This window comes from Varibaculum cambriense (assembly GCF_032557235.1).
Classification (GTDB): Bacteria; Actinomycetota; Actinomycetes; order Actinomycetales; family Actinomycetaceae; genus Varibaculum; species Varibaculum cambriense_C.
Genome location: NZ_JAWGMB010000003.1, coordinates 115,343 through 230,685, shown reverse-complemented (window position 1 = coordinate 230,685; position 115,343 = coordinate 115,343). Strand labels below are relative to the sequence as shown.

The following is a 115,343-nucleotide window of genomic DNA, read 5'->3' as shown; positions in this document are numbered from 1 at the left end:
ACGCCGCTTTGCTCTCATCGCCCCAGCTTCCGGACTGGGTGGTGGTTGATGACCTGCAAGATTGCCCGGCTTCTACGGTGCGTCTATTGACAGAGATGGGCAAGAGGGGCACTAAAGTTTTCGCCCTTTACAACCCGCAGGTGGCGGTGGAGACTTTCCGTGGGGGCTACCCCGATGGGGGTAGTTACCTTGCCGAGCAGCTAAACTGCCCTCAGATAACGCTTAAGGAGTCTTTCCGGGAAACTTCGGGAGGGTTGCAGCTTTTAGATCCCCTCAGCACTAAGATGGACTGCGATAGTAAGCGGGAACAAAAATTCGCGGAGTTTTCTACCGTTTCCTCCCAAGCTCGGGCGATCGCAGAATATCTACGTTATCAGCACCTAACTCGCCAAGTCCCGTGGGCAGATATGGCGATTATTGCGCGGAACCGCTCCCAGCTAGACGAAATAGTTTCGCTTTTACGGGGCCTGGAGATTCCCGTAAACGAGCGGCAAAGGCCAATACTTTTCAAAGCGAACCACGTTACGGGCGCCTTATTGTCACTTTTTACTCTGCCGGGACAAAGCGAGCTCGCAAAACAGTGGGGCAAAGATCACCCGAACCCATCCAGCACCGAGCAAACTTCTGGGTCTACCTCGCAGTATTTACTGGATGACAAGCTAGTTTCCCCTCGGGGTAAAGCAATTCGACACCTGTTGCGTTCCCCGCTTTTTGCGCTAGATTCCCTGCAGATGCTGCGCTTGGAACGCGCTTTAGTGGGTGCCGATATCGCTGTAGAAGCAAAAATAGAAGACTTTTATGCCGCCATCGGTACCCCTCGGTTTCCGATTACCCAGGTTGAAATGGTAGAGGGCGGGCAGATCTTTATTCTTTGTCACCAAGTTTTAACTGCTGCATTATCTAAATTGGAAGAGCCTCCTCTGGTGGTTCTAGAAAAAATTTGGGCTTTACTGAATCTAGAAGATTCTTGGTGCCAGCGCGCCCTTTCTGGAGACGAGTTTGCTGATCAAGCCTTAGATGCGGTCATTGCCTTGGTTCGCCACGCCGAGATTTGGTCGCAGCGTCACTTAAACGCCGATATGAGGGCTTATTGCCAGGTGCTATTGCAACAAACCCAAGCCGAGGACGTGCTGACTGATACTCATGGGATAGGTTCGGCGGTAGCTTTGGAAACCGTGTTTTCTGCAGCCGGACGCACCTGGGATACCTGTGCATTAATCGGGATGCAGGACGGGCAATGGCCAGTTATTTCCGAGCGCGGTTCTCTGCTGCGTTCTGGGGAAATCTCGGATCTTCTCCATGCAACCGCGCTGCTTAGTCCCACTGGAAAACTACAATTTGCTCCCGGGGAATCTCGCAGTCGTGCCTTAGAGAGGGAACGATGTCTGGCTAGGTGCGCCCTCAGCCGGGCTCGCAGCAAAATGTTGGTTACCGTGCGCTGCGATGCTGAGGAAAACCCTTCGATATTTTTTGAAAATCTGCATGCACGCTTGGAAACTAGCAATTTTTCTGCCGCGCAATACCTGGGCAGTGATTGGGATAAACAGCCGGGAACAGGCGGCGCTTCGGAATCAGAAAACCGCGGTGATCATCAGTTATTCCCTTCGTTGCGTTCCCTGGTGGGACACTTAAGGGGAGTGCTCGCCAGCAAAACGGATGACGAAACTCGTAAAAAAGCAGTGGAAACTTTAGCGTTTCTAGCTTCTCAGGGAGCTCGATTCGCTAATCCTGATACTTGGCGTCAGGTAGGAATAGATAGTGACTGGTGGACGAATCCCGCCGGGCTAAAATCTGCTGGTAGCCGGGCAGTAATATCGCCCTCTGCTTTAGAAAACCTCAACGAATGCGAATTTCGCTGGCTGCTCTCGCGACGGGGAGGGGAAAAAGTCGAGGCTACCGGTCACGCCGCTTGGGGAACTCTCGTGCACCAGATTGCTGAAGAAATGACTAACAGTAGTTTGTCCGAGCGTTTGGCCTTCTTCTACGCCCACTGGCCCCAAGAAACTGAAGCCTTCTTTGCGCGCCAAGACGGGAAAAAACGAGAAGAAATGGTGCGCCGCCTCAGCCGCTATCTAGACGATCATAAAATGCCGGCGGTTACCGAACTTAGCTCCTATGCGCTGGTATCCGATGTAGCGATGGTGGCCGCCCGGCTAGATCGTTTAGAAGCTGGCGAGGACGGTATTAGGATCGTCGATTTTAAGACAGGTAAGACGGTTCCTAGCGAAAAAGAGCTAGCTGACCATTTACAGCTTGCCTGCTACCAATTGGTTTTAGAAGCTGCGCTGCTAGGAGGAGATAGCCGATCTTGCCAGATGCTGGCACCAGTGCTAGCCAAATCCCCAGAGCAGATTCAAAGCGCCAGTTTAATCTATCTTTCCAAGCACAAGCGGAAAGCTAGGGGAGAAACTGATTATGAAGAAATCGCGAAAGAAATGGTGCAAGCCCCGTTAACTGATGAGCAAAAAGCGTTATTGCTCGACAATATTATCCAGGCCGCAAAAGTGGTTTCCGGATCGGTATTTCGGGCGGTTGAAAACCAACGATGTGACCGTTGCTCCCTGCGTTCTAGTTGTCCCTTAAAGGCTGAAGGAGAACAAGTGCTATGAGTGATTCCCCAAATATTCGCTACTCGCCAGCGCAGATTGCTGCAGCCATTGGGCAATATTCGCCGAATGAAGATCAAGAAAAAGTTATTACTGCTCCCGTTGATCAACCAATGATGGCGATTGCCGGTGCCGGTGCGGGAAAAACTGCCACCATGGCGTTCCGAGTAGTATATCTGGTGGCTAACGGCTTAGTCGCTCCTGATCGGGTGCTAGGGCTGACCTTTTCAAATAAGGCGGATGCAGAACTGGCTAGCCGCCTGCGAGATAATCTGCAGGTCTTGGCGGCTAACCCCGATTTTTCTGAGGTAGCTGAGGTATTAACCGATCCGGAGACCGGCGGGATGATCCTGCCAGTAACCTCTACTTATAATGCTTTTGCGAACCAGATTGTGCGCCAATATGGTTCACGCTTGGGGATTTCTCCGGCAAGCATTATATTAGATGAAGCGCGCCGCTGGCAGATTATGTACGAAATTGTCAGCACCTGGCCGGGAGATTTAACTACTGATAAAACTGTCGCTACTACGGCAGGTAAGGCTCTAGCTATCGGTTCCCAAGTACGCGACCAGCTATTAGACGTCGCAAAGGTGCGAGCCGGATTAAAGCAGATGCGGGAACTATATGGCTTAGGCAAGCCGAAAGGAAGGTCACAGAAACCCAATGCTAAGATGCAAGAATTCTTGGATTCGTTAACTCATCGCAGTGAGTTACTAGATATTTTCGAAAGTTACGAGGAATACAAAAAAGAAAACGGTTACCTCGAGTATGCTGATCAAATCTACTATGCGGCTATGCTGGTCGCGCGTTTCCCCGATATACGGGGTGCGCTACGGCAACGCTATGACGTGATACTACTGGACGAGTTTCAAGATACTTCTGTGGCACAGCTCAAACTATTTTCTACTATTTTTACTGGTAAAGGCGTGATGGCAGTAGGTGACCCTAACCAGGCCATCTACGACTGGCGGGGTGCTTCCGAGCTTTCAATGCAAAATTTCTTAACCGAATTCGGGGTTGCCCCCCAAGAAATGACCAAGCATATCCAGGATATGCCGGTCACCTATCGCAACCGGGAAGAGATTTTAAAGGTAGCAAATCAGGTGGTACTGCCTTTAAGTAAACTCGCGGACGGAGAAAGCGCCCAGCAAGTTGAGCAGCAAATCCGCTTCTTGACCCAGGTTCCTAACCCGGAATATAAGATAGATCCCGCACCCTCCCCAGATGTTTTTGCCGCTCCTGCGTCCTCGGTAAAAGCTAAAGAGCTGGTTACCTGTCCGCAAAAGCGGGAAGACCCTGGAAAAGTCCATCTCTACTTTGCAAAAGACTGCGAAGAAGAAGCCGAACTAGTGGCGGATTTTTTTGCTGAGCGCTGGAGGCAGCGAAACGAAATAGCTCTCAAAAATAAACAGCTTCCACCGCAACAGCAGGAAAGCCTACCTACCGGCGCAGTATTACTGCGTAAACATTCCCAAGGTCCGTTAATCACTCAGGCGCTGCGCCGACGGGGTCTTCCGGTAGAGGTCACCGGAGTCGCTGGACTCATCTATGATCCGGCAGTTGCCGACGTGATTGCGGCACTGCAAGTATCCGCAGATGCCGGACAAGGTGATTACCTTATGCGGCTAATTACTGGGTGCGGCATTAGCCCGGCAGATATTGACCTGCTGTGGAGATGGGCAAGGCATTTGGCCAATCCAGACGAAAACCCCGATATTAATCCCCAGGCCTTCCTAATGGATGCGCTAGATGACCTCCCGGAAGTGGGATGGACATGCCCGGGAGCTGGCAGCGGTTTTAGCGCCGAAGCACATCGCCGCCTTAGTATTCTCCGCACCCAATTGGCTACTGTGCGTCGCCATATTCATGACCCCCTCGGTTTATTAGTACAACGCACGATTTTTGCTTTACGCCTGGATCTGGATGTAAAAATCCGTCCAGACGGGGGAGTATCTGAACGTTGCCTAGAAAGCTTTGTCAAAATTGCGCGCGAATATGAATCCAGTGGAGTCAGCGCGAATCTGCACAGCTTCTTAGACTGGCTCCGGCTTTCTGATGAACAAGGCTCCGGCCTTGATATGCCCTTACAGGAGCCTGATCCAAGCGCTATTCAACTAATGACTGTTCACGCAGCCAAAGGCCTGGAATGGACTTGGGTTGCACTTCCGGGACTAGATGAAAGCCGTACCCACCAGGGAAATCTTCCCAAAGCTCCCTTCAAAACGGGGAATGGTAAATGCAGTGAATCATCTTGGATTACCGATGTTGCGATGATTCCCTATGACCTGCGCCCAGATAAGGAAGTACTACCTACTATCGAGCGTGGCCTGGAAAAAAGTGGTTATGACTTTGCAGGGGAGGCCTATTCTGATAATCCCAAAGTTTTAGAAAGCTATAAATGTGCTTTGGGTTTTACCTCGCAGTTAGCTGACCGGCGCCTGGCCTATGTGGCTTTTACTCGCGCGGAGTCGGAACTACTAATTGGCGGCAGTGCTCACACCGCTACCACCAGCACTGAACGGATACCCTCCCAGTTCTTAGTGGAAATTGATTCCAGTGGGAAAATGCGGGAATTGCGGAACCGGGAACCGGTGGAAGATGATGACTGGATGCCAATCCCCAGCGAAGCCCTCTGGCCGACGCCTCCATCTGTACAATTATCGCGACTTTCAAGTGCCGCAAATGAGCTGAGAACACTAATAGCAGGCGCGCAAGATGATCGCTGGCTCCAGAGTTTACTGTCTGCTGAAGATCCCGAAGAGCTATTAGCTATCGCAGCTAAACATTCCGATTGGATGCTACAAGCAGTACAGCTTACTCGTGATGAACAAGCGGAAAAGGAAATTCGGGCTCAAGTGGAACTTCCGGTTTCAAGTGGGGTTACTCGGGCGCGTCGGTTACAGGAGGATCCGGCTGGTTTTGCTCTCAGTCAGCGGCGTCCTCTGCCAGCATTTCCATCCGGAGGCGCTACTGTAGGTACCTTGTTCCACCAGTGGGTTGATCAAGAACTGCGAGGTTGTGTGTATTCGGTGCCCCAGGATCTAGATAACGGGATGCTCAAATCGCTGCAGAGACTACAAGAAAAATGGAAATCTGGAACCGTACACCCTGATCGCGGCTGGGAGTATCTGGAGTCCGAGATTGAATTCGCGGCGCCGATGGCAACTAAACTAGTAGCCCGGATTGATGCGATTTTGCGTAACCCCGCTAGTGGCAAACCTACGATTATTGACTGGAAAACTGATTCCTTAACCTTTGACAGCTCCGGCAATATCAGCGCAGAAAGCGAAGAGGTAGTAGCGAACTATATGCGCCAAATAAATACTTATCGCCTGGTTTACGCTGATTCGCTGGGGCTGCGCTTGGAAGATGTGGAGGCGGCGCTTTATTTTGTGCGCTATGACTTATTGTGCAATCTGGACGAATGGAGTGAGCGTTTAAGTCTTCCCCAAAAACTTGAAGAGCTATTCCCGGATCTGATCTAGGTGCTGTCGCGACCTACGCGTCCTCGTTAGCTCCTGAGTCATCAGCGACTGACCCGTCCTGATCCTCGGCTACGGATTCTTCCGTAGTTGCTAGTGGCTCGCCGGCAGGGGAGCCACCCGGATTATCAGTGGCGGTCTCTTCTAAGCTGGCTAGATTTTTCTGGGTAGAGTCCTCCCGCAGGGCAGGCAACAACCCGGTACTATCTAGGGTGTCTGCTAACTGAGTAATCAACTCGCGAGCGTCAGTGATGATTTCTTTACTGTTTTGATGCACCCCGTGCATTAACCATTCCAAGAGTACTAACTCCGAATTAAGCTCAATTCGCGCATTAAGTTCAGGATCTTCGTCAAGCCGTAGTTTTCGATACTGCTCGAGCACTGCTGTGGCGAACTCATCGGAGGATGAGGAAACCACCCAGGCTAAGTCACGGGCAGGATCGCCGAACCGAGCATGCCCGAACCCAGTTATTCCACTTATAGCTTCTTTATCTATATATAGGTAGCTTTCCTGCAAATCCGCGTGGATAAAGGCACTAGCGAAACGCCAGAGGGAAATATCTTCTAAACGTTCCTCCCAGCGTTGCCACAGCCGAGGCGGTACGGCCTGGGTGGGGGCAGCTTCATCAAGTAGGCTTAGCCAGCGCCTACGAATCTGGTCAGCAGAAAAGGTAGGACGCTCGACAGCTTGTAAAACCCGGGCGGGTAGCTCGTGCAGCGCAGCAAGAGCTTGCCCTAGGGAGGTGGCAAGTTTATCTGAAACCGTTAGATCTTCCGCGCGAGCAGGTCTTCCGGGGAAAGCGGGATGGACGAGGGCGTGTTTTCCTCCCACTATCCGCACCGTGTGGGATGGCCAGGGGAGATGGAAGGGCAGGCGTGCACCATCGTGGGACAGCTCCTGCATAATCTGAGTCTGGGTTAATAGCTGCTTGTCTGCGTGTTCAGTGGTAGGACAAGTCACTAGCCACTTGCGTTCAGCGGTATCTTTTACTGCGCATACGCGCAGATCCTCGGTTTCAAATCGAGGCGAGCATAGCGAAACGAAGTCAGTTTCGGGTAGCGCGGCAGCGGCCATTGCCGCTAAGGGAAGGAAATTATCCATGTCATTCACGGTTTTAGATTATCAACTAAGCAGCGTTTGTGGGTTTAAGTAGCCGGGGTAGCTCGGTTTTCTGTTAACTCTATATATAGGTAGAGAGCGAATCCCTAGAGGATGTTCTTAGGCGTCTGGTGGTAGTAGCCCTTCGGGTAGCAGTAAATGCGGTAGGAACGTAGGACACTTCATGTGATCGCAGACACTAAAAGATTTGAAGTGATGAAAAAGTTATTAAATCTGGGTCACAGTTCAATGGTTTTTAGGGGGAAAAGCCTGGAAATTGCCAATACTTACCGGGTGGTAAATATTGGCGTTATAAGTTTGTTATAATCTATAGATCGTCTATAACCGCTGGTCAAGCTGTTAATTTGAAAACTGACCTACTTTCCACTGCATAAGTTTTTGTGAATTGTGGCGTAGATCACGCATAAATTAGGGCAATTAGCTTGCTTTCATTTGACCGGGTGGTAATATTAATACCAACAAGAAAGAATTCAGGTCGTGAGGGAGACTGAAATGAACAAGGGAACTTCGATCAAGAAGATGGCCGCTTGCGGAATCGCTGCGGCAGCGTTGATTCCTGCTGGCGTGCTGACCGCACAGGCTGCCGAAGGGCTGTCCAATGAGGGCGTTCAGACCACCGTTCAGATTCAGGCTCGTACGACCGAAGTTAGCGGCAACCTAACCGCTAACGATGTTGATGCTACGGCTTATGCGGCCAACAATCTCTCCGCGATTGACCGCATGGGCGGCGCCGGCTCCCTCGCCGGAATTGTTATCTTGGGTGGCATCGGTGCGGCCGGTGCTATCAGCCTTACACGTTCCTTTATGATCGGGTAGATCCTCTTACTACCTGAAAAAAACCCCGGGCATCCCTCAACTGCCCGGGGTTTTTCTACCTACAAATGCGGGCGAAAAATAAGGCACAGTAATGGGCGTTAGCCCGGCGTTATCCCCGTATTAGCCAGAGGTCTTCGGCGAGGGCAGGTGTCAATGGGTGCCAGTCCCGTGACAATGGCTTGTCTATCTTTCCCTACTCTTAGTACTGGGGGTGGTGCTGGTAGGATAAAAGTAAAAAAGGACAGTAGATGGTTTCCTCTCAGTTAGATCCATTCGCGCCGGCAGGGGTGAAGTTTCGTCCGGTTTCTTTGGAGCTTATTAAGGTACGTCTGGCAGCAGTAGCATTTTTTCTACTTTGCTTTGTAGCAGTGGCGATAATTCTTTTTTTCGCCCTCCCCGAAAAATGGATCGGTCTGGTGGTGATCGCTCTGGTGCTGGGAATAGCCCTTTGGTTGCTATGGCTAATTCCGAGGCAAGTACGCGCTATGGGGTGGGCAGTTACCGGAACTGACCTGCAGATTCGCAAGGGGATTATGTTTAAATCCTTAACTGTGGTTCCCCTGGGCAGGCTGCAATATGTGGACGTAGAAGAAGGCCCCGTAGCTCGTCATTTCGGGATCGCGCAAGTAAAACTGCATACCGCTTCGGCAACTACCGATGCGCAGTTGCCGGGGATTCCCCGGGAACAGGCCGCGCAATTGCGGGAAGAAATTTCTGAACTTGCCGAAACTAATCTTGAGGGTATTTAGATGGGCGAAAAGTACCGTGAAATAACCAATGAAAACTCTTCGGGATTTGCCGGGAACAACTACCCCCAAAATGAAAGCGGAAATTTGTCCGTTAACGAGGGTGACTTTAGGGCTGCCAGCACCGCAGGCGAAGAAACCTCTGCTTGGCGGCAGGTACATTGGCTCACCCCACTGCTGCAAGTGTGGCAGGCACTGGTGATTATCCTGGTGGTTGCGCTTACGCAATCGCTAAATAATCTGATTGCCCTGGTTAACTATCTCCAGGGGAATCTGGCCGGGCATCCCACATTGTTATTGCTTTTGATCGGGGTGCCGCTGGCGATACTGGCGCTGCTAATCGTCTACCTGTATTTCGCCTGGCGAGCGACCTCTTGGATAATAACCGCTACTGACGTGCAATATCGTCGCGGGATTTTCTTTAAAAAACACCGGAAGATTCCCCTCGATCGGGTGCAATCGGTAGACGTCTATCGACCATTAGCTGCTCGCATTTTTGGCTTGGGAGCTCTGCGCGTAGAGTCAGCAGGCGGTCAAGGCTCGCGGGTAGAAATCCAGTTCCTGGCGAATAAATATTTAGATCGGGCACGCCGGGAAGTAGTTGCCCGGATCGCTGGGCGCTCCCTCGCGGATGAAACCTCTCGACAGACGGGAGCTAAAGGCCTGGCCGGCACGGATCTTTTTGCCGAGGACGATTACCACTTAGCCGCAGACGAGTATGAAGTCTACCGGGTCTCGCCAGGAAGATTATTGGCTTCAATCCTGCTGTGCTCGGAAGTTATCTGGCTAATCATCACCGGGCTAGCTGCGGGGATCGGTACGGTGGTTTCCCTATTGGCGCTCAAGGTCAGTCTTAGTGCCCTAATAAGCGGGGGCATTATCTCCACGATTATTTCTCTAGCAGTCTTACCGTTGATGATCATTTCTATTGTCTGGTCACGCTTTAACTCCCGTTTCAACTTCAGTGCCAATATTACGCACGACGGTATCCGTGTCACCTCGGGGCTGCTCGCTCTCAAATCCCAGACCTTGCCGCCGGGGCGGATTCATGCCATCCGGTTTATCCAACCGCTACTGTGGAAACCTTTCGGCTGGTGGCAAGCTGAAGTTACCCTCGCCGGTCATGGGGTGGAAACCAGTGGGAACCAAAAGAAGCAGGCTGCCGATAACCTACTGTTGCCAGTAGGATCCCTGGAGCAGGCAAAAATTATTTTAGACATGGCGATTCGTGATTTAGGGATTGGCGAGGGCGCAGAAAGTGAAGAGCTGCTACAGACGGCTTTTAACGGCAAGAATTCGGATTCCCAGGCGGTGGGTTCTTTCATTTCCATTGGTAAAAAAGCCAAGATATTAGATCCTTTTGCCCGTTTTCGCCGCGCTTTTGCGGTTACCGACACTGTGCTTATCTATCGTGATGGGTGGCTGCGACGCAAAGTTACCTTTGCGCCTCATGAACGAGCCCAATCGGTTACCACCAGTGCCGGTCCCGTACAGCGGCACCTGAGGGTAGCCGGGGTGCGTCTCGATTTAGTTCCCGGCACGGCCACTATGAAAGTTCAACATCTAGATGCGCAGGTGGCAGCCCAGTTAGCCAAGGACGAACTGGCTGCTTCGAAAGTGCGCTCTAAAGTGGAACCGAATGCCCAGTGGGCAGAGCGTATGCTGCAAACCCTCCGCCCTACCTTGTAGTAGGCGTGGCAAATGTGTGCGGAGGCTAGGTTTTTCCTCTCTCCGCCCAGCACGGGAATAAGTTTTTCCTCCTGCCCTAAATCAGGCGGGAGGAAAAACCCGGCCTCCCCGCAAAGTTAGCGGTCTTTGCTAGCCGCTTAAAAGGGCGAAAGATGAGGCAAGTTTGGCGCCAAAGTTCCCAGAGTCAGGTAGTATGTCAAGCCGTATGATTTCTTTGGGGTGACACGGTATGGAACAGTTTGAGAACAATATCTTTGATACTGCATTGCTGCTCGAAGGTGGGGGAATGCGGGGCAGTTACACTGCGGGGGCAATAAATATGCTCTTGGAGTCAGGCATTTACTTGAATTATGTCGCCGGAATTTCCGCAGGTGCTACCAACTTGGTGAACTATTTGGCGCGTCTTCCACAGCGTTCTAAACGCTGCTTCGTTGATATTAGCACCGACCCCGATTTTGGCGGATGGAAAACATCAATAAAAGGTAAAGGGATTTTTGACACTCACCACATGTACTACGACCTGACCGAGCCTGGTGAAATGCTCGAGCTGGACTACGGGCGTTTCGCCGCAAATCCAGCCGAATGGCGGGTAGGGGTATATAACGCGCAGCGCGGAGCAGAACTATATTTTTCGCAGAATCAGGTGGATTCGGAGCAAAAGCTGACCCACATATGCAAGGCCTCTGGATCGATGCCTATAGCTACCCCAGTTACTTATATTGCGGGTGAAGCCTGCATGGATGGGGCAATAGGTCCCAGTGGTGGAATTCCCTTGGACGTGGCGCAGGCAGATGGATACGAAAAGTTCCTGGTTCTGCTGACCCGGCCGCGAGAATACGTGAAAGAAAACCGCTTACCTGATTTGGCATATCGCTGTTTGCTGCCTCGTTACCCGAAGGCTGCTCAGGCTCTCATTGAACGCCCTATCAATTACAACCGGACCCGAGCCGAACTAGAGAGGTTGGAATCGGAGGGTAAAGCCTATGTGTTTTATCCGCAGCATATGGGGGTGGCGAATTTTGAAGATAGTCCCGCCAAGCTGGAAGAGAATTTTTCCGCGGGCTACCAGCAGATGCAAAGTGAACTCCCAAAGGTCAAAGAGTTCTTAGGTCTCTAAAATCGGGCAGGCTTTCTGGTTTAAAGCTGGTGGTGAAGGCGCAATACTCCGTGATACCGGGATTCTTCCAGGGTTGATTATTAAGGGGCGCAGCGCGAACTGTCAGGATTTTAATGCGAGGTTATGATTAGACGGTGAGAGATAGTTGGCGGGTGTTCACTCGGGACTTGAAGCGGATTATTGCGGTTCCGCTTTCCCTAATTATCGTATGCGGTATCTTGGTTACCCCAGCCCTATACACCTGGCTGAACATTTTGGCCTTTTGGAACCCCTATGAGGCAACGGGAAATCTGCCCATTGCGGTAGTGAATAACGATGCGGGAGCAGCTTCTGCACTGACCGGTAAGCTCAACGTTGGCGACCTCATAGTCGAACAATTATCAGAGAATGACCAGCTCGGCTGGCAATTTACCGATCAAAACACTGCCGAACACAAAATCAGAACCGGGGAAGTGTATGCCACTTTCGTCATCCCCAAAACCTTTAGCAAAGACTTAGTTGGTATTTTCAGTGGCAAACGTAACCAGCCGACTGTCGAATACCGCGTTAATGAAAAGAAAGGCGCTATTGCTCCCAAAATTACCGACGCCGGAGCAAATCAACTTGATATTCAAATCACCTCAGCTTTCCGGGGAAAAGTCGGTGAGGCCATTGCGCAGGCTTTGCGTGAGGGTGGTTTAGAGATTGACGCGAGTATTCTTGGCGCTGAAGGAAGCGCTCTCGATGCCTTGGGCGGTATCAACCAGGATCTGGATGACGCGCAAGGTGCCTTGGATTCCGCCAGTACCTCTTTGGCAGGTTCCTTGCAGACTATGAAAAGAGTCCGGTCTGCGTTATCTGCCGCTGATCCGGCATTGGCTGATGTTTCGGCAGCTTTAAGGGATGCCCAAGGCATTCTAGGAACGGTGGTATCCGACGCTTCAGAATTTGCTGCTAAGGCGGGACAAGCCAGTATTAACGCTCAAAAGGCACTCAATGAGACCTCGGCGGCGGCGAGTTCGGCGGTCTCGAATGCAACCAGTAAACTCACCGAAATGGATTCGCAGCTGCAATCAGGAATTAAGAGGGCGAATGATTCGATAACGAAAATGCGTGATCAGATTGCGGTTTTGGAAGGATTCCCGCAGACACAAAAGCTCGCTACCAAGCTGAAATCCCAGCTGGACGAGATGGAGAATCTGCTCGCTACGGTTGGGAAAACCGGGTCGGATGCGGCGAAAACCGCCGAGGATTTAAACGCGCTGATGAAATCCTTTGATCAGTCTCTTTCCGATGCGCAACACACAGCTACTGGTCTGCGTGAACAGTCCGCTAAGGCCGCCTCGGCGCTAAATGTCCGGGTGACGCAGCTGTCGCAACAGCTGGGAGCCATTAAATCCGCGGTGAGTACCGCGCGGATTTCTTTTAAAGAGATTTCGGCGCTGACCCGCGGTGTTGATGAGCAGATTGTTAACACGCAAAAGGTGCTTGATCAGGTGCAGGGTAACCTAAACGGACTGTCCACTACGGCTCGCGGAGCGCAAACCGATGTGGCGACTCTGGCCACCGCACTGCGGACAGGCACTTTGAAAACAGTTATTGGCTTGGAACCGACTAATATCGGGCGCTACCTGACCGCACCAGTGAAATTCGACCAAAAGACACTGTTTCCCATCAACTCTTACGGTTCGGGAATGGCAGCTATGTTCATCAATCTCTCTATGTGGATTGGTGCACTTATCCTGGTCATTATTTTCCGAGTAGAAGTCGATAAAGAAGGCTTTGACTGGTTGAGTTTGCGCTCGGCTTATCTGGGACGATTTATGCTCTCCGGTGTGCTGTCTATCGGGCAGGGACTGATTGTCAGCGTGGGCAGTTTACTGTTGGGAGTCAAAGCCGCCAACGCTCCCGCCTTCATTGCTACCTCCATGCTGATCGGGCCGTGCTATTTAGCAATTATCTATGCTTTGGCAGCTGCATTCAGTCACGTGGGGCGAGCCTTGGCGATCTTGCTGGTAGTGTTGCAGATTCCCGGTGCCTCGGGTATTTATCCGATTGAGCTCATGCCCAGATTCTTCCGCCAACTTTCCCCGATGCTCCCATTTTCTTACGGTATCGATGCGATCCGAGAAACTATCGGCGGGTTCTATCAGGGGCATTACTGGCATGTTATGACGGTTCTAGTATTAATGAGTCTCACGATGTTCCTGCTGGGGTTTTGGGGCAGGCGTCGTTTCGGTTACTTCACCCAGCTGTTCTACGATGATTTGGCTCGCACTGAACTGGTAGTGAATGAAGACGTTCAGCTGCAAAGTCGCGGTTACCGTTTGAGTAACATTATTGCGCTGCTAGCAAACCGGAGAGAGTTTTCCACCCGAATTAAGCTTCAGCAAGCAGAGTTCAACGTTCGTTATCCCGCTTTGATTAATGGACTGAGTATCGTGGGGATTTTGGGACTGGCCGTGCTGGGGATGATTTCCTGGCTAACCCCCGCCAGCAAGTCCGTGCTCCTGGGGATACTTGCGATATGGGGAGTGGCCATTATGGGAACGCTAGTTGGTATAGCTGTGCTAAAAAGCTCCATAGAACGAGCCGAGAGGCTGTCACATTTGACACAAGATGAACTGTTCGAGTCCCTGGCTCGCCAGCGGCAAATAAGCGCAAGCAAAACTACGGGTTGGTCAAAAGGTCTTAGCGGCGGGACAAATCGGGGTCGCGGGGAACGTAGCCGCTTAAGAGCGCCGGTGCCGACAGGAGCAGAGGCAGAGGCGGCGGAGCAAAGCGTAGGCAAGTCGGAGAGTGAAACCGATGCCTCGGTAAGTAGCGAGGAGGCACGATGAACGAAATATTTTTTATCATTCGTGATGACTTCCGCCAGATTCGCAGCAGTATCATGGTTCGGATTTCCATAGTGCTATTGATTGCCGTGCCTTTATTCTTCACCTGGTTCAACGTGCTAGCCACCTGGAGTCCCTTCTCAAATTCGGGAAGACTGCAGATTGCCGTGGCCAGTACCGATGAGGGTTACACCAGCAAAATCCTGAACGTGAAAGTCAATGTGGGAGACACCGTACTCAAAGAACTGGCGGTAAATGATCAGTTTGATTGGGTGTTAACCAGCGAAGATAAAGCCTTGGAAGGGGCGCGCTCGGGGGAGTATTACGCGGCAATTGTATTGCCCAAGGATTTTTCCCACTCCATGTTCACGTTCTATGCCGGCGGGGCTGCCCCCGCAAATATCACGCTTTACACCAACGAAAAGAAGAACCCGCTTTCTAGCAATCTCACCAACCAAGGTGCTCAAGGCGTCACCGCGAAAATCAACACGGTTTTTTCGCAAACCTTGGCAGAAGTCACCGTAGGTATTGCTGAGGACGTGTCCGCTTACCTAGACACTGCCGACACGCAAGCAGCTCTGGATCGGTTGAGCAACCGCCTTGAAACTCTGAGCGCACAGCTAAATTCGGGGGCGAACACTTTCAGCTCTTTGTCTATCTTGATAGGTTCGGCAGTGCCGCTAGCTACCGGAGCCAAACATCTGGCTGCGGGGGTGCAAGACTCTTTCGAGGGGGCTATAGGCTCCACCCTTGATTCCAGGGGCAAAAATGCCGCGGGCAGCGCCAATCCCTTCGCGGTCATCTCCTCTGAGTTGGATGATGCGGTAAATCTGGCAGGAAGTAATCTTGCCAACCTGCAAAAACAACTGGACAAATTGCTGGATTCGGCCAATAGCACCACCCAAAGTAGTGCTGCCACCATCGAAGAGTTGCAGACTCTGCTAGATAAACAAATCGCTGGCTTCCAACGTACGCGGGACGCCCTCGAGCAGGCACTGGGGCCAGGAGGAGCGGATTGGCAGGGGAACAAGCCTGCGGTTGACCGGCTGCTGGCAGATATGGACGCGGCAATTGCGCGCCAACAAGTACTTTCGGAACAGTTGGGCGCTATGGCAGATGACCTGCGTCGAGGAGGAACTCGTGATTTAGAGCTGAGGCAGGCCGCTAAACGTTCCATAGCAGAAGCAAAACAGGCTATTGGCACTGCTCAATCCAATTATGAGAAAAACTTGCAGCCAAAGATAAAAAGCCTACGGGAAAACCTAGAATCTGCCGGAACGAATGTGGAGGTTTTCCGTTCGCACCTTAAGGCAGTGCAAGCCGACCTGTCGGAAAGTGCAGGCGGGATGATCGAGACTATGCGCCGCTCCCAAAAAACTCTGGACAATACAGCTAAAAAGATGCGGGACGGTGCCAGTCGCTTGAACCAAGCTCATGAACAGATTACCTCCGCCCAAGCAAAAGGAGGCTTGGACAAAGTCGCCGCCACCTTGGGAGCTGACCCTGAAGGTTTTGCCCGTTTGATTTCTTCCCCCGTAGCGGTACAACGTAATTCGGTGTTCCCAGTCGCCACCTTTGGGGTAGGTATGACTCCACTATTTACCGTGATCGCCCTATGGGTTGGGGCGCTCCTAGCAGGGGTTTTCCTGCGCACTGACGTTTCTGCGAACGTGGGTAAACGCTACCTGGACACTATTGCAGCCCGAAAACCTGCAGATACCTCCGATGAGGTAGATACGGATGAGGGAGAATCGTCTCGCTCAGAAGAGGCAAACCCGAAACCCGAAGAACCAGGACCGACTTCAGATGAGAAATCCGCCCTAAGAAAGCCTCTATTCAGCGGTGCTCAGGAGTACCTGGGACGTTACTTTATGTTCTGGATGATTGGGATGGCTCAATCCACATTGCTGATGCTCGGGCTGATTGTGTTCGTGGAGATTGAACCGGCGCACCCCTTCCTGCTGATTTTGGCGGGGTGGGTGATTTCCACTGTCTTTACCAATATCGTGTATACCCTGGTGGTAGCACTTGCCAATGCCGGAAAAGCCTTAGCAGTCTTACTACTGGTGCTACAGATTTCTGCTGCTGGCGGAGCATATCCGCTGGAACTATTACCGCAATGGTTCCAAAACATCAGTCCCTTACTGCCCGCCACCTATGCGATTAACCTGATGCGTTCGGCTATCGCCGGGATCTATGCTGGGGACTTTGCCTATAATCTGTTGATAATCCTGGTATTCCTGATTCCTAACTTGGTTCTCGGGGTGGTTTCCCGGCATACGATTGCCGGACGGATTCACGACACTGCCCAGAAGATTGAAAAAACAAAAGTCATGTAGCCCGGACGCAGTGAGCAGGCAGGCGAGGTTTTTCCTCCCTACGTTCTGCACGGGAATAAGTTTTTCCTCCTGCCCAAAACCCGAAAAGGCGTTGCCTTTTCGGATTTAACGCCCGCCTAGCCGACTCGGATAAAACTTATTCCCGCGCATAGGGGTGGGGCGGGCAAGTTGTACAGGAACCGATCTTTTGTCCCGCCTAATACCTACGCGCCCAGCGCACTCGGCTAGCTACAGAACCGTGTGAAAGGTATAGCTGAAGCGAGATGATGTGCCAGGTGGGAGCAGGGCGCGCCCGATAAAAGATGCGAGAGGGGCTTGAGTCGAACAAAGTGAGACTCACGGGGTCCCCGGAGCACTTTTATCGAGGCAGCCCCGCGCCACACGCAATCAGCTAGGCAGGTTTTCTTTGGCTTGGCGAGTGCGCTGGTCGTAATCCTCCACGTTGTTGTTGGAGTTTCCCCCCAAAGGGGATGAAACCAAGGGAACCTTCTTGAAAGTCAAGGCAGGATCATAGGGCATGGGGCGCTGGCCTTTGCGGCGCGCGGTGGAAATGATGGTTGCCACCCAGGCAAGTAGCGTCCAGATCGCTAGCACTATTAGTGCTTTGCCAAAAAGTAGTTCTCCGCCGGCAATCGCGGCGCGGATAGTGCGTGCCACATGGGTCATGGGGAGCAGAGGGCTGAGGAACTGGAAGAACTTCGGCGCCGTTTCTACCGGGAAAGTTGCGCCGGTAGAGGTGATTTGCAAGCACAGCAAGATTACCGAAAGGGCGCGTCCTCGGTATCCGAGGGCGGCTACGCAGGCTTGGTTTACCGCCACGAATCCAATAGAGGCTAATACTGCTATTAGCAATAATGCCCCGAAATTTTGAGCATCTAGCTTTAGGAATAGTTGCATACCAGTTACTACCGTAACCGCTTGCAGAGTACCGAAGAGTGCCCCGATGGACATGGAACGGAAACCGCAACTCCAAAAACTCTCTTCGGGGTGGCGCCGCAAATCCAGGGCGGGGAAGATCAAGAAAATGGCGATCCCGCCGATCCACAAACATAGCGCCATGAAGAAGGGGGCGAATCCAGCACCGTTATGGCGTACCGGATTTTGCCGTACCGATTCCACATCGGCAACTCCGCTCGCCGCTTCAGAGACTTTTTTAGCCTGTTCCTGGTCAACGGTGGGCACCTGTTCGGCACCATCACGTAATCCATCTTTTAGGTTAGAAGCACCGGTGGTTAACTGGTCGATTCCGCCAGCTAACTGTTTTCCGCCATTGGAGGCTTTGCCCGCTCCCTGGGACAGAGAGTCAAGACCGCTGCTGAGCGCGTTAGCTCCTGTGCGTAACTGCCCGGAATTCTTCTCTAGGGTAGAGGCTCCGGCAGAAAGCTTCTGTACCCCCTGTTGTGCCTGGTCTAATCCGTTTGCCAGGGAAAAAGTGCCATCTTTTAGAGTCGGTTTTTGTTTTCCGGCTTGGGTAGGCGGGGTGAGGGCGGTTTGCCGGCTAAGTTCCTTTACCCCTTGCTCGGCTGCGTTCAGTTTCGCTTTCATTTGCTGCGGGTCAAGCTGGGATAATTTTCCTACCATTTGTAGCATTCCCTGTGCTTGAGCAATTTTTTCTGATAGTTGTTGCAGGGTTAATCCCTGATCAGAAGCCATTTTGTCCAGAGCTTGGCACTGGGGAAGTGTGGGAAGCGTGGCGGGGGGTACCTGTATGCACTGGTCAACTGCTCCCTTAAACTGGGTTAGGAACTGGGCAATTTTGGCGGTATTGACCCCAGAATTTGCTAGGGGAGCCAGCAAATCAACCAATTGATTCCCATCTTTTGCCAGTTTGCTAACTTCAGGTTGCATAGCCGCTACCTGCTGGTGAATCTGGTCAACGCCGCCATCAACTTGTTTGGCTCCGGCAGCTAGTTTTGGCATATTGCCATTGAGTTGCCCTAGTCCGGAGTTGAGGCGGGAAACCCCGCCGGTATAGGCGGTGATTCCATCTCGTAGTTTCAGGGAACCGTTGCGAATCTTAACGCTGCCAGCAGCTAATTCGCCTAATCCCACCACCAGGGTATCGGCTCCGCCTCCTAACTGGTATCCGCCCTCGGCAAGTTGGCTTGCTCCCGAGGCGGCATCCAGGAACCCTTCTTTGAGCGAGCCGGTAGAAAGCAACAGCTGATCGATATATCCGGCGGCGCCCTCATTAGCTAGAGCTGCTTGGAGAGCTAATGCCGCCGAAGTTGCCATCGTGCCTTGCAGATAGTTCACCGCGTCATCGGTACGTAGTTCTAATTGAGCCTTTTTTGCGGGGACTTTATTTTCTGGGTCTGCAAGTTTTGCATAAGAACTAGAAAGATTATTGGGGATAAGCAGTAGTGCCTTATAGGTGCCATCCTTTAGCCCCGATTTAGCTTGCGGTAGAGAAGCTTTAGTCCAGTAGAAGCCGGGGGCATCATCTTTGTAGAGTTCTTTTTCGAGACTTTCACCCAGTTTCAGAGTTTTTTCCCCATTAGCGCTGATGGCCTCAGCTGGCTGATCCAGGTTTACCACTGCCGCTTTCAGCAGGTTGACCCGCTGCATCGGATCCTCGTATGCCCAGGTAAACAGGCCGGAATACATTAACGGGATCACCAGGATACCGAGAATCACCACTATGTTGGAAAGAGTGTTCCAACGGTATTTTTTCCCCATTGTGCCTCCGATTTTTCTGGACTCCCTTATTATCTGCACCCTTGCAATACGCTAATGGATTTTATGGCGTTAACTACCGGTATTCCCTGCTTTCTGGTAGTAAACAACCTTCCAGCGACAGTCCCCGGAAATAGGACGAAACTGACTATCGGAACGATCCGGATCTGCCACCCATAGCTGCGGAGCAATAGGGGGCGCATGGGCATAACTGGGGTCATCTCCTACATCTAAATCCAGGTAGGTAACGACTAACTCGTCAGCTATCTCCATTCCTTCCTCATAGAGGCGAGCGCCACCGGTGATCCAACATTTTTGCGCGCCCGTTGCCTGAGCTAGGGCTAGTGCTTGCGGAATAGAGGTCGCAATTTTTGCTCCGCTGGCCTGGTAATCTTCTCGGCTAGTTAGCACAATGCTTAACCGCCCCGGCAGGGGTCGTTTTCCTAGAGCCTCAAAGGAGCGGCGCCCCATAATAATCGGGCTTCCGATAGTGGTGGCTTTGAAATGTTTGAAGTCAGCTGGAACGTGCCAGAGCATTCCCTGACCATTGCCGATTACGCGGTGCGCGGCCTGCGCCCAGATCATGCCAATCTTCATAAATTGCCTCCTAAACCGCTATCGGAGCCTTAATGGTCGGGTGGTGACGGTAGTTCTCAATCTCGATATCTTCCCACTTATAGGCATAAAGATTATCGGCCGGACGCAAATGCAAAGTGGGGAAGGGATAAGGGTCGCGGGAAAGCTGCTCGCGCACCTGCTCTACATGATTGTTGTAAATATGGCAATCCCCGCCCGTCCAAATTAGGTCCCCGACTTCCAGACCGCTTTGTTGAGCCAGCATATGGGTGAGTAAAGAATAGGAAGCGATATTAAAGGGAACGCCCAGGAACATATCGCAAGAACGCTGATAAACCTGTAAAGACAGGCGTCCGTCGGCTACGTAGGCTTGGAACAGCAGGTGACAGGGAGCTAATGCCATTTTGTCCAGCTCAGAAACATTCCAAGCAGATACCAGCATCCGGCGCGAGGACGGGTCATTCTTAATGGTAGAAAGCAGGTTTTCGATCTGGTCGATATTGCCCCTAGGGCTGGGCCAAGAACGCCACTGCACTCCGTAAACTGGCCCTAGCTCGCCCTCGGCATCCGCCCAATCATCCCAAATATGAACGTTTTTGTCCTGTAGGGGATGCACATTAGAGTTTCCGGATAAGAACCAGAACAGTTCCTCGGCGACTCCCCGCATAAACACTCGCTTAGTGGTAATCAAGGGGAAAGAATCTGCCAAGTTATAGCGCAGATGAGCCCCGAACAATGAGCGAGTGCCGGTTCCGGTGCGATCTGCTTTCTCGCTGCCAGTTTCTAAGATTTTGGCCAGTAAAGCCTCGTATTGTCTATCTGCCACGCCCTTACCTTTCGCTAGTTGTTTGTCCATATTCTAGCCGGTTACTAGCGAATCTCGCGCTAGGGTTATTTGCGGGTGGCAAGGTGGCGAACCGGAAATCCCTAAGACGATACCGTTTTAATCAGCGAAGAAATCTGTTTTTTCACTGGAGGAATCATTAGGCTCTTGCGTTAGATCGATCACCGGTGCCAGCTCTACCCTTAGATCCTGGGCAGATAAATCGCGTACCGGCCCCAAGGCAGCTTTCACGCCCTCGGCAGTGCGCCGCGCTACCGCTTTACCGGATAGGTAACCTACCCCGGCGCCAATCCCGAAAGGAATTAAGCGTCCAGCTATCCGGCCGGCAGTACGCCGGTATAGTTTCTTGGAAGCGTATTTCATCAGCGCTTTGTTAACTTGCCCCAAGGTGGGGGAGGACAGATTTTTTAGTGAGCTGCGTGCCCAAGCTAGGGTACTCAGTCCCAACTGGTCAGAAACAATCGCTGCGCCCTCTTCTCCGAGCAGACTAGATAGCACTAAGGCGCGGCGTTGTTCCCGATCAGTAGGACGCACTCCGTGCAGGCGGGAAACCCCCAAAATATAGATGGTGGTCTGCACGGCGTAGGCAGCTAGTTCCCCGGCGGTTAGCCCCAGCGCCACCCCGGTGCCGCCTCCGGGCAGAGCAGCTCCTGCCCCCACTGCGGAGGAGGCGTAGGCGGTGCGTTTAATGTATTGCTTCGTTAATATCTTTTCCAGATCACCGGCATCTGCTTGCGGATTAGCCTGGGCTAGTTGTAGCAATTTGTGGTCAATATGTTCACCAGGAATGTCGAGGACGGCATCTACTACTTCCCCGAAACTGGAGGCATGACGAACTTTGGTTGCCGACTCGCGTAGCGCCGCCGCCAGCTGTTTTTGGGAGGCGCGATTTTCGGAGCGCAAAAACTGGGGAGTTTTAAAATCAAACATCTAGGGATTCTCCTGGCTGACTTAGTAGTTGAAGCGGATACGATTGAAATAGCTTATGGTTATTTAGGGTAGTCGCCTGAGCGGATCTCGGCGAGCCTGAATGTATAATAGAGGCCGTAGAAAGGAAGAAAGCTTGCGGGATTTCGAGCTAGAAGTTGAGTATCCGGCCTCGCCAGCACGGGTTTGTAAAATGCTCACCGATCCGCAGTTCTTGGAGTTTCGCTGGAGGCAAATCTCGCAGGTTAAATGTGAAGTTCAGGTGGAACAGGCCGGTAGTGAAACTTTTGTGTCGCGAGCAAAAGTTGACCTGGCAGAGCTAAAAACTCCATCTTCATACGCGCGACTACTTCCCGATCAGTTAGAGATCGAAGTGGTGGAGAACTGGCTTAGCAGTCCCTGTCCCGACCGGATTGCTCACGGCGACTTCGAAGTCCGTTTTGGTAAGGTTCCGGTGCAGGTAAGAGCCAAGAGCCTACTGGAGGATTCCCCGCAGGGGGCGGAGAAAACCTTGCGAAAGATTTCCGGAACACTCCAGGTAAATATGCCGCTTATCGGAGGGAAAATCGAACGGGAACTTCTGTCGCATCTGCAGATTTTTTCTGGGGGAGAAGAGGCAGCGGCGCGACTTTGGCTGGCTAATAACGCTGTTTAAAAGCCTCTCGGTCAGCTAACCGGCTTAGCGAATAGCTCACGGACTCCGCAAGCTGACACCTAGCATAGACTGGTAGTCGTGAGTGGGATGCGAGAATTGATCCGCCAGTACGGTAAGGATCTATCAGAAAGCGATATCGACCATCTACATATGTTGGTTGGGGACTGGCAGGTGCTCTCTGACATTGGCAGTGCCGACCTGATTTTATGGATACCTGATGACCACGGGCGTTTTGTAGCGATTGCGCATGCCCGACCCGGTTCGGGGTTTACTATCCACCTTGATGATGTGGTGGGGCTATCAGCTTCTCCGAAACGTTCAGCGATGCTAGCTGCGGCTTTTGCCCCTAACTCCGAGCCAACAGTGCCCGAGGTTAGGTGGGCGGGATCCTATTCGGTGATTGCCAGCGCCCTTCCAGTAAGGCATAACGGGCGAGTGGTGGCGGCACTTACGCAAGAGGTAAACATTCAATCTTTGCGGGTTTTTGAACAGCAAGAACAGTGGTTTCACCGAACCGCGAATCTGCTGTGTGAAATGATTTCAGGTGGGGTTTTCCCTAACACTGCGATTCCTCCGGCTACGACTCATGGGATGCCGCGCTTAATCGATGGTGCCATTAATTTGGATGCTGAAGGGCGGGTGCTGGATCTTACCCCGAATGCCCGATCCTGTCTGCGCCGCCTGGGGGTACGCGAAGAGGTTAATGGGGCGGTTCTGGCGGAACTAATCACCGAAGTGATTCAAGAGCAAACTGAAGTTGATGAGGCTCTGCCCGTGGTGGTTATGGGGAAAGCCTCTTGGGTATCAGAAGTAGAATCTGTTTCCGGGATTATTTCTTTTCGAGCGTTGCCGCTAGAACAGGATGGCAAACGGATCGGCGCGCTATTGCTGTGTCGGGACGTGACCGAGATGCGCCGGCGCGAACGCGAATTAATGACTAAAGATGCCACCATTCGCGAGATTCATCATCGCGTCAAGAATAATCTCCAAACGGTTTCTGCGCTTTTGCGTATGCAGATTAGACGTTCGGATTCCTTAGAGGTTCAAGCTGCTCTGGGGGAGGCTGAACGGCGGGTGGCCGTGATCGCACGTGTACATGAAGAACTATCGCAAACCGTGGATGAAACCGTGGAGTTTGACAATATGATCTCTCGGCTGTTGCGGATGGCAGCCGCCATGGCCGCTACCGACCAAGTAGTTAAAACTGCTTTTACCGGCAGTTTTGGGATGGTGGATGCCGATGCTGCCTCGGCGTTAGCAGTGGTGATTTCCGAGCTGGTGGCTAACGCGGTAGAACACGGTTTGGGTGAGCGCGGTGGCAAAGTAACCCTGGAGGCCAAGCGAGATGGAAACCAACTAGATGTGTGGGTGCGCGATGATGGGTGCGGACTGGGGGATAAGCCGCTAAACGGCCTCGGGACTTCGATTGTGCGCACTTTAGTGCGCGGTAATTTGAAAGGCACTATTGACTGGAGTTGTCCCGAGCAGGGTACCCAGGTTCATATCCACGCCCTAGTTCAGGAGGCAGTTAGCTAGATGGGGAAATCACGTAAACGACGAGGCTGGCCGCAGCTACCTGCGCCTTTGGCGGGCAAGGTCATAGATAATCACACCCATTTACCCCTGTGGGAAGAACAGATTCCTCTGGTAGAGGGGGTGCGCCTCAGCCTGGACGAACAATTGGAGCGCGCGCAAAAAGTGGGAGTCAGCGCCCTGATTACCTCGGGTTGTCAGGTAGATGAGTTAGCTCCTACCGTTCGGGTAAGTGAGAATCATCCCCAGGTGTTTTGCGCCTTGGCAATTCACCCTAATGAGGCGGCTTTACATGCGAAGGTGGTAGCAACCGCCCCCGATGGGCAAACTTATCAGCTGCAGCCTTGGCACGAACAGTATTCCTTAGAGGAAGCGGTAGGGCAGGTGTATGAGGCCGTAAAATCTTCAGCGAAAACGGTAGCTATTGGGGAGAGTGGGCTGGACTATTTCCGTACCTCTCCGCAGGGCAGGCAGGCGCAGCAACAGGGTTTTCGAATGCATATTTCTTTAGCGAAGGAACTGGGGTTGCCTTTGCAGATTCATGACCGCGAAGCTCATGCGGATACTATTCGGATTTTGCTGGAGGAAGGTGCCCCGGAACGGACTGTTTTCCACTGTTTTAGCGGCGATAGTGAGATTGCGCAGGTGTTATCGGACAATGGTTGGTATGCCTCGATTGCCGGACCGGTTACCTATAACGCCAATGAGTGGCTGCGCGAGGCGGCGCGGGTGATGCCGCCTTCGCTTTTGCTGGTAGAAACCGATGCCCCCTATTTAACGCCCCATCCGCATCGGGGGCAGCCGAATGCCTCTTATATGACGGTGTGGACAGTGCGTAAACTGGCAGAAATCACTGGTTTTACGGAAATTGATATGACGCGGCAGCTGCTAAATAATACTCGCGAAGTGTATGGCGAGGCAGTCGCGGCTTTCGCTGATTAACTGATGGTTAAAGCATCTTCACAAATCTGGGTGGAGATACTAAAATAACCGGTAGCGCGCCACTAGCTGTAGGTCACAAAAAGGTAGTCATTTTATAACGATCAGGTTACAGTTAGGGAGAAGCGAAAATAGTTACCGGTTTACGGGTAATAGAGACGCAGTGAGGAACCAGTTGAGCAGGAAACATCGACGCACCAGCGCGAAAATGACGGCGATATTTGCCGGCATTGCCACCGCCATTGTCTTAGGTGGGGGATTCGCCGTCGCCAGTGAATACAAGACGGTCACGGTTACTGTTGACGGAGCTAGCCGCCAAGTAAAAACCATGAATCGTACCGTGGAGCAGGTGGTTTCGGATATGGGAATCAAAGTTGGTCAATACGACCAGGTGGTTCCCGCCCTCGATACCCAGATGGCTCGTAATCAAAAGATAAAAATTGTGCATGCGCGCCCAGTGGTTTTACAAGGAACTAAAGACGCGAAAATCGATTGGGGAGTAGATAACCACGACTCTCCTAAGCTAAAAGCAACATTTAGGGTTGACGGCAAGGAAGTGGGCGGTGTCTACCAAGAGGGCGCAGATCCGCGGGTAGCGGCGCAGGCCGCCGGGATTGAATTAGCAGCGCTGGATCGGGTAGTTGTGGAAGAAACCAGTTCTAGCGCAGCAACTATCAAGGTTTCTCGCGTGGAGCGCGGGATCACTAAGCAAGAACAGGTTTCAGCCCCTCCCGTTAAAGAAGTAGCAGACCAAACCTTAGCGCCCGGAACCAAAGTTGTAGAGGATGAAGGCAAAGAAGAAGTCACCGCGAAAAGTACTTTCGTAGAAAAAGTCGATGGAGCCGTGGCCTTCCAATCGCCAGAGCAAGTAACTACCCTGGTTAAAGCCGAGCCGAAGATCGTGCGGGTCGGGCCAGCAGAAACCTCAGAACCGCAAGAGTATGGTGCGGTAGTACCTGCAGGTCAGGCGCAAGAGATCGCCCATGAAAAAGTGATTGCTCGCGGATGGTCTGAAGGGCAGTTCACCTGCCTAGTTAAACTATGGAACCGGGAATCGGGATGGAATGCGGCCGCACGAAATCCCAGTTCCGGTGCTTACGGGATTCCCCAGGCGCTACCAGGAGGCAAAATGGCTTCTGCCGGTGCCGATTGGCGTACGAACGCCGCCACCCAGATCGAGTGGGGACTAGGTTATATTGCGGGACGTTACGGTGACCCCTGCGGTGCCTGGCAGCATTCCGAACGGGTCAACTGGTACTAGTAAGCTAGAGGGGTGGAAAAAAACCTCCCAGTTAACTTGCTGACCGCCAGCGTGATCCATCAGCTGTGCCGCAAGCTTAATATCCGTCCAACCAAACAGCTGGGACAAAACTTTGTTACTGAGCCTAGCGCTATCCGCAAGATCGTACGGGAAGCCGGCATACAACCTGGTGACCAAGTACTGGAAGTTGGCCCGGGATTAGGATCGTTAACTTTAGGTCTGCTAGAAGCCCAAGCCCAGGTAGTGGCTTGCGAGATCGATTCGCGGCTCGCCAGTTTTTTACCGGCAACCATATGTGCTCATGCCCCGGGCGCTGCAAATAACCTGTACTTGATTCAAAAAGATGCGTTAAAACTAGTACCGGCAGATTTAGCGGGATTAGCTAGTATTTCCGAGGGCGCACAGGACGTTGGGAATGAGCGCGGGGGCAGTATTTCGGTTGCGTCCTCCACCTCGAGTAGAGATTTTTCTCCCACGGTTTTGGTATCTAATTTGCCCTATAACGTTGCAGTGCCCGTATTGCTGCATTTATTTGCGACTTTCCCCAGCATTGAACGCGCCTTTGTGATGGTGCAAAAGGAAGTAGCCCAGCGTCTTTGTGCCCAGCCCGGCACAAAGATCTACGGGGTGCCGAGCGTGAAAATCGCCTGGTACGGTCAGGCGCGGATGGGATCCGATATTTCGCGGCGGGTTTTTTATCCGCAACCGAACGTGGATTCGGCGCTGGTAGAAATTACTCGAAAAACCCAACCCTACTTCCCCTCCCAAGAAGAGAAAAAGACCGCGAACAGTTCGCGTGAGGCACCATTAGGGAAACAGGCGGGGTTAATAGCGCCACCAGCAGCTGAACGGGAAGCAGTTTTCAATCTGATCGACCAGGCGTTTGCTTCCCGGCGCAAGATGCTGCGGGCAGGCCTCAAAACTTGGGCTCAGCCCTTAGCAGCGGTTCCCCTGCTAAAAGCCGGCGGAATCGATCCTACCCAGCGCGCGGAAAACCTGGAGATCAAAGATTTTGTGGCACTCACCCGGCTGCGGAAGGCGCTGCTTGCAGGTTTTGAAAATATGGCGGAGAGCGTGACAACTCCCGGGCAGCAAATCCCTACAGAAGCATTAACCGCGGTGGGCTACGCGCCTGGTTGTGACGGTAACGCCACAGAGAAAACCGCTACTGCCAGCGCTAACGGTAAAATAAACCTCTTTTTGGCCTGCGGAGAATCAGTAGCGGGGTATCACCGGCTCTCTACGCTATTTCAAGCTGTCAGTCTAAAAGAAACCGTGGAAATAACTCTGCAGCCTACCGGTATTGATCTGGAAGTTTCCTTTAGCGCTCCGCCAGGCGCTGTGGGATACCATCCCGGACGTGACCAAGAGGCACTTGCTGACCTAGATCCGCTTAACAACCTCGCGACCCGAGCATTTATGCTGGTAGCTACCCGTTGTGGTTACCAAGGGGGAGCTCGAATCAAGGTGACAAAACAGGTGCCGGTAGCGGCCGGTATGGCGGGAGGATCCGCGGATTGTGCGGCAGCATTGCTCGCCGCTAACCAGGTGCTGCAAGCCGGGCTCAGCCGGGAGGAGTTAGCCGAACTGGGTGCCGGCCTGGGTGCAGACGTACCTTTTGGGCTCTATGGAGGAACATGTTTCGCGGATCGGCGCGGTGATCGGATTACCCCCCTGCCGCCAGCAAAACTTTTACCCCTGGTGGTGGCGGTTTCCCCGCAAACTCTGCCTACCCCGCAAGTATTTAAGCAATTTGACCAGGCGGGCGCCGCGCAGACACTAATGCCGACGCTACCGGAAATAACCACCCTGCTAGAGGCACTGTATACCGCCGACTTCGACGCCCTCCCACAACTAATCTGTAACGATTTACAAGCCCCAGCGATAACGCTAATTCCGCAGCTAGAGGCAACTATAGCGGCGGCAGAAAAACAGGGGGCGATTCCATTTATATCTGGATCTGGCCCCAGCGTTATCTGCCTGGTGGAAAACCCAGAGCAGGCAGAAAAGCTGGCCGCGGAGCTTGCCCAGCTAGAGCAGGTTGCCTATGCCTTGCCACTGACTTTTAGCGCCGGTGACCCCCATATATGTGGAAAGCAGTGGTTAGCGTGAGCGTTTTTCTAGCCGGAACCCATGAAGCCGGTGCCCTCGCCGGACCGCGTCGTCTACTGGAGGGAATAACTGTCAGCTTGTCTCCTGGGGATCGCATCGGGATTCTAGGTCCTAATGGAGCGGGAAAATCGACGCTATTGCGTCTGCTTAGCGGAACTCAAGAACCCGATAGGGGCAGTGTTACCTATGCGCCCGAGGTAAGTTTTGCGAGCCTTTCACAACAAGGGAGACTCGATCCCGAGCTTACAGTGAAACAGGCAGTTCACGGCAATATACCCGACTATCAATGGGCATCCCAGTCGCAATTGCGGCAAATCGATGAGGGAATCCTGCCGGATATAGATTTGGCCACCAAATGTGGGGAATTGTCTGGGGGACAGGAACGGCGGGTAGCCTTGGCGCGTACCCTGGGAAAAGATGCCCCCATTTTGGCTTTAGATGAACCCACCAACCATTTAGATGTGGAAGGGGTAGCTTGGCTGGCTCACTACCTCAATAACCGTGTCGGATCCGCAAACGGAGCGCTAGTGGTGGTTACCCACGACCGTTGGTTCTTGGATGCAGTTTGTAACCGGATTTGGGAGGTGGTTCCCGGAGTTGATCCCGGATATGGCCGGGAACAGATTCCCGGACACGTGGAGGAATATGAAGGCTCCTATGCTGCCTATGTGCTTGCCCGCATGGAGCGAGCCAGACAAGCCCAAGTGGCGGAAGAAAAACGCAAAAACCAGTTGCGCAAAGAGTTAGCCTGGCTGCGTCGGGGAGCCCCGGCGCGTACCTCCAAACCGAAGTTTCGGATCGAGGCTGCCGAAGCCTTGATTAGTGATGTTCCCCCCTTGCGCGACAACGTAGAGTTAGTGCGCCTAGCATCAGCGCGCTTGGGAAAACGAGTGATCGAACTAGAGGACGTATCTTTCTCCTATCCCGGATCAAAGCGAAAAATTTTGAATCAGGTTACTTGGCGTCTAAATCCTGGTCAACGCGTAGGCGTCATCGGTGTTAACGGCGCGGGTAAATCCACTTTGCTGGGGATAATGAGCGGAGAACTCATCCCTACCGCCGGCAAGGTTAAACGCGGAAAAACCGTACAGCTGGCCACCTTGGAGCAGATTCCCCAAATCCGCGGTATGAATCCCGATCTAAGAGTCGTGGAGGCAATTTCCCAGATTAAGGAGCGAATCCAGTGGGGGGAACAAGAAATAACTGCCGCCAAACTGGTAGAAAAGCTGGGGTTTAGTAAAGAGCGTGCCTGGACGCGGGTAAGTGATCTCTCCGGGGGAGAAATGCGGCGGTTGCAGATCGCCTCCCAGCTGCTGGCAGAACCTAATGTGCTAATCCTGGATGAGCCCACTAACGACCTGGATACCGACACTTTGGCGCAGTTAGAGGATCTGCTCGATTCTTTCCCGGGCACGCTGGTGGTGGTCAGTCACGACCGCTACCTGCTGCAAAGGGTGACCGATTCCCAAGTGGCGCTGCTGGCAGACGGTACTTTAGCGGCGCTACCTGGGGGAGTGGAAGAGTATTTGCAGCTGCGAGCCTCTGCCCAGAAATCCGCAGGCGCCGGTAAGGGGACTAGCACAAATAAAACTAGCGTTGCCGATAACGTGACAACTAACAAACCGCCGCAAAAAAGCGGGGCTGAGATTTATCGGGCACGTAAAGAGCTTTCGGCGACGGAAAAGAAACTGGATAAGCTGCAACAACAGCTCAAAGAATTAGATCATGAGTTAACCGAAGGGGCATCCGATACTTCCCCGGGGGGATTAGAGCACCTGCAAAAACTTAATCAGCGCCGCGGCCAATTGGTCAGCGAAGCCGAAGCACTTGAAGAGGCCTGGTTACTCCTGTCAGAAAGCTTGGAATAAACCGGGTTGTCCATGGCAGTCCCCAGTTGGTAGCTAGAAACTGTCTGTAGGGGAGCGGTAGTTAAGCGCCGGCGGCTTAGCGCAGAGGGCGCACCGGGGTACCCTCGAAAGGTAGCAGTAACCGCCGTAACAGGACAGATAATTCTTTTCTTTCGTCCTCGTCCAAGGGAGCTACTAACTCTGACTCGCGTTGCAGCAGTTCCTTGAGAGCCGAATCCACCCTCGTAACTCCTTCATCGGTGAGAGTTACCAGCACCGCCCGGCGATCATGCGGGGAAGGGGTGCGTTTGACTAACCCCTTTTTTTCTAGGCGATCAATCCGGTTAGTCATCGTGCCGGAAGAAACCAAGAGTTCTTGTAACAAGGTGCCCGGGGTTAAAGAATAGGGGGCGGCGGCGCGACGCAGCACCGACAACACGTCGAACTCCCACGGTTCCATACCTTGAGTGTTGAAGGCTTCTTTGCGCGCCAAATCCAAGTGGCGAGCCAAGCGCGCAACTCGCGAATAAACCTCCATAGGAGATACATCCAGATCGGGACGCTCAATCTGCCAAGCAAGGACGATACGGTCGACTTCGTCAGTGGCATCGGAGGAATTATTTTGTGAAATCACAAGCTAAGTTTACTTGAAGTCGAGACAATGGTCTATGTTTGATTGTCATGAATATGGTCACGAAGTTAGGTTTACCTAAAATATGGATCTGGCCACAGAAATTGGGTGCCTATGTCGCGTTTTTTATTTTCGCTCCCGGGGTTTTTAACGCCGGTTAGCGTTCGCTTTTACCGCTGGCGTGGAGTTACTTCCCAGAGCTGATGGGGCAGAAAAATCTGCAAAATAATTCGGAACGACCATTGGGGAAGTGGCGCGGTTTTAGGAAACTTTTTTGAATGTGTAAGATAGAGGAAGTATTCCGCCCTGGTGTATAGGTAACACGCGGGCTTTTGGTGCCTTGAGAGCCGGGTTCGAATCCTGGGGGCGGAACTGGCATTTCGGGTGCCTACTATTTCCAATCCGGCTACCTGTAAGGGGTCAAATCGTGGAAACTACGCCGTCTGCAGCGATTGTTTTAGCAGCTGGTAAAGGTACTCGGATGAAATCTTCTCGTCCTAAAGTTTTGCACCCGCTGGCGGGCAAAGCGCTATTGGGGCATGCTCTAGATGCGGTTGCTGCCTTGGATCCCACCTCGTTATGTGTAGTAATCCGCCATGAACGTCAGGTGGTTGCCCAGTATGTTAACCAGAATTATCCACAGGCAGTTTTAGCTGATCAAGATGAAATTCCGGGAACCGGGCGGGCGGTGCAATGCGCTCTCGATAAACTGGCGCAGCAAGGTGAACTGGCCGGTACCGTGGTTATCACTTCGGGTGATGTGCCCCTGCTAGAAAGTTCAACCCTGGAAAAATTGCTGGAAAGCCACCAGCTGTCCGGCAATCAAGTGACGGTACTAACCACCCAGGTGCCAGACCCCAGCGGATACGGGCGGGTAATCCGTTCCGATTCGGACGCAGTCACCGCTATTGTCGAAGATCGGGACTGCACAGAAGACCAACGGGGTATCCGAGAAATTAATGCCGGGATCTATGCCTTCGACGCCCAGTTCTTAAACCATGCGCTTTCTGGTCTAGGTACCGATAATGATCAGGGTGAGGTGTACCTGACTGACACCATCGCTCTGGCGGCAAGTAATGGGCGGGCGGGAGCCTATCTGATCACTGATTATATGCAGGCCGAGGGTTGTAATGACCGGGCTCAGCTAGCAGGATTACACCGCGAATATAACCGGCGGATCCTCGATCAGCTGATGAAAGAGGGGGTGAGCATCGTTGACCCCGAAACCACTTGGATTGAAAAGAGCGTCAAAATTGCTGCTGATGCTGTGGTTTTGCCCGGATGCGATTTGCATGGAAACACGGTTATTGCTGCCGGAGCGGAGATCGGACCGTTTACTTCCCTCACCGATGTAAAAGTTGGGGAGGGCGCGCGGGTGCGTCGTTGCGATTTACGGGCAGTTAATCTTGCCAGCGGTTCCAACCACAGTTGCGAAACCAATCTCTAAGACTCATGAGGACTTGTACAATCAAAATAACGGTATGGCGAATTCTCGCCGAAAATGAAAGGTAATACGCAATGACGGGGATTAAATCTGCAGGTCAAAAACACCTTCTGATTGTACCGGGACGGGCATACCCCGAACTTGCCCAAGGAATCGCCGAAGAGCTCCATACCGAAGTGCTACCGACCGTTGCCTACGACTTTGCCAATGGCGAGATTTACGTACGCTTCTCAGAGTCAGTCCGGGGGGCGGACTGCTACGTGGTGCAATCCCATACCGCACCTTTGAACAAGTGGGTAATGGAACAGATGATTATGGTGGATGCTCTCAAACGGGCATCGGCAGCGCGTATCACCGTAGTAGCGCCCTTCTTCCCCTACGCGCGGCAAGATAAGAAGCACCAAGGCCGCGAACCGATCTCTGCTCGCCTAATTGCAGACCTATTTAAGACTGCTGGCGCTGACCGGTTGATGAGTGTCGACTTGCACGCCGCCCAGGAGCAGGGATTCTTTGATGGTCCGTGGGATCACCTTTATGCGCAGCCGGTGCTGATTGATTATGTTAAACGGCGGGTAGACCAAACTAATCTGACGATTGTTTCTCCTGATGCCGGGCGTATTCGGGTGGCAGAAAAATGGGCTAATAAGCTGGGGGGCTGCGAACTAGCTTTCGTGCATAAGACCCGGGATACCACCCGTCCCAATGTGGCGGTAGCTCACCGGGTAGTAGGTACGGTTGAGGGACGCACCTGCGTTCTGGTTGACGACCTGATTGATACTGGTGGCACTATCGCGGAAGCGGTGAAAGTGCTACTACATTCGGGAGCGAAAGATGTGATTGTGGCAGCGACGCACGGGGTGCTATCTCCGCCTGCCGCCGAGAGGCTTTCTACCTGCGGGGCTCGCGAAATCATTGTTACCGATACCCTGCCGATTTCGGCAGATAAGCGTTTCCCGCAGCTAACGATCCTGCCAATCGCGCCCCTACTAGCTAGCGCGATTCGGACTGTGTTCGATGACGGATCCGTGACCGCCCTCTTCGATCAGGAATAGTATTCCTCTGGCAATAAATGTGAGTTGCCAAACCTTTAGAGCTTCCGAGTTTACCTGACCGGATGGGGACTATATCCTAAAGTTAGGTTGCCTCGGCGAGGGCGCATCTGCGCCGTTATCGACGTGGCCGTGGGAAAACCCACGTCCTCCGGGGTTCCGTAAATATCTGTAATCCTAAGGAGGAACGTAAATATGGCTTCAGAGCTATCTGCACAAGTACGTAATGAAACCGGTAAAGGCGCAGCCCGTCGCGCTCGTCGCGCCGGCCTGATTCCGGCGGTACTCTATGGGCACACCGTAGAAGAAAACCTGCATCTCAGCCTGCCGGGACACGAGACTTTCCTGATCGTAAAAGATAACCCGAACGCGATTATTAACCTAGAGGTTGACGGGGAAAAGCACCTGGTACTGCTAAAGGAAATCCAGCGTCATCCGGTACGCCGCGACATTCTCCACATTGACCTGCAAGCGGTAAGCCGCGACGAAAAAGTGGAAGTGGAAGTTCCGGTTACGGTTACGGGCGAGCCTGCTCCCGGTACCGTGGTCAACCTGGAAATCTTCGACCTGCCGGTACAGGTATCTCCCCTGGAGATCCCCGAAGAAATCGTTATCAACGTGGAAGGCTGGGAAGAAGGCCACGTACTGCGTGCTGGCGAGCTAGAGTTGCCTGCAGACGTAGTCACCACTTTGGACGACGATCACGATGTACTCTCGATTACTCTGCCCGAAGAAATGCCGGAAGAGCCGGCTGCTGAAGAGGCAGCAGAAGACGAAGAGGCTGCTGAAGAAGAAGCTCAGGAAGAATCCGAAGAGTAACCACTGCTTTTATGGTTCGGGGAGGGCGGACGCCCTCCCCGAAACCAATTTTAGTGGGGGAGGACGTTATTTTGGGGGCTGAAATGGAACAGTCTTGGCTGGTGATTGGCTTGGGCAATCCAGGAGAAAAATACGCGGGGACCCGTCATAATGCCGGTCACTTGGCGATTGACCACTTGGCGCAAGCCCAAGGAGAACAGTTACGACGCCACAAAACTGGCTGCCAGGTAGCAACTTTACACCTGGGCATACCGGGTACTCCGGGACCGGCGGTGCATCTGGCGAAGCTGGATTCCTATATGAATACTTCAGGAATTCCCACCGCTAAACTGGTGAAGTTTTTCGGGATTGACCCCGCCCAAAACCTACTGATAGTCCACGATGAACTGGATTTAGCTGCCTACGACTTACGGCTTAAACGCGGAGGCGGCGAAGGCGGTCACAACGGGTTGCGCTCCATCAGTGCGAACCTGGGAACTAAAGACTATGCACGCCTGCGGATCGGGATCGGTCGTCCTCATCCCCGGCAAGATCCCGCGGACTATGTGCTTTCCCGGTTTCCCCGCGGGGAACAAGGAGCCCTTAAAGACGCTTTAGAGCGCGCCGGACAAGCGATAACCGAAGTGGTGACCCAGGGGTTTGTACGGGCGCAACAGCGCCTGAACTCTCAGGCTATTTAGTGCCGTTAAATAGTTAGCTACCCTAGTTACCGGCTGAGGCAGGGCTGATTTTTACTTTCGCGTCCTTCGCGGTCAAGCCGGGGAGCGGTCCCGCATCGCGCCCTAATTGGGCTTGCAAATCCACCAAACTGGCCAGGGTGGGAGATAGTAGCGCCTGTTGTACATCCGGAACCAGGGGAAGTAAATCCATCTGCACCTGGCAGGCAAGCCCTAACCCTTTCGCAATTGCGGGCTTATCGGCACCGCTAAAACCGGAGTAGGGCTGATAGGTCGCTTCGCGCGGATCAGACTCTAACTGCGTAACTAGCTGTTGTATCTGGCGCAGCAGCAGGGGAGTGACCACGTTAGAAACCAGGTTTTTTAACTGTATATCCTGGCTTTGCGCGACATTTTTCTCGATATTAAAGCGCAGGGAATCCAGTTGTTTAATACTGCGGGAAATCTTGTTTTTTTGCTGCTGACTTAAGGGTTTTTTAGCCTGATTCTGCTGGGTTTTGACGGCTGGGATGGTGGGGTGCCACTTACCTTCTCGGTAGCTTTGCGCCGCCAGCGGGGTGGTTTTGGCAGGCGGTAGCGTTAAGGAAGAAGCAGCCGCGATTTGCTTGTTTTCCCGCTCCATAGCCACCCCAGTAGCGAATAGCACTTTTGCTAAGTCCTCGGTTTGCTTAGCGCGCGCGGTATCCTCTTCATCTCCCTCACTTAAGGCTAGTTGCTGGCGCGACAGTAAAGTAAGTGCCCCCGCGTCATTTAAGATGTTAGCCTGGCAATCTGCCAGTTTATGGACTAAGGCTTGCCCATTTCCGGGGACGCGATAGTCGGCAGGCTCTGGCAGGTTCTCGGGTTTTTCTTTGCCTGAAAGTTTTACTTCCTGGGCAGGCCAGCGTTGCCCCAGGACTTTACTGCGGGCTGTGAAGTGATTTTTGAATGCCGCTAACTTCGGGTCAGAGCCAAAAACAGTTTCGATGCCGCTGGCGATAGCTTCTTGACAGGAACTGGCGCGGTAGCGTGCCATCTGGGTAATGCTTGCGGTGACTGCGTCGCCGGAACCATCATCAATCCGCACTCCGCAGCCAGAAAGACTCAACGAAGCAACTAACAGCCCAGTAAGGGGAACAATCCAGGTTTTTTTCATCAAAGTTAAGTTTGCCACGGGTAACATGTTTTTTGAAATGATAAAACTGTGAGGCGAACAAGAGACGAGGAAAAATGACGAAACCTAGCACCAATTTGGAAAATGAACTTGTTGATCTGCTGCGCCCAGATTGTGAAGCGGCCGGCCTGTACCTAGAGGAAGTATCGCTAAAGCGAGCCGGCAAATACACTCGCCTGGTGGTGACAGTGGATTTACCGCGCGGACCGGGCGCCGTGAATGAAGAACAGCTTTCGCAGCTAACGTTGGAGATTTCCCGGCATTTAGATGAAGCTGACCCGATTAAAGGCACCTATAACTTGGAGGTCTCTACCCCGGGGATCGAGCGCCCCTTAGAGGACGAACGCCAGTTTTCTAGGGCAATCGGGCATCGAGTAAAGGTAAAAATATGTGATGGTACCCGCGAAGAGGGTAAGCTGGTGGATACAACAACTGAAGACATTGAATTGGAAACTGCCGCTGGCCGGCGCACTATCGCTTTAACAGATATTACGCACGCCCAAATGGTGGTGCAGTTCTAAGGCTCGTAAGGAGCATCATGGATATTGATATTGCCGCTTTACGGATGGTAGAGGCGGAGAAGGGCGTCAGTCTCGATACCCTTATGGCTGCTATCGAAGACGCTTTACTAAAGGCGTACCACAATGCCCCGGGTGCACTTGAGGACGCACGGGTAGAAGTCGATCGCAAAAATGGCCATGTAATGGTGATGGCAGCGGAAATCGATGAGGACGGCAATAAAATTGGCGAATTCGATGACACTCCTTCGGGGTTCGGGCGGATCGCTACTACCACTGCCCGCTCTATTATTATGCAGCGGCTACGCGAGGCCGAGGACGAGCAGGTGTTGGGCTCTTTTAGAGACAAAAAGGGAGAAGTGGTTTCTGGGATTATCCAGCAGAGCCGAGATAAAGATGTCGTGGTGGTAAAAGTTGGCGAATTCGAGGCGGTTTTGCCGAAAGCTGAACAGGTTCCGGGAGAGCATTATCGTCACGGGCAGTGGATCCGGGCAGTAGTGGTAAAAACTATGCTGGGGGAAAAAGGGGCACGGATCGAGGTCTCGCGTCGCCACCCGGATCTGGTGCGGGGGCTGTTTTCTCGGGAAGTTCCGGAGATCACCTCGGGGGATGTGGTGATTGAGTCGGTGGCGCGAGAAGCTGGATACCGTACCAAGATCGCGGTACGTTCTACTCGTCCTAATATCAATGCTAAAGGGGCGTGTATCGGGCCGATGGGACGGCGGGTACGAGCCGTGATGAATGAGCTTAACCACGAAAAAATCGATATTGTCGACTATTCCGAGGACGTGGCTACTTTCGTCGCTAATGCACTCTCACCTGCGCATGTTACGTCTGTCACGGTAGAACCAGCCGAGCATGTATTGGCACATGTGGTGGTACCAGATTTCCAGCTTTCTTTAGCTATCGGCAAAGAAGGACAAAATGCGCGTCTAGCTGCTCGTTTAACGGGAGCAAAGATTGATATTAGGTCCGATATGGATCCTGAAACAGCCAGTGAGGAAGCGTAATAGCCGATTTCTGGGTGCTCGCCCTATTGGAGGTGGCTTCGGCTTATTGCAGTCAAGGCGTTAGTATAGATATCGGAACCTAACTTTGGTTGCAATGGACGCACCGGTTCTAGGCTTTTGCCTTGGCCGGTGCTTTCTTGTGACTAGGCTAGGGTCGTTTAAGTAAGGTTACCGGCATCTACCCCCAGTGGATGCCCGATACAGGAAAGCAGGGTTGGAAGCTGATGGTCACCCGATGAGCAACCAGCGATGATCTGCCAATTTAAGCAATAGCCTGCTCCATGCTGGGCAGGCCAGCAAGGAGAATTGTGGCAAAACTTAGAGTTCATGAGTTAGCGAAAGAGCTCGGAACCACTTCGAAAATTGTGCTGCAGGCACTAAAAGAGTCGGGGGAGTTCGTTAAAAGCGCGTCCTCGACTATTGAGGCTCCGGTGGCGCGCAAAATGCGGGAGCATTTTGCCAAGCTAGCGGAAGAGGTAGAAACGGCAGCACCTAAGGTGAAAGCGGCAAAGAAGAAAGTCGCTAGTTCCGCTGCTAAAACTAAAGTCGCGAAGGCGCGGGCGGCTAAGGACGCGAAAGCAGCTGCCCCCAAACCGGCGGATCGGGCAGAGCCGGAAAGTGATGTGGCTAAGGCGCAGCCGGAAAAGAAAGCGGAAGCGTCTACCCCTGCTAAAAAACCTGCCACTAGCGCGGCGCCTAAACCAGGGCCGAAGCCGGCCGCTAAGCCGGCTGCGAAACCAGCCAAGGCGAAGTCGCCTGAAAAATCAGCGCGTCCAGGTCCTAAACCCGGTAAGACGGGTGCTAAACCTGGCCCCAAACCGGCTCCGCGTCCGGGCGGTCCGCGCCCGGGTAACAATCCTTTTGCTTCAGCGCAGGGAATGCCGCGTCCGGGCGGTCCGCGCCCAGGAAATAATCCTTTTGCTTCAGCGCAGGGAATGCCGCGTCCAGGCGGCAGTTCTGGTGGGCAACGTAAGAACGCCGGTCGGGGTCGTCCCGGGCGGGGAAATCGGCGTGGCTCGAGTGCAACTCCAAATGTGATGCCGGCGCATTCTGCGACGGCTCCTATGATGGATCAACCGGCTCCCTCCCGCGGTCAGCGCCGCGGTGGAGGCGGGCAAGGTGGTCCTGGTGGTTCTGGCGGTCCGGGTCGTCCCGGCGGCCACCGGATGAACAATCGTGGTCGCGGCGGTTTCGGTGCTACTCAAGGGGCATTCGGTCGCGGTGGATCCTCGAAAGCTAAACGCCGTAAGTCTAAACGCGCGAAACGCGCCGAGTATGAGCAACAAACTGCTCCCAAGATTGGTGGCGTTCAGGTTCCTCATGGGGATGGCTCTACGCCTTTGCGTCTGCGTTCGGGGGCTTCACTAGCGGATATGGCAGATAGGATCGATTGCGATCCCGCATCTTTGGTCACCGTGCTGATGACCTTGGGGGAGATGGCTACCTCTAACCAGTCTTTGGACGAAGATACTTTGATGACCCTCGGTTCCGAACTGGGTTATCAAGTGCAGGTAGTTTCCCCAGAGGACGAAGACCGCGAACTGCTGGAATCCTTTGATATTGACCTGAAAGAGGAAGAGCAAAGCGATGAAGAGGACGCCCTGCCGCGTCCTCCGGTGGTCACGGTTATGGGTCACGTTGACCACGGTAAAACCAAGCTTTTGGATGCGATTCGCGATACTGACGTGGTGGGTGGAGAGCACGGCGGAATCACCCAGCATATTGGTGCTTACCAGGTAAACATTGATATGGATGATACTCGCCGCGCGATTACCTTTATCGACACCCCCGGTCACGAAGCGTTCACCGCTATGCGTGCACGCGGGGCGGAGGTTACCGATATCGCGATTTTGGTAGTCGCCGCTGATGACGGGGTAATGCCCCAGACAGTGGAGGCAATCAACCACGCCCAGGCCGCCAATGTGCCGATTGTGGTTGCAGTCAACAAGGTTGATAAGCCGGAAGCCAACCCGGATAAAGTCCGGGGGCAACTGACCGAATACGGTTTGGTGTCTGAGGAATACGGCGGCGACGTAATGTTCGTTGATGTCTCAGCTAAACAGCGTAAAGGCATCCATGAATTGCTAGAAGCGGTGCTGCTGACTGCAGATGCTGCTTTGGAACTGAAAGCTAATCCGGATGCGGCGGCACGCGGGGTAGCGATCGAAACTCGCCTGGATAAAGGACGTGGCGCGGTGGCCACCATTTTGGTGCAGCGTGGTACTTTACGTGTGGGTGACTCGATCGTGGTGGGTTCGTCTCATGGCCGCGTGCGTGCCATGCTTGATGAATACGGTAACCAGGTTGAGGAAGCCGGCCCCTCCTTCCCCACGGCGGTACTGGGTCTTACCAGCGTTCCGGGAGCAGGCGACTCCCTGTTGGTAGCCGAAGATGAACGTACTGCCCGCCAGATTGCCGATAAACGTCAGGCCCAGCAACGTGCTGCCCAACTGGGCAAACGCCGCAAGCGGATTTCGCTGGAAGATTTCAACGCTGCTTTGGAGCAGGGCAAGGTAGATACTTTGAACCTGATTTTGAAGGGCGATGTCTCTGGCGCGGTCGAAGCTTTGGAAGATTCGCTACTCAAGATCGATGTGGGCGAGGAAGTACAGTTGCGGATTATTCACCGTGGCGTAGGTGCTATCACCCAAAACGATATCAACCTGGCCAGTGTGGACAACGCCGTGGTTATCGGCTTCAACGTTCGCCCGGCGCAGCGCGTAGCCGAATACGCCGATTCGCAAGGCGTCGATATGCGGTTCTACAACGTTATTTATCAGGCGATCGAAGATGTCGAGAGCGCTATGAAAGGTATGCTCAAACCCATTTATGAAGAAAAGCAGATGGGTATGGCAGAAATCTTGCAGGTGTTCCGCTCTTCCAAGTTCGGTAATATCGCTGGTTCGGTGGTGCGTGAGGGTCTGATCAAGCGCGGCGCGAAAGCCCGCTTGGTGCGTGACGGCGTGGTAGTTGAACCGGAACTGCAGATTTCTTCTTTGCGTCGCGAGAAAGACGATGTCACTGAAGTTCGCGAGGGCTTCGAATGCGGTATTTCGCTCGGATTTAAAGAAATCAAGGTCGGAGACCAAATCGAAACCTGGGAAATGGTGGAGAAACCGCGCGATTAGCGTTACTGGTCGGTTTTCCGGACGCCGGGATTCGGCGTCCGGAAAACCGCATTAGGTAAAGGAGTTTTCATGGCTGATCAGGCTCGTAGACGCAAAGTAGAAGAGCGGATTCAAAATACGGTGGCGCGGCTTTTAGAGCGGCGCATCAAAGATCCACGTATCGGTTTCACTACGATCACGGATTGTAAAGTCACCGGGGATCTGCAACATGCTACCGTTTTTTATACGGTTTTCGGAGACGAGGACGACCGTAAGAAAACTGCGCGCGCGTTAAATAGTGCGAAGGGCTTGATCCGCTCGGAGGTAGGTAAGGCGCTGGGAATTCGCCTTACCCCCACTATTGAGTTCGCGCTAGATGCTCTGCCCGAACAGGCCGCCACTTTCGAGGAGAAACTGGCTAGTGCGCTGCGCTCTGACCAGCAGCTGCGGGGAACTTCACAGGCGGCGTCCTATGCCGGGGAAGCTGACCCTTATCGTAAGCCACGGCAGAAGAAGGTTTACGAACCGGAATCGCCTGTGCCTACTTTTACTGAGTTTACGCTCGCGGATGAGGACGTAGCTGCGGGAGAGGTAGCCGCCGAGGCTGCGGAGGATCCGGATAACGGAACTATAGATTTCCCAGAAGATTCCGACTTAGAAAGTTAAGTAACCCAAGTGCTAGACGCGCTTAATGAGGCTCCAGATTTTGCTCCTGCCGGCGCGGATCTGCAAGTTCCGCGTGCCGATAATACTGCCCCTGCTGGGGTAATTGCGGTAGATAAACCCCTTGGGGTTACCAGTCATGATGTAGTGGCGCGCCTGCGCCGCTTGGCGGGAACCCGCAAAGTGGGACATGCGGGAACCCTGGATCCGGCGGCCTCGGGAGTATTAGTTGCCGGTATTGGGCGGGGAACCAAACTCTTGCAATACCTGCAGGGGCAAAAGAAAACTTATGTCACCCGGGTGTGCTTCGGGGTAGAAACCGATAGCGAGGACGCTGAAGGTACCATTACTGCGACCCGGGGAGCTACTCTAGCGGATCTGGATACTTTAGAAACTGCGCTGGCCTCTTGGCGCGGACAGGTAATGCAGGTGCCGAGTGCTTTTTCTGCTCTGAAGATCCAGGGGAAACGGGCAGCGGATCGACTGCGCGCCGGGGAAGAAGTCCGGATGCAATCGCGCCCGATTACTATCTATGAACTGGTTAGCCTGGGCGATCCGAAAGCGGGTGAACTGGCAGGTACACCGGTGGTTTACCAAGACCTGCAAGTTACTTGCTCGGCGGGTACCTATGTTCGCGCCCTCGGAAGAGATCTGGGAAACCAGTTGGGAGTGGGGGCGCACCTGGTGGCGCTGCGGCGCCTTAAGGTCGGCTCCTTTAGCGTTAGCAGCGTCGCCCGCCCCGATGCGTCTTTTACCGCCTATAGCCTGGCTGAGTTATCGCAGCTGGTAGCGGCGGGAGGGGAAGTGCCGATTGTGAGCCTGGATGACATCTGCCAGCAGCTGTTCCCCAGTTGCCAGGTAACCCCCGAAGTTATCACCGCTTTAGGCTATGGTCAGCGCCCGAGAATTGACTCTCAGCTTGCGCACGATTTTGATATTAATCTCGAAAAAACCTCCTCACCAGGAAATACATATGCTTTAACGGACTCTTCGGGTAGTCCAATCTTTTTGGCGCAACAAGCAGGATCCTTTTGGCGCGCTGTACTCAACCTGCATCCATCGGTTGATTAGATTAGATAGATCTCGAGATCTGAGGGACCTAGCTAGAGCTTGCAGCTTTTGCATAGCTGTCGATGAGTAGAAGAGTGAAAATTATCCTTTAACTGCTCCTTCAGTCATCCCGGATATGAAGAACCGCTGGAGACAGAAATACAAAATTACCATCGGTAGCGCTACCCAAACTGCACCTGCTGCTAGAAGAGTAGATCCTTGTGTGTACTGTCCTTGGAAGAACGCTAGTCCCAGGGGAGCCGTCATCACTTGTCCCGAAGGTGACATTATTAAGGGGATCAAAAAGTCGTTCCAAGTCCACATGAAGGTAAGAAGGATCAACGTAATTAAAGGTGGTACTGCTAAAGGAACCAGAATTGAACGCAAGATACGTAGATTCCCAGCGCCGTCGATACGTGCTGCCTCTATTATTCCCGGATTGAAATTTCGAAAGAATGCTCGCATCCAAAAAGTTCCAAAAGCAAGCGACTGCGCGATTTGTGGCAAAGCGATCGCCCAAATGGTATCGGTCAATCCCAGCGAACGAAAATCATAATATAACGGCAAAACAATGGCTTCTGTAGGAATCATCAGTCCTAGTAGAAATACAAAGAAGATGATTTTTTCCCCGCGAGGCTTCAAAATGGCTAGGGCATAACCACTCATTATTGACAGAACTAATGCGATAAAAACAACTACCACAGCAATCCGGAATGAATTCCACATGTATTCGGAGAAATGACCTCGGTGCCAGGCGCTTACAAAGTTCTCAGGATGGAACCAGGTAGTATCTCCGACTTTTTCGGCTGATAAAGCGAGGTATACGACATAGAGGATGGGTGTTAGGGTCAACACAGTTGCTATCAACAGTAACGCAAAGGCGATTACTCTTTGTTTCGTAGAACGCATAGTTATTCTCGCTCTCCAATAAGGTTTACACCTAGGTTGATCAAGAAAATAATAAGGGTCAATACAACAGCTAGAGAAGAAGCTACTCCTACTTCTCCTAGTCGAAATGCGTGGTTGTAAACCTCATAAGAGGGGACAGAGGTAGAAGAACCTGGACCGCCTGAAGTTGTGATGTACACGAGGTCGAAAGTTTTTAAAGCTGCGATAATTGTCAACGTTAGAGACACAACGATTTCTGCGCGTATTCCCGGAAGCGTTATATAAAAGAACTGGCGAATAGGTCCTGCGCCATCAATACGGGCGGCCTCGTAGTAGTCTTCTGGGATCCGCGTCATCCCTGACATTAGCAGTACTGTAACTAGGCCAGTGGATACCCAGGTGCCAATAAAACCTACCGCAATCAGAGCAGTATTAAAATCACCGAGCCAACCGCGAGTAATGCTCCCTAAGCCTATTAGGCGTAAGGCGGAGTTGATAAGTCCGTTTGGCGCATAGAGCTGGCGCCAGGCTATGGCTAGAACCACCATAGCAATCACTTGTGGCAAGAACACAACGGTTCGGAAAAAACCGGTACCTGGAGCTTTTGCTCGAATTAATAGAGCCGCTAGTACCATTCCAAGAGCCAAGGGGATTATGGCGTAAAAGATAATTAATACCACCGCGTGCCCAAAGGAAGATAGCAGTACGGGGTTAGAAAACAAGGCGCGATAATTGCCTAAACCTGCCCAATGCGGATCGGAAAGACCGTCCCATTCATAAAGAGAAAACCCGAATACCCGGAATATGGGGTAGAGCATGAAAAGGCTGTAGACAATAATTGGAGCAGCTAAAAGTGCACAGGCACTCAGACCTGTTTTGCGTCTTGCTCGTCTTTTCTCCCGGTGATATTGCTTCACTGGAAATCATCTCCTAGAGGAATATTAGGCTCGGGAGCCGGTAGGTTGCGACTCCCGAGCCTAATAAACGAATTTAGCGTTGTATGGCTTTGGTGTAGTGCCCCTCCATGGTTTCAATGAATTTATCAGGGTTGCTTTCGCCAGCTAGCAGGCTTTGTATAGCTGCTCCTAGATCTTTATCCATAGTGGGGGAGGCATAGTTCATATAGGGAAGAACATTTCCCTTGGTGGTTAGCTCCTCAAAGGCAGTAAGAACATCCGCGGTAACATCGGTTTTGTTGCCAACATAACTGGCAGTGTTATTGATGGGGACGTTACCGGTTTCCGCCAATACCTTCATAGCATCTTTGTTGGTAATGAAATCGATATAGGCAGCAGCCACGTTCTTATCTTTTGCCTTGCTAGAGATAGTGAAAGGTAGACCAGTTCCTCCTGTAGTCTGTACCTTGTCCATGTTTTTACTCATGGGTGGAAGCATGAACTTGACATCGTCTTTCATACCAGCCTGTAGGTCAGGAGCTAGCCAGGAACCTGCGATCAGGAATACTCCCTCTTTTTTGCTGAAAGACTGCCAAACTGAGTCATAATCTAAGCCGTTGAATCCTTCGTTGAAATAGCCATTCTTTGCCCAGGTCTCCAAAGTCTCAGCAGCCTTTTTGTTTCCTTCACTCTTCCAGCTTGATCCTTGGTTTCCAAATCCTAGGGTGCGAATGGTGTCGGCGTTTTCATTGGCTCCTTGAACAACTCCCCAGACATGAATTCCAGGCCATTGTTCCACGTTGCCCAACATGAGGGGAGTACCACCCTTGTCTTTAATGGTCTGTAAATCTTCGGTGAATTCCTCCCAGGTTTTGGGTGTGTCTAACCCGTATTTTTTAAGTTCAGAGGGTGCGTAGTAGATGCCGACAGATTCTCCTACCTGGGGCAGGCCGTATAGATTTCCCGTGCCGAAGTCTTTGCCATCGGCAGAGTATCGTGCATAGTTCAAGATATCTTTGGAATAATTCTTATCCCATCCATAGGCTTTTGCCCATGGTTCTAGGGAGACTAATTGTTTTGCGCTAACGAACTTACCCATCATTGAACGGGCATTATCTGTTTGCGCAACGTCCGGGCCATCTTCACCTGATAACGCAAGAGCAAGTGTAGTAGTCAGGTCATCGTATGATTTTGATACTCGCTTAATTTTGATATTTGGATACTTTTCTTGGAATTCTTTATTGAGCTTTTCTATTTGTTCATTTTGTCCGCCGCGACTTTCTTGATCCCAGACTGTCAAAGTTTGCTCAGGTAGATTGGATATGTCAGTGACTATTTCTGTAGTCTTCTGATCGCTAGATTCACTACTCTTTTGGGGAGCGCAGCCGCCAAGGGCTCCAATACCGAGTGCTGCCATCGCAGTTATTGCTACAGTTCGTTGCCAATGCTTCATTGCATTTCCTTTCAATTTCTGTTTTATTATTGGGATTTTGTTTCGTAAAAGATTTTTAGCTCTTGGAAAGTGGGTGTGGCAACGGAAGATCCTGCCCTACTTGCTTGCAAACTAGCAGCATGAGTTGCGATGATCGTCGCCGGAAGTAGATCCAGATTTGCGCTTAGAGCACAGATAAGTCCAGCAGTAAAAGTATCGCCAGCTCCGGTGGTATCTTTCACGGTGACCTGGGGGGCAGGCACACTAAAAGTGTTGCCATTACTCAGGTGGGCATAAGCTCCTTCATTTCCCAAGGTAACCAGTACGTCCGTTCCCGCGCTAGCAAGCTTTTTGGCTGCCAGAGCCGGGTTAGGGCAGCCGCTAAGAAGACAAGCTTCTTCGGCATTAGGGACGAAGATATCAACGTCTCCCACTCGGGTACATAGTTCCGGGTTCTGGGTATCTTGCCAACCAATATCGGCAATTACTTTGGTTCCGTTGTTACGCCACGACTGTATCAAGGGAAGATTAGTGTTAACATCGCTCAAACCGATTGCCACGAAATCTGGGGGAGTGGTAAGAGGGGGGAGCGGAGGGATGGAGGGTGAGCCATAACTTATTAGGGCACGCTCTTCCTGGTACGGCAAAGCCACGGTTAGGTTTTGTTGCGCCGTATGTTGGGAATACGCCAGACCTACCTTAGCCTTTGTCAATTCTTGTTCGCAGAGTTTACCAACGAAATCATCGCCGATAAAGCTGCATATTTCGGTGCGCATTCCCAAACGGGCGCAAGCGATGGCCTGATTGGCTATTCCTCCCGGGCTGTATTGTAAGGACTTTGACCAAATTTCCTGTCCTAAAGTTGGTAAAGAGTTAAGCCCAGAAAAAGTTATATCCATAAAAAGCGGACCCGATAGCATCACGAAGGTATCGCTCGCAGTGCTATCGTATTGCTGGAAAAACTCCGAAAGATCACGCATGTGACTATTATTGCACAATAAATGACAAAAGTTGCGTGAATTTGCGTAAATCTGAAAGAAAGTGGGTTAGGATATAAAATATGCTGCCACATCAACGTCGGATGCAAATTGCTAGCATCGTGAAGCAAAGCGGGGATATGACAGTTGATCAGCTAGCTCAAAAGCTTCAAGTTTCAGCTTCTACTATCCGTCGTGATTTGTCTTTGCTAGACCGGGAAGGAATGCTAACACGGGTGCGTGGGGGAGTAATCGAGTCGGATGCTAATCCCTTCGTCGAAGTAGCAGCATATGCGCAGGAAGAAAAACAACGAATAGCAAGGCTTGCGTCACAAATAATTCCTGAACGCGCCACGGTAATTATAGATATTGGTACGACTGGTGCTGCGCTTGCTAGAGAGCTGCGAGGGCGAGATTTGGTAGTGATTACCGCCTCCTTGGCGGTAGTGGATGAACTGCGGGGCTCCTCTCAAACTGAGCTAATTGTACTGGGGGGAGTACTACGTCGATCCTATTACTCGCTGGTTGGAAACATTACCGAAAATGCGCTGGCGCAGATTACCGCTGATTATGCCTTCCTGGGAACTTCGGGAGTGCGACCAGACGGAATGGTATTGGACTCTACTGGTATTGAAGTTCCTGTTAAGCGCGGTATTTTGGAACACTCGGTAAATACGTATCTTTTAGCAGCTGCTGATAAATTTCCCGGTTCCGGCCTGTTGGATGTTACATATCTGAAGAATTTGACCGGATTAGTCACCACGGCTCCCCGAGCTAGTCTTCCCAAACAGTCCGAAAAAATAGAGGTGATTTTTGCATGAAATTAGTAATTATTGGGGGTGGAGGTTTTCGAGTACCCCAGGTTATAGAGGTTCTAGCAGATCCCAAAGCAAAACTACGTGTAAATGAAGTTGTGCTGTACGACGTGGAGCCTTCTCGCACGGACGCGATTATGGCGGTTCTAACCGGATCTGGTTTTTTAAACCGGCCAACAAGTCCGCGAGTATCAGCTTGCTGTGACCTATCTGAAGCACTAACTGATGCCAATTTTGTGTTTTCTGCGATGCGTATCGGGGGTACCTGTGGACGTATCACGGACGAGCGGGTCGGGCTAGGTCATGGGGTACTAGGACAAGAAACTGTCGGTGCGGGAGGATATGCGTATGCGCTTCGTACCGTTCCCGCCGCCGTCCAGTTGGCTCAGATTATTAAAGAGGTCGCTCCTGACAGCTGGACAATCAATTTTACTAACCCAGCCGGGATTATTACCCAGGCGATGCGACAAGTTCTCGGACGCAGGGTGGTTGGTATTTGTGATACCCCAATTGGTCTAATGCGCAGAGCATGCGCGGCACTAGGGGTGAATCAAGATGATGTGGATTTTGACTATGTAGGCTTAAACCATCTCGGTTGGTTGCGTACCCTGGTGAAAAATGGCGAAGATCTTCTTCCGGGATTAATTGCAGATGATGAGCTATTAGATCATATGGAGGAGGCTCGTACCATAGGAGGAGAGTGGATTCGCGCTCTAGGGATGCTTCCCAATGAGTATCTTTTTTACTACTACTTGAACCGTGAATCCTTGGCGCGTATTAAAAAAGAACCTCAGACGCGCGGAGAATTCTTGGATAATCAACAGCGTGGATTCTATCAAGACGTTTTAGATAATCCAGAAAATGCCTGGAATATATGGAACCAATACCATGATGAACGGGAAGCTACCTATATGGCGGAATCACGCGATCCGAGCCAGCGCGCAGGGCGACGCTCTGAGGATATAGCCGGGGGAGGATATCAAGAGGTTGCTCTGGGAATCATGGAATCGCTCACTGTGGGGACTCAATCCCGAATGATCCTTAACGTCGGTAATGCTGACTGTGAAGACACAGATCTACTGATTCCAGAATTAAATCCTGAGGCGGTAGTTGAAGTGCCTTGCCTGGTGGATGCAAAGGGTATTCACCCCCAGAAAGTAGCGCCGGTGACCGGGGCAGAGCTAGGACTGATAACCTCGGTTAAGGCCTGCGAAGAACTAATTATCGACGCCGCCTTACAAGGGGATAAAACTAAAGCATGGAGAGCGTTCGCGTCTCACCCGTTAGTAGATTCGGTGCTAGTAGCCCGCAAGTTACTAGACGAATACTGTGAGAAGAATCCGTTAATTGCTGAGGTTTTCACCGAGGAATAGTCCTAGGATTCTGGTATCCAGATATTCGCTGGAAAGCAGGGTACTAGATGCTTTGTTGCACTCTCTTGTCCCTGTTAGGTTCTTGGGGGATGTCCATCGTTGAAAGGCAGTACGGTACCTGTCCTGAGAGTTAGTAAGCCGAATCATGTAATTTGTTCCTGCAAAAGCCGGGGCAAAAGATATCGCTATTGGTGTCGCCAGTGGAGGGCAAGTGGCATTCTGTACTAAGTTTACAAAGTAGCTAAAGGAGGAACATGAGCGAAGAAAACAAAGGTACTTGCGGATGCGGTTGCGGCTGCGGCGGTAAAGGCAAAGGTCGCAAGACTGCAGAAGAAAAACGCACCGGGGAACTGGGCGTGCCGGCGAATGGACGGCCAGAACTGAGCGTGCGGCAAAGCGAAAAGTAGATCGTGGAAATCTGGACCGACTCCCCGAGGCTGGAAACAGGCCAGCGCACCGTGGCAGCAATCGGGATTTTCGATGGGGTGCATAAGGGACACACCCGGATTTTAAAAACCGTAGTAGAGCGGGCACGGCGCGCGGGATTAATAGCGGTCGCGATTACTTTTGATCCCCATCCCTCCCACCTGCATCATCCGGAAAATCCCACGCTTTTGATTCAGCCACTTCCCGATCGCCTCGACGCGATGGCAGCGCTGGGACTGGACGCCACCTGGGTAGTGCCTTACACCTGGGATTTAGCTAATCAAAGTCCCCAATGGTTCATTGACCACTATTTTGTGCAGGGGCTACACGTTAAAGAGCTTGTGGTCGGCGAAGATATGCACTTTGGGCGCGACAACCAGGGCAATATCGAGACTTTGCGTGAGGCTGGCCTGACTCGAGATTTTCAAGTTATCGAAGTAGCCGATATTACTGACCAGGACTTGCGCCGTTATTCCTCTACCCGGGTGCGCGCTTGTCTAGCTAAGGGTGATGTGGAAGGAGCGGCGCGGATTTTAGGGCGTAGTTACCGGCTGCGCGGCATTGTGGAACGAGGTTTCCGCCGCGGACGCCAGCTGGGATTTCCTACCGCCAACCTGGGGAACACCCAGGGGTTAGCGATTCCAGCCGATGGGGTCTATGCGGGTCGGTTGATCCGTTCAGTACCGGGAACTAACGCGGTGGAGCATCTGCCGGCCGCAATTTCGGTAGGAACCAATCCGCAGTTTTCTGGGGACAAGGTTACGGTAGAAGCCCATGTGTTGGGGCGAGCTGACCTTGATCTTTATGACGAGCCGGTCGCTATTGATTTCCTGGCGCACCTGCGAGACATGCTCAAGCTAGAGAGCGTAGAAAAATTGCAGGCACAAATGGATGAGGATCTGCGATCTTGCAGCCAGATTTTAGGAGTTCCGCCGGCAGGCAGAGTTGATCCCGAAAAGGTAACCGCGCTTTAGGTTTACTGGTAGGCAGCTGTTTACAGCACCATCACGATCTGTACTAGCACGATTTTTGCAATAATCCCGAGGGCGAAGGTCGCGGAATATCCAGATTCGCAACGCTCGTCAGGGATGGTGGTCTGAACATGGCTGAGGATTGCCGGTTGTCCCACAAAACCGGCAATCGCTCCTGCCATCCGGGCAGTAGAAAGCCCCAAGAATTTTCCGAGCAGCCAGAATGCCACCAGTACTGGCACCATCCCGGCAGCAGCCAATAGCCCGATTTTTATTCCGGTCAGGGAAAAAGCTTTGGCCGCAAAGGCTTGCCCGGAAGATAAACCTACAGCGGCCAGGAATAGCACCAGCCCCATTTGCCGCAACATATTATTTGCCGAGGGCGCGAGGGAGAACACCAATGGCCCCAACCGGTCAATACGCCCTAGTATTAATCCCACCACCAGCGGACCTGCCGCTGCACCTAATGCGAGTGAGCCCAGAGAACCCAGGGGAATCGAGATTAAACCGAGCGTCACCCCAGCGGCAATCCCGAGTCCGAATGGCAGATAATCGATAGCCGAGATTTTATGTTCCGAATCCCCGAAAGTTTTAGCGATATCCGCTTCGCGTTCGACCGGATAAACCACTAGCACCCGATCTCCCAGCTGCAGGCGGGTTCCGGCGGTAGCGAGCATATCGGTATCGCCGCGGCGTACCCGGGTAAGTAATGATTGGAAACGAGCCGGCAAAAACAGATTCGCGACCGGGGTGCCTACTAGGCGGGTATTTGAAACCGTGAAGCGGCTAAAATTTACCGTCGTGCGGTCATTAGAGATATCTTCTTCTATCGGTTTTCCTAGCGCCTGCCCCGCAGTTTTAACCGCATCCGGAATTCCCACCAGGAACGCTAAATCGCCGGCTTTTAGTTCCCCATCGGGGTGGGCAACCCGCATTTTGCCGTCCCGTAGCAGATAGGAAATCCGCAGCCCGCCCTCTGAAGAGCCCACGACCTCGGCAATCCCGGGTATTTCCTGGATACGCATCGGGCGTTCTACCCGAATAGTTTGGGTAGCTAGCCCCGCAGCGGAAGCGGGATCGGGATCGTTTTTCGCCGGAAGTTTTATCCGCATGAGTGCCGTCACTACCACCATGGTCACGATTACCCCCACCGGGTAGGCAATCGCGTATCCTACTGCGGGCTGGGCGCTTCCTCCGGCAGCGTCGGTCGCGGCCGCTAGAGCTGGGGTGGTGGTTAGCGAACCGGCGAACATTCCTCCCAGTAGCGGGGAACTGAGCCCCAAGGCTTTGCCGCCGAAGGCCACAATCACAGCGTATATGGCAAGCAGAGCAACTGCCCCAATCAAAAGAGGTGCTTGTTTGCGCAGGTCACGGAAGAAAGAAGCGCCTGCTGCTAAGCCGATAGTGTAGACAAAGAGAGCCAGGCCAATGGCAGATACCAGAGAAAGATTCTCCCCGAGCGCCGGGTCGAGGGCGCCCGCGGCAAGACCTACGAATAAGGCTCCGGCCGCTCCAAACTTTAACGGCCCGAACGGGATCGAACCGAATAGGGTGCCGAGGGCGATCACTAAAAATAGGGTCAATAGGGGAGAAGAGGCGAGTATTTGCATCACCTCTTTAGGATAGCCAGGTTAATCTGCAAAATGCATTCTGCCATGTCAGCTAGCTGGCGGCTGGCCAATACGATCCTTTAACTGCGGGGGAGGCAAAGTTTAACCGCCGAAAGCCCTTGGGCTATTCCTTCTCTGTTGAGGTTGCGTTTTCGCTTTGACCTGGGGCAGGTACTAGCGAAGGGAAGACTTCGTGCGCCAGGTTCTCGATTTGGGTTTGCAATATCGGAGCCAGCCGGTTTTGTAACTCGCTACGCTCCATGGAGGCTACCGGTTCTAACTGGACGATATAGCGCATAGTGGCCACTCCGTAAATCATGGACATTAGAATTTCGATAAGCGCGTGAAAATTGGTTTCCAATTCCTCGTTCGCCTCTTGTCCGGAAGCTATTTGCAAAGCGTTCAACACTTCCGCGCCCCCTTTTAACAGATTGTCACTCATATAGGCGCGAAAACGTTGGGTAGTTTCGGAATCGGTGATCAGGGCGCGCATCAAGGCTTTCATTCGATCTTTGGTGAGGCGTTCCTCGTAGAGAGTGAAGGCGAAATCAAGTAGGCGGTCGGCTATCCCCTCCAACCCAGGTTCCCATAACTGCAGAATTTGCTCCAAGGGATCTAGCGGAAGGTCGAAACAGTCGCGAAATAGCCGCTGTTTAGAGCGAAAATAATAGCTGACCATTGCGGGGTCGCAACCCGCCCCTTTAGCAATCGAACGCATCGTAGTGTCGTCATAGCCGCGGGCAATGAACTGAGATTCGGCAACCTGCTTGATCTGTTCGCGCATTTGCCCGCGCGCTCCTCGCGGTCCCCTCCCATGACCAGGGGAACGTTTGGCTGTTTTGGGAGCAGAGGATGGGGCTTTGTCTTTCTTAATTCCTGGTTTTAAATCCCGAGCACGCGAATTAGCTAACGTTTCCTTTTCGTAATCACCGGTGGTTAATTCATCGTCACCGAAACTTTCTCCGCTGGCTCGTTTTTGCCGGCTCTTGCGTTCTTGCTGGTTGGTGCGGTTTTCCCTGGTTTTTGCATTCATGGTTTTATCCTAATTTCAACACCCTGTGAATTTAGCGTTTTCAGCTTACCTTGAGGTGGTGATAACAACTCCGGGAGATGCTATGAGTAAGACAACTGCCCCTTTTGAACTCGCGGGTGGAGACGGCTTTGCCTCAAGCGGGGAGACGCATACGTTCAAACTGGGCATCGACATTGGTTCTACCACGGTAAAAGCGGTCTTACTCGACGGGCGGCAGGTAGTCTTTTCTGACTATCGCCGCCACCACGCAGATGTGCGGGGGGAACTGGCGGGCTTGCTGTGCGATATTAACGCGGCGCATCCGGAAATCACCGTAAAAGCTGCAGTGACCGGGTCGGGCGGACTTTCGGTTGCCGGAGCGATGAAAGTGCCGTTTGTGCAAGAAGTTATTGCCGGCACTAAAGCAGTAGGAGATACTCACCCGCAAACCGATGTGATTATTGAGCTGGGCGGGGAAGACGCCAAAATCACCTATCTGCATCCCACCTCGGAGCAGCGCATGAACGGCACCTGCGCGGGAGGCACCGGCGCCTTCATCGACCAGATGGCTACCTTGTTGCACACCGACGCCTCGGGACTAGACAAACTTGCTGCGCGCGCCAATCAGCTCTATCCGATTGCCTCGCGTTGCGGGGTATTCGCCAAAACAGACCTGCAGCCTTTGCTTAACGAGGGCGCGGCGCACGAAGATCTCGCGGCCTCGATTTTTACCGCGGTCGCCACTCAAACTATTGCCGGACTGGCCTGTGGACGCCCGATTCGCGGAAACGTAATGTTCCTGGGCGGGCCGCTGCACTTCCTCCCTAACCTGCGCAAAGCCTATGAGGAGCTGCTCCCCAAAGCCGATAGTTTCTTCACCCCGGAACACGCCGAACTTTACGTGGCCTTAGGGGCAGCCTTAAGCGCTGATAAAGGGGAGCCGCGCCCCCTCGAACAGTTAATAACCAACCTGACCACCGGGAAAATCGATACTGATTCGCAGCGGATGCGTCCGCTATTTGCTAATGAAGAAGAACTGGCGGAATTCCGTGCTCGCCACGATAAAGAAGTAATCCCGCAACTACCGTTATCCGAGGCGCGAGGACGCTGCTTCCTGGGGGTAGATTCCGGGTCTACCACGATTAAAGCAGTCGTGATTGACCAGGACAAACGGATCGTATTCACCCACTATGCCTCTAACGAGGGCGACCCGGTTTCGGCGGCGGTGGAGATTGTGCGCCGCATTCGCACCGAACTGCCCGAGGGCGCCTATATTGGGCGTGCCTGTTCCACTGGTTATGGGGAGGGGCTGGTGAAAACCGCCCTTAACTTAGAGCAAGGTGAAGTGGAAACGATGGCGCATTTCCGCGCCGCTGAAGACCTGCTGCCGGGGGTTTCCTCGGTGATTGATATCGGCGGGCAAGATATGAAATATCTGAAGATTCGCGGTGGAGCCGTGGATTCTATCTCGGTGAACGAGGCTTGTTCGTCTGGTTGTGGATCTTTCTTGCAGACCTTTGCTGCCACTATGGGAACCAGTGTGCAGAACTTTGCCGCCGATGCGGTAGCTGCCAAAGCGCCGGTGGATTTGGGTACGCGCTGCACCGTGTTTATGAACTCTTCGGTAAAGCAGGCGCAAAAAGAGGGCGCAAGTCCGAAAGATATTGCGGCTGGGCTTTCCTACTCGGTGGTGCGTAACGCCCTCTATAAAGTTATTAAACTAAAAACCCCTGAGGAGCTGGGCGAAAAGGTAGTTGTCCAGGGGGGAACTTTCCTTAACGATGCGGTGCTGCGGGCATTCGAACTGCTAACTAAGCGGGAAGTGGTGCGCCCTAATATCGCTGGTTTGATGGGTGCTTATGGGGCGGCGTTGATCGCGAAACAAAGCGATGATGGCCAGGGGGAATCCACCCTGGCAACCCTGGAAGACCTAGAGAAATTCCAGGTAGAGACTAGTCGCAAGACCTGTAGGTTGTGCCAAAACCACTGTCAGATGACCATTTCTACTTTCTCTAACGGGGAGCGGCACGTGTCGGGGAATCGCTGCGAACGCGGTGCCTCGCTAGAAAAAGTACCTAAGAAATCGGCGCTGCCGAACCTGTTCGATTGGAAATATAAGCGGATTTTCGGGTATCGCCGCCTGACCGAAAAGAAAGCATTCCGCGGGGATATTGGGATTCCCCGAGTGCTGAATATGTATGAAAACTATCCGCTGTGGTTCACCATGCTCACCAAGCTGGGATTTAGGGTGATGGTTTCGGGGCGCTCCAACCATGACCTGTTTGAGACTGGGATGGAATCTATTCCTTCTGAAAACATCTGTTACCCCGCGAAACTGGTGCACGGACATATCGAGTCGCTGTTGAAGAAAGGGATAAAAACTATTTTTTATCCCTCGGTGATTTATGAACAACAACTGGTGGAAGGCACCGATAACTGTTACAACTGTCCGGTGGTGGGTACCTATCCCGAGGTTATCCGCAACAATATGGAGTCGGTGCAAGACAGCGACGTGCGTCTGATTAGCCCGTTCCTCAACCTGGGGAATCGAGAGTTCCTTCCTAAGAGGATCGCGGAAGTATTCGCTGATTGGAACGTGACGGAAGCGGAAGCGAAAGCTGCCCTGGATGCGGCCTGGGAAGAGGACGCCGCCGTCAAGGCAGAGATCCGGGAGAAAGGCCGGGAATCTTTAGAGTGGATTCGTGAAAACGGGGTGCGCGGGATTGTGCTGGCTGGGCGTCCCTATCACCTGGATCCGGAGGTTAACCACGGAATTCCGGAGTTGATTATCGGCTTGGGAATGGCGGTTTTCACCGAAGATTCGGTGATTGACGGCCGCCTGGAGCGTCCCCTGCGGGTGCGTGACCAGTGGGCTTATCATTCTCGGCTTTATGAGGCTGCCGCCCGGGTGGGTGATGAAGCTGACCTGGAATTGGTGCAGTTGAACTCGTTTGGTTGCGGCGTGGACGCGATTACCGCTGACCAGGTACAAGAGATTTTGGAGGGGCGCGGAGACGTCCACACCGTCCTCAAGATTGATGAGGTTTCCAACCTGGGAGCCGCCCGGATTCGCTTGCGTTCCCTGGATGCGGCCACCAGGGAGCGGCAAAGCTCCACGGTGCTTACCTATCCCAGTGCGGATCGGATCGGTGACCCGGATGCCGCGCCAAGAGATCCAGAGGAAGCGGCAGTTCCTACTCGCATAGATCCAGCCGCCGAAGCAGCAGCAGAGGAAGCCCGCCTGGCGAAAGCCGGTCACCTGCAGGTGAATTCTAAATTCACCGAACAGATGCGCAAAGATGGTTGGGAGATTCTGGTTCCCCAAATGGCGCCTATCCAGTTCCGAGTGGCGCAGCCGGTAGTACGCCGCGCCGGCTTGAATGTGCGGTTGCTAGAACATACTTCCCGCGAATCTATGGAAACTGGCCTCAAGTTCGTAAACAACGATTCTTGTTACCCCGCGATTGTGGTGATCGGCCAGCTAATCGAGGAGTTCACTTCCGGGCGTGCCAACCCCGATAAAACGGCGGTGGCGATTTCGCAGACCGGAGGAATGTGCCGGGCAACAAATTATGCGTCCTTGCTGCGTAAAGGGTTGCGTGATGCCGGGTATCCGCAGGTGCCGGTGATTGCCGCCTCGGTACAAGGCATTGAAGAAAATCCGGGTTTCCAGTTGTCTTGGGCGGAAATCCACCGCATTCTGCAAGCTATCTGTTTAGGGGACATGTTGCAGACTATGCTGCTGCGCATTCGCCCCTATGAGCTGGTCAAAGGCTCCGCGATGGAGCTTTATCGGCGGTGGGATCAGATTATCCAGGAATGGTTTGCGGCTGGGAAATACTCGGCCACTTGGGGCGGTCGCCTCAGCTATTCTCGCCTGATTAAGGAATGTGTCAAAGAGTTCGATGCCTTGGCGTTGAACGATGAACCGCGCCGTCCCCGGGTTGGTTTGGTGGGAGAAATCCTGGTGAAGTTCCACCCGGATGCTAATAACCACGCGGTTCGGGTGATTGAGGAAGAAGGCTGCGAAGCCGAACTGCCTACCTTGATTCAGTTCTTCCACTATTGTCTGGCCAGCGGAAACTTTGAGCGGGACGAAATGGGCAATTCTCGCAAACTGAAGTTAGCTATGGATGCGGGGCTGTGGGCGTTGGAGCGTTATGAGGATGCGATTCGCCGGGCTTTCGCCAAAACTAACGGCAAGTTCGAGATGCATCGGCGAATTAAAGATATGGCGGCTCGTTCTGTCGATATTGCGGGAATGGGTAATCAGGCTGGTGAAGGCTGGTATTTGACCGCGGAAATGGTGGACATGATTGAGCATGGCTGCCCCAATATTATTTGCGCCCAGCCTTTTGGCTGCCTGCCGAACCATGTGATTGGCAAAGGAATGTTCCGCGCGCTGCGCAACCGTTATCCGGAAGCCAATGTGGTAGCGGTCGATTATGACCCGGGTGCTTCGGAAGTCAATCAGCTCAACCGGATCAAGTTGATGATTGCGACTGCCCTACGCGGTGAAGAAGTGGCTGATAATTTCGAGGATATGCCCGAGGATGCGAGCGGGGCAGGCTGCGGATGCGCGTCCTCGTGCGGTAGCGGAGTGCAATGGAATTCTGAGGTTCAAGTCAGCCCTGCCGGTCGGCGTTCCCTGCCGATTACCCCGGTGAGCGCCGCGCGCTAAGGTTTTTGGGGCTTAGCCGAGGACACCCCGTTGTGACCCCGGTAATACCGATACTACCCGTCGCGCCAGTAGTGCGCAGGGGAGTGCCCATTTTCGTCTTGAAGAGTGTTTTTGGGCATGCTCTGCAAGTTTTTATTGAAACTTCCGCAGCCGTATATGGCTAACACCCCCTAAATCTTTACTTCTCACGGCAAGAAAGCAGCAAAAAGTAAAGATTCTAAGGGTGCGAGGTAAAGATACAGGGTTACGTGATGTTCTGGCGGTCAAGAATAATTTTTATGCTAGGGAGTCCAGAAAATCTGTCGCCTGGTTTGCGTCCTCAAAAACTGCCCCATCTTCGGGATCTTTGCCTGCGATAACTCTTTGCGTATGTGTCAGGGCGCGAGCTGTCTGCGCATTAGGTACCGCGCGGCGCGGGGCAGAGGCCAGGGTGTCCCACTGGGTAGAGGCAAGGCGACGTTCGCTGCCACTAATTAGGTCAAATAAATCTGGTTGCCACCAGCCGCGTTGCCCACGCCCGATATTAAGCGGCGCCACTATTCCCGCCGCAACTAAATCTTTAGCGGCGTTCTCGATAGCGGGGCGAGAAACCTTTAAGACTTGCGCAGCGGAAGCGATAGTGAACATCGGCAAATTGGGCAGCTGCTCTCGCAAACGGTTAGCGGCAGCATCGATGCGCAGGGCGCGGTGGTGCTCACTGCGGTAACAGGAATCCAGCCGCGCCTTCCAATCGGCTTGCAGCTCCTCGACTTGGTTCTTAAGACTTTCGGAAATGGTGAGCGCAATCTGGCAAGCATCCAAGAATACTTTTATCCACTGGTTCACCGCTGATATTGCCTGGTCGCTGCGGGGGGCGGCGAGGTGGCGGTAGGAAGAAAGCGCGTCCTCGTAAAGGTCAGTTCTGGTAGCGAGCGCCAAAGATAGCGGCAGGGTAGCCCCCTGAGTGAGGCCGCGGCGAGTTAATACAATATGAATCAGCGCCCGTCCGATGCGGCCATTGCCATCGGGGAAGGGATGGATGGATTCGAATTGCGCGTGCACCAGCGCCGCTTGTAGTAGCGCGCCGTGCTCTGCCCCATTTAAATACTTGACCAGATCATTTAATAAACCGTCGAGGTGTTCGGGGGAGGGCGGGATATAGCTGGCAGCTAGAGGATGGTAGGAGCTGCCCCCTAACCAGTTTTGGCTACTGCGAATCCCTTGCCAAGTCTCCTCGGGGATTAGTTTCTGCTGCAAATCCACAATGTCCGCAAGTGAAACAGTCTCGGCGCTAGCTAATTTGCGGGTCGCGTCCTCTAATATCTGGATGTTGCGGATGACGTCCCCAGCGGTGCTGCGCGGATCGGTGCCGCTTTTTTCCTTCAGCTCGGCGCGCGCCAGTTCGCGCGGAGCAACCTGTAAACCCTCGATATTGCTGGAGGCGATAGCTTCACCGCGCAGGATTAGCCGTGCCAAAGATTCCATCCCTAGTTGTGAGATTAGCGGGGAAAACGCCAAGATTTTCCGCTCCAATAGGGCAGCGGCGGCGGAGTTTTCTTCGGTAATCACGGCATTTCCCGCCAGCAGGTCAGGGACGTAGGAGCGGTAATCGCCGCTGCGCCGTCCGTCCCGAGAAAACGCAGACAAATTCGCTGCCCAATGTCGCTTGTCGTAATGTCCCATGTGCTCGCCTCCCCAGGACTCAGTTTCCCGCCAGCTTTGCGGCGGCACTGCCGTATTGTGTGTTTCCGGTATCTCTGAAAGCTTTTAGCTTATTTTCGCACTTAGAGACAGGTGATTGCAAGGATAAGGCTTATCCTTGCAAAAGATAGGAGGCGGATGAAAGGATAAGCGCTATCCTTACAAAACTTGGGGGCGGGGGTAAGGATAAGCATTAGGTTTTCGCAGCGAGGGCGGACATGGGGGGTAACCGAATTAGGGCTAACCGAGTTGCCGACCTGTTTCGGTACCTTTGGTAAAGCCGCTTTTCAGCTCACGCTAGACTTTAACCATGGCAAATGATGAATGTTCCCCGCAATCTTTGTCCGAAAAACCGCAGGCGCCAGGAAAACCGGTTGCCGAGCGAGGCCGGAGTAGCAGGATAAGGGCATTGGATGGGCTACGAGCGCTAGCAATCGTGGCGGTAGTTCTCTACCACCTGCGCCCCAGCGTGTCACCCGGCGGATTTATCGGGGTGACCGTATTCTTCGTGCTCTCCGGATTCTTGATTACTCGTAGCGTCGTTAGCGCCCTCGATAAAGGAACTTTTTCTTACCGGCGCTATCTGCGGCGGCGTTTTTGGCGGCTATTTTTCCCGATAATTATCACCATTGCGCTTAGCGCCACCCTGACCTATCTATTCGCCCCCAGCCTGTTGCTGAAGGTACAAAGTGACTGCCTACCGGCGACCTTATTCGTCAGCAACTGGTTTTATATTTTCCGCAACGTCCCCTATTTCGCGGCGGCCGGGCTACCGTCCCCGCTTACCCACCTCTGGTTCTTGGGGGTGCTGGCCCAGTTCTATGTGATCTGGCCGCTAATCGTCTACTTGCTGCTGAAAGTTCGGCGCGCGGCTCCGGCGATTACCGCGGTCTTAATCCTGGCGTCCGCGGCGGCAATGGCGATCTTTTGGATGGCGGGGGAGGACGTAACCCGCGCCTACTATGGACTGGATACTCGCGCCGCGGAACTGCTGGTAGGTGCGTTCTTAGCGTTTATTTACCCGCAGGTTTCTTCGCAAAGTCCCGATTCTACTGACGAGGCGAAGACCGGGAAAGGCACTGCGCTGCAGGTGCTAGCAGCCGGGAGCCTCGTTGCGTTACTAGTCTTCACTATCTGGGGCAGCGGGGAGATGCCGGCGATGCACCTCGGCGGATTCCTGCTGGCGGCAATGCTAAGTGCGCTAGTAATCAGGGCGACTGCTGCTGCGGAGACGGTGATTTCAAAACTGCTAAGTAACCCGGTTTTTAACTATCTGGGTTCCCGCTCTTTCGCCCTCTACCTGGTGCATTTCCCAATTCTGCTGATGCTGAATCCGGCTACCCGCACAGTTCCGCCCACCTGGTGGCAGCAACTTTTACAGCTACTGGTAGTGGCAGTTGCCGGAGAAGTTTTCTATCACCTGACAGAAGCGCCTGCCAGCTTGGTAAGTTCTCTGTGGAAAAAACCGGGAGAAAAGAAAGTCGCGAAACTTAAGGCGCAGAGCCGGCTGCGCAAAGTACAGCTCACGGTGTTCGCAGTGCTTTCCGTGCTGTCACTGGTAGTAGCCGGGATCTTGGCGTTTTACCCCGCTAATTGGGAACAGCTAGCTAAAAACCGGGCGGTGCAATTGCGTCCAGAACTTGCCGCTACTGCCGCCCCCTCCCCGCAGCCAGAAAAGCAAAAAGCGAAAGAAAAAGACGAGAAAGACAAGACGCAGGAAAAGGCGGAAGAAGAGCCTAAGGGGATAAAACCGGTGGCCAAGAAGGTACCCAATAACTTGGATACCACCGGATGGCAGATAGATCCGGCCACTGGCGCCTGTAACGCCGACGTCCTCATTATTGGGGATTCGGTAACCGACGAGGCTACCCCGGCGATTAAGAAAGTGTTGCCAAACGCGGTAGTCGATGGGAAAACTAGTCGCCAGATCCAGCGCGGCCCGGAGGTGTTCGCTAGATACAAGAATCAGGGGATTCGACCCCGGGTGCTGGTGTATGCCTTAGGAAGTAACGGGGTGTTGTACGGCGACCGGCTGGTGCAAAACCTGATCGACACCGCCGAGGGTAGGCCAATGTTCCTGGTTACTATCCGCGATCCCAATCCTTTGCAAGATATCAATAACGAAATATTGAACCGTCTGGCAAACAATAATCCGAATGTGGGGATTATTGACTGGTGGGCGGCCAGCGAAGGGCATCGGGAATACCTGGTAGATGATGGTACCCATCCCACCAATGCCGGAGCCGCAGTGATAGCAAACCTCTACAAGCAAGCCCTGTGTGGGCAGTAGGGGGAACTGCGAAGAAAGGAATGATTGGAATTTTTCCAATAGTTCGCGGAGGAGGATTGGGGCTGCCACAGTTATCTCGATTTTCCGGATAACTGGTGAAGGCGGTTCCCAGCGTCACGAAGGCTTCCTCCAGCACCGATGCTAGCGCCGTTTTTTACTAGCGAAAACGTGTCAATATCTGCCAAGGACAGCTAAAGAATATAGAGTTTAGACCGTGAATATTCCGGTGCAATATCGTTCCTTACTCTCTCCTCCAGAACCACGCGAAGAGCGCTACCAATACGGGCGTTCGCTGCGCGAAACCGTCCCCTTCAGTTCCTTAGCGGCCTGGGTGCCGGCGCCAGACCGCGACCCTATCACCCTAATCCAAGCCTCCCACCAGGGCAGAGTGGAAAATCTGATCCCCATCCGGGTAGGGCGGATGGCGTCCTCTCCCTACGGTTTCTTGCGGGGAGCCGCGGTAGTGCAAGCCGCCGACTCCGCTGCCTTGCCCGCCACCGGGATCCAACCGGTAGTATGCGGAGACTCCCACCTGGGTAACTTTGGTTTCTATCGCTCACCCGAAGGCGAGCTAGTAATTGATCTCAATGACTTTGATGAGGCGCATACCGGCAGTTGGGAATGGGATTTGCGCCGCCTAACCGCCTCAATTCACGTGGCGGGGCGCGAAAACAGTCTCTCCGAATCCAAATGTTCCGATGCCGTGATTGCCTGCGTAAACGCCTACCGGAACGAAATTACTCTGCTGGCCGGACGTCCCCTCTTTGAACGCGCTTTCAACCGGATTGACCTGGAAAAACTGACTTCAAAAGAGCTAACTCCCAAGTTAGTTAAAGAGATCGAACGCGCCGCCGCTAAAGCCATGAAACGTACCTCAGATAGAGCTCTCCCCAAGTTCGCTGAGGAATCCGAAGGCAGCTTGCGTATCACCCCGGAACCTCCGCTTACCACCCAGATTCCCCCAGCTGATTGGGATAACTTGGCACGCGCCCTCGACGAATATCTGCACACTATTCCCGCGCAATGGGCGCGAGTGCTGGGCGGATACACCCTGGTAGATATCGCTCAGCGGGTAGTAGGCGTAGGCTCAGTAGGTTTGCGCGCTTATATCGCGCTATTACAAGGATCTACCCCCACGGATGTAATCTTCCTACAGCTCAAACAGGCACGCCGTTCGGTACTGGCACAATATGTGCACGGCTCGAAAGAATGGCACGCCCACCAGGGGCAGCGAGTAGCTGAATATCAAAAAGCGCTACAAACCGTATCGGATCCGCTGCTGGGGTGGGCGAGCGTCGGGGAGCGGCAATACTATGTGCGCCAGTTCCGCAATATGAAAGGAACTGTGCCCCTAGACCGGCTGGGTGCCAAATCATTGTGTGACTATGCGGGAATCGTGGGACTGTTGCTCGCGAAAGGCCACGCTCGTACCCACGGCGCCTCCAAGATCGCCGGCTACCTAGGGAAATCGGATAAACCGGGGCAGGCGCTCGCCACCTTCGCCCGTGCCTACGCCGACCAGACCGAGGCCGATCATGCCGAGTTCATTCGAGCCATCAAAGACGGCCGGATGCCCCAGCCCGAGGGTGAAATGTCCAGCGCCTTCCGCGCGGGCTAGGACGCGCGAGGAGGAACTAGCGAGTGGGTGCAAGTACAGCGCGGGTTACGCGCGGGGTCTTGGAATGATCTGATTTTCCATTTCGGGGGCTGGCTCGGTAAAAGCACTCCGGGGACCCCGTGACCTGCTCTGTAAAAATTCAGAAAGAGGACTTTACGCTATCCACTAAAAGGGCAACGTAACCGATTCCTTAAGTAATGGTTAGTAGCGTGTCCCTCTCGTATCTTTTACCGGCCGGGCCCCCTGTTCGCACGGAGTTCCACTCTCAGCGCGGGGCTTGGTTTTATCCGAGCAGACAGACTGCGCATCAAGACCTCTGTAGCCGGGCACAGGGCTACCAAATAAATACTCGCAACTCTAAAGGGCATAAGAATTCGGAAAATGCCTGCGGTCTTTTTCCGAATTCTTGGGCGGGAGGAAAAACCAAGCTCCCGTGCGTAGCCCACACGGTACTTGCACCCTCGTCCTCGCTACCTCCGCTTTAGCCCCGCTTGCGCGTGTCCTAGGTCACCAGCGCCAAAATAGGATTGCCAGCAGCGATAATGTTAGGCTAGTAAAGCCGTTACAAGCCGGCCACGGATGCGTCATGCCCGGGAGAAACTGCCCCGGAGCTCCGTGCAACAAGTAGAAGTAAAGGAGAACCCAGTGGCACTGAGTAAAGAAGAAAAAGCCAAAATTATGGAAGAATATGCGACCCATCCCGGTGATACGGGTTCGCCTGAGGTTCAGATCGCGCTGCTTTCCAAGCGGATCTCGGATCTAACTGAGCATTTCAAATCTCATCAGCATGATCACCACTCCCGTCGGGGACTAATGCTGCTGGTGGGGCAGCGGCGCCGCCTGCTAGGTTACCTGAAAGACATCGACATCGAACGTTACCGTTCTTTGATCGCGCGTCTCGGTTTGCGCCACTAACATAGAAATATCGGCCCGGTTAACGCCGGGCCGAATTGCTATCACCCCGGTTTCGGTCTTCGGTGGTGGCCTCCGGATCAGGCGCAGCAGTTTCTAGTCGCCTATCTCCGTGGGTCTCGATCGTTGACCGCCCATCACAAGGTGATAGCTCTCAGGAGGGCATCGGCCCTAGAAGATGGAATACAAGGAGTAAATAAAAGAAAATGATGGACGATCCAGAAGTGATTGCCTCCGAGGCAATCATCGATAACGGTCGTTTCGGACAGCGCACTGTGCGCTTCGAAACTGGCCTACTCGCCCAGCAGGCTGCCGGTAGTGCGCTGGCATACCTCGATGATGAAACCACAGTTCTATCTGCCACTACGGTAGGTAAAAACCCGCGCGACCAGTTTGATTTCTTCCCGCTCACCGTTGATGTGGAAGAACGCCAATACGCGGCCGGACGTATCCCCGGAAACTTCTTCCGGCGGGAAGGACGCCCCGGCACGGAAGCGATTCTCGCTGCTCGCCAAATCGACCGTCCGTTGCGCCCCTCATTCGTAAAAGGGCTGCGTAACGAGGTACAGGTGGTAGCTACGGTACTGACCGTACACCCCGATGATGCCTACGATGTGCTAGCCATTAACGCTGCCAGCATGTCCACCCAGATTTCCGGTCTGCCCTTCTCCGGACCGATCAGTGGCACTCGGCTATCCCTAATCGATGGACAGTGGGTAGCTTTCCCGCGTTACAGCGAAATCGAGCGTTCCACTTTCAACATGGTGGTTGCCGGACGGGTTATTCAAACCGCTGATGGCGGCGAAGACGTTGCCATTATGATGGTAGAGGCCGGCGGCGGCGAAGGTACCTGGGAACTGATTCAACAGGGACAGACCGCTCCGACCGAAGATGTAGTAGCTGCCGGTCTGGAAGCCGCTAAACCTTTCATTAAGGAACTGTGCCGCGCGCAAGCGCAGGTAGCGGCCAAGTGTCAGAAAGAAACCCTAGAGTTCCCGCTGTTTAAAGACTTCGAGGACGAACACTGGGATGCGGTGGCCGAAAACTGCCGCGAACAGCTTGACCAGGCCGTACAGATCGCAGAGAAACTCGATCGGCAAAACCGGGTTGATGAAATCAAAGACCAAATGCTTTCCGACCTGGAAGAGCGTTTCCCCGAGGGCGAGAAAGAGCTCAAAGCTGCTTTCCGCGCCCTCGAAAAAGAGCTAATCCGTACCCGCACCCTAAACGAAGGCGTGCGGATGGATGGACGCCAGCCCAACCAGATTCGCTCGCTTTATGCGCGCGCCGGAGTGCTGCCCCGCCTGCACGGATCCGCGATTTTCCGTCGCGGCGAAACCCAGGTGTTGGGGGTAACCACCCTGAATATGCTGCGGATGGAACAGCAGCTCGATAACCTCAGCCCGGTGACCCGCAAGCGCTATATGCATCAATACAACTTCCCGCCCTATTGCACCGGTGAAACCGGTCGCGTGGGCAGCCCCAAGCGCCGCGAAATCGGGCACGGTCACCTCGCGGAAATGGCGTTAGAGCCGGTACTTCCCTCCAAGGAAGAATTCCCTTACGCTATCCGCCAGGTATCCGAAGTTATGGGGTCTAACGGTTCTTCCTCTATGGGTTCGGCCTGCGCTTCTACGATTTCGCTATTAAACGCGGGCGTGCCGCTAAAAGCTCCGGTTGCCGGGATTGCTATGGGGCTAATGAGTGAACCGAACGAGGACGGTACCACCAAGTACATGACCCTCACCGATATTTTGGGAGCCGAGGACGGATTTGGGGATATGGACTTCAAGGTCACCGGTACTCGGGACTTTATTACCGCCCTGCAGCTGGACACCAAGCTGGACGGTATTCCCTCTGACGTGCTGAAAGGTGCGCTAGCTCAGGCTAAGGAAGCCCGCCTGGAAATCTTGAACCTGATTGAACAGGCGATTCCAGAACCGGACGAAATGAGCCCCTATGCTCCGCGCATCATCACCGTACAGGTGCCAGTAGACAAGATTGGCGAGGTCATCGGTCCGAAGGGCAAGATGATTAACCAGATTCAAGAAGATACTGGCGCGGAAGTAACGATCGAAGATGACGGCACTGTCTATATTTCTTCCTCCGATGCAGAATCTGCTGAGGCAGCTCGGGCAGCCGTGAATGCCATCGCTAATCCGCAAATGCCTGAGGTAGGGGAGCGTTTCGTAGGAACCGTGGTTAAGACCACCTCCTTCGGGGCTTTCATTTCCCTAACCCCCGGCAAGGACGGCTTGCTGCATATTTCCCAGATTCGTCGCCTGGTAGGGGGCAAACGCATCAACCAGGTAGAGGACGTCCTGGGCGTTGGCGACCAAGTTCAGGTAGAGATTGAAGAAATCGATGAACGGGGCAAACTGTCTCTGGTGGCGGTACTCAGTGAAGAGCAAGAGGCCGCATTAGCTGAAAACGAAGCTAAGCAGGAATCTCGTCGCTCCGAAGACGAAGATCGTCCTCGTCGCTCTCGTAACCGTAGCCGCCGGCATCGCAATAATCGTCGCGATGATCGGCGTGAGGATCGCCGCGAAGAGCAATCAGATGGTGACGACGAATAGTCGATAACTAAGTTGGCGAGGGCGAGATAATCTCGCCCTCGCCTCCTTTAATTTCAGAAAAGAGATGCTTAATGCGTAGATATTTCGACCTGGTAGTGGCGGGAAGTCTACTTTTCCTGTGCCTATTTTTTGCGCTGATACTACTGTCGGTATCTACCACTTCCGACTCCGGATTATTAAGCATTTTTACCGGGTTTCTGGCGCTATTATTCGCCGCTGTAGCTGGCGGATTTCAACTGATTTTTGCAGCTGCACGTCTGATCTTTAAATTAGATGCCCGCCGCTTTTGGGCTCGCGCTACCCTAATCGCCCTGATTTTCACCGTCCTTTCCCTCCTCTATGCCGCTATCGCAGGAAGTGCCGAAACGGGACTACTGACCTTCGCCCTCGGGATATTTACTATCCTTGGCGTACTGCAATGCGCATGCGCCTGGGTATTAAGCAACTCCCGGACAAGACAACCGCGCAGTAAAAACCCCAAGAACTAGCCGCAACCTGGGAACCTGTAAAGAAACTAGCAAACCCTATAAAGAGAAAATGCCTGAAAAATACGATTACGAACTGCCGCTTTCAGCCCAAGCGCCTCGCCTAAGTATTAGCGAAGGCGAAACCCTAATTGAAAGATCGATACTGCCTGGCGGTATCCGTTTGATTACCCAACAGGTACCAGCCTCGCCCTCGGTAGTGCTCGGACTTTGGATTCCGGCAGGCTCGCGCGATGAAGGCCCGCAGCATTTGGGATCGACCCATTACTTAGAACACCTGCTGTTCAAAGGCTCGGCTACCCGCAGCGCGAAGGAAATCTCGCGGGCATTCGATGCTGTGGGGGGAGAACTAAACGCGGCAACCGCTAAAGAATCTACCCACTATTATTGCCGGGTACTCTCCCGTGATCTACCAATGGCGGTAGAAGTACTCACCGAAATGCTCGCGCGCCCCACGCTGGCACCGGCAGATTTCGAACTGGAACGGGCAGTTATCTTGGACGAACTGGCCATGTCCCAAGATGATCCCCAAGATGTTGGCTACGAAAAATTTTTGGGGCAGCTATTCCCCAACTCTCCGCTGGGTCTGCCGGTAGGGGGCACAGCCCAAACAGTGGCGGACACCCCTTTAGAAGCGGTGAAAGCTCATCATCAGCGCTGGTACCAGCCCCGCCACCTGGTAGTTGCGGCCGCCGGAGATATTAAGCATGACCGCCTGGCACAACTAATATTGGACGCTGCCGACAAGAACGGTTGGAGCCTTGCTGCAGGCACCGATCCGGAAGTTCCCCAGCGCACCCAGCCAGATCTGGCAGTGCCAGCCAGCACCGTAGTAGAAAAAACGGTGGAACAGGGGCAAATATTTATCGGAACCCGTTCACTGCCCGCTAATCACCCCCAGCGCGACACGCTTAGTCTGCTGCTCACGGTACTTTCCGGAGGAATGTCTTCCCGGTTATTCCAAGAAATTCGAGAAAAACGAGGGCTAGCCTACTCTACCTATGCTTTTGACTCCGCCTATAGCGATAGCGGATCCTTCGGCCTCTACGCCGGGTGTGCCCCCAATAATTTGGCGCAAGTTGGGCACCTGCTGGTGGCAGAACTAGAAAAACTCGCTGAGCACGGAGTACCCGAGGACGAACTATCCGAAGCGTTAGGGCAGCTCAGCGGGGGAGTGCTGCTGGGGATGGACGATAACCGTGCCCGGATGGTGCGCCTGGGACGCGCAGAAGTAAATGGAGGCCGCTTGCGCACCATCGAACAGTTAAACGCTGCCCTGCAAAATGTAAGCAGCGCACAAATTAGTGAGCTGGCAGCGCAATTTCTCGGCTTACCACAGGTGAAAGTCGTGGTACGCCCGGCGGTGGCATAAGCTGAACGAGTGAGAATAAAGAAACTATTTCCAGTTATGGTCGCCGCGGCGCTGCTAAGCGCCTGCAGTCCCGCCACTCAGTCGCCTGCTCCCGAAAAAACCACTACTAACACTAACCCCAAAGTGACCAGTTCGGTTTCGGCGACGCCGACTACCCCCACAGCTTCGCCGACCCCGACAGTGGCGTTTACTCCCAAAGATCACCTGTCTCAGGAGCAAAACTCCTTCGTCAAACAGGTGATGGAAAAGAACCACTATGATCAGCGCACCGCGGAGATAGTTTTGGGGCCAGTACAATCCCTGTGCGGACTGCTCGATACCAAGCAGCCAGATTCGGCGGCAAATAAACAAACTCTGTCCGATATCTATACCAAAGTAGATTCTGCCGAGTTGCGGCAAGAATGGTACAACAATCTGCAGATAGCTGGGCAAACCCTGTGTCCAGATAAAGCCCAAATCATTAACGCTAATAAACCAGAAGGTGTGAGTTAGAGTGAGCGAAAAACTGAAAGTCGCCGTGGTCGGAGCCCAGGGGCGGATGGGGCAGTCCGCTTGTCAAGCGATCGCAGACTCCACCGACTTGCAGCTAGTTGCCCGTTTGGGCAGTAAAGATGAGATTACCGCCCAGACTTTGTCCGGGGCTGAGGTCGCAGTCGAGTTCACTATCCCCAGCGCCAGTTTTGCTAATACTGCCGCGATTTTGCGCTCCGGCGCCCATGCGGTAGTCGGTACCTCCGGGTGGGACGAGGACGCCCAGGCAAGAATTCAGGAAGTGGCGCGCGAAACTGGACGTAACGTATTGATTGCGCCTAACTTTGCGCTTTCTGCCGTACTGGTGATGGCTTTTTCGCGGCTGGCTGCACCGTTCTTTACTTCCGCCGAAATCGTGGAGACTCATCATCCGAAAAAATTGGATGCCCCGAGCGGGACAGCGCTAGCAACCGCCCAGCAAATGGCGGCCGCCCGCAGACAAGCCGATATTCCGTCAGCTCCCGATGCCACCACCACCGATCCCGAGGGTGCGCGCGGCATGAAAGTGGGGGATGTGGGGATCCACTCGCTGCGGATGCTAGGGGCTAACGCGCACCAAGAAGTGCTCCTTTCTAACCCCGGGGAACAGCTGCGCCTGCGCACTGACTGTTTTGATCGTTCCTCTTTTATGCCGGGAGTGCTGCTGGCTGTCCGTAAAGTTGCCGCTGCGGCTCCCCTGACAGTGGGGCTGGATAAGCTCATGGATTTAGGGATCTAAAGTGAGTACTACTCCTGCCGAAGAAACAGTCCGCTTAGCGAAAAGCGAAGATTTAGCTGACTGGGGACGGATTCAGGCACAGTCCATGAAAGCCGATCTGCAGTCCCATCTGGGACAAATCGGTCCGCAAACTTTAGCACTTATCGACCCTGAGCAGATTACGCGAGCCTGGCAGCAGGCGTTATTTAGCCCGCCCTCGCCAAAACATCACCTGCTCACCGCGATAAATAAAGGACAGGTGGTCGGTTTGGCGGCGATTGCCCCTGCCCCCAAAATGCTGGTGCAACCCAAAGACTCCCCGCTCGCAGAAAAAAATGCGGATGCCGAAATCGTGGCCTTAGAGGTCGTCGATTGGGAAAAACAGCTGCCCGATGCCTCTCGCCTGGTAAATGCGGTTGGCGATATGTTGCGAATGTCCGGGGCTAGTCGGCTGCAGATTTGGCTAGCGGCCGGAGCTCAAGAAAAAATCCGGTTCTTCAGCGAATGCGGGTTTGCTCCCGCCGGTTTGCGCCAAGGCCTAAAAGTAGGACATGAATCCATGGTGCAGCATCTGTGGTTTACTGACCTATAGCCCTCTCCCGCCCGCTTTTTGGACGAAAGAAAAATCTCCAAGTGGCGTAGGTAGAGTGGGGACATGAGCAACGCAGAGTGTACTTATCGGCTTCCCGCACCGGTTGGGGTAGCAATGGTGACCCCGTTCCACCCGGATGGCTCCGTAGACTATGACGCCGCCGCCAACCTAGCTAAACACCTGGTAGATCAAGGAATCGATCACCTGGTGCTTTCGGGTACCACCGGGGAATCGCCTACTACTCACCTGGATGAAAAAGAACAGTTGATAAAGGTGGTTCGCCAAGCGGTAGGCGAAGACCTCTACATTACTGCCGGGGCGGGATCAAACGACACTGAACATTCGGTGCGGATGGCACGCAGCGCCCAAGAGGCCGGAGCTGACGCGATCCTAGTAGTAAGCCCCTATTATTCGCGTCCCTCCCAAGAGGGGATGTATCAACACTTTGCTAAAGTGGCTGGTCAGACAGACCTGCCAGTTATGCTTTATGATATTCCCGGACGTACCGGGGTAGCCATCGGCGATGAGCTACTGATGCGCCTCGCGCAGATCGACAATATCGTGGCGGTAAAAGATGCTACCGGCAAAGTGGAAGTCGGGGCGCGGCGCATAGACGAAACCGGTTTGGCTTTCTATTCCGGCGACGATGGCCTCAATTATTCCTGGCTCACCCATGGCGCGGTGGGGGTAATCAGCGTAGTCGCTCACGTCGCCGCTCCCAGCTATCGCCAGATGGTACAGCTGGTAGAAAAGGGAGACTACCAGGGGGCTCTACAGATTTCCCTAGATCTAGAACCCTTGGTGAAAGCGTTAATGGGAGGGGGGCAAGGCGCCGTAATGGCCAAGCACGCCCTCGCCGAACAGAAAGCTATTCCTACCGCTACTTTGCGCCTGCCACTAGCTCCCGCCAGCGAAGAGGAGATCTCCCAACTGCGCGCCGCCCTGGAACGTTTCGAATTGCTTTAGAAATGCTCGCGGTGTGCTGGCGGTTTTGATCGCGAAACCGGCTTTATTAATCGGCCTAGAGCAGTGAGGGGCGCCTAGCAGTGGGGATCGGCCTTAAAGACCTGCCTAGAAGAACTAATCGCGCCCCCGTGAGCGCGGAAGTTTGCTATAGGCGGGTAGAATCGGAACAATTAGACACGTGAATCCGCTTTATCCTGAACTTTCTTTTCCGCCGAAGCTAAAATCCGACACCATTCGGGTAGTTCCCCTGGGAGGCCTGGGGGAAGTCGGACGGAACATGACCGTAATCGAGCTCAACGGCAAAATCCTGATTGTCGACTGTGGGGTACTTTTCCCCGAAGAAATCCAGCCGGGCGTGGATCTGATTCTCCCCGACTTTTCATATTTACATGGACGTATGGATCAGGTCGTAGGATTGGTGCTCACCCATGGTCATGAAGACCATATTGGGGCGGTACCCTATCTGCTGCGCCTGCGCGAAGATATTCCCATTTATGGCTCCCAACTCACCTTAGATTTTCTGCGTCCCAAACTGGAAGAGCATCGACTCCCGGCAACGCATCTGCACCAGGTACGCGAGGGGGAGCGCATTGAGCTAGGTATTTTTTCTTGCGAGTTTTTGGCGGTCACCCACTCGATACCCGATGCCCTAGCGGTGATGGTTCGTACCAAAGCCGGAAACCTGCTGGTTACCGGCGATTACAAAATGGATCAGCTTCCGCTCGATAAACGAATCACCGACCTGCGCGGCTTTGCGCGCATGGGAGAAGAGGGCGTTGACCTGTTCCTAGTGGACTCCACCAATGCGGAAGTGCCCGGTTTTATTGCCCCGGAAAGAAAAATCGGTCCGGTAATCCGCCAGGTACTCACCGAATCTACCGGGCAAGTAATCGTAGCTTCCTTCGCCTCCCATGTGCATCGCGTGCAACAGGTGCTGGACGCGGCCCGCGCGGTGGGGCGCAAAGTGTGCCTGTCCGGGCGCTCAATGGAACGTAATATGAACATTGCGGCGCAGGCCGGCTACCTGGATCTAGATCCGCAAGTGGTAGCGCGCGCGGATGAGCTCAAGCGTCTGCCCCCGGAAAAACGAGTGTGGATGGTGACCGGTTCCCAAGGTGAACCCATGGCCGCGCTCTCGCGGATTGCACAAGGTGAACATCGCCTAGTGTCCCTGGAGCCAGCAGATACCGTACTGCTGGCCTCCTCGCTGATCCCGGGAAATGAAAACTCAGTGTACCGAGTCATTAACGCACTGATGCGCCAAGGCGCCAATGTAGTACATAAAGGTAACCGCGCGGTTCACGTTTCTGGACACGCTGCAGAAGGGGAACTGCTCTACACCTACAACATTGTCCAACCCAAGAATGTGATGCCGATTCACGGAGAAATCCGCCATTTGATTGCCAATGGACGGATTGCCCAATCCACCGGGGTGCCGGAAGAAAATGTGGCTTTAGCCGAGGACGGGGTAGTAGTCGATCTCAAAGATGGGCAAGCACGCGTAGTGGGGCAAGTCGATTGCGAATACGTCTATGTTGATGGCGGATCTATTGGAGAAATCGATGAAGATCAGCTAAAAGACCGCATGACTTTGGGTGAAGAGGGTTTTGTGTCCGTATTTGCTGCGGTAGACGTGCCCACCAAAATTATTGCTGCCGGCCCGCATATCACTGCCCGGGGAATGGCAGAGGATGAGGGAGTGTTTAGGGAAGTGCTACCGGATGTGACCGAAGCTTTGCAAAGAGCGTTAAATCAAGGCGATAGCGATCCTTATCGCCTACAGCAGGCGATGCGCCGTGCTTTAGGTCGTTGGGTGGCGCGCCGTCTACGTCGTCGCCCCATGATCGTACCGGTAGTTGTGGAGATTTAGATGCGGGTAACTGGAAAAGAAAAATCGGATATTTCTTGGCGGCAGCGCGTCCCCGCCTGGCTAGGTTGGGTTTATACCATTGCCGCGCTATTTTGCCTGGTAATGATTCCGTTGCGCTACAGCGTTAGTGGCGGGTTCGGGCGCTTTAGCTACCTGGTACTAACCATGCTCGGGGTGCCCTCGACTGCTACCTTAGGGGCGGCAGTATTATTGGCGTTCTTGGCTCTGCTGTGCTTTTCCCGCAAGCGGATCGGGGTTATCGTCCTCATCGCCTTACATACCCTGCACGCCTTGCTGAGCCTGACTGCCCTGTTATTTTCTTTCTCGAATCCAGAAGTTACCCTGACTGTTTGCATATTCCTGGGGTTTCGTCTGCTCTTTTCCACATTTGTGGTAGTAGTTTTATTCGCTGCTGCCCGTAGCTTTTGGGGAAAAATCAATGCGCGATCCGCCTGGAAAGCCCTCTTTGTGCTGCTAAGTGGCCAATTACTGGTATTCGGCATGGGGCTGATCATGGCTCGGGTTATTGCGCCGCGCACTTGGGACAGTGGAACGCTGGCGTTTTGGGTCTTTTCCCGAATGTCGGGATGGCGACTACCCCACGGTAATGCCATTCGCTTGCACCTAGCCCACCTAAGCGGTTTTCGCGGTCTTGGCTTCTTCATTATGGTGCTTTCCGGCCTGGTGATGATGATTGCCGCCAATCGCTTTATTCTCGGTCAACGGGCGCAAGCTCGCACGCGCAGCGAAGATCTCGCCTTGCGTGACCTCCTGTTCAAATGGGGGAAAGCTGATTCCTTAAGCTATTACGCCACCCGGGATAATCGGGCAGTAGTTTTCAGTGCTGATGGGCAAGCCGTGGTTTCCTACGGGGTAGCTATGGGAGTAGCTCTAGCGGCCGGGGATCCCATAGGGGATCCTTCATCCTGGGAAAATGCGGTGCAAAGGTGGAAGGCACACTGTTACCGTCAAGGATGGATCCCGGCGGTAATCTCCGCTAGCGCCCAGGGGGCGCGCGTCTATCGCCGCCAGGGACTTCGGGTACGCAAAATGGGTGACGAAGCTATTATTAGTCCCGAACGTTTTGAACGTAACTCCAGTGCCGGCCGCGCCTTGTTAGCTGCGCAAAGACGAGTTGCTCGAGCTGGGGTGGACATCGAGATTTGCAGGCAAAGCGAACTTTCTCCCGCGCAGCTGCAAGAAGTAGCGATGGTGGCCGAACTTTTCCGGCGCGGGAACGAACGTGGCTTCTCGATGAGCCTCGATAGAATGTTTGCTCCTCAAGAGGGCGAGCAAATCATCGTAACCGCGCGGGGCAAAGATGGGCAACTACAGTGCCTGCTCACCTTCGTTCCCTGGGGACAGCGCGCCGTTTCCCTCAACTTGATGCGCCGGGCAGAATCGGCGGTCAACGGGGTAGTAGAAGCCATGGTGCTCACCTTGCTGCAGCAAGGACCGGAAAAAGGGATAGACCGGTTCTCCTTAAACTTTGCGATGTTCAGAGAAGTTTTTGTGGAAGGCGAAGCCGTTGACGCCACTATCAATGATCGTGTTAAGCGCGCCCTCTTTGTTAAAGCCTCCCGTTTTTGGCAACTAGAGTCGCTATATGAATCCAATGCCCGGTATAACCCGACATGGTTGCCCCGATATTTTTGTTTTTCTTCCGACCCGTTAGTGCCGTTATCTCTTTTAGCAGCGGGAATGTTAGAAGGATTCGTGCCCGCACCGGAAGCCGCCGTAAGCGGGGAACCCTTTGACTGGGAAGTTGATAGCCAGTATCTGCGCGAACTTGCCGCGATGCGCACCGAGCATACCGCCGCTAAACTGCAGGTCAAACTGAGTGAACAACAAAGATCCCGGCGCGCGAAAGCAGAAAAACTCAGTGCGGCGGGAATAGAATCCTTCCCGGCCGGTTTCGATTTAGGGATTCCCTTATCTGAAGCGAAAGCCCGCCTTGATGCGGGTGAAACCGGGAAAACGGTTCGCAGCCTCGGTCGAATTGTGGCTCGCAGGAACCATGGAGGTGTGGTGTTTTGGGATTTGCACTACCAAGGCACCTATCTGCAGGTAGTCCTAGAACGCGGCAACCTCACAGCGGAACAGTTCGCCCACCTACGACTGCTGGACTTAGGGGACCTGCTAGTTGTTAGCGGCCACTGCGGAGCCTCCCGAAACGGTACGCCCTCTTTGATAGCAGAAAATTGGACGCTGGCCGCTAAAGCCTTGCGTCCCATTCCCCATCCCGCTGCGCGACTAGACATTGCTACCCGCACTCGCGAACGCACCATGACTTTCCTCAATGACGCTACCGCAATGCATCGGCTGCAGGCGCGTTCGCGGGCATTAAGCGCAGTCCGTAAAGAACTGATAGACCGTGGCTATCTGGAGGTGGAAACCCCCATGCTGCAGGCGGTGCAAGGCGGCGCTAATGCCCGTCCCTTCGTTACTCACTCCAATGCCTACCAGGTGAATATGTTCTTGCGGATCGCCCCGGAACTGTATCTAAAACGCCTGGCAATAGCGGGGATGGGGGCAATCTTCGAGATGGGACGCTCCTTTAGGAACGAGGGCGCGGACGCAACTCACAACCCCGAGTTCACCTCCTTAGAGGTCTATAAAGCCGGCTCTGACTACCGAGAAATGATGACCCTTACCCGTCAGCTTTACCAGGCAGCCGCCCGCGCGATTCATGGAAAAGAAATCGCTCTGCGCCCGGCAAACTCGCCCGAAAGTAACAATGAGAGCGGTGAAGTAGATTTCGTTGAGGTCGATATCTCTGGCGATTGGCGGGTAATCTCGGTTTTTGATGCGGTATCTGAGGCTGTGGGAACCGCGGTTACCCCCGACACCGGGGAAGAGGAGCTGCGTAGCCTGTGCTTGCAGCACCAGTTAACTCCGCCGCCGGGTGCCAATAGCGGCACCTTGCTGGGGACGCTATATGACGACCTCGTAGAGGCACGCACGATAAAACCTACCTTCTACTGTGATTTCCCGGTGGAGTCCTCTCCGCTTACCCGCAAGCACCGGGTCGATCCCCGCCTGGCCGAACGCTGGGATCTGGTGGCGTTCGGGATGGAACTGGGAACTGCCTACAGTGAACTAACTGACCCGCGTGACCAGCGGGAACGCTTTACTCAACAGTCGCTTGCGGCAGCGGCCGGCGATCCAGAAGCCATGAGCCTGGACGAAGATTTCTTAAACTGTTTGGAACTGGGGATGACCCCCCTAGGCGGTCTCGGACTGGGAATGGATCGGATGGTAATGATGCTGATGGGCTGCGATATTCGGCAGGTGTTGGCCTTCCCGTTTGTTAAACCTAAGAATTAATAACCAGATTTTGGTGCTAAAGAAAAAGATTGGGCGGCGAAATGACGGAAGAAAAAAACAAGCTGGTGTCGATAGCGGCGGTGGTTTTGACCCTACCGTTGAAAGTGTCGCGACTGCCTGAACGGGGAACCACCGTTCTTGGCAGCGCGGAGCGCCCGGGAGTGGGGGAGTCGGCGGAAGTGATGCTGGCCGCTGCTCGGCAAGGAATAGAAGTAGTCAATATGTCTTGTCTGGGAACTGGCCCTAACTCTACCCAGGCAAGACAAGTGCTCAGAGAGGCGAATATAGAGACCCGCACGGTAGAAGTGGTGGGCGATATCGGGATGAAAATTCAGATGATTGAAGAGGGAGGATACTATGCTTCGGTGCTTACCACCGGGGTGGAAATAGATATTTCTGCTCGCGAGCTAGATAAAGTTTCGATGCATCCGGGAGACGTAGTTTATATTTCAGCCGGAGATCTCGCCCACACCTCCTATCGAGCAGCGCTTTCCCAATGGCTTCCCTCTTTGCCGGAACAGGTAAAAGTGGTTATGGCCGCTACTCCCCAGATTTCCCAGATCGATCCGCAGTACGTTTCCGAGGTATTACCTTACGTTGATGTGCTTACTTGTAACGAATACGAATCCCAGTTCTTACCTGGTTCAGTTGGTCACTTGACCTGTGGTTACGTTGCGGAAAAGCTGCCCGAATCAGCATGGGTGGTGGAACGAATTGGATCCTATGGGGCAAAGTTAATCGATGCGGATCGGCAAACCATGGTGCCTTCGCTGAGTATCAAAGTGGCCGATACCTTGGGAGTCGGATCAGCCCACAGCGGGGTGTTGCTGGCGGGATTGGTAAAAGGACTCGATCCATTTGAGGCTATAGAACGAGCCAATGTTGCCGGAGCTATGGCAGCAGAAAAACACGGAAACGACACCTGCCCTCAGGAATCAGAAATAGAGCAGCGGCTTAGCGAAGTTCCTGCCTACCGTTAGGATTGATTTTCCAAAAGCTAATCCGCCTTGAACTGGGAAGCTAGTTGCCGGCGGCGTGGCAATCAGCGCCAGATGAGTCTGTAAGGGTAGAGTGCCAGTGTTATGGTTGCGAAAAAGAATAATAAGAATCGTGGGTCATCCTCTTCCGTTAAAGATAGCTCCCGGATGCGTGATGGGGTGGCGTTCTTACTTATTGCTTTAGCTACGATGTCGGCGTTAACGGAATGGTTCGCCATGGATGCGTTAGCAACCCGAGCTCTGCATCACCTAGCGGCGGGTTTGCTGGGCATTTACAGCATCCTTGCCCCGATAATCTTGGTAGGGGCAGCCATTAGCCTCTTTCGTAACCGCGCCCCGGAAGAATCCCAGCTCCATATCTTACTAGGGGCGATCGGGATAGCGGCCGCGACAACCGGAATTACCCATGTGGCATGCGCTAGTCCGCCAATCAATAATTTTTCGACGATTGAACAATCCGGAGGGATCTTGGGATGGCTTTTTGGGCATCCCCTGCAAATCCTAGTTTCTGCACCGGGCGCGGTAATTTTGCTGGTGCTCTTAGGTTTGTATTCACTACTAATCGCCACTGACACTTCTATTTCCCAAGTGTTAGGGGTGATGCGCGCCCTCGCCACGCGAGTTAAAGCTAGCTTTGCTAAGTCACCTGAATCCGGGGAAGTAGACGGCGAGACCGAAACCAGGGAGCCAGCAGACACCGATAAAGAGTCTCCATCTCCCCGCCCCCGCCGGTTAAAACGCTGGGAGCGAACGGCGGTGGCAGCGCCAGACGACTCGGTGGAGGAAGCTGATAGTGGCACCCAGGTGTTAGAACCAGAAATGCCGCAAACGCCGGCCTCGAAAGCGGAACCTAAACCGCGTACTTCGCGTATGCAGTTGCCCCAGGATGCGCAAGAAACCAAAGTCCTCAGCAGTGCCGAAGCCGTCCAGATACCAGAAAACGCCGATGGGGGAGAAAAAACCCAGCTGTTGCTGCCTGGCACCGGAGAAACCGGGATAGAACTTGCCGATGGGCAAACCTATGAACTGCCCGGGGAGGAACTGCTAGTAAAAGGTAAGCCGCATAAGATTCGCTCGGAAGCCAATGATCGGGTAGTTGCTGCTTTGGAAGAAGTATTCACCGAGTTCGGAGTGGACGTAAAAGTTACCGGATTCTCTCGCGGCCCTACGGTTACTCGTTATGAACTGGAGCTGGGGCCGGGGGTAAAAGTAGAGAAAATTACCAACCTGAAAAATAATATCGCCTATGCGGTAGCCAGTGCGGATGTGCGAATACTGTCCCCGATTCCCGGTAAAAGTGCGATCGGGATCGAAATTCCGAACACCGATCGCGAGATTGTGGCCTTGGGCGACGTGCTACGTTCGGCTGCTGCCCACCGCTCGGCTCATCCGTTAATGGTCGGAGTGGGCAAAGATGTTGAGGGTGGATACGTAGTTACTAACCTGGCAAAGACTCCTCACCTGCTGGTCGCGGGAGCCACCGGTTCGGGTAAATCTTCTTTTGTGAACTCGATGATTACTTCCCTGTTGATGCGGGCTACCCCCGAGCAGGTGCGGTTGATTCTGGTTGACCCCAAGCGGGTGGAGCTCACCATCTATCAGGGGATTCCCCATCTGATTACCCCGATTATTACCGATCCCAAGAAGGCGGCGGAAGCCTTGGAATGGGCGGTTAAGGAAATGGATCACCGCTATAACGATATGGCCAATTTTGGGCATAAACATATTGATTCTTTCAACCAGGCAGTGCGGGAAGGTGAAGTAGTGCCCCCGCCCGGGTCTGAGCGGGAAATCAGTCCCTACCCCTATCTGTTGATCGTGGTAGACGAGTTAGCCGATATGATGATGGTCGCTCCTCGGGATGTAGAAGCCTCTATCCAGCGGATTACTCAGTTAGGACGCGCCGCCGGGATTCACTTGGTAGTAGCCACCCAGCGTCCATCAGTAGACGTAGTGACCGGTATTATCAAAGCTAATATCCCTTCCCGCTTAGCTTTCGCCACCTCCTCGATTACGGATTCGCGCACTATTTTGGATCAGGGGGGCGCCGAAGCTCTAATCGGTCAGGGTGACTCCCTCTATCTGCCGGCAGGAACCGCTAAGCCCATGCGTATTCAAGGTGCCTGGGTAGGTGAGGACGAGATTCAACGGGTAGTCGATTCGGTCAAATCCCAGATGAGTCCGGAATATCGCGAGGATGTAATCGTCAAAGAAGAGGACAAACCAAAAGTTGCCGAAGATATCGGTGACGATTTGGATGATCTGCTAGAGGCCGCGCAACTGGTGATTAACACCCAGTTAGGTTCGACTTCGATGCTGCAACGTAAACTGCGGGTGGGGTTCGCCCGGGCGGGCAGGTTAATGGATCTGCTCGAATCGCGAGAAATTGTCGGGCCTTCTCGTGGCTCCAAAGCTCGGGAAGTGCTAGTTTCTCCCGAGCAACTTCCCGAGGTATTAGCAATGTTGCGTGGAGAAAAGCCAGCGGTTCCACCTGCAGACACGTCCTCGGAAGGCATAGCAGACAGCGCGGAAGCAGTCCCGTTAGAGGAGGTGGAAGCGGAAAGCAGCGAGGACGCCTGGGAGCTTACCGGTCGCTAAGCACCTATAATGCGCTTTTAGAGCGTAAGAATCTATTAGAGTAGTAGTTGATGGAAAGTAAAGAAAAGCCCGCAGCTTCATCGGAAAAGTGGCGGCAAATTATTCCGAATGCCCTAACAGTTGCGCGAATTATCTTGGTGCCAGTTTTTATTGCCCTGATGATTATGCAGCATATGCGGGGGTCAGTATCCCTGTTAATCGTGTCTTTGGTGGTCTTTTGTATAGCTGCCTATACCGACCATCTAGACGGTAAACTGGCGCGCCGCTGGCAAGTGGTTAGTGATTTTGGGAAGCTAGTTGACCCGATCGCGGATAAAGCGCTGATGATTTCGGCTTTCGTTTTACTTTCCCTATTCCAGAACCTGTGGTGGTGGTTTACTGCAGTCGTGATTTTACGCGAGGTGGCGGTTACTCTGCTGCGCATGTATCTGCTGCGTTCGGGAGTAGTTTTGCCGGCCTCTAAAGGCGGGAAAATCAAGACCAGTTTGCAGATCCTAATGGTGTTCTTGTGGATGCTAGCGGGGATTTGCTACCCGTTTAACACCCAGGTGGGTGTGGTGGTTATGTATTTGGCGATTGCGGTTTTGATTGCCGCTTTCGTGGCCACGGTGCTTTCGGGACTGGTCTACTTCCTGGATGCTCACGACAATCAAAAAGAACAAGCTAAAGCAGCGGGCAGTGACGATAAGGGCGAGGAGAATACTTCACTGGCTAAGTCCGGCACGGATACTGCAGAGCTCGGCGAAGGTGGGCAAGAAACTGATAGTGAACTGGTTCTAGATGACGATGCTCCAGCAGCTAAGAAGACCTGGGAACCGCGGGCAAAGCGCGCTGGTCGGCGCAAAAACCCCAAAGCGCAGGAAACCGCTAAGGATCGGACGGCACCTGCCACGGCACAGGAACCAGAAGTAAGCGATCCGAAAGACAAGGGCGAAGAAGTCTCGGTCTCCCCTGAGGACACGCTCGATGTTGCCTCCTCAAAGGAAGCTAAAGAAGGCGAGCCCGAGAGTGGGGGAGACCATGCCGCCAAGTTTCCCTCGCGGCGTACCCGCCGGCCCCGGCAGGCGCAAGAAGCTGGAGGGCAAGCCTCGCCCCACGATGAGCAGCAAGAGGGTTCGCAGGCTAACCAGCAATCCCCCGCGCAAGGGAGAATCCCAGATTTGTCGGCAGCCAGCGCTAGCCCTGAGCCCCACAGCGAGCCAGCGCCTGCGGGGGAAAGCCTCGGGGCAGAAACATCTGGTTCAGCTCCCGCGGAAACGCCCCGGTTTGCAATGACCCGTTCGCAACTGCGCCGGCAAAAGAAGAAATAGTTTACAGTCACGTAGGTCACTTAGCTGTGAACACTGGCACTATTAGTCGATATATGGAATGAATCCCGCGAAGATGGTGTTGGAACCAGTGTGAATGCAAGAGAGAATCAAAAGACACCTGCCGGGTTTGACCAAGATAGGAAATCCGGGCACGGGCAGCAGATAGGGGGATATGCTATGGATATGACAAGCAAAGATTTGGGGAACAAGACTCCGTTGCTGCGCGAAGAGATTGGACAAGTTCTACGGATGGTACGCCGTTCCCAGGGGCGCACCTTACGGGAAGTTTCCACCAGTGCCCAGGTGTCTTTGGGATATCTTTCAGAGGTAGAGCGCGGACAAAAAGAAGCTTCTTCGGAACTGCTAGCCGCGATTTGTAATGCTCTCGAGGTGCCGATGGCAATGGTGTTGCGCGAAGTTTCGTTACGAGTAGCGGTAGCAGAGGGGCTCTCTGTGCGCCGCCAGGTGCCAGAAGTGCCGGTGCATTCGGTAGTTTAGCCAGGTGAAACGCTCAGAGTTTGACTTTGCCCTGAAAGCCGTTTTCGGATCGGCTTTCGGGGCATCTTTACTTTCAGATTTATATTTACCCGAAATGCACTCTACTGCCGCGCAGGCTTTAGCTGCAGGAAAAAATCCCCAGCAGATTTGGGACTGCCTATTGGCGCAAACCGATAGTGATCCGCAGCTACGGTTTATCCATCGCGCTGATCGGAGAACTTTAAATGAGCTCGCGCGTAAAGGACTGTTAAGGAACTAACGGGAGAATAGGGTTATTTGCGCCGAGTTAGTAGTTTTAGCCGGCTTATATTATTTTTTTCGCATTTCAGTTTGTCGAACATCTGTTCGCTAGGTACAGTTGTACTCAGACGCGCAGTCGGTGATTTTTCCCTTGCGGATTATCGCCAAGCTGTTAAACGTAATTGGCCGTACGTAGCGTTAGCTTGGAGCCTCGGAGAGGGGAACCCCAAGGCAAAACCCAGGCCAGCCCAGCAGTAGTTCGGAGAGAACCAGAAAGGATAAGCACCATGGCAAAAAAGACCGCAAAACGGCAAGTAAATGCAGGTGGAAACCGGGAACAAGCCCTAGATATGGCGCTAGCGGCAATAGATAAGCAATTCGGTAAAGGCTCAGTGATGCGCCTAGGGGAAAACACTCATCGTCAAGTAGAAGTCATCTCAACTGGTTCTGTGGCCTTAGATATCGCCCTGGGGGTGGGCGGATTACCTCGGGGACGAATCATCGAGATTTACGGCCCGGAATCTTCCGGTAAAACCACCGTAGCCTTGCACGCGGTGGCGGCCGCCCAAAAGGCCGGCGGGAATGCCGCTTTTATTGATGCCGAACACGCCCTCGACCCTGAATATGCCAAGAAACTAGGGGTCAATACGGATGAACTCTTGGTTGCCCAGCCTGACACCGGGGAACAGGCGCTGGAAATCGCCGATATGTTGGTGCGTTCGGGAGGAATCGATATTTTAGTTATCGACTCGGTAGCAGCGCTGGTTCCCAAGGCAGAAATCGATGGGGAAATGGGAGACTCCCATGTAGGCTTACAGGCACGCTTAATGAGCCAGGCATTGCGGAAAATGACCGGGGCGCTATCTGCCACCGGCACCACCGCGATCTTCATTAACCAGTTGCGGGAAAAGATCGGGGTTTTCTTCGGCTCGCCGGAAACTACTACCGGGGGTAAAGCCCTGAAGTTCTACGCCTCGGTGCGCATTGATGTGCGCCGGATTGAAACTTTAAAGGACTCCTCAGGGCCGATTGGTTCGCGCACCCGCGCGAAAGTGGTAAAGAACAAGATGGCGCCGCCTTTCAAGACTGCCGAGTTCGACCTGATGTATGGGGAAGGGATCTCTCGCGAAGCCTCGATTATCGACTTGGCTACCGATCTGGGTATCGTGCGCAAATCGGGCGCCTGGTACACCTATGAGGGCGACCAATTGGGGCAAGGGAAAGAAAACGTGCGGCAGTATCTGAAGGATAATGCCGAACTAGCGGATGAAATCGAAGAAAAGATTTTGAAAGCTGTCGGCATTATTCAAGAAGATGTTGCCGAAGCTGCCGCTGATGAAGCTCCCGCTAGTGACAAGTAGGGCTGTTTAGCTTCATCTTCATGGTTAAATATTTAGATCCGGAAAGTGATTTTGGCCTTCCCCGTCGCCGAAAAAATAGTCCCAATCTGGCGGCGCGGCGGCAAAAAAATGCTGAGCTTCCTAGAGCTGACGCATTAGCTGCGGCCAGGGAGGCGGCGCTGCGAGTTTTAGACCGTACCGCTGCCTCCAGTTCCCAGATTCGCCAAAAACTCACTAAGGCGGGTTTCCTTCCGGAGATTGCTGACGAAATAATCACTCGTTTTAGTGAAGTGGGACTGCTAGATGACCGCGAATATGCCGCTATGCTGGTGCGAACCCGCTTTCAAGAACGCGGCCTGGTAGGTAGAGCTTTAGTTCAGGAGTTAAACCGGAAAGGTATTGCCCCTGACCTGCAGCAAGAGGCCTTAGCGCAGATTTGCCCGGAACAAGAGGTGCATAGCGCTCGGATGCTAGCGGAAAAAAAGGCGCGCTCTTTGCATAATGTTTCCTATCCGCAGGCAATGCGCCGGATAGGTTCGTTTTTAGCTCGCAAAGGATACTCGTCCAGTCAGTGTCGCCAAGCTACCCGCGAAGTATTGGCAGATAGAGATTTCGAAACCGAATAGGCAAAGCCGGCTCGTGCCATGATGGAACTATGAACCAAGAACTAGATACGCTAGCGCGCCGCTTACAAGAGATACTGCGCGAAAAGAGCTACACGATCGCCTGCGCCGAATCCCTGACTGCCGGGCTGGTATGCGCAACTCTATGTGATATTGCCGGAGCCTCCGACGTGGTAGCCGGGGGAGTTGCCACCTACCAGACCCGCACGAAAAGCGAAGTCTTGGGGGTTTCGCGTTCTCGTCTCCAAGAAACTGGAGCGGTAGATCCGGTGGTGGCCGAAGAAATGGCGTTGGGTGCGGCGAAACTATTTTCTACTGATGTGGCTGTGGCTACTACCGGAGTGGCCGGACCGGGCAGCCAAGACGGACATAGTGCCGGTACGGTGTTCATTGCGGTTGCAACTCCCGCCGGAGGAGCAACCACGGAGCTATCTTTATCCGGAGATCGCAACCAGATTCGCCTGCAAACGGTGGCGGCCGTCCTCCAGCTGGCGATTGAGGCTTTAAGCTAAGCGCTTGTGGGAGGTGCGGATTCCTCGGGTAACCTAGAAGCGTGGCATACGATTACGAAGAGCAACTGGCTAAGGCGCAAACTACTCTAGAGAAGATTCGGGCAGTTACTGATCCTGAAAAGTTGGGCGCCCAGATAAAAGAACTGGAACAAGCCAGCGTAGACCCTAATCTATGGGATGACCCTGATCATGCTCAGCAAGTAACTTCGCAGCTCTCTCACCTAAAATCTCGTCTTGACCAGGTAGAACGTTTAGATCAAAGCGTAGAGGATGCTCTAACCCTGCAAACTATGGCGGGCGAAGAGCTGGGGGAAGATCGCGAAGAAGTCTTATCTGAGCTGCGCACTCTGCTTGAAAAACTAAATAAAGAGCTCGCGGAACTAGAGGTTCAAACCCTGCTTTCCGGTGAATACGATGAACGCCGGGCAGTAGTTACTATCCGTTCCGGAGTTGGGGGAGTAGACGCCGCAGATTTTGCGGAAATGCTGTTACGAATGTATTTACGTTGGGCGGAGCGCCACGGCTATCCCACCCAGGTGATGGATACTTCTTATGCGGAGGAAGCGGGAATCAAGTCCGCTACTTTCCAAATTGACGCACCCTATGCCTATGGGACTTTATCAGTGGAGGCCGGAACCCACCGCCTGGTACGACAAAGTCCTTTCGATAATCAGTCACGCCGGCAAACTTCTTTTGCCGCGGTAGAAGTGATTCCCCTAATTGAATCCGATGACCAGATTGAGATTCCAGAATCCGATTTGCGCATAGATGTATTCCGCTCTTCTGGTCCGGGTGGGCAATCGGTAAATACTACCGACTCGGCGGTACGAATGACTCATATTCCTACCGGGATCGTAGTCAGTATGCAAAACGAAAAGTCCCAGATCCAAAACCGGGCGGCGGCGCTGCGAGTATTACAATCGCGGCTTTTGCAGTTGCGACATGAGGAAGAACAAGCCAAGAAGAAGGAACTGGCCGGAGAGGTAAAAGCCTCCTGGGGAGACCAGATGCGCTCCTATGTTATGCACCCGTATAAGATGGTTAAAGACCTGCGTACTCTAGAAGAATCATCGCAGGTAGATTCGGTATTGGATGGAGATATCGATACTTTCTTAGATGCGGGGATCCGGTGGCGTAAAGCCCAGGAAGAAAGTGAGAACTAGCACGTCAAAGCACTAAGCGTCCCCTAATCGGCGTGTAAGCACCAATGCCGCGTCCCTAGGCGTTAAGTTGGTCAGTGCCGGAGGCTTTCAACAGCTAGTGGGGGATGCATGATTACTTTTGACGACGTCTCAATGGTTTATAAACGGGGGGCACGCCCCGCGTTAAACCACGTGAGCACCAATATAGAGCGAGGAGAGTTCGTTTTCCTCGTGGGTAAATCAGGTTCGGGGAAGTCTACTTTTCTAACTATGATTTACCGCGAAAACAGCCCCACTGAAGGCACCGTGACGGTGTTGGGAAAGGATGTTGGCAGGCTCTCCCGGTGGAAAGTTCCGAAGTTGCGACGCCAAATTGGTACAGTTTTTCAAGATTTTCGCCTGCTAGATAACAAATCTGTGGAAGCGAATGTGGCCTTAGCAATGCAGGTGATTGGGCGCCCTCGTCACGCTATAAAAACGGAAGTACCCCAAGTGTTATCGCTGGTGGGGTTAGAGGGTAAAGAAAAACGGATGCCCTATGAGCTATCTGGAGGCGAACAGCAGCGAGTAGCGATCGCCCGCGCGATGGTTAATCGGCCAGAGATATTGCTGGCGGATGAGCCTACCGGAAACCTGGATCCGAAAACCTCACTGGGGATTATGCGTCTGCTGGATCGGATTAACCGCACGGGCACCACGGTAGTGATGGCAACTCACGACGATGAAATTGTCAATCAATTGCGCAAACGAGTGATTGAACTTGTGGATGGAGAAATCGTGCGCGACCAGGATCGCGGCGTGTACGGATCGAGTCGAAGCTAGGAGAAGAAATGCGTTTGCGGTTTATCCTTGGCCGGGTTTTTTCCGGGCTGGGACATAATATGGCGATGACCATTTCGGTGGTGTTGGTGACCTTTATTTCCCTGCTATTTGTGGGGGTAGGTGGCCTTTCCCAGATGCAGATTTCTGCTATGCAAAAGGAATGGTACGCCAAGGTGGAAGTGAGCGTCTATATGTGCGCTCAGGACGACCAGGTGGGCAACTGTAACGGTCAACAAGCTACTAAGCAGCAGATTCAAGATGTCCGCGACGAGTTGGAACACGGAACTCTAGCGTCCTATATTGACCATTACGATTTCCAGAATCACGATCAGGTGTATGCGGATTTTCAAAAGCAATATGGGGATACCACTTTAGGGCAAGCCACTAAACCGGAAATGTTACCCCAGGCTTTTCGGATAAAAATGAAGGATCCGTCCCAGTACGAGATTGTTTCAGCCCAGCTAGAGGGGCAGCCGGGGGTAGAACAGGTTCAAGACCAATCTCAGTTGGTTAAACCGCTAATGAATCTGTTTAGCCAGGCTAGTCGGATTTCCTGGGGATTGGCGGCGGTGATGGCGATTGCGGCGATCTTGCTGATTGTAACCACTATTCGGCTATCGGCCATGTCGCGGCAAAAAGAAACCGAGATTATGCGGATGGAAGGTGCCTCCGGGTTGTTTATCCAACTACCCTTTATGATCGAGGGTGCGCTGTGTGCACTATTGGGCGCCTTACTGGCTTGCGGGGCTCTATACGCGGGCGTGAAATACCTGGTGCAAGGGTGGTTACAAAAGACCATTCCTTTCATCCAATTCGTAAATCTGCGCGAGGTAGCGATTTTGTCCGGCATTATCGTGGTGGCGGCCTTAGTACTTTCGATTATTGCTTCCCTTGCTTCCTTAGCTAAATACGCAAAGGTGTAGCTATGGTTTTTAGAACACGTGTAGGAAAAATCCTTAGTGCCACGTTAGTAACTGGAGCCCTGGTGCTGGCGGGTGCCTCCAGTACTGCTCTGGCTTCCGATCGCTCAAAGGCAGCGGATAAAGAAAAAGCCGCTTCCAGTAAGGCGGCGCAGCTACGGGCTTCTTTGGAGGACGTCAGCGCGGATTTAGCTGAGTCAGTGATCGCCCTGGAAAATACCAAGGAAGCGCAAAAAACTGCCCAGGGTGCCTATGACGAGGCAGTGCGAGTACAATCCAACGCGGCACGCGAGCAAGCCCAGGCGCAAGACCATTTGGATGTGGCTAGTGCGCAACTGAAACGGGTGGAACAAGCCCTGGCGGTCTCGCAAGAACAAGAAAGTGAAAACTTGAGCAATATCGGGCGGGTGGCGCGAGAAACCTACACCAACCCGACTGTGGGGGGATCTTTCGAGTTTTTCATTTCCGATAAGGACAGCGGGGATTTAAGTACCTATGCCCGTAATGCACAACTGGCTGCCCAGCTACAATCTGATTCTTTGAAAAATGTGCAGAACCAAATTGTGGGGCAAAAAAACGCGCAAATGGAGCAGCGCGAACTAACTGCTCAAGTTCGCAAGTTAAAGGAAGAGGCCGATGCGGCTTTGCAGGCTGCCCAGAGCGCTAAGACCGCGAAGCAGACAAAACTTGCGCAGCTAAATCAGACTCTGGAACAAAAGAAACAGCGCGAAGGCGAGCTAGCAGCTAAGAAAGGTGAGATTTCGAAACAGCTAGCGCAAGCCGAAAAGGAGCAACAACAGGCACAGGAGAGGATTAGGCAGATTGATGCCCAAAATCGGAAAGCCAAAAATGCTCGGAGCGCCAATAATAGCCGCAATGTCCCCAGAGGAAATGCCGGTAGTAGCAGTGCCGGTTTTGGCTCCGGAGGGATTTTTCAAGCCCCGATTAAGGGGGGAATGTACCTTACTTCTCCCTTTGGATACCGAATTCACCCGGTGACCGGGCAGCGGCGTTTGCATATGGGAGCCGATATTCACGCTGCCTGTGGGGTGCCGCAGTATGCATCGGCCAATGGCACCGTGGTTTCTACCCGTTATGAAGGTACTGGGGGGAATACGGTGACGATTAACCATGGGATGCTGGGAGGCAATTCCTGGATCAGTGTTTATCGCCATATGACTCACTTTGCTACGAGCCCGGGAGCGCGGGTGGCTAAGGGACAACTGATTGGCTATACCGGTGCTACCGGTAGGGTAACTGGCTGTCACGTGCATTTTGAGCTGTGGAAGAACGGTTCGGTAATAAATCCCATACCGCTTCCTTAGCAATTATGCGATAGCGTAGGAACGCTATGAGTAAGAAAAACAAGGGTCAGGGCGCGCCGGCTGCTTCCCAGGCGGGCGTGCAGATGATTGCACGCAATAAAAAGGCGCTGCATGACTTTTTTATTGAAGAAACCTATGAGGCAGGTCTGGTACTTACCGGTACCGAGGTGAAATCCTTACGTATGGGCAGAGCCTCTTTAACTGAATCTTGGGTGGAGATTGACCGCGGGGAAGCCTGGCTGCAGCATGCTCATATTCCCATGTACATTAACGGTACTTGGTCGAATCATGCTCCGTTACGTAAACGCAAACTGCTATTACATCGTAGAGAAATAGATAAGTTGAGCGGTCAAGTTGCGGTTAAGGGACATACGATTGTTCCTTTGGAGCTCTATTTTTCCGGCGGTCGGGTGAAAGTGAAAATTGCGCTCGCCCGCGGTAAACAAGAGTGGGATAAACGGCAAACCTTGCGCGAGCAGCAGGATAAACGCGAAGCTCAACGAGCTATGAAAGATTGGAATCGGCGCTCGCCGGCGGGCTAGCTCCCGGTTTAAGTCGCCGATCGCGCTGTGCCCTCCTGCAAATCTGGGGAGGAGCGATTCAAGACCGCTGGAAGCACAATACAAAAACTCTCTGTTAACTTGCTGGCAGGCAAGGTTAACAGAGAGTTATTATTTGGTATTTCCGTTAGCAGGCGCGACGGGCACGAGCCTTGCGGCGCCGCATACTGCGCCGCTCATCTTCGCTCTTTCCACCCCAGACTCCGGCATCCTGGTTGTTATCAAGAGCCCAAGCCAGGCAGGTTGACTCTACTTCGCAGCGCGCACAAACCATTTTTGCACGCTCTGCCTGGGCGATAGCGGGGCCGGTATTTCCGATCGGGAAGAAGAGTTCCGGATCCTCTTCAAGACAGGCTGCGCGTGAACGCCAATCCATCTGCGTCTCCTTTTAAGGTTAACGATAGGTAACGATTTTGCGGGTAACTGCCCTTATAGAACTCTGTCTTAGCGGGCAGCTCCTTTGCTACTTACTATTTTTTTAGTTACGAACAGATAAATCAAGGGTTTTAACAGTTCAGAGCCGGTGTTTTTGCGTGTAACCGATCACAAAAGAAGTAAATTTTAGCGAAGTTTAGAAGAAACAGCCACTTGGATGGCGAAACCTTTACCTTTTTTGATTATCATCCCGCGTCCCGGAACTAACCCAATTTGATCCGGAAGAGCCTGGGAATCTATTCCCTTGAGGAAAGGACGACACTGCGCGGCACTGCCTAAAACTACCAGAATCGCTCGCTGGCGTAGCTCAGAAAGTGGCCCTGAAAAAGAAGTTTGCAGAACCTCGGGACTGACAGAAGCAATCATTGGCTTCCTCCTGAAATGGTCATCCGGATCTCGCGACGAGGGCGCTGATACCTTTCCTGGTTCCTGGGGAGGAGACACGGTCACCTCTGCAGATGAGGTAAGTCGGCGATCGTGAGCGTTTAAATCCTCAACTATTTCGTGATCAGGTAAAAAACTGGCTAGTAGGTTAACGGTAGTGGTTTTCCCGCAACCATTGGCGCCGATTATTAACCAATCTTGCTCATAATCGTCTCTTCCTAACGGCAGCGATCCGGATAATCCTAAAGCAAGAATATTTTCCGGTTCTTGGTGGTTTTGTGAGTTCGACAGGTGAAAGAGAGCAGGTAGAGCTCGCAGACGTGTTTGGGGGCAGTTTAAGTAGTTTTCGTCCTCGGGAATCGGCGGCAAGGCCGCCCTAAACGGGGTCGCTTCCTGGCTCGGGGAAAATACAAAGATCCCCGCTTCGCTAATCTGTTCTAAAACCTGGGGGGTAAAACCGGCTTGGGCAGCCTGCACTCCGTCACGGATTCCCCCCACTATTTGGGTTTTTAATCCTTGAAATAGCCGCGAAGAAGCCATAGACGGACCGGAGACTACTAGCAGCGAAATCCCTAGCGCTTCGCTTTGTCGGCAAATCGAGGCCAACCAATCATTTCCGCTTAGCGGGCCGTAGGTGCGCTCGAGTGAGTCCAGCAGATCTTCACAGTCATCGATAATTAGTGTCCCTGAAAGCTGTCCCCGACTGGCCAGTTTTAATAACTGCAAGCTCACCTGCGGGGTAGTGGCAATAGTTCCCGGCCAAGTTTCCTGATGAGTTTCGCTAAACGATGGTCCAAAGAATTGTTGCGGCGAGGTACAAATAACGTGGACTTCCCGTCCTCGATTGGCCAGTTGTAAAGCCAACATCAAAGCTAGAGTGGTTCTACCAGACCCAGCCGAACCTACCACCTGCAGAGAAAACCGTCCCGGTAGCGTTAAAGGGGAAGTGCATTGACGCTGCGGATAATCACCCAACCCCAAAACTACTTTGTCATCTGCTGGTGGTAGCTGCGGCAAAGTGATGCGGCGAGGCAGGGGAGCAGACCAGGGAAGCCTGGGTGGACAGGGAGGGTGCCAAGCCGCGCGGCACAACTGCGCTAGTTGCACGGCCTGCTCAGCATGCGGAATCCAAGCAAATTGCACCAGCTTTCCGGAAGCATCGCTGGCAGAGGTTATCCAAGCGCGCCCGGCAATCGCCGGTAACTTAGCGCCCCGACTGTCTCCTAATACATCTGTAGAATCTGCAGGTTCTAACACCCGTAAACAAATCCGCAATCCCATATTCGACTTGATTTGTCCATCCACGATCCCTGCCGGACGTTGGGTAGCCAAAATTAAATGAATCCCCAGACTGCGCCCCAAAGTCGCTAACCGGATTAAAGAATCAAGTAAATCCGGGTGGTCGGTAGCTAGTACTCGAAACTCGTCCACCACTACCACAATCCGCGGATGCTGCGGGTTCTGGTGTTGTTCTCGGTATTTAATCTCGGCGTTCAAGGATAAGATAGCCCGTCTGGTCAGCGCCGGCTCCAGATCCGTTAAAATTCCCAAAACGTGCGGGAGGGACTGCAGTTTTTTAAAAGCATCCCCTCCTTTATAATCCACCAGCACATATTGCAGTTTGCTGGGGGGATGAGATAGCGCCATGGAAAGCAGCCAGGTGGTCAAGGCTGCCGATTTACCCGCCCCGGTGGTTCCAGCCAAGAGGGCGTGGGGTCCGTCTTTAACCAAATCCAAGTAGCTGACTCCCTGGGCATCGCGAGCCACGGGAGCCAGCAAACCCTGAGAATGTTTCCAATTGTCTGTAATCGTGGCCAAAGCTGCACCTGTACCGATAATCTGCGGCCACAGCTGCTCAAAAGGAACATTATCAGCGAGTTTGCTGGCAGATTCTTCAGCGTGATCCCGCCAAAGTAATTCGCACCAGAACCGGCTCGGTAAATCAGCGTGAGCGGTAGCGTGCCGGTGGCCGGGTACCGGCACAATCCGATTCGCCCACACCGGAGCCTGACCGGGAGTTTTCGCCCAGGTAACCCAAATATTATCTTTGCTACCTACAGGTTTTTGGGAGGGAGAAACCAGTACTACTCGCGGAAGTGAGCGTTGCGAGTTCCCTGCTAGCGTGTCTGGATAATCTGGGGCAGCTAGCACGTCCTCGTCAGGAGCATCCTCGCTATCCCTATAGCCATCTGCGGGATGGTCTGTGCTTCCACAGATGAAATCTGCCGCGGTGACTGCTAAATCCAGCCGGTAGCGGGCTCCTTCTTGCCAGGCTAGTTGTGCTGCCCACCACAGGGCGCGTTCGCGGGCATAGGTACCGGTAAAGCAGACTTTATCTCCTCCTTTAGCGCGGATAACCCGATGCGGGCCTATCCAGGCGCCCACTTCGCCGGAATCATTAAAGGAGGCAGGCGGGCAGGAGGGGCGTTCGGCTTGACTAGCAACCAGCAGCAACTGCGCGGGACTTACCGGGCGGGGGCGGCGATAAAACCAAACCCCAAATCCCAAGGTCGCAATGCCGGTAAAAATCAGTATTCCCGCTAGCGGAGGAATCCGGAGGAGAGAAATAAGCGAGAATGGCAAGAACACCAGCATGGGTAAGAACAGCCATTGCCGCCAAGACCCCAATTGCATCTGCGGGCGAGGACGGGGGACTTGCAGGTTGCGCGGGCGCGGGGAAACCTTTAACACCGTGTTCCCGGCGCGAATCCTAGAAGATGTCCCGATCTCTTGCTCCTGGCGGATCCGCGAAAAGCAGGAAGTAGTTACGCCTCGAAAAGTGCCATTAGCTGAACCGAGATCCCGAACCCGCAGTTTGTCTGGCTGAGAGATAAACAATAGGTGTTCGCGTGATACTGCCCGGTCGTGCAGTTGCAGTCTTCCCAGCGCGCAATAGTTGCCCGCGAAGGGTAACACTAAGCCGGCAGCCGGGCCGCGTTCTATCTGCAAATGGCAAGGAGCAGCTAAGGCTTGCCGCACTGATTCCAACTCCACTTGGCCAATCTAACTGCCGCTAAGACTGCTTAGCCAGATTGATTTTTTAGGCTGTGGATAACTCCTCATGGAAAAGGAACCTTTTTCTTTTCGGGATAAAAAAGGGAAAATGAAGCCATGGCGAGTGAATATGAGCTAGCGTTGGCGCAGGCGCAAAAGCAGTGGGAAGACCTGGTAGACCGGATTAACCAGGCGCGAGTTCTCTATTATGACCGGGATCGCCCCACGCTTTCGGATGCGGAATATGACCGGTTATTTCGTCAGCTGGAAGAGCTAGAGGGGCGTTTTCCTCAGCTAATAAACCCCGATTCGCCTACCCAAACCGTAGGGGGGAGTGCGCAAAAAACTTTTTCTTCCGTAACCCATCTAGAGCGGATGGCCTCTCTAGATGACGTGTTTGACACCGAAGAAGTCTCTAGTTGGTACCAGCGAATGGCACAGGCCACCGGAGAAGAAGAACCCCAGGTGAGTGCCGAAGTAAAAATTGATGGCTTAGCGGTTAACCTCACCTATCGGAACGGGAAGCTGGTCTTGGGAGCTACCCGCGGAGATGGCAGCGTAGGGGAGGACGTGAGCGCCAATATTCGCACTATCGCTAATATTCCCTCCCAGCTTAGCGGCACCGTAGTGCCCGAAATTTGTGAGATCCGGGGGGAGATCTATTTTCCCCTCTCCGCTTTTAATAAGTTAAATGAGCAGCGCAGCGCCCAATGGGAGGAATACAGCTCCGCCAAAAAAGCCGGTAATCTTGCCGCTTGGCGCGCGCAGCGGCAAAAGGCAGGGCTGCCTAGCAAAGTGGAGCCCCCCTTTGTGAATCCTCGAAATGCGGCTGCCGGATCGCTGCGGCAAAAAGATGCCCGGGTAACGGCGGCGCGCCCACTAGCTTTGATAGCTCATGGAATCGGGAAAGTGCAATGGAAAGCCACTGATTTAGCGGCAGGTTTCACCCCGCCCGCCAGCCAATTGCAGTGGTACCACCAGCTTCGTCAGTGGGGACTGCCGGTCAGCGAATATACTCGCCCCCTGCGAGGCCTGGATAAAATCCAAGATTTTATCACCCATATCGGTAAAATCCGTCCCGAGATTAGTCACGAAATTGACGGGGTCGTCCTCAAGATTGATGACCTGAAAACTCAGGGGGAACTGGGATTTACCGCGCGCGCTCCGCGCTGGGCGGTTGCCTATAAATTCCCGCCGCAAGAAGTTCATACCAAACTAGTGGATATCCGGGTTGGGGTAGGGCGCACCGGCCGGATAACCCCCTACGGGGTAATGGAAAAAGTACTGGTAGATGGCTCTAATGTGGAGCGAGCTACCCTCCATAATCCTTTCGAGGTGCGCCGGAAGGGCGTGAAAATTGGCGACACGGTGGTGCTGCGCAAAGCCGGGGATGTGATCCCCGAAATCGTATGCCCGGTAGTGGATTTGCGGGACGGCAGTGAACGCGATTGGCAAATGCCTCAGCATTGTCCTTCTTGTGGCAGCGAAATTCGGCCGGAAAAAGAAGGCGATAAGGATCTAAGATGCCCCAACCAGCGCCATTGTCCCGAGCAGATTAAAGAGCGCATTATTTTCTTAGCTTCGCGCGGCGCCCTCGATATCGAAGGGCTAGGGGAACAATCTGCGGCAGCATTAACTATGCCGGAGGCCGAGCGTCCCCAGGCGGCTCTCGCCCTCACCCGGGGGGAAGCAATAGCAGCAGCGGGTAGCTTTATCTATTTTTTCGAGGACGATCCGGCGGCTGACATTCCGGCTGAGGACGCGGAGTCGTTACTGCCCCCGCCAGCGTCCCCAGCGCTTCCCTGCGAATCTGGGCTATTTGATTTACATACCGAACAGCTCCTCCAGGTAAAAACCTGGAACCGAAAACAGGTAACCAAAAGCGACCGAGCCAAACTAAAAGCCCAACTAATAGCAGCAGGAAAAAGCGATAAAGAAGCCGCAGAGCTAAGCAAAAAGCTGCTGAGCAGCGGAGAAATCTGGAGTTACACCCCCTATTTTGCAGGCGGAAACCCCCAGTCACCCACCCTGGCGGCGCGGGGAAAGTTGCTGCTTGAGGAGCTGGAAAAAGCGAAAACTCAGCCACTGTGGCGGATCTTGGTGGCATTATCGATTAGGCATCTAGGTCCCCAGGCATCCCGGACACTAGCTGCACGTTTTGGGAGTCTGCAGGCAATCGCCAGCGCCAGCGAAAGTGAACTAACCAGCGTGGACGATATTGGGGCGGAAATAGCCTCCTCTATAAAGGGGTGGTTTGCTGTTGACTGGCACCAGGAGATTGTGTCCGCCTGGGAAAAAGCTGGGGTAGTAATGCGTGAAGAGGACGCCACTAACGCGGAACAAACCCTATCCGGACTAAACGTAGTGGTCTCCGGCAGGGTAGAGGGTTACACTCGCGACGAAGCCAAAGAAGCCGTGATGCGGGCAGGCGGAAAATCTGCATCCTCGGTTTCAAAAAATACCGACCTGCTTGTTTACGGAGAAAAGGCCGGGTCAAAGCTAAAGAAAGCCCACGAACTTGGGGTGGCTTGCCTGCCTGAGCAGTATTTTTCGCAACTTTTAGCACAGGGAATGGAAGCAACCCTAGCAGCCGTTGGACTGGGAGTTGGGGCAGGAAATGAGCAAGCGGGTGCGCAAGGAAGTGAGCACACAATAACTACCCCACCTGCGTCCTCACCCAAGAAAACGCCCCCTCCAACCCCACAGACCTCCGGGAGCGCTGCTGATAGTTTGTTTTAGCGCGTATGCCACAAAGTCCTTGGGCAAGGCGTTAAAGTGGTAACTATGTTGAGGATCCCGAAGAAAACGATCCCCCCGTTACTGCGCGGCTTAAAAATTGTGGCTGTGGTGATTGCGACCCTGCAAGCCGTGACGGTTACGGTTATCGTGGCGATCGACCAGTTACGTAAGTTGCGACAAACCGGTAAACCAGGTGGTTATCCCCAGATTAAAACCCAACCGATCCGGGTGGATCGCTCCTGCCTGAAAACCTATATGGATGGGGAAAGCCTCTATCGCGATATGCTTGCGGCTATCGAGGGCGCGAAAGAGCGGGTATTTTTCGAAACTTTTATCTGGAAATCAGATGAAATCGGACAAGAATTCAAAGACGCCCTGATTAGGGCAGCAGAGCGCGGCGCCGAGGTGTATATCATCTGGGATCGTTTTGGAAATATGGTGGTCGATCCCCGGTTCTTCCATTTCCCCAGGTTAAAAAACCTGCATGTCCTGGGATATTCCCTGAAACACTCGGCGCGTGATCACCGAAAAATCTTGGTCGTGGACTCCAAAGTGGGTTTTGTGGGGGGCTATAACATCGGCTCCTATTACCTGGACAACCAGTGGCGAGACACCCATTTGCGCATTAGCGGTCCCAATGTGTGGGAGCTGGAAAGCGCTTTCTTGGACTTTTGGAATTATGCGCAAAAATGGCATTTACGGTTAAAGAAAGTACGGGATCCGCGCGCCAAATCCTGGAATTCGAAAATCCAGGCCTGCGTCAACGACCCGAAAAGGCTGTTATTTCCCGTACGCGGAATGTATGTGAACGCCCTGGATAAAGCGCAAGAATCCGCCTATATAACTTCGGCTTATTTCGTTCCCGATCGGGTAATCCAGCGTTCCCTCATTGATGCTGCCCGCCGGGGAGTGGACGTGAAGGTGCTGGTACCAGCCAAATCAAACCATATTCTCGCGGATTGGATTTCGCGATCCTACCTAACTGATCTGCTCGATAACCAGGTGGAACTGTGGCTGTATGACAATGTCATGATCCATGCCAAAACCGCCGTTATTGATGGATACTGGTCAACAATCGGCACCGCCAATATCGACCGACTATCGATGACCGGCAACCATGAAATCAATATGTCGATTACCTCCCGGCAGCTAGCGGCGAATATGGAGAATATTTTCTTTACTGACCTGTTGAATGCTCGCTCTATTAGCCGTCACGAATGGAATCGGCGTCCCTTTATCGCCCGGATAGCAGAGCGACTATTACGTCCCTTCGCCTTCCTGGTTTAAGCGCAGTTGACCGCTGCTGCCGCCTCGAGCCGGATCGGGGTTTAAGGGCGTAATATGACCGAGAGTGTCGCGGGCATTAGACTGGAGCTATGTCGACAATTGATAGGGATGAAGTAGTGCGCGTTGCCGACTTAGCGCGGATCGCACTTACCGATGAAGAAATAGACCAGTTCGCGGGGGAGCTGGGGCAGATCGCGGCGGCGGTTGCTACCGTCTCTGAGGCCGTAGGGCCTGATACTAAAGCCACCTCCCACCCGATTGAGATGAGCAATGTACTCCGACCAGACGAGGCAGGACAGTGCCTTGACCGGGAGGAACTATTGGCCGGAGCGCCTTTGGCTGAAGATGGCCAGTTCCGGGTACCGCAAATCATTGGGGAGGAGTAACCGTGGAAGACTTTTTGAAACTTTCAGCCCTGCAGCTAGCGGAGAAGCTGCGCGCGGGGGAGCTGACTTCCGAACAGCTGACTCAGGCTTGCCTGGATCGGATCGAACAGTTAAACCCGAGCCTAAATGTGTTCGTGCATTTAGATTCCGAGGGCGCGCTGGAGACTGCCCGGCGCATAGACCAGGCTCGCCAGGACGGAGAAGAACTACATCCCTTGGCCGGTCTGCCGATTGCCTTGAAAGACAATATGGTTACTCGCGGGCAGGAAACTACTTGCTGCTCCAAGATTTTGGCTGGTTGGAAGCCTCCCTATGATGCCACGGTAGTTAGCAAAATCAAAGAGGCGGGGCTCCCGATTATCGGTAAAACCAATATGGACGAGTTCGCGATGGGCTCGTCTACTGAGCATTCTGCCTTCGGCCCCACCCACAATCCTTGGGATCCGTCCCGGATTCCCGGTGGCTCGGGCGGGGGGTCGGCTGCAGCAGTCGCCTCCTTTATGGTGCCTTTAGCCTTAGGCTCCGACACCGGGGGCTCGATTCGCCAGCCCGGTGCGGTCACTGGCACCGTGGGCGCCAAACCCACCTATGGCGCGGTTTCCCGATACGGTTTGGTAGCTATGGCCTCCTCGCTAGATCAAATCGGTCCGGTTACCCGCACGGTTGCGGATGCTGCCGCGCTACAAGAACTAGTAGGTGGGCATGACCCCTTTGACTCCACTTCCCTAAACGAGCCAGTTCCGGCATTGCTGGAGGCCGTTAAGGAATACCAAGGTAAAACTGACCTCTCCGGGTTGCGCCTGGGGGTAGTTAAACAGGGCAGCGGAGATGGCTATGAAGAGGACGTTACCCGCACCTTTAACGACACGGTGGCGGCTTTGAAAGAGCGGGGGGCTACGGTTACTGAAATCGATATGCCTTCCTTTAAAGACGCCCTCGCCGCCTACTACTTGATTATGCCGGCAGAAGTTTCTTCTAACATGGCACGCTTTGACGGTATCCGTTTCGGAATCCGGGTAGAGCCGACCTCCGGGCCGGTAACTGCCGAAACCGTAATGGCGGCTACCCGCGAAGCCGGTTTTGGGGCAGAAGTTAAACGTCGGATTATTCTGGGTACCCACGTGTTATCTGCCGGATATTTTGATGCCTATTACGGCAGTGCCCAAAAGGTACGCACTTTGGTGCAAGAAGACTACTCCAAGGCGTTCTCGCAGGTAGATGCGCTAGTGTTGCCTACTTCGCCCACCGTAGCCTTCAAACTCGGGGAAAAGATTGGTGACCCGCTGACCATGTATAACTGCGATATAGCCACTATCCCCGCGAACCTGGCGGGCATTCCGGCGATCAGCGTGCCGATCGGGTTGGATCAGCAAGGACTGCCGATTGGTTTCCAGGTGATGGCGCCGCAGCGTGCTGACGCCCTCATGTATCAGGTAGCTCAGGCCGCGGTTGATGCCTGCGGCACCGATGTTCCGGCTGCTTGCCCGGTGAAGTAGAGGAGAAGCAATGAGCGATTTAATGAAATACGAAGACGCAGTAGCCGAATTCGATCCGGTATTGGGGTTAGAAGTCCATGTTGAGCTGGGCACTGAAACCAAAATGTTTGATAGCGCCCCGAACTCTTCACTGGGGGAACCCAACACCCGGGTAACCCCGGTCTCTGTCGGACTGCCCGGATCTCTGCCGGTAGCTAACGAGCGGGCAGTGGAATACGCCATCAAGATTGGGTTGGCACTCAATTGCGAGATTGCCCCCTTCTGCCGCTTCGCTCGTAAAAACTATTTCTATCCCGACCTGGCGAAGGCATACCAGATTTCCCAATTCGATGAACCTATCGCCCATGACGGCTATGTAGATGTAGAGCTAGACGATGGGGAAATCTTCCGGGTCAATATTGAACGCGCTCACATGGAAGAGGACGCTGGTAAGAACACCCATATCGGAGGCGATGCCGGTCGTATCCAAGGGGCAGCCTATTCCCTGGTGGACTATAACCGCGCCGGGGTGCCGCTAGTCGAGATCGTTACTCGCCCTATTGAGGGCGCGGGGGCTCGCGCTCCCGAGGTAGCCGCCGCGTATGTACGTACCTTGCGCGATATTTTCCGTGCCCTGGAGGTTTCCGAGGCACGGATGGAACGGGGAAACGTGCGCGCGGACGTGAACGTATCTTTGCGACCCAGCCCGGATGCGCCCTTGGGAACCCGCACGGAAACTAAGAACGTGAACTCGTTTAAAGCCATCGAAAAAACGGTTACCTTTGAGATTCGTCGCCAAGCCAAGATTCTTTCTGACGGAGGCAAAGTTATCCAAGAAACTCGTCACTGGCATGAAGATACTGCTACCACTTCTTCGGGGCGGGAAAAATCCGACGCCGAAGATTACCGCTATTTCCCGGAACCCGATCTAGTGCCGGTAGCTCCCGCGAAAGAATGGGTGGAACAGCTGCGCGCTAACCTGCCGGAACTGCCGGTAGCCCGGCGCCGCCGCCTGCGCGAAGAATACGGTTTCTCCGATATGGAAATGCGGGACGTGGTAAATGCGGACGCTTTGGATATTATCGAGGCCACGGTCGCGGCAGGAGCCGCCCCCCAGGCGGCGCGGAAATGGTGGATGGGGGAAATCTCCCGGATTGCCAAAGAAAAGAACCTGAGTCTGGAGCAGGTAGCAGCCAAGCCCGCCGATGTAGCTCAGCTACAAGACCTGGTTGACCAGGGTAAACTTAATGATAAGTTGGCTCGCAAGGTGATCGCCGGGGTACTGGAAGGTGAAGGCACCCCCGCCGAAGTTATGCAGGCGCGCGGACTTGAAATCGTGCGAGACACCGCTGCCTTAGAGGCCGCAGTCGCCCAGGTGATTGCGGATAACCCGAAAGTGGTGGAGCAAATCAAAGGCGGCAAAGTCAAGGCGATTGGCGCCCTCATGGGTGGGGTCATGCGTGCCACCAAGGGGCAGGCAGATGCCGGGGAAACCCGCGAGATGATCCTCAAACAAATCAACGGCTAGTTCCCATACTTTGTATCGGTGACGCACGGGGGCGGATTTCGCCTCCTGCCCAAAAACTCCTGAAAGACTTCGGTCTTTCAGGAGTTTTACGCCCACCTAGCCTGCTCGGCATAAATCCGCCCCCGCACGCCTGCGATCCGTGTGCAGGGTGTTTACGCCAGTTTCCTCAGCCTTCCGAAGTGGAGATTACCGTGGGAGACGATCTTTGTTTAGTCCAAAAGTCGCGGTTGCGTTTGCCCTTATAGCGCGGAGAAAAGATTATATCCGGGTGAACCCTGAAGACCTGTCTTAGCAAGAGGATGCGACCGGCGAGAATGATCCGTAATAAGCGCGAAGGAGAGATTTTATCCGAGTGGGCGCGGTGGGCATAAGAATTTGGAAAACGTCGCTACGTTTTCCAAATTCTTGGGCGGGAGGAAAAATCTCTCCTCCGCGCATTTAGTAGTTAATGCGACCTTTAGTTTTTTTTGGGGGGAGTGGGGTTGGGAACCGAACCTTTCTTGGAACGCGGACGCACCATGGCCTGTAGTCCTTCGCCAGAAACCGCCAGCCAGTAAAGGTCAAACTGTCCGAAAGTAGCGCCGCGGAGCTGGGAGGGGTCAGCCACCGGGGCTAGCAAGCGGGCTATCACCATATCGGAAGCCCCTAGTTTACGTAGAAAGGCCGAAAAAGCTTTGAAACTAGCGGTTTTGCCGATCCCGGCAACCGCTATCGAGGAAAAATCGTCCTCACACTCGTAAAATGCCTGCTGCTGCGAGGGTATACACTCATTAAATGCTTCTTGGAGAGCCTGTTTTGCTGCCTCGCTGTTGTGGCTACGCCGGTAACGCAAAATTGTCCATCCAGCGACAATCCCAACGATAACTCCCAGTAATATCCAAAGCGCCAAAACTATCCCTCCAATGTGGACAGTGCCTGCTGGTAAACCTGCTGATCCTCGGGGCTAAAGCAACAGATAATTACGGAGTTTAGGCTAGAGGGCGAGGCGGAAAAATCTTTGATCTGCTTGATAGCAATCGCGGCAGCCTGCGCTATTGGGAAGCGGTAAACCCCGGTTGAAATCGAGGGGAACGCTATCGAACGACAATGGTTCTGCGCAGCCAGCCGTAAGCAATTGCGCCAACAAGTCGCCAAGAGCTCGGCTTCCCGACTGCCTCCGCCATGCCACACTGGCCCAGGAGTATGAATTACGTACTTGGCAGGCAAGTTGTAACCACCGGTAATCTTCGCCTGTCCGGTTCGGGCTCCGCCCAAGGTGCGGCATTCTTGGAGTAGACCGGGACCGGCAGCGCGGTGAATAGCCCCGTCTACACCGCCTCCTCCCAGTAGGGAAGTGTTTGCCGCATTGACAATCGCGTCAACATCCAGCGTAGTGATATCCGCTAAAACTACTTCTACCTGGAGATTTCCTAGTTGCATTTCATTAATCCGTTGTCTTTGATCGAGCAGTAGCCGAAGGGATTCTTTTCTAAGTAGCGTTGATGGTAGTCCTCTGCCGGGTAAAAGGCGGGAAGCTGGGAAGCTCTAGCGATTTTGGTAACGGGCTCGGCTCCGTAGAGGTCGAGGATTTGGCTTCTAAGATCCAAAAGTACTGTTTGCGCTGTATGTTCTTGATCCTCAGTAGTGGGGAAAATCTGGGAGCGGTATTGCGAGCCCACATCGCCACCCTGACGGTTAAGGGTAGTTGGGTTGTGGTGGGAGAAAAATACCTCTAGCAGCTGGCGGTAACTGATCTGCGCAGGATAAAAAACCACTCGTACCGTTTCCGCGTGACCGGTGGTGTCAGTGCAAACTTGCTGGTAACTGGGGTTTTCTAGGTGTCCTCCCATGTAGCCGACTTCGGTTTGCTTCACTCCGTCTAGTTCTGAAAAAAGGCGCTCTGCTCCCCAAAAGCAGCCCATTGCAAAATAAGCAGTTTCGGTATTCCTCATGGTTTCAGTATAGAGGGCGAGCAGTTATTACTTCCGGTAGCAGGAAGCCAGTTACTACAAGAAAGCGTCAGTGACCGGAACTAGCTGCGGATATTTGGGCTGCGACCATTCTCGGAGGAGGGTTCTCAGCAGTTGAGTCCTGCGGGACTTAGCCCACGGACGCTTCCCGGATCCACCCTAAGTGCCCGAAATAGTATCCACAATGGATGAGAGGCTGCAAGGACGCAGAAAATAAAAATATCTCACCGCGTGCGGTGAGATATTTTTCAGGTAAGACTCTATCGGAACCTTACCTGATGCCAAACGCCCTCGAAGAGTTACTTCTCCATAGAGTTAACTAGCTTCGCCAGCTTCGACTTGCGGTTAGCCGCCTGGTTGCGGTGAATAATCTTCTTTTGCGCGGCGCGATCCAGCTTCTGGCTGGCGAGGCGCAATTCAGATTCGGCTAGCTGGGCATCGCCAGCAGCCACCGCTTCGCGGGTACGACGTACCAGCGTCTTGAGCTCGGACTTTACCGAGCGGTTGCGCAAGCGGCGCTTTTCATTCGTACGAATACGCTTCTTCTGAGACTTAATATTTGCCAATTTTTCACTCTCTATGAGTATCCAATATGCGGTCTAGAGGGCTGAGCCGGATTCGGACTGGCGTGTGGGGCACGCTGGCAAGAAACCGGCAAGACTAAAGCCGACCGGGGCTAAAGTCCGCGAATCAGTCTAGCAGGCGCGAGCCTTAAGACGCTAAATAATTCGGGGGTGGTAACCAAGTTCACTTCTGCGTTTCGCCTCCGGAAAGGTCAGGGCTACCTCGAGCGGCTTGGGGGGGCTCTCCTCCCAGCCTCGACAAAGCCGCCCCCAGTGAGAACCTAGCTAAAGCGGGCCTCAGCTAGAAGATTTCCCGGCTAGCCCCAAGGGCACCGCTAGCGACGTCCCTGGTTAGGGCTGCGGCCTCTCAGGCGGTCCAATTGGCGACGTTCTTTTTTCGTTGGCCGGCCGGATCCTGGTTCCCGACGCGGTAGGGAGGGTAGAGACAGCTTTGGGAGGCGCTCGGGAGTTAAATCTTCATAGGCTAGGCGAGCCAGGGGATAACTTACTCGCCGCTCGAGTAACTGCTTGACCTGTAATATGTGGTCGAAGCCTCCGATCCGCACCACTACTTGGTCGCCGAGGCGAACCAGAGAAGACGCTTTAGCGCTCTTGCCATTGATCTTTACGTGACCAGCTTTACATGCCTTAGCCGCTGCCGAACGGGTTTTATACTTGCGTACCGCCCACACCCAAATGTCGGCGCGCACCGAGGCGACCCTAGTGGCGGTGCCAGCTGCGCCCTCGTTATTATCTTCCGTCCCCATCTAGTTTCAGCCGCTCCTAAAGTCACTAAGTCCTACATATTCCGATTTTTAGCGCGGTTTTTTATTTTTCATTCTAAAGGTTAGCGCTTCTAGTCCCCCCAGCGGGCGTAATTAGCGTAACCTAAGAGAAGATGATTATTGCCCCCGCGAGGGGTGTTGAGGAAAGGAATAAATTGGTACCTAATCCAATTCTCGCTGCCAAATTGTCCAATGGGCGGGTTCCTTTGAACATATTGGAGTTGGCGCCGCTTTCTACCGGGATGACCCGGAAAGAAGCCCTGGACACTTCGCTAAATCTAGCGAAGAATGCTGACCGTTTGGGCTACACCCGCCTGTGGGTAGCAGAACATCACGGTTCACAAGTTTTCATGTGTTCGGCTTCATCGGTGATAATCACCCGCGCCTTGGAAAACACTACTCGTCTGCGGGTAGGTGCCGGCGGGGTGATGCTACCTAACTGGGCTCCACTTACGGTAGCGGAAACCTACGGAACTCTGTACACCATTTACGAGGGGCGGGTTGATCTGGGGTTAGGCAGGGCTCCCGGAACTGATCCGGCTACGGCTCGGGCGCTACATCGCGGCTCTAGTGAGCCAGCCTATTTCGAGGAGGATCTCGAAGAGCTCGCCAGCTATCTGTCAGATCAAAAATCAGTGGTGCACTCCGGGGTGGTTTCAGGTGCGGAAGCCTCGATTCTAGGCATTGAAGTTATCGGTGTGGATCGCCCTTTCACTCGGGTACGCGCGATTCCTGGCGAGGGTACTTGCATCCCTATGTGGATGTTGTCTTCATCCTCTGCGGGCGCCAAGGTTGCCGCTGAACTGGGAATGCCCTATGTTTTTGCTGGTCACTTCGCGCCTTACAATGTTGATGAGGCTATCGAGATATATCGGCGCGAGTTCAACGCAAAATCCCCGACTGCCATGGTGGATCATCCGGTAGTTATGATGGGGATGAACGTTATGTGTAACGAGGACGAAGCGGAAGCAAAGTACCAGTTCACCACCACGCAACAGGTTCAGGGTAATGTGCTTTCCGGACGTCCGGGCACGCTCACCCCGCCGACGGATGATCTGGATGCTACTTTGGGTGAAAAGCTCGCCGATCGGGTGCGGGCGTTGCCCTCTATCCACGCGGTCGGCACCCCGGACCAAGTAGTAGAGAAGATGGATTGGGTTTCCCGTAAGTACATGGTAGATGAGATCATCACCGTCACTCACGCTTATGACCCTGCGGTACGCATTCATTCTCTAGAACTGGTAGCTAAAGCCTGGGGCTTGCCGATACTGCCAGCCGAGGGGGAAGCGGAAGAAGCGGAGCAAACACCTCTCACCCCGGAACCGGAAGTGGTAGAAATCGCGGAGGAAGAACCGGAGGAAAAGGTAGCGCCTAGGTCTGGGGCGTTGCGTAATCGCTCAGCAGTCTATGGGCCAGTGCACCGCAGTGAGCGGAAAAAGCCGGCCCTAAAGAACTCTGCGGCGGCGGACTCTGCGGCAGCATCTTCCGCTAGTGAGGACGCGTCAGCAAAGGCTAATGCCTCTAAAGCCGCGCCTGGTAAAAAGCCTGCGGCCAAGAAACCTGCCGCGACTAAGAAACCTGCCGCTAGGAAAACTGCGGCAAAGACCTCCCCGAAAGCAGCAGCTAAACCTAAACCGGCAGCAAAGCCGGCAGAGAAGTCCGATGCTGCTAGTGAGCAAGCAACTCCCGCAGCAAAACCAACTGCTCGTACCCGTACCAGGCGCAAGCCACGTCCTCGTAGTTAGGGGTCTGGGACTTAAGGCAATATGATAACGCGAGAAGACAGCGGGAATTTAATAGGAAGATAATAGTATTGGCTAACAGCGAGCGGGATTTAGGGATTTCCCCCGGTAATACGGATCCCCAGCAGATTCGTAATTTTTGTATCATCGCCCATATCGATCATGGCAAGTCTACGCTGGCTGATCGAATGTTGGGGGACACCGGGGTGGTCTCGGAACGAGAAATGCGCGAGCAATATCTGGATCGGATGGATATTGAACGCGAACGCGGAATCACGATTAAATCCCAGGCAGTTCGCATGCCCTGGCAGGTGGGGGACACCCACTATGTGCTTAATATGATTGATACCCCCGGTCACGTGGACTTTTCTTATGAGGTATCTCGTTCGCTAGCTGCTTGCGAAGGGGCGATCTTGCTAATCGATTCTTCGCAGGGGATCGAAGCGCAAACCCTAGCGAATCTCTATCTGGCGATGGAACATGACCTGGTAATTATTCCGGTACTTAACAAGATTGATCTTCCGGCGGCGCAACCAGATCGCTGCGCGGAGGAAATCGCGGGACTGTTGGGAGGGTCTCCCGAGGATTGCCTGCGGGTATCAGCCAAGACCGGTGAAGGGGTGCCGGAGCTCCTGGATCGGATCGTAGCGGAGATTCCATCCCCTAAATCCAGCAGCGAGGCACCGCGTGCCCTGATTTTTGATTCCATCTACGACACTTACCGCGGAGTAGTGACCTATGTGCGGATGATGGATGGCAGTCTTAAGAAGGGTCAGCGGATCAAAATGATGTCCACTGGTTCTGAGCATGAGCTTTTAGAGATTGGGGTTATTTCCCCGGAGCCTTCCCCGGCCGCCGGGTTAGGATCGGGCGAAGTGGGTTATTTGATTACTGGCGCTAAGGACGTGCGGCTATCTAAAGTTGGTGACACCGTAACCAGTGCCAAGGATCCCGCCAGTGAGATTCTGCCTGGTTATCAAGAACCTAAACCTATGGTTTATTCCGGAATCTATCCGGTAGATGGTGATGATTTCCCGGATCTGCGGGAGGCATTGGATCGGCTGCAGTTAAACGATGCAGCGATTACTTTTGAACCGGAAACTTCCGTGGCCTTGGGATTTGGTTTCCGCTGCGGATTCTTGGGACTGCTGCACCTAGAGATCGTGAAAGAGCGTCTGGAGCGGGAGGCAGGGCTGTCGATTATTGCCACTGCCCCCTCGGTGGTTTATCAGGTCACTCAAGAGGACGGCACCGAACTAGAAGTCACCAATCCTTCCGAATATCCGGATGGGAAAGTCGTGGACGTGCAAGAACCGGTAGTGGAAGCCACCGTTTTGACCCCTAACGATTACGTAGGACGAATCATGGAGCTGTGCCAAGGCAGGCGCGGCACCCTCGGGAAAATGGAGTATCTATCCTCTGACCGGGTAGAGATGCATTACCGTTTGCCGTTAGCGGAAATTGTGTTTGACTTTTTTGACCAGCTGAAATCCCGGACGCGGGGCTTTGCTTCCCTGGATTATCACGAGGCGGGTACCCAATCTGCCGACCTGGTGAAAGTAGATATTTTATTAAACGGCGAGGGCGTAGATGCGTTTAGCGCCATTGTGCATCGCGATGCGGCCTATACATATGGGGATAAAATGACGCGGCGGCTAAAAGATTTGATTCCCCGCCAGCAGTTTGAGATTCCCGTACAGGCAGCGGTGGGTTCGCGAATTATTGCCCGGCAAACTATTCGAGCGCTACGAAAAGACATGTTGGCGAAATGCTATGGCGGGGATATTTCCCGCAAACGCAAACTTTTAGAAAAACAGAAGGCCGGCAAGAAACGAATGAAAGCAGTGGGTGCGGTGGAAATCCCGAACTCGGCTTTCATCGATGCCATAACCCAAGATACTCCCACGGGAAAGGGGTAAGTCATGAGTGAAGAACTATCCGAGCGCGAGGAAGCGGTACCAGGTTCTCAGGCGGAACTGGCGGTGGGTGAAGGCGGAGGAGAGACTTCCGATTTTGACCTGTCATCTCCGGAAGGACGCTATCTGGCCAGGTCGAAGTCTTTTGTCTCCCGGGCGCGCCAGCTTAGCGATTCTTTGCAACATACTTGGGACGCCCATGCCGGTGACTATGTGGTAACTGTACCCGTCGGTGCCGGACATACCGCGGTGGCCGAGGATGCGAAACCCTTATCGTTTAAGCGTCTCTTTGATCGCAAAGCGGTGGTGCGCCTGGAAATTGGTACTGGTAACGGCGATCAGATCGTGTCGGCGGCGGTATCGCATCCGGATCGGGACTACATCGGATTCGAAGTTTATCGCCCGGGAGTGGCGCAAACCGTGTCGAAAGCGGTTAAAGCCGGGGTAGATAATCTGCGGATTATTGAGGCCGACGCCGCTCAGGCTTTACCGATTCTGTTTCCCGAAGCCTCCTTGGATGAGGTGTGGACTTTCTTCCCGGATCCGTGGCGCAAAACTAAACATCATAAACGGCGTCTAGTGCAGGCTGAATTCGCGCAAACGGTGGCGCGAGTATTGCGTCCGGGGGGAGTATGGCGCCTGGCCACTGACTGGTCTGATTATGCCTTCCAGATGCGCGACGTTATTGAGGATTCCCCCTATTTTGAGAATCCCTATGCTGGGGTTCATCCCCATGAGGAAGATCCCGATCCGGGGCGGGGTGGTTTCGCTCCGCGTTGGGAAGGACGCGTAATGACCAAGTTTGAGCGGCGCGCAATAGATGCGGGACGAGAAGTGTTCGACCTGGTGGCGCAGCGGCTTTCGTGAGCGGCACCTCTAAGCTAAAAGAGTTTTTTTCCGCTGCTTATGAGGGCGGTCGCTCGCAGTTATTCCCGGTATCGGGAGGGGGCGCGGCGCGGCGCGATTTGGGGCAGCAGGCGACCGACTTCGCGGTTTATATTCATGTGCCTTTTTGTCGGGTGCGTTGCGGGTACTGTGATTTCAACACCTATGTGAAGGATTTTGGAGCGGGTGCGGATCGGGCAAGCTACCATGATTCGGCGCGTAAAGAGATGGCGCTGGCAGCTCAGTTTTTGCGTGAGCATAAGCTGGTTCCACCCCCGGCCTCCTCGGTTTATTTTGGAGGCGGTACCCCCACCCTGCTAAGCGTGCGGGCGCTACGGGCAATCTTGGCGGAGGTTCAGGAAACCTGGGGGATAGCTCCGGGCGCTGAGGTTTCGATTGAAGCTAACCCGGACACGATAACTGACCAGGTGGCACGGGAGCTAGCCGCCAGTGGATTTACTCGCGTGTCCCTGGGAATGCAATCGGCACTGCCGCGGGTATTAGCCACTTTGGATCGCACTCATCGCCCGGAAAAACTTCCCCAAGCAGTAGCGGCGCTGCGCGGCGCCGGCCTCGCAGTCTCTTTAGATCTGATTTACGGGACTCCAGGGGAGTCTTTAGCTGATTGGGAAACCTCTCTACAGGCAGCCTTGGACTTAGAAGTTGACCATATTAGCGCCTATTCTCTGGTGATTGAGCCCGGAACCAAAATGTATGCCCAGGTGGAGCGGGGACAACTGTCTCCGATAGATCCCGATAGCCAGGCAGAAAAATATGAAATGGCGGACTCGCTGCTAAAAGCGGCCGATTTCGAATGGTACGAGATCTCTAACTGGGCAAAGCGGCTAGATACCGAAGAGCTTCCTAGCCCGCAGATTCCGGATGCGACTTGTTTGGCGAATGCATCGCGGCACAACCTGGCTTATTGGCGAGACTGGAATTGGTGGGGCATTGGGCCGGGTGCGCATTCTCATCTCGGCCAGGTGCGCTGGTGGAATCAAAAACATCCCCGCGGCTACGCTAGCCGCGTAGCCGCGGGTGACCTCCCGGTTCATGACGGGGAAGTGGTAGCTGCTGCCAGCCGGGAACTGGAGCGGATTATGTTGGGGCTGCGTACCGCCTCGGGGGTAAAAAGTTTGCGCGCTGAAGAACGAGCCCAGTTACCGGCGCTGGTGGCAGCGGGATATCTTGAAGAAGCGGCGGCGCGTCGTGGCGAAGCGATATTAACTTTGCGAGGGCGCTTGATGGCTGACTATGTTACTGGCCAGCTGCTGGGCTGGTAGCTAGCGGGTGCCGGCGGCGGTAACGAAATCGATTAGCGATTCTACCGGCCCTAAAAGACCGGGTTCCAGATCCTGCCAGTCACGGACTTGACGCAAAATATGTTTCCAACCCTGAGCAATATCCGCCTGGCTTTCAGCCGGCAACCCCAGTGCCTGCAGGCTGCCCACTTTAATATCGGTGCCGCGCGGCACTTGCGGCCAGCGAGCTAGCCCCACTCGCTGCGGCTTCACGGCTTGCCACACGTCCACGAAGGGGTGTCCGGCAATCGCGACTGCGTCCTCGCCAAAAGTGTCGATACACCGCTGGGCGATACGCGACTCTTTAGAGCCGGCCACCAGGTGATCGACTAAGGCGCCGATTCTTGTCCGCGAGGTAGGAGCAAATTCCGCTAGCCTATCCTCGAGGTGATCCACCCCGTCCAGGATTTCTACTACCACCCCTAACTCTCGCAGGTCATCGCCCCAAACGTGTTCTACTAGCTCCGCGTCATGGCGTCCTTCTACCCAAATCCGGGAAGCCCGTGCCACTCGTGCCCGCCGTTTATCCTCCTGCGGCGCACGTCGCGAACCAGAATTCGTGGCGGCGCGACCAGTTGCCAATTTAGGAGACTTGTCGTTTTTGACTTTAGGTGCGGGAGCCCGCAGCTCCACCGGTTTTCCGTCAATCCAAAAACCGGGTCCAAGCGGAAAAGCTCGTACTTTGCCGCGGCGATCCTCCAGCTCCACCAAATACATGCCACCGGCTTTATAGCAGCGCACTACCGCGCCTACAAAACCGGTCATCACATCCTCAACTACCAGGCCGCGGGTAGCAGCAACCGGGCGGGAAGCAGGGAGCTTGCGCCAATTATCGTTAGCGAGGACATCTTTTCCGTAGCGATCGAACACGCCCTAACTATAGGGGAAACTTTAGGCGCTACAGGCGATCGCCCCGGCAGAGTCTTCAGATTTGCCACTGCCACAATAGTTAAGATCCAAAGCCGCTGCCTCTTCGGGACTGACCCAAGCTGGCAATTTGCTCAAGCGAGAAAGATATTCGCTAATGGCCTCAAAATCACGCAAGATTTCGGAAGCAGACGCGGAAAGCACTTGGAAAACCACAAAGGCGCGAATATCGCTTTCGACGGGCTGCTCACCAGTAAGGAAGGGATTTTCCCGCAACATTTCTTCCAGGCGTTCCAAAGCCAGCGAAAAACTCCGCCTGCTTTCGTCATCAGCTTCTCCGTGAGAAACCGCCCAAGAAGGGCTAACCAGCTGCTTATTTAGCCAAGCGTCGAGGGCATCTAGTTTTGCTCGCTCAGCTTCCGGATATAGGTCAGGGGCTTCAAAATGACTAAAAGGTTTCCAAGCGGTGCAAAAATCGAGCAGCATATCGGCGGATTCGGTGGCCACGATCTGGTTATCGCGCTGGGAATCTAGTATCACCGGCACGGTTTGCGGGTCATCAGGTTCAAAATTGGGTTGGCGCCGATAAAGCTCGCTCGCTGAACGCACCATCAGCACCGGGTCATAGGAATAGCCATCCCGAATAAACTCGAAACCATCCGGGCCTGATCCGGTAGCATAGCGTACTCCGATCGCGGCCTCTAAACCTAACAGCCGCCGCGCAATCGTGACCCGGCGGCAATAGGGGCAGGTGGGAGAAACAACTAGCAGGTAGCGACCGGCCTGTACCGGTAACTCTTCGCTACCAAAACGATAATTCGGGATCATGGACAACTCCTGTTCTCGAGGCTAGCTCCATTATCGCAAATGCGCGGTACTCTCGCGCGCTGAGCGAATGGAGAGAAAATGTGGCATAATAAACGGGTGCTCCGGGGTCGGTGAAAATCCGAACCGGCGGTAAAGTCCGCGACCCGCTCACTATGGGCGGCTGAACCGGTGAAATTCCGGTACCGACGGTTATAGTCCGGATGAGAGGCAGCACGGGCAGTTATGCCCGCGTGGCGTCTGCGCGCGCCCACGTCTCCTCGGAACACTCTATTGGCGAGGAGGATTTTTATTGGCGCTTTCAATGCCCTCTAAAGCTGCGCTTACTCACGGTCTCGCGGCAGCCAGCAAAGCTGCCCTCCAAGGCCCGAGAACCGGGGGAAATCCCCAGGTGGGCTGCGCTATTCTTTCTCCTGCAGGCAGGATATTGTCAATGGGGTATCACCGGGGAGCTGGAAGCGCTCACGCCGAAGTAGATGCGCTAACCAACTTGAAAGAGGATACCGGATCTGCTCCCCTGACGGCAGTAGTCACCTTGGAGCCCTGCAACCATACCGGTAAAACTCCTCCCTGTAGCCGTGCCCTGCTTGAAGCGGGGATCAAAAATGTTATTTGGGCAGCCGATGACCCTAATCCGAAAGCTGCTGGTGGCGGGGAATATTTAAAGAGCCAGGGGATTAATGCCCAGCCTGCTAGCGAAGTGGGGATTGAGGAAAACGTCCTCGCGAAGGCGCAGAAAGTTAGTGCCCACTGGGTGCAGGCCACCCGGCGCGGCCGGCCGTGGACAATCGCAAAAGTGGCGCAAACCCTGGATGGGTATTGCGCCGCTAAGGACGGATCTAGCCAATGGATTACCAACCGGCTCTCGCGTGCCTATGCGCACCGGATTCGTTCCAGCGTGGATGTGATTATTGCCGGTACCGGTACCGTCCTCGCTGATAACCCGCAACTGTCGGCGCGTCTAGCCGATGGACGCGAGCTCCCGCACCAGCCGCGCCCCCTCGTGGTGGGCAAGCGCAACCTTCCCGCAGAATATTACCTTGCGGGCAAAGCAGAACAGGCTCGCACCCACGACCTTAAGACGGTACTAGAAAGCTGCTATCAGCGCGGAGAGATTTTCGCGCTCCTGGAGGGCGGGCCGACCTTGGTGACCGCAGCGTTGAAGGCGAATCTCGTAGATGAACTACATATTTACCAAGCGTCTCGCCTGTTGGGCGCGGGGCACAAAGGAATAGGCGACTTGGGGATTACCGCTTTGACAAGTTCCCTGGATTTCCATTTACAACAGGTCAAAGAGTTAGGCGGAGATGTTTTCTTGGCGTTAGAAAAGGAAGGGACAGCATGTTTACCGGACTAATCGCAGAGGTCGGGACAATTAGCTCGTTAAATAAGCGAGAAGCAGACCTCGAAATTGGGATTTCTTGCACTTTCGCCTCCGAGCTGTCCCCCGGAGAATCGGTGGCTACCTCCGGGATTTGCCTGACCGTAACCCGGGTAGAAGGCGATACTTTCTATGCTTACGCCATGCCGGAAACCGTCAGGCTTACCACTTTGGGGCAAAAGCAGGTTGGCGAGGGGGTTAACCTGGAGCGCGCCCTCCTGCCTACGGATCGCTTAGGGGGACACCTGGTTGCCGGGCATATTGACGGCACCGGCACGGTAACTTCCCTAGAGGAAGGGGAGCGTTGGCGGGAGCTACAGATTTCGGCTCCGCCCTCATTAATGCCCCAGATTGCCCGGAAAGGCTCGATTGCGATCGACGGGGTATCTCTAACCGTAACCGCGGTGGGTGAGGACTATTTCCGGGTTGCAATCATCCCCGTCACCCGAGATAACACTACTTTAGGAACGCTTTCAGTCGGATCTTTAGTCAATTTGGAGACTGACCAGATAGCGAAATATGTGGAACGTCTACTTGAGGGGAGTAAAAACTAATGAGTGACTTGGCCAAGTTATTCGCGCGGGTCAGCGCGGCGCTACGGGCAGGAAAACCCGTCCTGGTAGCGGATTCTAAAGACCGGGAAAATGAAGTAGACGCGATTGTCAGTGCTCAAGAAGTTACCCCCGAGTGGATGGGGTGGATGGTGCGTTATACCTCCGGTTATATTTGCGCCCCCATGCCGGCGGAACGTGCGGATTTGCTGGGATTGCCGATTCAATGGCCAGCTAATCAGGATCAGCTGCGCACCTGTTACACCGTTTCTTGTGATGCCGCCAGGGGAGTTACCACCGGGATTTCAGCTGCGGATCGCCGTACCACTTTGCGGGCTTTAGCTAACCCTCAGGCCAGCAGTGAGGATTTGGTACGTCCGGGACATATTTTGCCGCTTAGGGCGCGCAGTGGCGGGGTTTTTACCCGGGCAGGACACACCGAGGCGGCAGTTGATTTAATGGAACTGGCAGAGCTGATGCCGGTAGCCGCTATCGGGGAAATGGTGCACGATGATGGTTCGATGGTTCGCTACCGCGACTGCCCGGCGATTGCGGAAAAATTCGACTTGGAACTAATCACGGTTGCTGAGCTGAAAGAATTTTTATCCCAGGGAAAGACATCAGTAGAGCCAGCTAAGATCACCCGAGTTACCGAGATCGCCAGCGCCAAACTTCCCACACAATTTGGGGATTTTACGGTGCGTGCTTATCAGGATTCCGAATTGGGGACAGTACATATGGCTCTGATCTCCGAAAAGACTGCAGAGTCGACCGCGTTGGTGCGGATTCATTCCGAATGTCTGACCGGGGAAGCTTTCGGCTCGCTGCGCTGCGATTGCGGGCCGCAGCTACAGCAAGCGATGAGACAGGTGGCGGATGAGGGCGGCGCGATTGTTTATCTGCGCGGTCAAGAAGGACGCGGGATTGGGCTGAGCGAAAAAATTAAAGCCTATGCTCTGCAGGATCAAGGACGGGACACCGCTCAGGCTAATCTTGATTTAGGATGGCCAGTTGACCTGCGTGAATATGGGGCAGCGGCCGCTATCTTGCGGGATCTGCAGCTGCTTAAGATCCGTTTGTTGACAAACAATCCGCAAAAGGCGCTGCTTAGTCAAGATGGGATTGAAGTGGAGGAAACCGTACCGTTAGAAGTCGGGATCGATCCCCACAATATTGAGTATTTACGTACCAAACAGCGGCTGGGACACACCTTCCACAATCTCGACAGTTTCGTGGCTAAGAAATAGCCGCGACGCCCTATGGAATAATCGACTGGTACTGAGGAGGAAAAATGGCTGGAGCGGGAGTTCCCGACTTACATATTGCCGGAGCAGGCAAGAAAGTGGTGATTATCGCTACTCAATGGCATGAGCAGGTCATGGAGGGGCTGGTAGCAGGGGCTAAACGCGCCTGTCAGGACGCGAAGGCGGAATTCGAAGTAGTGCGGGTTCCGGGATCATTTGAGCTTCCCTTAGCGGCTAAAGCCTATGCTGAAAGTGGGAAAGCGGATGCCCTGGTTTGTCTGGGAGTAGTGATTCGCGGGGGCACTCCCCATTTTGACTATGTTTGCGATGCCGCGACCTATGGTCTTACCAAAGTGTCGGTTGAATCCCGGATTCCCCTAGGTTTTGGCTTGTTGACCTGTGATAACGAAGCGCAAGCCATGGATCGAGCCGGGTTGGAATCCTCTAGCGAAGATAAAGGATACGAGGCCGTACAGGCAGCGTTAGCCATGGTGCAAGTTTTGACGCAGGCTGACAAGTAATCTGCTTTGTCTTTAGCTTTGCGCGAATCACAGGTTCGAGGTTAATAAGTAGCGGTCAATCAAGGTAGAGTTAGCAGTCGAGGGGGTCGAGTGCTGACAAAAGTTTTGCTGAGATTGAGCGCTACCGTTACTAAGGACAGTGAGGAGATATGAGCCAGGCAAGTATCCGGCGGGACGACGTGTTGCGAGCTATCGTCACCGATTATGTGGAAACCGGCGAACCCGTAGGCTCTAAGGCGTTGGTAGATCGGCATGATTTGCGGGTATCCCCGGCTACGGTTCGCAATGATATGTCGGTGCTGGAAGAGAAAGGCTATCTTTATCAGCCCCATACCTCTGCTGGACGAGTACCCACCGAAAAGGGCTATCGCGCCTTCGTAGACCGGATATCAGAGCTCAGCCCGATTACCAGTGCTCAGCGGCGCGCGATTGAGACTTTCGTTTTAGGAGCCGCTGATTTTGATGAAGTAGTAGCCCG

90 protein-coding genes, 1 tRNA gene and 1 riboswitch (2 of these 92 running past the window's edge) are annotated in these 115,343 nt (G+C 53.7%); of the genes, 68 read left to right on the top strand and 23 right to left on the bottom strand.

Annotated features, from left to right (window positions below):
* A protein-coding gene (locus E6072_RS03985; protein WP_316693899.1) for a PD-(D/E)XK nuclease family protein crosses the window boundary here: on the top strand, positions 1 to 2,609 show its 3' portion. Its footprint begins 673 nt before the window's first position; 2,609 of the gene's 3,282 nt are visible here — the last part of the coding sequence; the start codon falls outside the window, past its left edge; it ends in the stop codon at positions 2,607 to 2,609.
* Positions 2,606 to 6,091: an ATP-dependent DNA helicase gene (locus E6072_RS03980; protein ID WP_316693897.1), complete on the top strand. Its 3,486-nt coding sequence runs from the start codon at positions 2,606 to 2,608 to the stop codon at positions 6,089 to 6,091. The genes E6072_RS03985 and E6072_RS03980 overlap by 4 nt, the downstream gene beginning before the upstream one ends.
* A 13-nt stretch (positions 6,092 to 6,104) precedes the next feature.
* Here the strand turns inward: E6072_RS03980 and E6072_RS03975 are convergent, their stop codons facing one another.
* A complete protein-coding gene (locus E6072_RS03975; protein ID WP_316693949.1) occupies positions 6,105 to 7,190 on the bottom strand; it encodes a phosphotransferase in 1,086 nt (361 codons plus the stop codon).
* Between the two features lie 510 nt (positions 7,191 to 7,700).
* Here E6072_RS03975 and E6072_RS03970 point away from each other — a divergent pair.
* The 6 genes from E6072_RS03970 to E6072_RS03945 all read left to right on the top strand — a co-directional run bounded on the left by E6072_RS03970 (position 7,701) and on the right by E6072_RS03945 (position 16,731).
* Entirely contained in the window at positions 7,701 to 8,024 is a 324-nt protein-coding gene (locus tag E6072_RS03970) for a hypothetical protein (RefSeq protein ID WP_024058465.1), read from the top strand.
* A gap of 248 nt (positions 8,025 to 8,272) precedes the next feature.
* A complete protein-coding gene (locus tag E6072_RS03965; RefSeq protein ID WP_316693896.1) occupies positions 8,273 to 8,773 on the top strand; it encodes a PH domain-containing protein in 501 nt (166 codons plus the stop codon).
* Complete coding sequence (locus tag E6072_RS03960; protein ID WP_316693894.1) at positions 8,774 to 10,459, top strand: PH domain-containing protein; 1,686 nt, start codon at positions 8,774 to 8,776, stop codon at positions 10,457 to 10,459.
* Positions 10,460 to 10,688: 229 nt separating this feature from the next.
* Positions 10,689 to 11,576: a patatin family protein gene (locus tag E6072_RS03955; RefSeq protein ID WP_316693893.1), complete on the top strand. Its 888-nt coding sequence runs from the start codon at positions 10,689 to 10,691 to the stop codon at positions 11,574 to 11,576.
* Positions 11,577 to 11,710: 134 nt separating this feature from the next.
* Positions 11,711 to 14,395, top strand: coding sequence for a YhgE/Pip domain-containing protein (locus tag E6072_RS03950; protein ID WP_316693892.1), 2,685 nt, complete (start codon positions 11,711 to 11,713; stop codon positions 14,393 to 14,395).
* Positions 14,392 to 16,731 carry a YhgE/Pip domain-containing protein gene (locus tag E6072_RS03945; protein ID WP_316693891.1) on the top strand — a complete coding sequence of 780 codons (2,340 nt, stop codon included), beginning with the start codon at positions 14,392 to 14,394 and terminating at the stop codon, positions 16,729 to 16,731. Before E6072_RS03950 ends, E6072_RS03945 begins: the two co-directional genes overlap by 4 nt.
* A gap of 387 nt (positions 16,732 to 17,118) precedes the next feature.
* Here the strand turns inward: E6072_RS03945 and E6072_RS03940 are convergent, their stop codons facing one another.
* The 4 genes from E6072_RS03940 to E6072_RS03925 form a co-directional block, all read right to left on the bottom strand.
* Positions 17,119 to 19,410, bottom strand: coding sequence for a YhgE/Pip domain-containing protein (locus E6072_RS03940; protein ID WP_316693889.1), 2,292 nt, complete (start codon positions 19,408 to 19,410; stop codon positions 17,119 to 17,121).
* Positions 19,411 to 19,479: 69 nt separating this feature from the next.
* Complete coding sequence (locus tag E6072_RS03935) at positions 19,480 to 20,004, bottom strand: dihydrofolate reductase (RefSeq protein WP_316693887.1); 525 nt, start codon at positions 20,002 to 20,004, stop codon at positions 19,480 to 19,482.
* Between the two features lie 10 nt (positions 20,005 to 20,014).
* Positions 20,015 to 20,839 carry a thymidylate synthase gene (locus tag E6072_RS03930; RefSeq protein WP_316693886.1) on the bottom strand — a complete coding sequence of 275 codons (825 nt, stop codon included), beginning with the start codon at positions 20,837 to 20,839 and terminating at the stop codon, positions 20,015 to 20,017.
* An 87-nt stretch (positions 20,840 to 20,926) separates the two neighbouring features.
* On the bottom strand, positions 20,927 to 21,757 hold the full coding sequence (locus E6072_RS03925; protein ID WP_316693885.1) for a hypothetical protein: 831 nt from the start codon (positions 21,755 to 21,757) through the stop codon (positions 20,927 to 20,929).
* Positions 21,758 to 21,890: 133 nt separating this feature from the next.
* Here E6072_RS03925 and E6072_RS03920 point away from each other — a divergent pair, with 133 nt between their 5' ends.
* From E6072_RS03920 to E6072_RS03895, 6 genes are all read left to right on the top strand, one after another.
* Positions 21,891 to 22,409, top strand: a complete 519-nt coding sequence (locus E6072_RS03920) for a DUF2505 domain-containing protein (RefSeq protein WP_316693884.1) — start codon at positions 21,891 to 21,893, stop codon at positions 22,407 to 22,409.
* 87 nt (positions 22,410 to 22,496) lie between these two features.
* Positions 22,497 to 23,945 carry a histidine kinase N-terminal domain-containing protein gene (locus E6072_RS03915; protein ID WP_316693947.1) on the top strand — a complete coding sequence of 483 codons (1,449 nt, stop codon included), beginning with the start codon at positions 22,497 to 22,499 and terminating at the stop codon, positions 23,943 to 23,945.
* Entirely contained in the window at positions 23,946 to 24,884 is a 939-nt protein-coding gene (locus tag E6072_RS03910; protein WP_316693883.1) for a TatD family hydrolase, read from the top strand. It abuts the gene before it with no gap.
* A gap of 172 nt (positions 24,885 to 25,056) precedes the next feature.
* Positions 25,057 to 26,142 (top strand): ubiquitin-like domain-containing protein, encoded by a 1,086-nt coding sequence (locus E6072_RS03905; RefSeq protein WP_316693882.1) that lies wholly within the window; start codon positions 25,057 to 25,059, stop codon positions 26,140 to 26,142.
* Positions 26,143 to 26,154: 12 nt separating this feature from the next.
* A complete protein-coding gene (rsmA, locus tag E6072_RS03900; protein WP_316693880.1) occupies positions 26,155 to 28,254 on the top strand; it encodes a 16S rRNA (adenine(1518)-N(6)/adenine(1519)-N(6))-dimethyltransferase RsmA in 2,100 nt (699 codons plus the stop codon).
* Positions 28,251 to 30,122 (top strand): ABC-F family ATP-binding cassette domain-containing protein, encoded by a 1,872-nt coding sequence (locus E6072_RS03895; RefSeq protein WP_316693877.1) that lies wholly within the window; start codon positions 28,251 to 28,253, stop codon positions 30,120 to 30,122. The genes rsmA and E6072_RS03895 overlap by 4 nt, the downstream gene beginning before the upstream one ends.
* A gap of 76 nt (positions 30,123 to 30,198) precedes the next feature.
* Here E6072_RS03895 and E6072_RS03890 read toward each other — a convergent pair whose 3' ends face one another.
* The gene (locus E6072_RS03890) at positions 30,199 to 30,735 is read right to left on the bottom strand and encodes a MarR family transcriptional regulator (RefSeq protein ID WP_316693876.1); all 537 of its coding nucleotides are present in this window, start codon (positions 30,733 to 30,735) and stop codon (positions 30,199 to 30,201) included.
* Between the two features lie 297 nt (positions 30,736 to 31,032).
* Here E6072_RS03890 and E6072_RS03885 point away from each other — a divergent pair.
* The 5 genes from E6072_RS03885 (at position 31,033) to pth (ending at position 34,724) form a co-directional block, all read left to right on the top strand.
* A tRNA-Gln gene (locus tag E6072_RS03885) sits at positions 31,033 to 31,104 on the top strand.
* Between the two features lie 55 nt (positions 31,105 to 31,159).
* Positions 31,160 to 32,179: an NTP transferase domain-containing protein gene (locus tag E6072_RS03880; protein WP_316693874.1), complete on the top strand. Its 1,020-nt coding sequence runs from the start codon at positions 31,160 to 31,162 to the stop codon at positions 32,177 to 32,179.
* Positions 32,180 to 32,250: 71 nt separating this feature from the next.
* Positions 32,251 to 33,228, top strand: coding sequence for a ribose-phosphate diphosphokinase (locus E6072_RS03875; protein ID WP_101929165.1), 978 nt, complete (start codon positions 32,251 to 32,253; stop codon positions 33,226 to 33,228).
* Between the two features lie 192 nt (positions 33,229 to 33,420).
* Positions 33,421 to 34,044 (top strand): 50S ribosomal protein L25/general stress protein Ctc, encoded by a 624-nt coding sequence (locus tag E6072_RS03870; RefSeq protein ID WP_316693872.1) that lies wholly within the window; start codon positions 33,421 to 33,423, stop codon positions 34,042 to 34,044.
* Between the two features lie 83 nt (positions 34,045 to 34,127).
* Positions 34,128 to 34,724, top strand: coding sequence for an aminoacyl-tRNA hydrolase (gene pth / locus E6072_RS03865; protein WP_316693946.1), 597 nt, complete (start codon positions 34,128 to 34,130; stop codon positions 34,722 to 34,724).
* A 22-nt stretch (positions 34,725 to 34,746) separates the two neighbouring features.
* On the opposite strand, the gene E6072_RS03860 is transcribed toward pth, so the two are convergent.
* Positions 34,747 to 35,874, bottom strand: a complete 1,128-nt coding sequence (locus tag E6072_RS03860) for a hypothetical protein (protein WP_316693870.1) — start codon at positions 35,872 to 35,874, stop codon at positions 34,747 to 34,749.
* Positions 35,875 to 35,930: 56 nt separating this feature from the next.
* On the opposite strand from E6072_RS03860, the gene rimP reads away from it, so the two are divergent.
* The 5 genes from rimP to truB all read left to right on the top strand — a co-directional run bounded on the left by rimP (position 35,931) and on the right by truB (position 42,243).
* Positions 35,931 to 36,395: a ribosome maturation factor RimP gene (gene rimP, locus E6072_RS03855; RefSeq protein WP_316693869.1), complete on the top strand. Its 465-nt coding sequence runs from the start codon at positions 35,931 to 35,933 to the stop codon at positions 36,393 to 36,395.
* 17 nt (positions 36,396 to 36,412) lie between these two features.
* A complete protein-coding gene (gene nusA / locus E6072_RS03850; protein ID WP_316693867.1) occupies positions 36,413 to 37,402 on the top strand; it encodes a transcription termination factor NusA in 990 nt (329 codons plus the stop codon).
* 308 nt (positions 37,403 to 37,710) lie between these two features.
* On the top strand, positions 37,711 to 40,530 hold the full coding sequence (gene infB / locus E6072_RS03845; protein WP_316693865.1) for a translation initiation factor IF-2: 2,820 nt from the start codon (positions 37,711 to 37,713) through the stop codon (positions 40,528 to 40,530).
* Between the two features lie 69 nt (positions 40,531 to 40,599).
* Complete coding sequence (gene rbfA / locus E6072_RS03840; RefSeq protein ID WP_316693863.1) at positions 40,600 to 41,175, top strand: 30S ribosome-binding factor RbfA; 576 nt, start codon at positions 40,600 to 40,602, stop codon at positions 41,173 to 41,175.
* A gap of 9 nt (positions 41,176 to 41,184) precedes the next feature.
* Positions 41,185 to 42,243 (top strand): tRNA pseudouridine(55) synthase TruB, encoded by a 1,059-nt coding sequence (gene truB, locus E6072_RS03835; protein ID WP_316693862.1) that lies wholly within the window; start codon positions 41,185 to 41,187, stop codon positions 42,241 to 42,243.
* 81 nt (positions 42,244 to 42,324) lie between these two features.
* Here the strand turns inward: truB and E6072_RS03830 are convergent, their stop codons facing one another.
* The 4 genes from E6072_RS03830 to E6072_RS03815 form a co-directional block, all read right to left on the bottom strand.
* Positions 42,325 to 43,131: a carbohydrate ABC transporter permease gene (locus E6072_RS03830; RefSeq protein WP_316693860.1), complete on the bottom strand. Its 807-nt coding sequence runs from the start codon at positions 43,129 to 43,131 to the stop codon at positions 42,325 to 42,327.
* Between the two features lie 2 nt (positions 43,132 to 43,133).
* The gene (locus E6072_RS03825; RefSeq protein ID WP_316693858.1) at positions 43,134 to 44,027 is read right to left on the bottom strand and encodes a sugar ABC transporter permease; all 894 of its coding nucleotides are present in this window, start codon (positions 44,025 to 44,027) and stop codon (positions 43,134 to 43,136) included.
* A 73-nt stretch (positions 44,028 to 44,100) separates the two neighbouring features.
* Positions 44,101 to 45,459 carry an extracellular solute-binding protein gene (locus tag E6072_RS03820; RefSeq protein ID WP_316693856.1) on the bottom strand — a complete coding sequence of 453 codons (1,359 nt, stop codon included), beginning with the start codon at positions 45,457 to 45,459 and terminating at the stop codon, positions 44,101 to 44,103.
* 26 nt (positions 45,460 to 45,485) lie between these two features.
* Positions 45,486 to 46,418 carry a carbohydrate kinase family protein gene (locus E6072_RS03815; RefSeq protein ID WP_316693854.1) on the bottom strand — a complete coding sequence of 311 codons (933 nt, stop codon included), beginning with the start codon at positions 46,416 to 46,418 and terminating at the stop codon, positions 45,486 to 45,488.
* Between the two features lie 80 nt (positions 46,419 to 46,498).
* On the opposite strand from E6072_RS03815, the gene E6072_RS03810 reads away from it, so the two are divergent.
* The 4 genes from E6072_RS03810 to E6072_RS03795 all read left to right on the top strand — a co-directional run bounded on the left by E6072_RS03810 (position 46,499) and on the right by E6072_RS03795 (position 50,003).
* Positions 46,499 to 47,236, top strand: a complete 738-nt coding sequence (locus E6072_RS03810; RefSeq protein WP_316693853.1) for a DeoR/GlpR family DNA-binding transcription regulator — start codon at positions 46,499 to 46,501, stop codon at positions 47,234 to 47,236.
* A complete protein-coding gene (locus E6072_RS03805; protein WP_316693852.1) occupies positions 47,233 to 48,603 on the top strand; it encodes a 6-phospho-beta-glucosidase in 1,371 nt (456 codons plus the stop codon). Before E6072_RS03810 ends, E6072_RS03805 begins: the two co-directional genes overlap by 4 nt.
* Before the next feature lie 254 nt (positions 48,604 to 48,857).
* On the top strand, positions 48,858 to 49,010 hold the full coding sequence (locus E6072_RS03800; protein ID WP_022864983.1) for a hypothetical protein: 153 nt from the start codon (positions 48,858 to 48,860) through the stop codon (positions 49,008 to 49,010).
* A 3-nt stretch (positions 49,011 to 49,013) separates the two neighbouring features.
* The gene (locus E6072_RS03795; protein WP_316693851.1) at positions 49,014 to 50,003 is read left to right on the top strand and encodes a bifunctional riboflavin kinase/FAD synthetase; all 990 of its coding nucleotides are present in this window, start codon (positions 49,014 to 49,016) and stop codon (positions 50,001 to 50,003) included.
* A gap of 20 nt (positions 50,004 to 50,023) precedes the next feature.
* Here the strand turns inward: E6072_RS03795 and E6072_RS03790 are convergent, their stop codons facing one another.
* Positions 50,024 to 51,610, bottom strand: coding sequence for a TrkA C-terminal domain-containing protein (locus E6072_RS03790; RefSeq protein ID WP_316693945.1), 1,587 nt, complete (start codon positions 51,608 to 51,610; stop codon positions 50,024 to 50,026).
* A 124-nt stretch (positions 51,611 to 51,734) separates the two neighbouring features.
* Complete coding sequence (locus E6072_RS03785; RefSeq protein WP_316693849.1) at positions 51,735 to 52,643, bottom strand: TetR family transcriptional regulator; 909 nt, start codon at positions 52,641 to 52,643, stop codon at positions 51,735 to 51,737.
* Positions 52,644 to 52,725: 82 nt separating this feature from the next.
* On the opposite strand from E6072_RS03785, the gene E6072_RS03780 reads away from it, so the two are divergent.
* Entirely contained in the window at positions 52,726 to 57,303 is a 4,578-nt protein-coding gene (locus E6072_RS03780; protein WP_316693848.1) for an acyl-CoA dehydratase activase-related protein, read from the top strand.
* A 276-nt stretch (positions 57,304 to 57,579) separates the two neighbouring features.
* Here E6072_RS03780 and E6072_RS03775 read toward each other — a convergent pair whose 3' ends face one another.
* Positions 57,580 to 58,965, bottom strand: a complete 1,386-nt coding sequence (locus E6072_RS03775) for a Fic family protein (RefSeq protein WP_316693847.1) — start codon at positions 58,963 to 58,965, stop codon at positions 57,580 to 57,582.
* Between the two features lie 328 nt (positions 58,966 to 59,293).
* On the opposite strand from E6072_RS03775, the gene E6072_RS03770 reads away from it, so the two are divergent.
* From E6072_RS03770 to smpB, 25 genes are all read left to right on the top strand, one after another.
* Positions 59,294 to 61,273 carry an acyltransferase family protein gene (locus E6072_RS03770; protein ID WP_316693846.1) on the top strand — a complete coding sequence of 660 codons (1,980 nt, stop codon included), beginning with the start codon at positions 59,294 to 59,296 and terminating at the stop codon, positions 61,271 to 61,273.
* Positions 61,274 to 61,487: 214 nt separating this feature from the next.
* Positions 61,488 to 62,891 (top strand): DUF2252 domain-containing protein, encoded by a 1,404-nt coding sequence (locus E6072_RS03765; RefSeq protein ID WP_316693845.1) that lies wholly within the window; start codon positions 61,488 to 61,490, stop codon positions 62,889 to 62,891.
* Between the two features lie 645 nt (positions 62,892 to 63,536).
* Positions 63,537 to 63,806 carry a 30S ribosomal protein S15 gene (gene rpsO / locus E6072_RS03760; protein ID WP_316693844.1) on the top strand — a complete coding sequence of 90 codons (270 nt, stop codon included), beginning with the start codon at positions 63,537 to 63,539 and terminating at the stop codon, positions 63,804 to 63,806.
* Positions 63,807 to 64,009: 203 nt separating this feature from the next.
* Entirely contained in the window at positions 64,010 to 66,379 is a 2,370-nt protein-coding gene (locus E6072_RS03755) for a polyribonucleotide nucleotidyltransferase (RefSeq protein ID WP_316693843.1), read from the top strand.
* 71 nt (positions 66,380 to 66,450) lie between these two features.
* Positions 66,451 to 66,867: a hypothetical protein gene (locus tag E6072_RS03750; RefSeq protein ID WP_278605703.1), complete on the top strand. Its 417-nt coding sequence runs from the start codon at positions 66,451 to 66,453 to the stop codon at positions 66,865 to 66,867.
* A gap of 49 nt (positions 66,868 to 66,916) precedes the next feature.
* Positions 66,917 to 68,236 (top strand): pitrilysin family protein, encoded by a 1,320-nt coding sequence (locus E6072_RS03745; protein WP_316693840.1) that lies wholly within the window; start codon positions 66,917 to 66,919, stop codon positions 68,234 to 68,236.
* A 9-nt stretch (positions 68,237 to 68,245) separates the two neighbouring features.
* Positions 68,246 to 68,728 (top strand): hypothetical protein, encoded by a 483-nt coding sequence (locus E6072_RS03740; RefSeq protein WP_316693839.1) that lies wholly within the window; start codon positions 68,246 to 68,248, stop codon positions 68,726 to 68,728.
* Position 68,729: 1 nt separating this feature from the next.
* Positions 68,730 to 69,485 (top strand): 4-hydroxy-tetrahydrodipicolinate reductase, encoded by a 756-nt coding sequence (gene dapB, locus E6072_RS03735; RefSeq protein WP_316693836.1) that lies wholly within the window; start codon positions 68,730 to 68,732, stop codon positions 69,483 to 69,485.
* A 1-nt stretch (position 69,486) separates the two neighbouring features.
* Positions 69,487 to 70,056 carry a hypothetical protein gene (locus E6072_RS03730; RefSeq protein ID WP_316693834.1) on the top strand — a complete coding sequence of 190 codons (570 nt, stop codon included), beginning with the start codon at positions 69,487 to 69,489 and terminating at the stop codon, positions 70,054 to 70,056.
* 63 nt (positions 70,057 to 70,119) lie between these two features.
* Positions 70,120 to 71,022, top strand: coding sequence for a 4-hydroxy-tetrahydrodipicolinate synthase (gene dapA / locus E6072_RS03725; protein WP_316693832.1), 903 nt, complete (start codon positions 70,120 to 70,122; stop codon positions 71,020 to 71,022).
* Positions 71,023 to 71,200: 178 nt separating this feature from the next.
* A complete protein-coding gene (locus tag E6072_RS03720) occupies positions 71,201 to 72,892 on the top strand; it encodes a ribonuclease J (protein WP_316693830.1) in 1,692 nt (563 codons plus the stop codon).
* Positions 72,893 to 76,219, top strand: a complete 3,327-nt coding sequence (lysX, locus tag E6072_RS03715; RefSeq protein WP_316693828.1) for a bifunctional lysylphosphatidylglycerol synthetase/lysine--tRNA ligase LysX — start codon at positions 72,893 to 72,895, stop codon at positions 76,217 to 76,219.
* Between the two features lie 41 nt (positions 76,220 to 76,260).
* Complete coding sequence (locus tag E6072_RS03710; protein ID WP_316693826.1) at positions 76,261 to 77,199, top strand: PfkB family carbohydrate kinase; 939 nt, start codon at positions 76,261 to 76,263, stop codon at positions 77,197 to 77,199.
* Positions 77,200 to 77,301: 102 nt separating this feature from the next.
* Positions 77,302 to 79,815, top strand: coding sequence for a DNA translocase FtsK 4TM domain-containing protein (locus tag E6072_RS03705; RefSeq protein ID WP_399335152.1), 2,514 nt, complete (start codon positions 77,302 to 77,304; stop codon positions 79,813 to 79,815).
* Positions 79,816 to 79,865: 50 nt separating this feature from the next.
* Positions 79,866 to 81,125, top strand: a complete 1,260-nt coding sequence (gene pgsA / locus E6072_RS03700; protein WP_316693825.1) for a CDP-diacylglycerol--glycerol-3-phosphate 3-phosphatidyltransferase — start codon at positions 79,866 to 79,868, stop codon at positions 81,123 to 81,125.
* Between the two features lie 177 nt (positions 81,126 to 81,302).
* Positions 81,303 to 81,623, top strand: a complete 321-nt coding sequence (locus tag E6072_RS03695; RefSeq protein ID WP_316693942.1) for a helix-turn-helix transcriptional regulator — start codon at positions 81,303 to 81,305, stop codon at positions 81,621 to 81,623.
* A gap of 4 nt (positions 81,624 to 81,627) precedes the next feature.
* Complete coding sequence (locus tag E6072_RS03690; RefSeq protein ID WP_316693824.1) at positions 81,628 to 81,882, top strand: DUF3046 domain-containing protein; 255 nt, start codon at positions 81,628 to 81,630, stop codon at positions 81,880 to 81,882.
* A gap of 268 nt (positions 81,883 to 82,150) precedes the next feature.
* Positions 82,151 to 83,224, top strand: coding sequence for a recombinase RecA (gene recA / locus E6072_RS03685; protein WP_316693822.1), 1,074 nt, complete (start codon positions 82,151 to 82,153; stop codon positions 83,222 to 83,224).
* A 20-nt stretch (positions 83,225 to 83,244) separates the two neighbouring features.
* Positions 83,245 to 83,829 (top strand): regulatory protein RecX, encoded by a 585-nt coding sequence (locus tag E6072_RS03680; RefSeq protein WP_316693820.1) that lies wholly within the window; start codon positions 83,245 to 83,247, stop codon positions 83,827 to 83,829.
* 29 nt (positions 83,830 to 83,858) lie between these two features.
* The gene (locus E6072_RS03675) at positions 83,859 to 84,338 is read left to right on the top strand and encodes a nicotinamide-nucleotide amidohydrolase family protein (RefSeq protein ID WP_316693819.1); all 480 of its coding nucleotides are present in this window, start codon (positions 83,859 to 83,861) and stop codon (positions 84,336 to 84,338) included.
* A 41-nt stretch (positions 84,339 to 84,379) separates the two neighbouring features.
* Positions 84,380 to 85,501, top strand: a complete 1,122-nt coding sequence (gene prfB, locus E6072_RS03670; protein ID WP_316693816.1) for a peptide chain release factor 2 — start codon at positions 84,380 to 84,382, stop codon at positions 85,499 to 85,501.
* 108 nt (positions 85,502 to 85,609) lie between these two features.
* Positions 85,610 to 86,302 carry a cell division ATP-binding protein FtsE gene (gene ftsE, locus E6072_RS03665; protein WP_024058531.1) on the top strand — a complete coding sequence of 231 codons (693 nt, stop codon included), beginning with the start codon at positions 85,610 to 85,612 and terminating at the stop codon, positions 86,300 to 86,302.
* 8 nt (positions 86,303 to 86,310) lie between these two features.
* Complete coding sequence (ftsX, locus tag E6072_RS03660; protein ID WP_316693814.1) at positions 86,311 to 87,225, top strand: permease-like cell division protein FtsX; 915 nt, start codon at positions 86,311 to 86,313, stop codon at positions 87,223 to 87,225.
* A gap of 2 nt (positions 87,226 to 87,227) precedes the next feature.
* On the top strand, positions 87,228 to 88,547 hold the full coding sequence (locus E6072_RS03655) for a peptidoglycan DD-metalloendopeptidase family protein (protein ID WP_316693812.1): 1,320 nt from the start codon (positions 87,228 to 87,230) through the stop codon (positions 88,545 to 88,547).
* Positions 88,548 to 88,573: 26 nt separating this feature from the next.
* On the top strand, positions 88,574 to 89,089 hold the full coding sequence (smpB, locus tag E6072_RS03650) for an SsrA-binding protein SmpB (RefSeq protein ID WP_316693810.1): 516 nt from the start codon (positions 88,574 to 88,576) through the stop codon (positions 89,087 to 89,089).
* Positions 89,090 to 89,234: 145 nt separating this feature from the next.
* Here the strand turns inward: smpB and E6072_RS03645 are convergent, their stop codons facing one another.
* On the bottom strand, positions 89,235 to 89,483 hold the full coding sequence (locus tag E6072_RS03645) for a WhiB family transcriptional regulator (RefSeq protein ID WP_022865014.1): 249 nt from the start codon (positions 89,481 to 89,483) through the stop codon (positions 89,235 to 89,237).
* 185 nt (positions 89,484 to 89,668) lie between these two features.
* Positions 89,669 to 92,920, bottom strand: coding sequence for an FtsK/SpoIIIE domain-containing protein (locus E6072_RS03640; protein ID WP_316693807.1), 3,252 nt, complete (start codon positions 92,918 to 92,920; stop codon positions 89,669 to 89,671).
* Positions 92,921 to 93,037: 117 nt separating this feature from the next.
* On the opposite strand from E6072_RS03640, the gene ligA reads away from it, so the two are divergent.
* The 5 genes from ligA (at position 93,038) to gatB (ending at position 100,335) form a co-directional block, all read left to right on the top strand.
* Positions 93,038 to 95,659 carry an NAD-dependent DNA ligase LigA gene (ligA, locus tag E6072_RS03635; protein WP_316693806.1) on the top strand — a complete coding sequence of 874 codons (2,622 nt, stop codon included), beginning with the start codon at positions 93,038 to 93,040 and terminating at the stop codon, positions 95,657 to 95,659.
* 45 nt (positions 95,660 to 95,704) lie between these two features.
* Positions 95,705 to 96,946, top strand: coding sequence for a phospholipase D-like domain-containing protein (locus E6072_RS03630; RefSeq protein WP_316693805.1), 1,242 nt, complete (start codon positions 95,705 to 95,707; stop codon positions 96,944 to 96,946).
* Positions 96,947 to 97,035: 89 nt separating this feature from the next.
* Positions 97,036 to 97,332: an Asp-tRNA(Asn)/Glu-tRNA(Gln) amidotransferase subunit GatC gene (gene gatC / locus E6072_RS03625; protein ID WP_316693803.1), complete on the top strand. Its 297-nt coding sequence runs from the start codon at positions 97,036 to 97,038 to the stop codon at positions 97,330 to 97,332.
* A gap of 2 nt (positions 97,333 to 97,334) precedes the next feature.
* Positions 97,335 to 98,828: an Asp-tRNA(Asn)/Glu-tRNA(Gln) amidotransferase subunit GatA gene (gene gatA, locus E6072_RS03620; RefSeq protein WP_316693800.1), complete on the top strand. Its 1,494-nt coding sequence runs from the start codon at positions 97,335 to 97,337 to the stop codon at positions 98,826 to 98,828.
* Between the two features lie 10 nt (positions 98,829 to 98,838).
* A complete protein-coding gene (gatB, locus tag E6072_RS03615) occupies positions 98,839 to 100,335 on the top strand; it encodes an Asp-tRNA(Asn)/Glu-tRNA(Gln) amidotransferase subunit GatB (RefSeq protein ID WP_316693798.1) in 1,497 nt (498 codons plus the stop codon).
* A 457-nt stretch (positions 100,336 to 100,792) separates the two neighbouring features.
* Here gatB and E6072_RS03610 read toward each other — a convergent pair whose 3' ends face one another.
* From E6072_RS03610 to E6072_RS03590, 5 genes are all read right to left on the bottom strand, one after another.
* Positions 100,793 to 101,224 carry a hypothetical protein gene (locus E6072_RS03610; protein WP_316693797.1) on the bottom strand — a complete coding sequence of 144 codons (432 nt, stop codon included), beginning with the start codon at positions 101,222 to 101,224 and terminating at the stop codon, positions 100,793 to 100,795.
* Positions 101,225 to 101,226: 2 nt separating this feature from the next.
* Positions 101,227 to 101,754, bottom strand: a complete 528-nt coding sequence (locus E6072_RS03605) for an O-acetyl-ADP-ribose deacetylase (protein WP_316693795.1) — start codon at positions 101,752 to 101,754, stop codon at positions 101,227 to 101,229.
* Complete coding sequence (msrA, locus tag E6072_RS03600; RefSeq protein WP_316693794.1) at positions 101,745 to 102,266, bottom strand: peptide-methionine (S)-S-oxide reductase MsrA; 522 nt, start codon at positions 102,264 to 102,266, stop codon at positions 101,745 to 101,747. The genes E6072_RS03605 and msrA overlap by 10 nt, the downstream gene beginning before the upstream one ends.
* A gap of 317 nt (positions 102,267 to 102,583) precedes the next feature.
* Positions 102,584 to 102,850: a 30S ribosomal protein S20 gene (gene rpsT / locus E6072_RS03595; RefSeq protein WP_024058548.1), complete on the bottom strand. Its 267-nt coding sequence runs from the start codon at positions 102,848 to 102,850 to the stop codon at positions 102,584 to 102,586.
* Positions 102,851 to 103,182: 332 nt separating this feature from the next.
* Positions 103,183 to 103,614, bottom strand: a complete 432-nt coding sequence (locus tag E6072_RS03590; RefSeq protein WP_316693793.1) for an RNA-binding S4 domain-containing protein — start codon at positions 103,612 to 103,614, stop codon at positions 103,183 to 103,185.
* Positions 103,615 to 103,787: 173 nt separating this feature from the next.
* Here E6072_RS03590 and E6072_RS03585 point away from each other — a divergent pair, with 173 nt between their 5' ends.
* The 4 genes from E6072_RS03585 (at position 103,788) to E6072_RS03570 (ending at position 109,458) form a co-directional block, all read left to right on the top strand.
* On the top strand, positions 103,788 to 105,377 hold the full coding sequence (locus tag E6072_RS03585) for an LLM class flavin-dependent oxidoreductase (protein ID WP_316693792.1): 1,590 nt from the start codon (positions 103,788 to 103,790) through the stop codon (positions 105,375 to 105,377).
* Positions 105,378 to 105,445: 68 nt separating this feature from the next.
* Positions 105,446 to 107,293 (top strand): translation elongation factor 4, encoded by a 1,848-nt coding sequence (lepA, locus tag E6072_RS03580; protein ID WP_316693791.1) that lies wholly within the window; start codon positions 105,446 to 105,448, stop codon positions 107,291 to 107,293.
* Between the two features lie 3 nt (positions 107,294 to 107,296).
* The gene (trmB, locus tag E6072_RS03575; protein ID WP_316693790.1) at positions 107,297 to 108,157 is read left to right on the top strand and encodes a tRNA (guanosine(46)-N7)-methyltransferase TrmB; all 861 of its coding nucleotides are present in this window, start codon (positions 107,297 to 107,299) and stop codon (positions 108,155 to 108,157) included.
* The gene (locus tag E6072_RS03570) at positions 108,154 to 109,458 is read left to right on the top strand and encodes a coproporphyrinogen-III oxidase family protein (RefSeq protein WP_316693788.1); all 1,305 of its coding nucleotides are present in this window, start codon (positions 108,154 to 108,156) and stop codon (positions 109,456 to 109,458) included. The genes trmB and E6072_RS03570 overlap by 4 nt, the downstream gene beginning before the upstream one ends.
* Here E6072_RS03570 and E6072_RS03565 read toward each other — a convergent pair whose 3' ends face one another.
* A complete protein-coding gene (locus E6072_RS03565) occupies positions 109,459 to 110,346 on the bottom strand; it encodes a DUF3097 family protein (protein WP_316693786.1) in 888 nt (295 codons plus the stop codon).
* 21 nt (positions 110,347 to 110,367) lie between these two features.
* Positions 110,368 to 111,171: a hypothetical protein gene (locus E6072_RS03560; protein WP_316693785.1), complete on the bottom strand. Its 804-nt coding sequence runs from the start codon at positions 111,169 to 111,171 to the stop codon at positions 110,368 to 110,370.
* A 94-nt stretch (positions 111,172 to 111,265) separates the two neighbouring features.
* Positions 111,266 to 111,387: riboswitch (FMN riboswitch) on the top strand.
* Positions 111,388 to 111,460: 73 nt separating this feature from the next.
* On the opposite strand from E6072_RS03560, the gene ribD reads away from it, so the two are divergent.
* The 5 genes from ribD to hrcA all read left to right on the top strand — a co-directional run.
* Positions 111,461 to 112,525 (top strand): bifunctional diaminohydroxyphosphoribosylaminopyrimidine deaminase/5-amino-6-(5-phosphoribosylamino)uracil reductase RibD, encoded by a 1,065-nt coding sequence (ribD, locus tag E6072_RS03555; protein WP_316693783.1) that lies wholly within the window; start codon positions 111,461 to 111,463, stop codon positions 112,523 to 112,525.
* Entirely contained in the window at positions 112,510 to 113,103 is a 594-nt protein-coding gene (locus E6072_RS03550) for a riboflavin synthase (protein WP_072509946.1), read from the top strand. The genes ribD and E6072_RS03550 overlap by 16 nt, the downstream gene beginning before the upstream one ends.
* On the top strand, positions 113,103 to 114,347 hold the full coding sequence (gene ribA / locus E6072_RS03545; RefSeq protein ID WP_316693781.1) for a GTP cyclohydrolase II: 1,245 nt from the start codon (positions 113,103 to 113,105) through the stop codon (positions 114,345 to 114,347). Before E6072_RS03550 ends, ribA begins: the two co-directional genes overlap by 1 nt.
* Before the next feature lie 44 nt (positions 114,348 to 114,391).
* Complete coding sequence (ribH, locus tag E6072_RS03540; protein ID WP_316693780.1) at positions 114,392 to 114,865, top strand: 6,7-dimethyl-8-ribityllumazine synthase; 474 nt, start codon at positions 114,392 to 114,394, stop codon at positions 114,863 to 114,865.
* Between the two features lie 149 nt (positions 114,866 to 115,014).
* Positions 115,015 to 115,343, top strand: the start of a protein-coding gene (gene hrcA / locus E6072_RS03535) for a heat-inducible transcriptional repressor HrcA (protein ID WP_316693778.1). Its footprint extends 697 nt past the window's final position; only the first 329 of its 1,026 coding nucleotides appear in the window; it begins with the start codon at positions 115,015 to 115,017; the stop codon falls past the right edge of the window.

Coding starts and splice junctions, on each gene's coding strand:
- E6072_RS03980 (WP_316693897.1), top strand. CDS start 2,606: ATGAGTGATTCCCCAAATATTCGCTACTCGCCAGCGCAGATTGCTGCA.
- E6072_RS03975 (WP_316693949.1), bottom strand. CDS start 7,190: ATGGATAATTTCCTTCCCTTAGCGGCAATGGCCGCTGCCGCGCTACCC.
- E6072_RS03970 (WP_024058465.1), top strand. CDS start 7,701: ATGAACAAGGGAACTTCGATCAAGAAGATGGCCGCTTGCGGAATCGCT.
- E6072_RS03965 (WP_316693896.1), top strand. CDS start 8,273: ATGGTTTCCTCTCAGTTAGATCCATTCGCGCCGGCAGGGGTGAAGTTT.
- E6072_RS03960 (WP_316693894.1), top strand. CDS start 8,774: ATGGGCGAAAAGTACCGTGAAATAACCAATGAAAACTCTTCGGGATTT.
- E6072_RS03955 (WP_316693893.1), top strand. CDS start 10,689: ATGGAACAGTTTGAGAACAATATCTTTGATACTGCATTGCTGCTCGAA.
- E6072_RS03945 (WP_316693891.1), top strand. CDS start 14,392: ATGAACGAAATATTTTTTATCATTCGTGATGACTTCCGCCAGATTCGC.
- E6072_RS03940 (WP_316693889.1), bottom strand. CDS start 19,410: ATGGGGAAAAAATACCGTTGGAACACTCTTTCCAACATAGTGGTGATT.
- E6072_RS03935 (WP_316693887.1), bottom strand. CDS start 20,004: ATGAAGATTGGCATGATCTGGGCGCAGGCCGCGCACCGCGTAATCGGC.
- E6072_RS03930 (WP_316693886.1), bottom strand. CDS start 20,839: ATGGACAAACAACTAGCGAAAGGTAAGGGCGTGGCAGATAGACAATAC.
- E6072_RS03925 (WP_316693885.1), bottom strand. CDS start 21,757: ATGTTTGATTTTAAAACTCCCCAGTTTTTGCGCTCCGAAAATCGCGCC.
- E6072_RS03915 (WP_316693947.1), top strand. CDS start 22,497: ATGCGAGAATTGATCCGCCAGTACGGTAAGGATCTATCAGAAAGCGAT.
- E6072_RS03910 (WP_316693883.1), top strand. CDS start 23,946: ATGGGGAAATCACGTAAACGACGAGGCTGGCCGCAGCTACCTGCGCCT.
- E6072_RS03875 (WP_101929165.1), top strand. CDS start 32,251: ATGACGGGGATTAAATCTGCAGGTCAAAAACACCTTCTGATTGTACCG.
- E6072_RS03870 (WP_316693872.1), top strand. CDS start 33,421: ATGGCTTCAGAGCTATCTGCACAAGTACGTAATGAAACCGGTAAAGGC.
- pth (WP_316693946.1), top strand. CDS start 34,128: ATGGAACAGTCTTGGCTGGTGATTGGCTTGGGCAATCCAGGAGAAAAA.
- rimP (WP_316693869.1), top strand. CDS start 35,931: ATGACGAAACCTAGCACCAATTTGGAAAATGAACTTGTTGATCTGCTG.
- nusA (WP_316693867.1), top strand. CDS start 36,413: ATGGATATTGATATTGCCGCTTTACGGATGGTAGAGGCGGAGAAGGGC.
- rbfA (WP_316693863.1), top strand. CDS start 40,600: ATGGCTGATCAGGCTCGTAGACGCAAAGTAGAAGAGCGGATTCAAAAT.
- E6072_RS03830 (WP_316693860.1), bottom strand. CDS start 43,131: ATGCGTTCTACGAAACAAAGAGTAATCGCCTTTGCGTTACTGTTGATA.
- E6072_RS03820 (WP_316693856.1), bottom strand. CDS start 45,459: ATGAAGCATTGGCAACGAACTGTAGCAATAACTGCGATGGCAGCACTC.
- E6072_RS03815 (WP_316693854.1), bottom strand. CDS start 46,418: ATGCGTGATCTTTCGGAGTTTTTCCAGCAATACGATAGCACTGCGAGC.
- E6072_RS03810 (WP_316693853.1), top strand. CDS start 46,499: ATGCTGCCACATCAACGTCGGATGCAAATTGCTAGCATCGTGAAGCAA.
- E6072_RS03805 (WP_316693852.1), top strand. CDS start 47,233: ATGAAATTAGTAATTATTGGGGGTGGAGGTTTTCGAGTACCCCAGGTT.
- E6072_RS03800 (WP_022864983.1), top strand. CDS start 48,858: ATGAGCGAAGAAAACAAAGGTACTTGCGGATGCGGTTGCGGCTGCGGC.
- E6072_RS03790 (WP_316693945.1), bottom strand. CDS start 51,610: ATGCAAATACTCGCCTCTTCTCCCCTATTGACCCTATTTTTAGTGATC.
- E6072_RS03785 (WP_316693849.1), bottom strand. CDS start 52,643: ATGAATGCAAAAACCAGGGAAAACCGCACCAACCAGCAAGAACGCAAG.
- E6072_RS03780 (WP_316693848.1), top strand. CDS start 52,726: ATGAGTAAGACAACTGCCCCTTTTGAACTCGCGGGTGGAGACGGCTTT.
- E6072_RS03775 (WP_316693847.1), bottom strand. CDS start 58,965: ATGGGACATTACGACAAGCGACATTGGGCAGCGAATTTGTCTGCGTTT.
- E6072_RS03770 (WP_316693846.1), top strand. CDS start 59,294: ATGGCAAATGATGAATGTTCCCCGCAATCTTTGTCCGAAAAACCGCAG.
- E6072_RS03755 (WP_316693843.1), top strand. CDS start 64,010: ATGATGGACGATCCAGAAGTGATTGCCTCCGAGGCAATCATCGATAAC.
- E6072_RS03750 (WP_278605703.1), top strand. CDS start 66,451: ATGCGTAGATATTTCGACCTGGTAGTGGCGGGAAGTCTACTTTTCCTG.
- E6072_RS03745 (WP_316693840.1), top strand. CDS start 66,917: ATGCCTGAAAAATACGATTACGAACTGCCGCTTTCAGCCCAAGCGCCT.
- dapA (WP_316693832.1), top strand. CDS start 70,120: ATGAGCAACGCAGAGTGTACTTATCGGCTTCCCGCACCGGTTGGGGTA.
- lysX (WP_316693828.1), top strand. CDS start 72,893: ATGCGGGTAACTGGAAAAGAAAAATCGGATATTTCTTGGCGGCAGCGC.
- E6072_RS03710 (WP_316693826.1), top strand. CDS start 76,261: ATGACGGAAGAAAAAAACAAGCTGGTGTCGATAGCGGCGGTGGTTTTG.
- E6072_RS03705 (WP_399335152.1), top strand. CDS start 77,302: ATGGTTGCGAAAAAGAATAATAAGAATCGTGGGTCATCCTCTTCCGTT.
- pgsA (WP_316693825.1), top strand. CDS start 79,866: ATGGAAAGTAAAGAAAAGCCCGCAGCTTCATCGGAAAAGTGGCGGCAA.
- E6072_RS03695 (WP_316693942.1), top strand. CDS start 81,303: ATGGATATGACAAGCAAAGATTTGGGGAACAAGACTCCGTTGCTGCGC.
- recA (WP_316693822.1), top strand. CDS start 82,151: ATGGCAAAAAAGACCGCAAAACGGCAAGTAAATGCAGGTGGAAACCGG.
- E6072_RS03680 (WP_316693820.1), top strand. CDS start 83,245: ATGGTTAAATATTTAGATCCGGAAAGTGATTTTGGCCTTCCCCGTCGC.
- E6072_RS03675 (WP_316693819.1), top strand. CDS start 83,859: ATGAACCAAGAACTAGATACGCTAGCGCGCCGCTTACAAGAGATACTG.
- ftsE (WP_024058531.1), top strand. CDS start 85,610: ATGATTACTTTTGACGACGTCTCAATGGTTTATAAACGGGGGGCACGC.
- ftsX (WP_316693814.1), top strand. CDS start 86,311: ATGCGTTTGCGGTTTATCCTTGGCCGGGTTTTTTCCGGGCTGGGACAT.
- E6072_RS03655 (WP_316693812.1), top strand. CDS start 87,228: ATGGTTTTTAGAACACGTGTAGGAAAAATCCTTAGTGCCACGTTAGTA.
- smpB (WP_316693810.1), top strand. CDS start 88,574: ATGAGTAAGAAAAACAAGGGTCAGGGCGCGCCGGCTGCTTCCCAGGCG.
- E6072_RS03645 (WP_022865014.1), bottom strand. CDS start 89,483: ATGGATTGGCGTTCACGCGCAGCCTGTCTTGAAGAGGATCCGGAACTC.
- ligA (WP_316693806.1), top strand. CDS start 93,038: ATGGCGAGTGAATATGAGCTAGCGTTGGCGCAGGCGCAAAAGCAGTGG.
- E6072_RS03630 (WP_316693805.1), top strand. CDS start 95,705: ATGTTGAGGATCCCGAAGAAAACGATCCCCCCGTTACTGCGCGGCTTA.
- gatC (WP_316693803.1), top strand. CDS start 97,036: ATGTCGACAATTGATAGGGATGAAGTAGTGCGCGTTGCCGACTTAGCG.
- gatB (WP_316693798.1), top strand. CDS start 98,839: ATGAGCGATTTAATGAAATACGAAGACGCAGTAGCCGAATTCGATCCG.
- E6072_RS03605 (WP_316693795.1), bottom strand. CDS start 101,754: ATGCAACTAGGAAATCTCCAGGTAGAAGTAGTTTTAGCGGATATCACT.
- msrA (WP_316693794.1), bottom strand. CDS start 102,266: ATGAGGAATACCGAAACTGCTTATTTTGCAATGGGCTGCTTTTGGGGA.
- E6072_RS03590 (WP_316693793.1), bottom strand. CDS start 103,614: ATGGGGACGGAAGATAATAACGAGGGCGCAGCTGGCACCGCCACTAGG.
- trmB (WP_316693790.1), top strand. CDS start 107,297: ATGAGTGAAGAACTATCCGAGCGCGAGGAAGCGGTACCAGGTTCTCAG.
- E6072_RS03560 (WP_316693785.1), bottom strand. CDS start 111,171: ATGATCCCGAATTATCGTTTTGGTAGCGAAGAGTTACCGGTACAGGCC.
- E6072_RS03550 (WP_072509946.1), top strand. CDS start 112,510: ATGTTTACCGGACTAATCGCAGAGGTCGGGACAATTAGCTCGTTAAAT.
- ribA (WP_316693781.1), top strand. CDS start 113,103: ATGAGTGACTTGGCCAAGTTATTCGCGCGGGTCAGCGCGGCGCTACGG.
- ribH (WP_316693780.1), top strand. CDS start 114,392: ATGGCTGGAGCGGGAGTTCCCGACTTACATATTGCCGGAGCAGGCAAG.